A 114084-nucleotide genomic window follows, 5' to 3' on the forward strand; every position below is an offset into this window, starting at 1 on the left:
GGGGCCGCTGTCGCGCGCCTGCCAGCCGAGCACGCCGGCGGCGCCGAACAGCGCCAGCGACTTGAGCACGGTGCGGCGTCTGCCCGCCTGCGCCGCCTTGCGCTGCTGCGTTTCTTCGAGCGTGGCATGGGCCAGTTGCGCGGGCAGCGCATGCACGCGCCGGCTGAAACCGGCCAGGCGCTGCCAGGCACGTTCGTGGTCCGGATGGGCCGTGCGCCACTGGCGGCAGGCAGTTTCATCGGCAGCACTGGCCGTGCCGGACTGCAGGCGGACCAGCCAGCCGATGGCCTGGTCCACGATGCGCTCATCGATCGGCGCGGCGTCCATCGCGGCAGGTACGCGCTCAGCCGGCATCGCTGGCGGGCAGGCCGGCGGCGTAGGTGACCCGGTAGTAGGCCTGCATCGCGCGCACCATGTACTTCTGCACGGCGCTGACGGACAGGCCGAGTTCGGCGGCGATCTCGGCATAGCCGAGGCCATCGACCTGCGACAGCAGGAAAGCGCGGCGGGCATTGGCGCACAGGCCATCCAGCATGCGATCGACCTCGATCAGCGTTTCGCGCACGATCAGCCGGGCCTCTTCCGAAGGCTGCTCATGTTCCGGCATGCGCGCCAGCACGTCGAGATAGGCCTGCTCCAGCGTGCGGCGGCGATACTGATCGACGACCAGGCCCTTCGCCACGGTGACCAGCAGCGCACGGCTCTCCTCCAGCGCGCGCTGGGTGCGCATGGCCAGGATGCGCACGAAGGCGTCGTGCGCCAGGTCGGCGGCATTGTCGGGGCAATTCACCTTCTTGCGCAGCCAGCGTTGCAGCCAGGCGTGGTTGTCGCGGTAGAAGACATCGAAACGGCTTTGCGTCGAACGGGCGCTCATTGCGACGGGGGTCATGCCTGGAAACGGAACGAAAGAGAATGATACTTAAAATCATTCCTTAAGATACAAGTTTCCCTTCGCTGCAAAGCCTGGAATGCGCGCCCGGAAAGGCCCGTCCGCTCAGTAATCGAGCAGGCTGCGGCAGTTTTCCGTGCGTCCGGACAAGACCGACAGTCGGGCCAGCCGGTCGCGCACGAAATCGTCCGGTACCCGGCGGTTGGCGCAGTAATCGCGCACCTGCATGGCCATCGCCACCATTTCCAGACGCAACGAGGCATCGCCCAGGGACAGGAAGCGATATTCGCTGGTATCGCGCCAATCCTCGTCCTCTTCCTCCGCGGGGGCCGCCCCGCCCTGCTGCTGCGCCGTCACGGGGGGTGCAGTGGGCGCCTGCACGGGCTGTGCGGCGGGCTCCGCCTGTGCGGGGGCGGCCGGCGCCTGCGCACGCACGGACGGCGCGCACAGCGTCAGCAACAGGCAGCAGGCGAAGGACGCGAACGGACGGTTCATCTGCAAGGCAGCGGGCAAACGCAGGACATGCCCGAGTTTACGGCAGTTTTCCACCCGGTCTTGAGGGCGGCCCGGATTCAGCGTGCCGGCGCCTCGACGAACTTGATGATCGCCACGGTGATGTTGTCGCCCGCCCCGCCAGCGCGCTCGCGCGCGTGGTCGATCAGCACCCCGGCGGCCTCGCGCGCGGACAGCGCGGCGATCGCCCCGCCCAGTTCCTCTTCGGAAAAGTAGGCCCACAGGCCGTCGGAGCACAGCAGGAAGCTGTCCCCGGCCACCAGCGGCGCCTGCTTGCCGTGGTCGATGCGCGGCGGCTGCTCGCTGCCCAGGCAGGACAACAGCACGTTACGCTGCGGATGGCGCAGCGCGCCGGCCTCGTCCAGCTTGCCCTTGCGCTGCAATTCGCCGACCAGCGAGTGATCCTGGGTGCGCGACACCAGTTCGGAGCCGCGGAAGTGGTACAGGCGCGAATCCCCGCAATGCGCCCAATCCACGCGCCCCGGTTGCAGCATCAGCACCACGGCGGTGCTGTGCGGGTCCTGCTCGCTGGTGAAGCGGGTGAGCTTGATGACCACATGGGCCTCGTCGATCACGCTGGCGATCAGATGCTCGGGTGTTTCCGATTGTGGCGCGTAGGACTCGAAGTTCTGCTTGGCCTTGATCAGCACCTGCTCGGCGGCCATCGCCCCGCCGGTGTGCCCCCCCATGCCATCGGCCAGCACGGCCATCAGCATGCCCGGCCGCGTGGGGTGGGCGAACAGCGCTACACGGTCCTGCTGTTCCTTGCGATCCCCGGTATGGCGGGCCACGCAGGTTTCGATGGTGAGCGGCATAAAACGGGGAAGGAGGAAGGAATCAGCCGCGCATCATAGCAACCCGCTTCCCGCCCCGGCGGTCCGCGCACGACCCTGCCGTCATCACCCGAAAGGTCAATGTGAAATATTTCACACCTCGTTAAAAAAGCCACAGCAATACAGCATCGCCGGACACCCGCTACGACGAACGACGTATCACAGCGGAAAGCCGTTCAGGCGCGCGTCGACCAGCTCGATCCAGTGCCGCACGGGCAGTTCCGCCCCGCCCTGCAGATGAGTGATGCAGCCGATGTTGGCCGAGGCGATCAGTGCCGGGCCGCCGGCCGTCAGCGCGGCCAGCTTGGCCTCGCGCAGGCGCTCGGAGAGTTCCGGCTGAAGCAGCGAATAGGTGCCGGCCGAACCGCAGCACAGATGGGCGTCGCGCACCGGGGTGAGGGTGAAGCCGGCCGCGCCGAGCAGTTCCTCGACCACGCCGCGCACCTTCAGGCCATGTTGCAGGGTGCATGGCGCGTGCCAGGCCACCGCGATGGGCTCGGGGCGCCGGATGCGCAGCAGTTCGGCCAGGCGCGCGGCCTCGGCGGCCACCACCGCGCTGATGTCCACGGTGAGCTCGGCGATGCGCCGGGCACGCTCGGCATACAACGGATCGCCGGCCAGCAGGTGGCCGTAGTCCTTCACCTGCACGCCGCAGCCCGAGGCGGTCATGACGATGCCCTCGATCTCGCCACGCTCCACCGCCGGCCACCAGGCGTCGATGTTGCGCCGCGCGTCGGCGCGCCCGCCCTCGTGGTCGTTGAGGTGGTGGCGCACCGCGCCGCAACAGCCCGCGCCGGGCTGTTCGACCAGCGAAATGCCCAGGGTGTCGAGCACGCGCGCGGCGGCGGCGTTGATCGACGGCGCCATGGCCGGCTGCGCGCAGCCGGCCAGTGCCAGCATGCGGCGCGCGTGGCGCGCACGCGGCCAAGGCCCGGCGGGACGCACCGGCGGCACCTTCTCGCGCAGCTTCTCCGGCAGCAGGCCGCGCACCAGGCGGCCGGCCTTCATCGCCGCGCCGAACAGGCCGGCGCGCGGCACGAACTCGCGCAGCGCCCAGCGCACCACGCGCTCGGCGCCCCGGCGCGGCACGCGCTGTTCGACCACGTGGCGGCCGATATCGACCAGATGGCCGTAGCGCACGCCGGACGGGCAGGTGGATTCGCAGGAGCGACAGGTCAGGCAGCGGTCCAGATGCTGGCGGGTCTTCTCGGTGACCGGCTGGCCTTCCAGCGCCTGTTTGATCAGATAGATGCGCCCGCGCGGCCCGTCCAGTTCGTCGCCGAGCAACTGGTAGGTGGGACAGGTGGCCGTGCAGAAGCCGCAGTGCACGCATTTACCGAGGATCTCGGCGGCCTCGCGCCCTTCCACGCTGTCGCGGATGAAATCGGCAAGCTGGGTCTGCATGGTCAGAATTCCTGGTGGAGACGGCCGGGGCTGAAGATGCCCGAGGGGTCGAAGGCGGCCTTCAGCCGGCGCTGGATGGTCATCAGCGGTGCGGGCAGCGGATGGAACACCGCGCCGTCGCGTGCGCCGCCGCGGAACAGGCTGGCGTGGCCGCCCAACTGCGCCACGCGCTCGCGGATCTGCGCGGCCGGCACGCCGCTGCGCAGCCAGCGCTGGCCGCCGCCCCATTCGATGAACTGTTCGCCGGCCAGCTTCAGCGGCGCGGCCGAGGTGGGCAGCGACAGGCGCCACAGCGCGCCGCCCGCCACGTCCACACCGAACCACGGCAGGGTCTGCTCGCGCACGGCGTGCCAGAATGTCTGCGCGTCGGCCTCGCCCACCCCTTCGCCGCCCAGCGTCTCGCGCGCGCTGCGCACCGCCGCCGCGGCGCCCGACAGGCGCAGGGTGAGCACGCCGTCCGCCCAGGCCGAGGCGGAAATCGGCAGCGGCTGCCCGCCCCAGTCGTTGAGCCGGGCAATGGCCTCGGCCTCGCTCAACTGGAAGCGCAGCGTGGCTTCCTCCACCGGGCGCGGCAGCACCTTCAGCGACACCTCCAGCAGCACGCCCAGCGTGCCCAGGCTGCCGGCCATCAGCCGGGAAACGTCGTAGCCGGCCACGTTCTTCATCACCTGCCCGCCGAAGCGCAGCACCTGCCCCCGGCCGTCGAGCAGCTTCACGCCCAGCACGAAGTCGCGCAGCGCGCCCGCCGCCAGCCGGCGCGGGCCGGACAGGCCGGCGGCCACCGCGCCGCCCACCGTGGCGCCAGGGCCGAAATGCGGCGGCTCGAAGGCGAGCATCTGCCCGCGCGCGGCCAGTTCGGCCTCCAGCTCCGCCAGCGGCGTGCCGGCGCGCACGGTGACCACCAGCTCGCTCGGCTCGTAGCTGACGATGCCGCGACAGGGCGTGGTGTCGAACACCTCGCCGGTGGGCGCGCGGCCATAGAAATCCTTGCTGCCGCCGCCGCGCGGGCGCAGCGCCACGCCTTCCGAGGCGGCAGCGCGGATGCGCCCGGCCCACTCGCTGACGATCTTGTCGATGTTCTCGCTCATTGCTTCCTTGCCCTCTCTCGGGAATCCTTTTCGCGCCGCGCGGACACGGCGCGCAGCGCCAGCCAGCTGCCCACCAGGGACAGCACCGGCACCGCCACCAACAGGAATTGCACCCAGCCCCGGCTCATCGTGCTGCGCGCCGCCCTGCATCGGCGGCGCGTCGGGAGCCTAGGGTGTGTTCACACGATCCGCGGCGGATCGTGTGAACACACCCTAGAACCTGGGGATGTCCGGGTAGGGCACATGCCCCGCGCGCACCGGCATGCGGCCGTATTCGGCGCAGCGGTTGAGCGTGGGGATGGCCTTGCCCGGGTTGAGCAGCCCGGCCGGATCGAAAGCCGCCTTGACGCGGAAGAACTGGCGGATTTCGGCGGTGGCGAACTGCGAGCACATCTGGTTGATCTTCTCGATGCCCACGCCGTGCTCGCCGGTGATGGTGCCGCCCAGCGCCACGGAGAGTTCGAGGATTTCCGCGCCGAAGTGCTCGGCGCGCTCGAATTCGCCCTCGCGGCCGGCATCGAACAGGATCAGCGGGTGCAGGTTGCCGTCGCCGGCATGGAACACGTTGATGCAGCGCAGGCCGTACTTGCCTTCCATGGCCTGGATGGCCTCCAGCATCTCGCCCAGGCGCTTGCGCGGAATGGTGCCGTCCATGCAGTAGTAGTCCGGCGAGATGCGCCCGGCGGCCGGAAAGGCGGCCTTGCGCCCGGCCCAGAACTTCATGCGTTCGGCTTCGGAGCCGGACACGCGCACCTCGGTGGCCCCGGCGTTCTCCAGTACCGCGCACATGCGGCCGATCTCCTCGGCCACTTCCTCCGGCGTGCCGTCGGATTCGCACAGCAGGATGGCCTTGGCGTCCAGCGGGTAGCCGGCGTGGACGAATTCCTCCACGGCGGCGGTGGCCGGCTGGTCCATCATCTCCAGCCCGGCGGGGATGATGCCGGCGGCGATGATCTCCGCCACCGCCTCGCCGGCCTTGATGACGTCGTCGAAGGCGGCCAGCACGCACTGCGCCAGGCGCGGGCGCGGGGTCAGGCGCACGGTGACTTCGGTGACCACCGCCAGCATGCCCTCGGAGCCGGTCATCAGCGCGAGCAGGTCGTAGCCCGGCGCATCCAGCGCATGGCTGCCGATCTCGACGATCTCGCCCTCGATGGTCACCGCGCGCACGCGCAGCAGGTTATGCACGGTGAGGCCGTACTTCAGGCAATGCACCCCGCCAGCGTTCTCGGCGACGTTGCCGCCGATGGTGCAGGCGATCTGCGAGGACGGGTCGGGCGCGTAGTACAGGCCGTGGGGCGCCGCCGCCTCGGAAATGGCCAGGTTGCGCACGCCGGGCTGCACCACTGCCGTGCGCGAGTGCGGGTCCAGATGCACGATGCGGTTGAAGCGCGCCAGCGACAGCAGGACGCCGCATTCGTGCGGCAACGCGCCGCCGGACAGCCCCGTGCCCGCGCCGCGCGCCACCACCGGCACGCCCAGTTCGTGACAGGTGCGCAGCACCGCCACCACCTGGGCCTCGTCGTACGGCAGGGCCACCGCCAGCGGCATGCGCCGGTAGGCCGCCAGGCCATCGCATTCGTAGGGGCGCAGATCCTCGGGGTCGTACATCAGCGCGCCCACCGGCAGCACGCGCGCCAGCGCCTCAATCAGCCGCACCTTGTCGATGCCGGAAAAGTCGGCCTCCTGTTCGAAGGCCGTCGGTTCATCGTCCTGTCTTGTCTGGATGTCCAGCATGCTCGGCTGTCCTGTGCGGCCCGCGCGCACCGGCGGCGGGCCCGTTTTCTCGAAATCCGCCCGATGCTACGCGAAAGCCGCCGGACGCCGGCATTGGGGCAATCCAGCATGGCGGCGGCCCAGGCTTCAGGCGCGCAGCCAGCCCAGCCCGGATTCGGTGTCGGCGCCCCGTGGGCGGTATTCCGCGCCCACCCAGCCGGTATAGCCCAGGCGGTCCAGTTCGGCGAACAGCCAGGGAAAGTTGATCTCGCCGCTGCCCGGTTCGCCGCGTCCGGGGTTGTCGGCGAACTGTATGTGGCCGATCTGCGGCAGCAGGCGGGCCAGGGTGTTGGCCAGATCGCCTTCCATGACCTGGGCGTGGTAGAGGTCGTACTGGATGAACAGGTTGCCGCGCCCGGCGGCGGCCACCAGTTCGGCGGCCCGCGTGCTGCGGTCGACGAAGAAACCGGGCACGTCGCGCGTGTTGATGGCTTCGAGCAGCACGGCGATGCCATGCGGCGCGCAGGCGTCGGCGGCATGGCGCAGGTTGTCGATCAGCGTTTCGGCGAGGTGCTCCGCCGTCTCGCCCGACGGCGCCAGGCCGGCCAGGCAGTTGATGCGCGGACAGCCCAGCGCGCGGGCGTAGTCGATGGCGCGCGCCACCCCGGCGCGGAATTCCGCCTCCCGGCCGGGCAGGCAGCCCAGGCCGCGCTCGCCGCCGGCCCAGTCGCCGGCAGGGAAGTTGAACAGCACCACGTCCACGCCGGCCTCGCGCGCGGCGCGCGCCACGTCCCCGGCCGGCCAGTCGTAGGGGAACTGGAACTCCACCGCGCAGAAACCGGCGCGCGCGGCGGCGGCGAAACGCTCCAGGAAGGGATGCTCCTGGAACAGCATGGAAAGGTTGGCGCTGAAGCGCGGCATGGCGGACTCCCGGACCCACGGCGGCATGGATGAAGAAGCGATTGTGCCCGCCCCCACCCGGCCCGGCCAGCCCACAACGGCCCCACGCCCGCGCAAGCCGATTTGCTACCATCCCAGCCTTCCCCGGTGCAGTTCTGCCCGCCATGCCACCACCCTTGCTGGAACGCCTGTTCCCCTTCCTCGCCTGGCCCCGGCAGTGGACACCCGCGAGCATGCGGGGCGACGTGCTGGCCGGCATCACCGTGGCGCTGGTGATGGTGCCCCAGTCGCTGGCCTATGCGCAGCTGGGTTCGCTGCCGCCCTACATCGGCCTGTACGCCGCCCTGCTGCCGGCCATCGTCGGCGCATTGTTCGGCTCCTGCGGGCAGCTTTCCACCGGCCCGGTGGCGCTCACCGCCCTGCTCACCGGCGCCAGCCTGCTGCCGCTGGCGCGCCCCGACACACCGGAATTCGTCGCCCTGGCGGCCCTGCTGGCGCTGCTCTCCGGGCTGATCCAGCTCGCCCTGGGGGCGCTGCGCCTGGGCTGGCTGCTCAATCTGCTCTCCCATCCGGTGCTGATGGGCTTCATCAACGCCGCCGCGCTGATCATCTGCCTGTCGCAGGTGCCGCCGCTGCTCGGCCTGGCCATGCCGCGCTCGGACCGCTTCCTGGCCGACCTGGCGCACGCCTTCGGCGGCCCGGCCCTGCCCCACCTGCCCTCGGCGCTGTTCGGCCTGGGCGCGCTGGCCGCGCTAGTGCTGCTGCGCCGCGCGGCGCCCCGCCTGCCCGGCGTGCTGCTGGTGGCCGCCGGGGCCACGCTGGCGTCGGCGCTGGGCGGCTTCGAGGCGGCCGGCGGACAGGTGGTCGGCCGGATTCCCGCCGGCCTGCCCGCGCTGGCCTTGCCCGCCATCGACCTGGGCGCGGCCATCGCCCTGCTGCCGGCGGCCTTCGTGATCGCCCTGGTGAGCTTCATGGAAGTAGCCTCCAGCGCCCGGCTGATCAGCGGCAAGACCCGCCAGCCGTGGAACCAGAACCAGGAGCTGATCGGCCAGGGGCTGGCCAAGCTGACCGCTTCGGTGTGCGGCGCGCTGCCGGTGAGCGCCTCGTTCTCGCGCTCGGCGCTCAACTACGCCAGCGGCGCGCGCAGCGGATTGTCCTCGCTGGTGTCCGCCGCCGTGGTGCTGCTGGCCCTGCTCTATCTCACGCCGCTGCTCCATCACCTGCCGGTGCCGGTGCTGGCGGCGATCATCCTGCTGGCGGTGGCCAACCTGATCGACTTCGGTGCGCTGACGCGTGCCTGGCGGATCAGCCGCGACGACGGGCTGGCCGCCGCGCTCACTTTCTGCGCCACATTGGCCTTCGCGCCCAACATCCAGAACGGCATCCTCACCGGCCTGCTGCTGTCGCTCGCGCTGATGCTGTATCGCGGCATGAAGCCGCGCATCGCCCTGCTCGGCCTGCACGCGGACGGCACCTACCGCGACCTGGAGCGCTTCGGCCTCGCGCATCCGCACCCCAGGCTGGTGATCCTGCGCTTCGACAGCCCGCTCACCTTCGTCACCGCCGCCACCTTCGAGGAGGGCATGCTGCGCGCCGTGCGCGCCCAGGCGGACGTGCGCGTGGTGCTGGTGTCCGGCGCGGGCATCAACGACATCGACGCCACCGGGCTGCACACCCTGGCCGGCCTGGACGAACGCCTGCGCGCACAAGGCTGCCGGCTGGCCTTCTGCGGACTGAAGAAGCAGGTCATCGACGCCCTGCAGCGCGACGGCCTGTGGCAACGGCTGGGCGACACCGCCGGCTACCGCACCGAGCAGCAGGCGCTGGATGCGCTGCTGCCCACCCTCCCGTAGGAGCCGCTTTCTATTGACGCGGAAGGCTTTTTTCACTAGAGTGCGCGATTCTTCGCAAAACCCATCAACTGGAGCAACACCATGTACGCGGTGATAAAAACCGGTGGCAAGCAGTATCGCGTCACCACCGGCGAAAAGATCAAGGTAGAACAGATACCGGCCGACGTGGGCTCCGAAATCACCATCGACCAGGTTCTCATGGTCGGCGAGGGCGAGTCGGTCAAGATCGGCACCCCGGTGGTTTCCGGCGCTACCGTCAAGGCTTCCGTGGTCTCCCATGGCCGTCACGACAAGATCAAGATCTTCAAGATGCGCCGGCGCAAGCACTACCAGAAGCACCAGGGCCATCGCCAGAACTACACCGAGCTTCGCATCGAAGCGATCTCGGCCTAAGTCAGGACCAGGAGGTAATACGTCATGGCACACAAAAAAGCTGGCGGCAGTTCCCGTAACGGTCGCGACTCAGAATCAAAACGACTCGGCGTGAAGCGCTACGGCGGTCAACAAGTGCTCGCCGGCAACATCATCGTTCGCCAGCGCGGCACCCAGTACCACCCGGGCGAAAACGTCGGCATCGGCAAGGATCACACCCTGTTCGCACTGAAGGACGGCGTGGTGCAGTTCTCCGTGAAGGGTGCGTTCAAGCGCCGTACCGTCACCATCGTTCCCGCCGCGGCCTGAACGGCTTCCGGACGGTTCGAAAAGCCCTATCCTCGCGATAGGGCTTTTTTGTTTTTGGTCCCCACAGACACACACCCATGAAGTTCTTCGACGAAGCCCGCATCGAGGTCATCGCCGGCGACGGCGGCAACGGCATCGCCTCCTTCCGCCGCGAGAAGTTCATCCCGCGCGGCGGCCCGGATGGCGGCGACGGCGGCCGGGGCGGCAGCGTGTTCGCCGTGGCGGACCGCAACCTCAACACCCTGATCGACTTCCGCTACACCCGCGTGCACCGTGCCCAGCGCGGCGAGAACGGCGGCAACAAGGACTGCTACGGCAAGGGCGGCGAGGACATCGTGCTGCGCATGCCGGTCGGCACGGTGATTTCCGACCTGGAAACCGGCGAACCCATCGCCGACCTGGACGAGGACGGCAAGCGCGCCCTGCTCGCCCGTGGCGGCAAGGGCGGGCTGGGCAACATCCACTTCAAGTCCAGCGTAAACCGCGCGCCGCGCAAGCGCACCATGGGCGAGGAAGGCGAGCGCCGCGCGCTGCGCCTGGAGCTCAAGGTGCTGGCCGACGTCGGCCTGCTCGGCATGCCCAACGCGGGCAAATCGACCTTCATCCGCGCGGTGTCCGCCGCCAAGCCCAAGGTCGCTGATTACCCGTTCACCACGCTCGCCCCCAACCTCGGCGTGGTGCGCACCAGCGAGGCGCGCAGCTTCGTCATCGCCGACATCCCCGGACTGATCGAGGGCGCGGCCGAGGGCGCCGGCCTGGGCCACCAGTTCCTGCGCCATCTGGCGCGCACCCAGGTGCTGCTGCATCTGGTGGACCTCGCCCCCTTCGACCCGGAAGCCGATCCGGTGCGCGACGCCCTGGCCATCGTCGAGGAACTGCGCAAGTACGACGAAGAACTGTACGCCAAGCCGCGCTGGCTGGCGCTCAACAAGCTCGACCTGATTCCGCAGGAAGAACGCGCCGAACGCGTCGCCGCCTTTCTCGCGGCCTACGGCCCGGTGGAGCGCCACTTCGAGATCTCCGCGCTCAAGGGCGACGGCTGCCAGGCGCTGATCTTCGCCCTGCAGGACGCCGTCGACGCCCGGCGGCAGCAGCAGGAAGCCGAGCGCGCCGAACGCCGCGCCGCCTTCGAGGCCCAGCAGGCTGCGCTGCTGGCCGAACGCGCCCGGCCGGCGGAAGTCCCTGCCGAGGACGACGCGGCCTGGCAGGACGACGAAAACCTCCCGGCGGGCGACGATCGGGAACGCGACTGAACGCCACGGACATCATGAGAGCCAAGATCCGCAATGCCCGCCGGCTGGTGGTCAAGGTCGGCAGTGCCCTGGTGACCAACGACGGCGCCGGGCTGGACAAACAGGCCATGGCCGACTGGGCGCGGCAGATCGCCGCGCTGCGCGAGGCCGGCAAGAAGGTCGCGCTGGTGTCCTCCGGCGCCATCGCCGCCGGCATCCAGCGCCTGGGCTGGGTGAAGCGCCCGCACGAGATGCACCGCCTGCAGGCCGCCGCCGCAGTCGGCCAGATGGGCCTGGTGGAAGCCTATGAGGAGGCCTTCGCGCGCCACAATCTCCACACCGCACAGATCCTGCTGACCCACGACGATCTGTCCGACCGCAAGCGCTACCTCAACGCGCGCTCCACGCTGAACACCCTGCTCGACCTGGGCGTGGTGCCGATCATCAACGAGAACGACACCATCGTCACCGACGAGATCAAGTTCGGCGACAACGACACCCTGGGCGCGCTGGTCGCCAACCTGATCGAAGCCGACGCGCTGATCATCCTGACCGACCAGAAGGGCCTGTACACCGCCGACCCGCGCCGCGACCCGGCCGCCGAGCTGATTTCCGAAGGCCGTGCCGAGGATCGCGGCTACGAGGCCATGGCCGGCGGCGCCGGCAGCGGCATCAGCAAGGGCGGCATGATCACCAAGGTGCGTGCCGCCCAGCGCGCAGCGCGCAGCGGCGCGCATACCTGCATCGCCAGCGGCCGCGAGGCCGACGCCCTGCTGCGCGTGGGCAGCGGCGAAACGCTGGGCACCCTGCTGTACGCCGGCAGCACGCCGCTGCAGGCGCGCAAGCAATGGCTGGCCGACCACCTGCAACTGGCCGGCAGCCTGGTACTGGACGAAGGCGCGGCCGCCGCCCTGCGCGGCGGACGAAGCCTGCTGCCGGTGGGCGTGCTGGAAGTGCGCGGGGAATTCGAGCGCGGCGCGGCCGTTTCCCTGCACGACGCCGCCGGCGAGGAACTCGGACGCGGACTGATCAACTACAACAGCACCGAGGCGCGGCGCATCGCGCGCAAGGCCAGTTCCGAGATCGAGGCCACGCTGGGCTATGGCGGCGAAGCGGAACTGATCCATCGCGACAACATGGTGGTGCGCTGAGCGCGCGATCCACCCGGTAAACGCGACCGGGGAGCCTTACGGCTCCCCGGTCTCCCCTGCTCTTCTTTTTGCGGCGCTCTATGGCGCCGTTTTCGCTTCTGTCGGGCTGGGGGTCAGGCCATCAGGCCTCCGGCCGTACGCTCCCGGCGGCGCACCAGCGCCAGGCCGAGCAGACCGACACCGATCAGCGCCACGGTACCGGGTTCGGGCACGGCAAGGCGGAACTGGCCGTTGTTGCTGACGAAGAAGGAGCCGAGGTTCGGATCGTTGATCCAGGTTCCGGGCAAGCCGGTGTATTCGAAGATCTCGTCCGCAAAATCTTCATTGAGCTGGCCATTGGGAATCTGGTTGGCGTTGACCGTGGCGAAGCCGAACAGCACGCCTTCCGGGTCGTTCACCGTGTCAGCGATGTCCTGGGTCTGCGCGGCATCGTAGAAGAAGTAGCCGGGCGCCAGATAGCTGGCCTTGGCGATCAGTTCCACCTGGCCGTTGGCCACCGGAGTGCCGTCCGCATTGACCTGCAGGCCGCCGCCGGTGATGGTGAAGCTGGCGATCGGCACGCCATCGACGCCGAAGGTGCCGGTGGTGGAGCCCCACTGGCCGACCGGGATCGAATACAGATGCAGCGTGCCGCCGGTGAAGAAGGCGTCTCCGCCGAAGGTGCCGGTGCCGGAGGCGGTGAACAGCGCGGCGATCTCGTGGGTCTGGCCGACCGCATACGGCAGGCCGAAATCGTGCGAGGGCGAGCGCACCGCGCCCCACTCGTCGAAGGTGAAGGTGGTCAGGCTCGTCGGCGTCAGGGTGATGTAGGCGCCGCCGACGATATCCACGAAGCTGGTGATGCGCGTGGCGTTCCCGCTGCCGGAACCATCCGCGTCGAGATACCAGTTGGTCAGCACTGCCGAATGGGCTACTGGCGCCAGGGCCATGCCCGCTGCGACCGCGGCCGAGGCGAGAAAGGTGCGAATGCTCATGTCGATCTCCTGTTGGGGGAACCGTCTGGACCGGGGTGGATTCAGAACGCTCGCGGAGCAAGCAGCAGATTCCGTGCCACGGACCGGAAAGACCACACAAGCAAATGTTTTTATTGGATTAATTGAAGAAACAAGACCGCCAGGAAAATACCTGGAAGGCGGTGCTGTAAAGAAACCCGACGCAGCCTCAGTCCAGCATCAACGCATGCAGCGGTCGGCGTACCGAACGCGCGGACGGCCGCTCGCCCGAGCCCACCCGGCAGAAGAACACGCCCTGCTCCCCCGCGCCCAGCACCGTGTCCACGGCGCGCCCGATCCCTTGCACCGCCTCATTGACGCCGGCGTCGGCGGACATCGCCGGGCGATGCGTGGCATACCAGCGGAAGATCAGCGGCGTCATCTGCGGCTGCAGGCGCAGGTCGAGGGCCTCGGCGGTCAGCCACAGGCGCTGCATGGCGACGCCGGCGCGCACGTAATCCTCCAGCGTGCGCGGGGCCTGCTCGGCGCTCACCAGCAGGTGCGCGGCGCAGCGCAGCGCGGGCAGCAGGTCGAGCTGGATGCGCGGCGGCACCGTGCCGAGCAGATAGCGGTTGAAGAAGCGCACGCGCGTCCAGCTCCCCATCACCCAGCGCATCAGCCGTGCGGTCATCGGGTCCACGCCCACCGCGCGTTCGGGAATGCGGTCCTCGCTGTAGCGCGTGTTCCATTCGATGATTTCCCGATGCACCTCGTAGGCTTCCGGGCAGATCAACCGGATGCGCGCGCTGTCCCACAGCAGGCCGGCCACGCTGCGCCGCGCCGCCGGCGTGTCGAACAGGCGCACCGCATAGCCCGGCCCCACGGCAGCGTGCAGCGCCGCCCGCTGCGCATCGGTGAGCGGCGTGGTGCGCAGCGGGCGGCGCTGCACGCTGCGCGTCTCGATGAACGGGGCGAGCGCATCGGGCTGCAGCGCGGCATCGTCGGCCAGCCTTACATCGAACACCGGAGCGTGTGCCGGCGTATCCGCGCGCAAGGTCCATGCCGCGCGCAGCCCCTGGGTGCTGGCGGCGATGCGCAGGGTTTCCAGCAGCGCGCCGTGCGCCATGTGGCTGGCGTGGCCGTCGAAGTCGTAGAGGCACCAGCCGCGTGTGTCGTTGCCATGTACGGCGATGTGGTCGCCGGCGATGATCTGGAAACGCCACGGCTGGGTGTTGTCGCCGCTGGGCGCCCAGCGCGCCAGGTCGAGAATGCGCAGCAGAACCTCGCGTTCAGCCATGATTTCCTCCGGAAACGCGCATCTTCGCCAGTTGCCGGCGGGCGATCGCCAGGCCGATGCGCTGCAGCGGGTTGCGATGGCCGCCCGGCCGCCAGGTGCGCACGAAGCGCTGGCGGTAGGCGTCGAACTGGTAGCCGTGCGGCGCGGCGCGCACGCCGCCGCGACCGAGCAGGATGCGCAGCGCCTCGGTGGCGCTGACCCCGGCGCACAACTGGCAGGCGGCCACCGTGGACGGTCCGCGCCGTTCGGCCAGATTGACCCGCGACGGGTCGGCCAGATAGCCGCGCTGCAGCATGGCCGGCGACAGGCCGAGCAGGAAGCGCAGCGCCATCTCGTCCTCACTCTGGCCCTCGAGGCCGAAGTACTCCTCGAAGGACATGGTGTCCGGCATGAACACCAGCACCGCCGTGCCCAGCCCCAGCGGCGCCGCAGTGACCGCCGGAACGCCCAGCCGCCGGCAGGCCGCGAAAGTGGCGCGGCGGGCCTCGAAGGCGAAGAAGTCCAGGCCGTCCACGTACAGATCGACGCCGCGCAGGAAGTCGTCCAGGTTGCCCGCCGACACGCCCTGGGGAAAGCGCCGCACGTCCAGCCCGGGATTCACCTCGGCGGCCATCTCGGCCAGCACGTCCACCTTGGGCCGCCCCAGCGCGGAGACCATCGCGCCGGCCTGGCGGTTGAAATTGACCACGTCGAAGGTGTCGAAGTCGGCGATGTTGAAGGCGCCGATGCCCAGGCGCGCCAGGGTCAGCAGATGCACGCCACCCACCCCGCCCATGCCGGCGATGGCCACCCGCTTGCCGCGCAGGGCGCGCTGCTCGGCCTCGGTGACCCAGCCGACATTGCGCGAGAACGCGGCATCGTAGTCGAACCCGGAATTTTGCACGCTTGTCATCAAACGACTCCTTCAGCCGCCGCGGAAGCTGCAACTATCATAAAGAAGCGTTTCGCCCGTTGAAACCGTTCGATGAGGAAAGCCGTGTCCTCCGTCCTGTTCCAGACCCTGTCGCTGGCCGGCCGCAACCTGTTCCGCCAGCGCCGCCGCGCGCTGCTGGCGCTGGCCACCGTATGCGGCGGCGTGGTGGCCTATCTGCTGGCCGGCGGCTTCATCCACTGGATCTTCCAGGACATGCGGGAATCGACCATCCACTCTCAGCTCGGCCACCTCCAGATCACCCGCCCCGGCTATCTGCGCGAGGGCCTCGGCGACCCCTACCGCTATCTGCTCCCGGCGGAAATCCCGGATGCGCTCGCCCCGGGGCGCGACGGCATCCGCACGGTGGCGCCGCGCCTGGCCTTCAGCGGGCTGGTGAGCCGGGGCGAGGACACCGTGTCCTTCATCGGCGAGGGCATCGACCCGCAGCGCGAGGCGCCGATCACCCGCGCCATCACCATCGTCGCCGGGCGCGACCTGACCGACAGCGGGCCGGACGCCGTGCTGCTCGGCGAAGGCCTGGCCGCCAACCTGGGCGCGGCACCCGGCGACCGCGTGGTGCTGCTGGCGACCACCGCCGACGGCGGCATCAACGCCGTGGAACTGGAGGTGGCCGGGCTGTTCGCCACCATCACCAAGGCCTACGACGACACCGTGCTGCGCGCGCCCATCGAGGTGGCACGCCGGCTGATGCGTGTGGAGGGCGCCACCAGCTGGGTGGTGCTGCTCGACGACACCGCCGCCACTGCGCGCGTGGCCGACGCGCTGGGCGAGCGCCTGCCGCCCGACCGCTACGAGATCATCCAGTGGTCGGCGCTGGCCGACTTCTACAACAAGACCGTCGAACTGTTCTCCCGCCAGGTCGGCGTGGTGCGCCTGCTGATCGCCCTGATCGTCGTGCTGTCGATCTCCAACACGCTGTCGATGGCGGTCATCGAACGCACCGGCGAGATCGGCACCTCGATGGCGCTGGGCGTGCGCCGGCGCGGCATCCTCGCGCTGTTCGTCAGCGAGGGCGCGCTGCTCGGCGTGGCCGGCGGCGTGGTCGGCGTACTGCTCGGCTATCTGCTCGGCCTGCTGGTCTCGGCCATCGGCATCCCCATGCCGCCGCCACCCGGCATGGCGCGCGGCTACGTCGGGCAGATCGCCATCTCCCCCGCGCTGGCCTTCGACGCCTTCGCGCTCGCCTTCGTCACCACGCTGGTGGCGAGCCTCTTCCCCGCCTGGAAAGCCGCGCGCATGAACATCGTCGACGCGCTGCGCCATCAACGGTGACGGCCATGCTGTTCAAGCTCGCGCTGCGCAACATCTTCCGCCAGAAACTGCGCACCGCCATGACCCTGGGCGCCATCGTGTTCGGCGTCGGCGGGCTGATCCTCTCCGGCGGCTTCGTGCACGACATCTTCCACCAGCTCGGCGAAGCCATCATCCACTCACAGACCGGCCACGTGCAGGTGTTCCGCAAGGACTTCATGGAGCGCGGCACGCGCCAGCCGGAGCGCTACCTGATCGACCAGCCGGAACAACTGGCCGCACGCATCCAGGCCCTGCCCGAAGTCGACGAGGTGGCCGCGCGGCTCAACTTCGCCGGCCTGATCAACAACGGCCGGCGCGATCTGGCGATCATCGGCGAGGGCGTCGAACCGGACAAGGAAGGCCGCCTGGGCACCTATCTGCGCATCACCGCCGGCCGACAGCTCACCGACGCCGACCGCTTCGGCATCCTGCTCGGCCAGGGCGTGGCGCACTCGCTCGGCCTGGCCCCCGGCGACGCCGCCACGCTGGTGATGAACACCGCCGACGGCGCGCTCAACACGCTGGATTTCGAGGTCGTCGGCGTGTTCCAGAGCTTTTCCAAGGACTTCGACGCGCGCGCCGTGCGCATCCCGCTGGCCGCCGCACGCGAACTGATGTTCACTCCCGGCGCCAACCTGCTGGTGGTCACCCTGCAGCGCACCGAGGATACTGCCGCCGCACACGCCGCCATCGGCGCCCTGCTCGACCCGGCGCAGCTGGAGGCGCGCGACTGGCGGCAGCTTTCCGACTTCTACGACAAGACCGTGCAGCTCTACGACCGCCAGTTCGGCGTGCTGCAATGGATCATCCTGTTCATGGTGCTGCTGTCGGTGGCCAACACGGTGAACATGAGCGCCTTCGAGCGCCTGGGCGAGTTCGGCACCCTGCAGGCACTGGGCAACCGGCGGCGCGACGTATTCCGTTTGATTGTCGCCGAGAACCTCCTGCTCGGCCTGCTGGGGGCGGCACTGGGCGTCGTGACGGGCATCACGCTGGCCCTCGCGATCTCCGCCGTGGGTATTCCCATGCCCCCACCCCCCAATGCTAATGTTGGCTACACCGCTTTCATACGCGTCGTTCCAGCCACGGTGCTGCTCGCCTTCCTGATCGGCTTCGCGGCCACCGTGCTGGCCGCCCTGTTCCCGGCCCGACGGGTTTCCGCCACGCCGGTGGTCGAGGCGCTGCGGCAGAGCAACTGAACCGCTTCCGGGAGTCCCCATGCTGCTCTTCGAACGCTTCAACCTCGGGCACGGCTTCCGCAAGTACTTCCGCATCGCGCCGGCCATGGACGATGCCGCGCGTGAGCGGGTCTACCGCATCCGCCACGAGGTGTATTGCGAGGAACTGCATTTCGAACCCGAACGCGCCAACCGCCAGGAAACCGACGAATACGACGCGCACAGCCTGCACTGCCTGCTGACCACCAATTCCGACCCCGAGCAACTGGTCGGATGCACCCGCCTGGTGCTGGCGCGCCCCGACGACCCCAGCGCCCCGCTGCCTTTCGAACACGCCTGCGCGCACACGCTGGACCGTCGCATCATCGACCCCACCCGCCTGCCGCGCGAGCGCATCGCCGAGGTTTCGCGGCTGGCCGTGCGCGCCACCTACCGCCGCCGCAAGGGCGAAGCGCGCAGCGAACTGCCGATCCATGAAGAAGACTTCGGCCTCGGCGACCGCCCGCGCTTCCCCTACATCCCCATCGGCCTGTACCTGGGCGCGGTGGCGCTGGCCGCGCGCAGCGGCATCGACACCCTGTTCGTGCTCACCGAGCCGCGCCTGGCCGCGCACTTCGCCCGCCTCGGCGTGGAAATCCGCCAGATCGGCGGCGGCATCGAGCATCGCGGCCTGCGCGTGCCCTCGGTCATGGACGTGCCGGCGATCATGCGCAACATGCGCATGATCATCAAACCGATCTGGCGAGTCGTCCAGGAAGAGATCGACCGCGGCCTCGACGACTCCATGCGCACGCCGCCGCCCACGCCGCACCGCCCCGGCGACGGCGCCTGAAGCGCCGGCTTCTTCCGGCCACCTCTCCGGCCTACTCCCCCTCCGCCCGGCCGGTGCGCTGCTCCAGCGCATCCCCCATCTCCCCGGTCAGCGGCCTGACCCCGGCACGGTACGCCGCACGCGACACCGCATGCGCGGCGAGCGGCGCGGTGGCCAGCACCACCAGCAGGGCGAACAGCGCCTCCAGCGCGGCCTCCCCGCTGGTCGCCGCCACCACGCCGGCCAGTACCAGCGCGGCGCCCAGCGCCCCCGCCTTGCTGGCCGCGTGCATGCGGCTGTAGCAGTCCGGCAGGCGCAGCACGCCGATCGCGCCGATCAGCCCGAACACGCTGCCCGCCAGCACCAGCGCCGAAGCCAGCCAGGCCAGCCAGTTCGCGCCCTCGCCGCTCATGCGTCCTCTCCCGGCGCCTTGCTCCCGCGCCCGCCGGCCGCCTCGCCGCGCGCGCGGAACATCAGCATGAACGCGGTGGTGGTCAGGAAGGACACCAGCGCCAGCACCACCGCGGCGTCGAGCAGTACCGCCTGCACGGTCGACAAGGCCAGCAGGGCGACCACCGCGACGCCGAGCAGGGTCAGCGCGTCGATGGCCACCACGCGGTCCGGCCCGCTCGGCCCACGCAGCAGGCGCACGGCCACCAGCATCGCGCTCGCCGCCTGCATCGCGAACACCAGCGGCAGCACCCAGTGCGCCCCGGCCAGTTCCACCGTCATCTCCGTCTCCTCCATCAAAGTCGACCGGCGCCCAGCCAAGCCAGCAGGCGCGCCTCGATGCGGCGCACGCCGTCGGTCACCGCCGCCGCCGAATCGGTATCCAGCACGTGGATGTACAGCACGCCCTCATCCTCCGCGTAGTGCAGCACCAGCGTGCCGGGGGTCAGGTTGAGCAGGATGGACAACAGGGTCACTACCCAATCCTCGCGGCGGATCAGCGGCACCGCCACCACCGCCGGGGAAATCGCCACTTTGCCGGCCAGCACGTGGCGCGCCACGTCCAGGCTGGCGCGCAGCACCTCCAGCACGAACCACACAGCGAAGCGCAGCCCCAGTTCCACCCGCAACACGTAGCCGCGCATACCGAACAGACGCGCGGACAGCTTCATCAGCACGAACACCAGCGCGAAGGCCACCGCCACGCCCATCGGCGACAGCGCATCGGCGAAGGCTGCCAGCCCCACCGCGAGCAGTACATGCACGCCCAGCATGTCAGCCTCCCTCGCCACGCACGGCGGCGATGTAGCCGGCCGGGTCGCTCAACTGCGCGGCGGCCGCCACCGCATAGTCCATCACCACCCCGGCGCCCAGGCCGATGGCCACGGTCAGCGCCGCCAATGCAGCCATCACCGCCATCGCCGGACGCGTGCGCGCCGGCGTGCGCAGGGCCTGCGGGCCGTCCGGATGCGCCTTCAGGAAGGCCTCGTTCCAGATCTTGCTCATCGACAGCAGGGTGAACACCCCGGTCAGCAAGGCCACCCCCGCCGCCACCCAGGCGCCGATGTCGAGACTGGCCTTGACCAGCACAAACTTGGCCCAGAACCCGGACAGGGGCGGAATGCCGGCCAGCGACAACGCCGGGATGGCGAACAGGATGGCCAGCCACGGCGCGTGGGCGTACAGCCCGCCCATCGCCGCCAGGCGCTCCGAGCCGGCCATGCGCGCAGCCAGCCCGCCGACGAAGAACAGATTGGCCTTCACCACGATGTGGTGGATCAGGTAGAACACCGCGCCGGCCAGCGCCAGCGGCGTGGCCAGCGCCAGGCCGAGCACCATGTAGCCGACCTGGCTGACGATGTGGAAAGACAGGATGCGGCGCACCTCGGTCTGCGCCGCCGCGCCCAGCACGCCGACCAGCATGGTCGCGCAGGCCACCCACAGCAGCACCCCGTGCGCCGGTCCGGCCTCGGGCCAGACCAGGGTGACCAGACGGATCAGCGCATACACCCCCACCTTGGTCAGCAGCCCGGCGAACAGCGCCGACACCGGCGCCCAGGCCACGTGGTAGGACGCCGGCAGCCAGCCGAACAGCGGAAACAGCGCGGCCTTGATGGAAAATGCCAGCAGCATCAGCACCAGCGCCACGGTGGCGCCCGGCGTGGCCTCCCCGGCGCCGAACACCTCCGCCAGCCCGGCCATGCCGAGCGTGCCGGTGGCGCCGTACAGCAGCGCGGCGGAGAGCAGGAAGAGCAGCGTGGCGAGCAGGTTGAGGAACAGATACACCACCGTGCCGGACACCCGGCGCGCCCCACCGCCCAGCACGATCAGCGCGAACGAGGAAATCAGCAGGACCTCGAACCACACGTACAGGTTGAACACGTCGCCGGTGATGAAGGCCCCGCACACCCCGGTCAGCAGCCCCTGCACGAACAGGTGGAAATCCCGTCCGCCCGCCGCGTCGCCGTCGCACGAACGCGCATACACCACGGTGGCCAGCCCGACCACGCCGGTGATCGCCACCAGCGCGGCGGACAGCCGGTCGATGACCAGCGAGATGCCGTACGGCGCGGCCCAGCCACCCATCTGCCCGGCCAGCACGGTACCACCGGCGGCCACCGCCACCAGCCAGCCCCCTACCGCGCACAACGCCAGCGCGCCCAGCGTGCTCAGCACGGCCACCCGGCGCGCCTGCCGGCGCGCCAGCAGGCACAGGATCAGGGTAACGAGCGGCACCAGCACCGGCGCGACCAGCAAGGCCTTCATGCGCGCTCCCCGGACGCAGGTTTGTCGACCGGCAGATCCGGCGCGGGCGTTTCCGCCTGCGCGGTGACGCGGTCGGTCTCGGTGGTGCCATGCTCCACCCAGGCCCGCTTGAGCACCCCCAACGCAAACACGAAGAGCGCGAAACCGATGACGATGGCGGTCAGCACCAGCGCCTGCGGCAACGGATTGGCGGCCTGCGCCGGTACCTCGCCGGCGGCCACGAAGGCCGCCGCCTGTCCGCCCAGACGGCCCACCGACACCACCGCCAGATTGATCGCGTTGCCGATCACCACCACGCCCAGCACCACGCGCACCAGATTGCGGTCCAGCATCATCCACACGCCCAGCGCCACCAGGAGGCCCACGGTCGCGGCCACGATGATTTCCATTCAGGCCTCCCGCCGGGCCGCCCCAAGGGAGGCCTGAGCCCCCTCGGGGGGCAGCGAACATAGTGAGCGTGGGGGTCGTTTCATCTCAGGCCTCCTCGCTTTCCAGCAGGCGGAACAGCATGTGCAGCACCGCGCCGCTCACCGCGAGGAACACCCCGAGGTCGAACAGCAGCGGCGAACCGAGCGCCAGCCCGCCCGGCGCAATCCAGCCGCCGGTGAGGAAATCCCCGCCCCCCGCCAGGCCGAACAGCCCCGCGCCGGCCGCGCAGGCCAGCCCCAGCCCGGCCACCCAGGCCGGCGGCACGCGCAGCAGGCGGCGCGCCATCGGCACGCCGAAGGTCAGCGCCAGCAGGACCAGCGCGCAGGCCGCCACCAGGCCGCCGATGAACCCGCCGCCCGGCAGGTTGTGCCCGCGCCACAGCAGCACCACGGAAACCAGCAGCAACAGGCCGGCGAGGGGCTTGACGCCCACGCGCAGCAGCACGGAGCCGAACTCCTTGCGCCCGCCCGCGCCCGTGTTCTCCGCTGCGCGTCCGCCTCCCAGCAAGGGCGCGGCGGCCAGCCCGGCGAGCACCACCACGAGGATCTCGCCCAGCGTGTCCATGGCGCGGAAATCCACCAGGATCACGTTCACCACGTTGGCGCCATGCCCGCCCGGCAGGCTGTTGGCCAGATACCATTCGGCGACGTCGCCGGGCAGCGGACGGCCCAGCACCACCAGCATCACCACCGCCACCATCAGGCCGAAAGCCGCCGCCAGCGCGGCATGCAGGCGGCGCGTACGCGGCGTGCGCGAGCCCACCCCATCCACCGGCGGCAGGCGGCGCAGCACCAGGGCGAGGAACAGCACAGTGAGCGTTTCCACCATCAACTGGGTGACCGCCACGTCCGGCGCGCGCGCAGCCAGGAAGAACAGCGCCAGCCCCAGGCCGGACAGACCCAGCGCGCCCATCAGCGCCAGCCGGCCGCGCATCACCGCCGCGCCGGCGGCGCCGGCCACCGCCAGCGCGCAACCGGCCAGCCCGGCCACGGACAGCGGCGAGAAGCCACCCAGCCCTTCGAATGCACCGCCCACCGAGGCCAGCACGGCCGCGCCGGTGGCGGTGGCCACCACCAGCAGCAGGCTCATGTGCCGGCGCAGCGAGCCGTGCTGGAAATTGCCCGCCAGCGTGCCGGCGAACAGGAAGACGCGTTTGAGCAGACGGTCCCACAGCAGATCGCCGCTGATCTGCCAGAACACTCGCCAGCGCGCCAGATGGTGGCGCACCGACTGGCGGCGGCGGTAGGCCAGCACACCCAGGGTGATGGTCAGCGCGCTGGCCAGCAGCGCCGGGGTCAGCCCGCCCCACAGATACAGGCGCACCTCCACCGGCCCGTGGGAAACCGCCTGCACGGCGGCATTGACCAGCCAGATTTCCGGCAGGTTGTTGAACGCGCCGAGCATGAAGCCGCCCAGGGCCAGCACCATCGGCCCCGCCCACATCGGCGCGCTGACCTCGTGCGGCACGCGCGGGTAACGCCCCTCGCGCCCCAGGAAGGCACGCAGGAAGACCAGCCCGGCGGCGGCCAGCAGCAGCGCGTTGGTGGCGACCATGACAGCGGTGGTCAACCAGCCCAGCGGGCCGAGTTCGATCAGCCCGATGTACTTGAACTCCTTGGCGATGAAACCGAAGAACGGCGGCAGCCCGGCATTGGAGAAGGCCGCCAGCGCCACCGCCGCGCCGGTCAGCGGCATGTAGCGGATCAGCCCGCCGAGGCGGCCCAGTTCGCGCGTGCCGGTGGCGTGGTCCACCGCGCCCACCGCCATGAACAGCGCGCCCTTGTACAGCGAATGCGCGAGCAGGTAGATGACGAAGGCCTGCAGGCCGTAGGTGGTGTTGGTGCCGATCAGCATGGTGAGCTGGCCCAGCACGGTCACCGTGGTGTAGGCCAGGATGCGCTTCAGGTCGCTCTGGCGGATGGCCAGCACCGCGCCCACCAGCGCGGTCGCCGCGCCCACCACCACCAGGATGGTGCCCCAGCCTTCCGGCCCGCCGAACACCGGGTTGAGGCGCGCCATCAGATAGATGCCCGCCTTCACCATGGTGGCCGAATGCAGGTAGGCGGATACCGGCGTGGGCGCGGCCATGGCATTGGGCAGCCAGACGTGGAAGGGCAGTTGCGCGGACTTGGTGAAGCAGCCGAACAGCACCAGCGCCAGCATGGCTGGGTACAGCGCATGCTCGGCGAGCACCGTTCCATCCAGCGCGGAAAACCGCCAGGCATCGCCAGCGATGCCGATCAGGATCAGCCCGGCGAGCAGCGCCAGCCCGCCACCGCCGGTGATCAGCAGGGCCTGCAGCGCGGCGCGGCGCGATTCGGCCTTTTCGTGCTGGAAGCCGATGAGCAGGAAGGAGAACACCCCGGTCAGTTCCCAGAACACGAACAGCGCGATCAGATCGTCGGCCAGCACCAAGCCGAGCATGGCCGCCATGAAACCCAGCAGGTAGGCGTAGAAGCGCCCGAGGTGGTGGTGATCGGAGAGATAGGCGCCGGCGTACAGCACGATCAGCGTGCCGATGCCGCTGACCAGCAGCGCGAACAGCAGCGACAGCCCATCCAGGCGGAAAGCCAGCTCGATGCCCAGCGCCGGCACCCAGGCAAGCGCTTCGTACAGCACACCGCCGCCGGCCACGGTGGGTACCTGGGCGAGAAACCAAGCGAAGGCGGCCAGCGGGGCGAGCGCGAGCACGAAGCCGGCGCGGTCGTCCATGCGGCGCGACAGCAGCGGCGCCGCCAGCATGGCCAAGGCGATGCCCAGCACCGCGTTCAGCATGCCCCGCCCCGCTGTTTCGCTCCGCCGCCCATGCGCGCTCCCCCTTGTACAAGCAAAGCGCCCGGAGCGAGCGCGGATGCTGTGTTTTATTGATGCCAGTGTACTGGCTGGAAGATGGACCGGGGGATTGCGGCCGGGGTTCCCGTCGGACGTCCGCCTGCATGTATGCGGACGGAAGGCCACCGTTTCATTGCAGTTTTCGGAAGGGAGTTCATGGCAATGGCCGCCGGCTCATACGCTCCCGCCCTCCGGGTTCCCGCGTCGGGAGCCGCTCTCCCGGCCGGGCCGGAACTCGGGCGCTGCGCGCCCTCAGACAGCCGGCCCGGACTTCTCCGGGAGAGCGGCTCCCGACGCGGCGGTCGCGAAATCGCCGCCGGCCATTGCCATGAACTCCTGGAGCGGCTGTGGACTCACCCCGCAGGAAAAGGCCCGCTCTACGCTGAAGTCGTACTGCGCCTGCCCTCGTGTTTCTTGCGAAACCTGCCGGGTTGTTCAGCCGGCAATGCGTTCCAGCGCCTGCGCCAGATCCTCGCGCAGGTCGTCGACATCCTCGATGCCCACGGAAAGGCGCACCAACGCATCGCCGATGCCCAGTTCCCGGCGCTGTTCGGCGGGGATGGTGGCGTGCGTCATGATCGCCGGATGCTCGATCAGGCTTTCCACCCCGCCCAGGCTCTCGGCCAGCGCGAAGATGCGCACCGCCTCCAGGAAGCGCCGCGCGCCGGCCAGGTCGGTGGCCAGATCGACGGTGATCATGCCGCCGAAGCCGCGCATCTGGCGTTGCGCCAGGGCGTGCTGCGGATGCGACGGCAGGCCGGGGTAATGCACGCGGCGCACCCCGGCGCGGCCCTCCAGCCAGGCCGCCAGCGCGGCGGCATTTTCGCAGTGGCGCTGCATGCGCACGTTGAGCGTCTTCAGCCCGCGCAGGGCGAGGAAGCTGTCGAACGGCCCGGAGATCGCCCCCACCGCGTTCTGCAGGAAACCCAGACGCTCGGCGATGGCCTCGTGGCGGGGTTCGGCGCCGACCACCGCCACCCCGCCGATCACGTCGGAGTGGCCGTTGAGGTACTTGGTGGTGGAATGCAGAGAGATGTCGAAGCCCAGTTCCAGCGGACGCTGGATCCACGGGCTGGCGAAGGTGTTGTCGGCCACCGCGAGAATGTCGTGGCGGCGGCAGATCTGCGCCAGCGCGGCCAGATCGACCAAGCGCAGCAGCGGATTGGTGGGGGTTTCCACCAGCAGCAGGCGGGTTTCCGGGCGGATCGCCGCTTCCAGCGCGGCCGGGTCGGACAGGTCGACGAAGCTGAACGACAGCCCTGCGCTGCGCTTGCGCACGCGCTCCAGCAAGCGGTAGGTGCCGCCGTACAGATCGTTGCCGGCGATCACGTGGGCGCCGGCATCCAGCAGTTCCAGCACGGTGGCGATGGCCGCCAGCCCGGAAGCGAAGGCGAACGCGCGCGAGCCGCTTTCCAGATCCGCCACGCAGCGCTCGAAAGCCCAGCGCGTGGGGTTGTGCGAGCGCCCGTAGTCCAGCCCCTTGTGCACGCCGGGGCTGTCCTGCACATAGGTGGAGTTGGCGTAGATCGGCGGCATGATGGCGCCGGTGCTGGGGTCCGGCGACTGGCCGGCATGGATCACGCGGGTGCCGAAGCCCTGGCGGCGGTCTGAACTCATGCGATGGTCCTGCGCAGATGGTTGAGGAGGTCGAAGCGGGTGATCAGGCCGTGGAAGGCCTGGCCGTCGGCGACGATGGCCACCAGGCCGCGGTCGAGCACGCGCTGCAGTTCGTCCAGCCCGGCGTCCGGCGGCAGGGTTTCCGGCGAACGCGTCATCGCCGCGTCGACGCGCGTGTCGAACTGCGCGGGATCGTCCTGCACGCGCAGCAGCACGTCGGATTCGTCGATGATGCCCACCACGCGTCCGCCATCGACCACCGGCAGTTGCGAGACGTCGGCATAGCGCATGCGCTGGAACACGGTCTTCAAAGTATCGTCGGGCGCGGCCTTGACCACCGAGCCGTCCTCGAAGCGGCGCGCGACGATGTCGCGCAGATCGCCGAAGCGCGGGCGTTCGAGCAGGCCCTGGTCGATCATCCAGTGGTCGTTGTACACCTTGGAGAGATAGCGCGTGCCGGTGTCGCAGACGAAGGACACCACGCGCTTGGGCTCGGTCTGTGCGCGGCAGTAGCGCAGCGCGGCGGCCAGCAGCGTGCCGGTGGAGGAGCCGGCCGGAATGCCCTCGGCGCGCAGTAGTTCGCGCGCGGCGGCGAAGCTCTCGGCATCCGGAATCGAATAGGCGTGGCGCACGGCGGAGAAGTCCGCGATGGCGGGGATGAAATCCTCGCCGATGCCCTCCACCGCCCACGAGCCGGCCTCGCCGTATTCGCCGGTGTTCACGTAATCGACCAGTACCGAGCCCTGCGGGTCGGCGAGCACGAATTCCACGCTCGGGTCGGCCTCGCGGAAGAAGCGCGTGAGCCCGGTCAGCGTGCCGGACGAGCCCACGCCGCAGACGATGGCATCGAGCTTGTGTGCGGTCTGCGCCCAGATCTCCGGGCCGGTGGATTGCTGGTGGGCGGCCGGGTTGGCGGGATTGTTGAACTGGTCGGAGAAATAGGCGCCGGGAATCTCGCGGGTGAGCCGCGCGGCGTAGTCCTGGTAGTAGTCCGGGTGGCCCTTGGCGACGTCGGAGCGGGTGATGTGCACCTCGGCGCCGAGCGCCTTGAGGTGCAGGATCTTCTCGGTGGACATCTTGTCCGGCACCACCAGCACCACGCGGTAGCCCTTGGCGCGCGCCACCAGCGCCAGCCCCAGCCCGGTGTTGCCGGCGGTGGCCTCGACGATGGTGCCACCGGGGGCGAGCAGGCCGCGGCGCTCGGCGTCCTCGATCATCCACAGGCCGATGCGGTCCTTGATCGAGCCGCCGGGGTTCTGCGATTCCAGCTTGAGGAAGAGCCGGCACGGGCCGGTATCGATGCGGGTGACCTCGACGAGCGGCGTGTTGCCGATCAGGTCGAGCACGGCGGGACGGTTGGAACGGGTCATGGTCTGCGGCCGGTGGCCCCTGCGGGCGCCTGTGAAGGAAGCTGCGCGAAGAGGCCGTCGGGGCGGCGCGCCCGGCCGGCTCCGTCCGCGAAAGCTGGGCAGCTTAGCGGCGCCGCCGACCACACCCAACGAAGAAAAACTGCATTTCTTATGACCCACAAAGAAAAGGGCCCGCGCGAACGCGGGCCCTGACGGCCACTGCTCGGACAGCGACTCAGCCGGCCAATGCGGCCTTGATCTGCTCCAGCGTGGAGGGATCGTCGATGGTGGTCAGGTCGCCCGGATCGCGCCCCTCGGCGAGCGCCTGGATGGAACGGCGCAGCATCTTGCCGGAACGTGTCTTGGGCAGGCCGGTGATGAAGTGCACGCGGCTCGGGCGGGCGATGGCGCCGAGCAGATTGTCCACGGTCTTCATCACATCCTTTTCCAGCGCGGCGCGCTTTTCGGCCGTATCCACGTCGGCGGCGTTCTTCACCACCGCGAAGGCCATCGGCATCTGGCCCTTGACCTCGTCGGCCACGCCCACCACGGCCACCTCGGCGATGGCCGAGTGGGCCTGCACGGCTTCCTCGATCTCGCGGGTGCCCAGGCGGTGGCCGGCGACGTTGATCACGTCGTCCATGCGGCCCAGGATGGTGTGGTAGCCGTCGGCATCCTTGATGCCCCAGTCCGACGAGGAATACACCACCGGGTCCTGGAACAGGCTGAAGTAGGTGGACACGAAGCGCTCGTCCTGGCCCCAGACGGTGGACAGGCAGCCCGGCGGCAGCGGCGGCAGGATGCCGACGATGCCCTTCTCGTCCGGCCCGCACTCGGTGCCGTCCTCGCGGAAGATGCGCAGGTCGTAGCCATACACCGGGAAGGCGGGCGAGCCGAGCTTGATGCGGCTCTGCTCCACGCCCCGGCAGATCGCCAGCATCGGCCAGCCGGTCTCGGTCTGCCAGTAGTTGTCGATGACCGGGATGTTCAGCTCGTCCATGATCCACTTGTGGCTGGTCTCGTCGAGCGGTTCGCCGGCCAGGAACAGGTGCTTGAGCGAGGACAGGTCGTACTTCTTCAGGAAGGCCGGGTCCTGCTTCTTCAGCACGCGCACCGCGGTGGGCGCGGAGAACATCACGTTGACCTTGTGCTTCTCGACGATCTGCCACCAGATGCCGGCATCCGGGCGCAGCGGCGTGCCTTCGTACATCACCGTGGCCATGCCGGCGATCAGCGGACCGTAGACGATGTAGCTGTGGCCCACCACCCAGCCGATGTCCGAGGTGGAGAACATGGTCTCGCCCGCGAAGCCGGTGAAGATGTGCTGCATCGAGGCGGCCAGCGCCACGGTGTAGCCGCCGGTGTCGCGCTGCACGCCCTTGGGCTTGCCGGTGGTGCCGGAGGTGTACAGGATATAGCTGGGCTCGGAGGATTCCAGCCAGGTCACCGGCACCCGGGCATCGATGTGCTTGGCGCGCAGGGTGGCGTAATCCACGTCGCGCCCTTCGACGCGCGGGAAGCCCTTGTCCAGGCCGCGATCCACCAGCAGCACCTTGGCGGGCGGGAATTCCGCCAGCTTGCAGGCCTCATCCACCAGATGCTTGTAGGGCACCGGACGGCCGTTGCGCATGCCGGCGTCGGAACTGACCATCAGCACCGGCTTGGCGTCGTCGATGCGGGTGGCCAGGGAACCGGCCGCGAAGCCGCCGAACACCACCGAGTGGATGGCGCCGATGCGCGCGCAGGCCAGCATGGCGAAGGCCGCCTCGGCGATCATCGGCATGTAGATCAGCACGCGGTCGCCGCGCTGGACCCCGAGATCCTGGTAGATCGCCGCCATGCGCTCCACCTCGCGCTGCAGCTCGGCGAAGGAATACACCTTCTCCTCGTTGGTCTCGGTGGAGATGTAGATCAGCGCGCGGTCGTCCGGACGCTTGGCGGCGTGGCGGTCGACGGCGTTGTGGCACAGGTTGGTCTCGCCGCCCTTGAACCACTTGACGAACGGCGGGTGCGAGAAATCGCACACCTGCTCGGCGGGTTTGTGCCAATCCACCAGCCGGGCCTGCTCGGCCCAGAACCCATCGCGGTCTTCGATGGAACGCCGGTGGAACTCCTTGTAACTGCTCATGTGCATCTCCTCCCTCGATTCAGTTTGCACCCTGTTTTGCCTTGCTGTTCGGCGGCGCGGCCGGGCAGCCGCCTCCGCAACACGCCCGGCTCGCCATCGGGTCGGCCGGGTCTTCTGATTCAGATCGATGTTCGGGTCAGGTCGGTATCGTCGCCCCCGGCGGCGCGCTCGCCGGCATGCTGCCGGAGCGCTTCGAGGGGCAGACCGCACTGCAGCCTGGATTCTATCAATTCGAGCAGCGGCAGCACCGTGCCCAGCACATCCGGCATGCGTTCGGCCACCTCGTCGGTGGCGCCGGCCTTGATCTGGAACAGCGCGTGATCGATGCTGACCGCCTGGCGGAACACCTTCTCGACGAAATCGCGCCCCACCTCGCCCTGGTCGGCCACCACACGGTTGCCGCCCGCCTCCTGCCCCTGATGGGCGCGCTGCACGGCCAGGCCGATCAGATGGCTGACGGTGTGCATGCCATCGACCGCCGAACACGCCACCCCGGCGGTCACGCTGATGCGGATGCGCTCGTCGCGGTAGGTCATCACCACCTTTTCGATGGCGCGCTGCAGGCGCAGGGCGAAGGCGCAACAGCCGACCAGATCGGTGCTCGGCGAGAGCACGGCGAACTGGTCCGGGGCGAGCTGGGCGACGGTATCCTCCTTGCGCACCTTGGTGGCGAGGATCTTCGACAGCTTGCGGGTCACCAGCTGGGCAATGTGGGTGCCGTGCCACTCCACCAGCTGTTCGTAGTGGTCGATCTCCACCACCATCGCGCTGATCTCGGCCAGGCGCTCGCGCACGTCGGTGCCGTGGCGGCGGGCCAGGGCCATTTCCTGCTCGGCGTGCCAGGCCAGGTAGGCCTCGGTAGCCAGTCCGGTGGCCGGGTCCACCGGGCTCTGCGCGGCCAGCGCGGCGCGGCTCTCCTCCAGCTCGCGGCTGGTGCGCGACAGACGGGAGAGCGACTCCAGGCGGGCCACCAGCTCGGTGGCGCCGATGCCCTTGGTGATGAAATCGTTGGCGCCCAGCTGGTAGGCCTTCTCGCGCGACTCGTCGTCCTCCTCGCCGGAAATCACCACCACCGGCAGGTCATGCACGCGCGACAGACGCGAGCCGCGGATGCGTTCGAGCAGTCCGTAGCCATCCAGCCGCGGCATGCCGATGTCGGTGATCACCAGCTGGATCTCCGGGTCGATCACCAGTGCTTCCCAGCCGGCCTCGCCGTCGGTCTCCTCGCGGATCACGAAGCGGTCGCGCAGATTCTTGATGATCAACGCGCGCACCATGCGCGAATCGTCGACGATCAGCACCTTGGGCAGCGTTTCGGTAGCCTGTTCGGTCATCGTTCGGCGGGCTCCACTCGGGCGGTCAGGAAACGCGCACGACCGTGCGCCCCTTGACCTCGCCCTGGATGTAGGCCGCGAACGCGCCGGGCAGTTCATCCAGTTCGATCTGTCGGGTCATGCGCGCCAGATGGCGCGGCTTGAGGTCGGTGGACAGGCGGTCCCACACGCGCTGGCGCAGCGGAAAACCGATGTAGCCCGAATCCACCCCGAGCAGGCTGACGCCGCGCAGGATGAAGGGGAACACCGTGGTGTGCAGTTCGTGGCTGGCGGCGTTGCCGATGCTCGCCACCGTGCCGGCCTGCTGCATGGTGGCCAGCACCCAGTGCAGGATCCTGCCGCCGACGTTGTCCACCGCGCCGGCCCAGCGCGCGCCTTCCAGCGGGCGGGTGGCCTCGAAATCGATGGAGGCGCGCGCCAGCACCTCGGCCGCGCCCAGTTCCTTGAGCCAGGCGGTTTCGCCTTCCTTGCCGGTCAGCGCCGTCACTGCGTAGCCCAGGCGCGCCAGCATGTCGATGGCCAGTCCGCCCACGCCGCCGGTCGCGCCGGTGACCACCACCGGGCCGTTCTGCGGCGCCAGGCCGTTGTCTTCCATGCGCACGATGCCCAGCGCGGCGGTGAACCCGGCGGTGCCCAGGGCCATGGCCTCGAACAGATCGAGGCCCGCCGGCAGGGCCACCACCCAGCGCGCCGGCACGCGGGCGTACTCGGCATAGCCGCCGTGATGCGCCACGCCCAGATCGAAGCTGGTGGCGATCACCGCGTCGCCCGGCCGGAAGCGCGCATCGGCACTGTCGACCACCTCGCCGGCCAGATCGATGCCGCCCACGCAGGGGAAGCGGCGGATGATCCTGCCCGCGCCGGTGGCGGCCAGCGCGTCCTTGTAATTGATGCTGGAGTAGCGCACGCGGACCAGCACCTCGCCCGCGTCGAGCTGGTCCAGGGTCAGGTTCCGCAGCGCGCTGACGACCTTGCGCTGGTCATCCTGTTCGATGAGCAGTGCTTTGAAGGAAGCGGTCAAGGCGGAGTCTCCTGAAGGACGGCCGCCGGGCAGCCGGCGGGTACCGATGATTCTGGACGATTATAGCGAAATCGCCCGCCACTTCCCCGCCCGCCATGCGGATGGCTTCCAGTTCCACGGCGACCGGCCGATAATCCCGCCATCACTCTCCGGAGCCACGCCCATGGCCCTGCTCGCCCGACCGCTCGAATCGGTACAGAACTACGTCGATTTCTTCACTGCCCAGCCCCTGCCGGTGCTCAAGCGCACCGTGCGCGATCTGGCGGTGCTGCGCGAGGACATGGAGACGGTGAGCGGCAAGCGCGTGGCCGCAGTGGTGCTGGGCGACCCGCTGATGACCATGAAGCTGCTCACCTACCTGCAGACGCACCGCCGGCAGGCGCAGAACCACGACATCACCACCATCGACCGGGCCATCATGATGATGGGCCTGGAGCCCTTCTTCCGCCTGTTCGGCGACCTGCCCACGGTGGAAGATACCCTGGCCGGTCATCCGCAGGCGCTCATCGGCGTGCTCAAGGTCATCGGCCGGGCGCGCCGCGCCGCGCACTACGCACGCGACTGGGCGGTGGTGCGCCACGATCTGGACGTCGATGAGATCACCGTGGCCGCCCTGCTGGTGGAAGCCACCGAGATCGTCTGCTGGGTGTTTGCCCCCACGCTCACCGAGCGCGTCTATGCCATGCAGCGCGCCGACCGCACGCTGCGCAGCACGGCGGCGCAGACCGCCGTGTTCGGCACCACCGCGCGCGACATCCAGCAGGCCCTGGTGCGTGCCTGGAAGCTGCCCGAACTGCTGATCGAGCTGATGGACGACAGCAAGGTCGACCACCCGCGCGTGCGCAACGTGCTGCTCGCCACCGATTTCGCCCGCCACGTGGCGCACGGCTGGGACGATGCCGCGCTGCCGGACGATCTGGCAGCCATCGAGAACCTGATCCGCATCAGCCGTGAGCAGCTCCTGCACCGCCTGGGCGCGCCACCCGATGCCCAGGCCCGCTTCCTCGGCACCGACGACCAGGGCTGAGCCGGTACCTCCCCGATACGAACCCGGAATCCGCACATGAGCGTTTCAAGCGCGCTGGGCCTGGCCCTGCTTGCCGTCGTGCTGACCTACGGCGTGCTCATCTACAACGGCCTGGTGCGCCTCAAGCACAACGTGGCGCGCGCCTGGTCGAACATCGACGTGCTGCTCAAGCAGCGCCACGACGAACTGCCCCGGCTGGTCGAGGTCTGCCGGCACTACAAGCAGTTCGAGCAGGACACCCTGGTCCGCGTCAGCGAGGCGCGCGCCCGCGTCGCCGCCGCCCGCGAAGCGCACGACGTGCCCGCCCTGGGGGCCGCGGAAGGCCAGCTGCGCAGCGGGGTGGACCGCCTCTTCGCGCTGGCCGAGGCCTATCCGGAGCTCAAGGCCAACGAGCACTTCATGCGGTTGCACAGCCGCATCACCGCGCTGGAAAACGCCATCGCCGACCGGCGCGAGTGGTACAACGAATCGGTCAATGTGCACAACATCCGCATCGAGCAGTTTCCGGATCTGCTGGTGGCCCGCCTGTTCGGCTATGCCACCCAGCCCCTGCTGCGCTTCTCCGCGGCGGAAAAGGCGAATGTATCCATGAACGCGCTGCTGCGCGCCTGATCCGCGGCGGATCATGCTCGTCCGCCTGCGCACCGACCTCGGCGAAATCGGCGTCCCCATGGCGCAGATGGTGCTGTTCGTCGCCGCTCTCGGCATCGGCCACGGGCCGGGCATGCTCGGGATCTTCGCCCTGCTCATCGCCACCGCCTTCTTCGGCTGGCTGCGCTCGATCCGCCACGCCCGGCTGATCGCCGACACGCCCACCGCACGCGTCGCCTCGGCCGCCCAGGGCTACACCGAACTGCGCGGCAGGGGCCGGCCGCTGGGCGGCACGCCGCTGCGCTCGCCGATCGACGGCCTGCCGGTACTGTGGTACCGCGTGGTCACCCGACAGCGCGGCGCGGACGGCAAATGGCGCCACCTGCGCAGCGAGGAAAGCGACGCCTCCTTCCTGCTCGACGACGGCAGCGGCCTGTGCGCGGTCGCCCCGGAAGGCGCCGAGATGCTGGTGCGCCGCCACGACCGGTTCCAGCGCGGAAACCTGCGCCATGCCCAATGGGCGCTGATCGACCAGGACCCCATCTACGTGCTCGGTGAGTTCAGCACCCTGGGCAGCATTTCCCCGGCGCTGGACACCCCGCGCCAGGTCGGCGAACTGCTGGAAGCGTGGAAGCGCGAGAAGCCCACCCTGCTCGCCCGCTTCGACCTGAACGGCGACGGGCAGATCGACCTGAAGGAATGGGAACTGGCGCGCGCCCAGGCGCGCCGCGAAGTGCTCCGCCAGCAGCGCGAACTGCTGGCCGCGCCCGAGGCGCACGTGATGCGCAAGCCGGAAGGCAAGCGCCTGTACCTGATCTCCGACATCGACCCGGCGCGCATCGCGCGGCGCTACCGGCGCTGGGCGCTGTTCCACCTCGCCGTGCTGCTCGGCGCGGCGGCCGGCGCCGGCTGGTTCGCGCGCATGGGCGCGTTCCAGAACGTTCTTTAAGAAACGCCCGCCTTCAACCCCCGGCGCGGGTTTCCAGCACTTCCCAGCGCACCATCGCCGCCTCGATCTCGCCCTCCAGCGCCTCCAGGCGCGCCTTGCACTGGGCGACCTCCTGCGGCGCGTTCTGGTACAGCGCGGGATCGGCCATGCGCGCGTGCAGCGTGGCCTGCTCGGCCTCCAGCGCGGCGATGCGCTCCGGCAAGGCCTCCAGCTCGCGCTTTTCGTTGAAGGACAGCTTGCCGGGGCGCGGCGCGGCAGGCTTCTCGGCGGCCGGCGCGGCGCGCGCCGGGGCGGCCGGTTTTTCCTCGCGCACGGCGCCGTCCTCGCGCGCCTGGCGCACGCGCTGCCAGTCGGCGTAGCCGCCGGCGTATTCGCCCCAGCGCCCGTCGCCCTCGTAGGCGATCACCTGGGTCACCACGTTGTCGAGGAAGGCGCGGTCGTGGCTGACCAGGAACAGCGTGCCGTCGTAGCCGGCCAGCAGTTCTTCGAGCAGGTCCAGGGTCTCGATGTCCAGGTCGTTGGTGGGCTCGTCGAGCACCAGCACGTTGGCCGGGCGGGCGAACAGGCGGGCCAGCAGCAGGCGGTTGCGCTCGCCGCCGGACAGCGACTTGACCGGCGAGCGCGCGCGCTGCGGGGCGAACAGGAAATCGCCCAGGTAGCCGATGACGTGCTTCCTGTCGCCGCCGATCTCCACGTAGTCCGAACCCGGGCTGATGACCTCGGTGAGCGGCGCCTCCGGGTCGAGTTGCTCGCGCAACTGGTCGAAGTAGGCCACTGCCTGGCGCGTGCCGCGCCGCAGCGTGCCTTCGTCCGCTTCCAGCTCGCCGAGGATGAGCTTGAGCAGCGTGGTCTTGCCCGCGCCGTTGGGGCCGATCAGGCCGATGCGGTCGCCGCGCAGGATGCGCGTGGAAAAGTCGCGCACCACCACGCGCTCGCCGAAGTGCTTGGTCACGTTGGTGAGCTCGGCGACCATCTGGCCGCTCTTCTCGCCGCTGTCCATCGCCAGTTGCACGTTGCCCAACCGGTCGCGGCGCGCGGAACGCTCGCGGCGCAGCGCCTCCAGCCGGCGCACGCGGCCTTCGTTGCGGGTGCGCCGTGCTTCCACGCCCTTGCGGATCCATACCTCTTCCTGGGCGAGCATCTTGTCGAAGCGCGCATTGGCCTTGCCCTCGGCCTCCAGTTCCTCGGCCTTGCGGCGCTGGTAATCGGCGAAGCGCCCGGGGTAGCTCGCCAGCCGGCCGCGATCGAGCTCGATAATGCGGGTGGCGACGTTGTCGAGGAACACGCGGTCGTGGGTGATCACCACCACCGCGCCGCGAAAGTCGCGGATCAGCCCTTCCAGCCACTGGATGCCGTCCAGGTCGAGGTGGTTGGTGGGTTCGTCGAGCAGCAGCAGATCCGGCTCGGCCACCAGCGCGCGCGCCAGCGCCACACGCTTCACCCCGCCGCCGGACAGGCTGGCGACGCACGCATCGGCGGCCAGCCCCAGACGGGCCAGCATGTGCTCCACGCGCTGGTTGAGCCGCCAGGCCTCGGCGGCCTCCACCTCGTGCTGCAGGCGTTCCAGGCGGGCCAGCGCCTCGGGCGTGGCGGACTCGGCCACCGCGTGCATGGCGGCGTGGTAATCCACCAGCAGGCGGGCGGCCTCGCCCAGCCCATCGGCCACGGTGGCGAACACCTCGCGCTGCAGATCGAAATCGGCTTCCTGCGGCACGTAGGCCACGCACAGGCCGTCCTGGCGCCACACCGTGCCGTCGTCCAGCGCGGCCTGCCCGGCAAGCGCGCGCAGCAGGCTGGATTTGCCCGAGCCGTTGCGCCCGATCAGCGCCACGCGCTCGCCGGCGTCGAGCTGGAATTCGGCGTGGGAGAGCAGATCGACGTGGCCGAAGGCAAGGCAGGCGTTGTCTACGGAAATCAGCGGCATGGCGGTGGCGGCAGCGGTGGCGGATCGAAGGCGCGATTCTACCGGCGCGCCACCGCGCTGGGGCGGCGGGCGCCGACGGCACGCTTGGACCCCGCCCGCCAAACGGCTAGAATGCGCCGCTCTCCTCGTAGTTCAATGGATAGAACGGCCGCCTCCTAAGCGGCAGATACAGGTTCGATTCCTGTCGAGGGGACCAATTCAAAGCATCAGGAAGCACCAAGCAGACACACAAACCCGCTCAGCCACTGGCTCAGCGGGTTTTTTGTTGCATCAGTTTGCACCATACCAATACCCCCACGGCAAGTCAGCGATCAACCTCCAAAAAACTTTGAAAGGGATGGTCGTAAGGGGTGAATCGAATTGACCACTGAAACGCTACGCTATACGATCCGGCCATGATCAAACACTTTGCCCACAAGGGGCTACAGGCGTTCTTCCTGTCCGGCAGCAAGGCAGGCATTCAGCCGCACCACGCAGCGCGGCTGCGCCGGCAACTGGTCCGGCTGGATCTTGCCCAAAGCCCCGAGGACATGAACATGCCCGGCTGGCGGTTGCATCCGCTCTCGGGCGATCTGGCCGGGCAGTACTCGATCACGGTCAACGGCAATTGGCGTCTCACCTTCCGTTTCGAAGGCCCGGATGCCGTTCTCGTCGATTACCAGGACTACCATTGAGGACACGCGCATGACGACCATGCACAACCCGCCGCACCCCGGCGAAACCCTGCGGGAAGACATCCTGCCCGCGCTCGGCACCACCGTAACCCAGGCCGCCGCGCAGCTCGGCGTGACCCGCGCCGCCCTGTCGCGCGTGCTCAACGAGCGTGCCGCCATCTCGCCGGAGATGGCCCTGCGCCTGGAAGGCTGGCTGGGTGTGGAGAACGGCGGGCGTGCCGATCTGTGGATTGCGCAGCAGGCCGCCTACGACCTGTGGAAGGCCCGCGCGGCAGGCGCGCCGAAAGTGAGCCGCGCAGCGGTGAACCATCCGGCGCGGTGAAGCGGTAAGGCCCTTCCCGCACACCGATGTGCCGATGATCGCCCTTGCCCCGCTGGGGTGCTCAAAACGCCTTCCGGACGGTCGACACGCGGCGTCTCACAAACCGTCCAGCAAGGCGCGCAGATAGCGCGACGGAATCGCGTAACTGATGCCGGACGGATCGCTGAGCACGCTTTCCTTGGTGCCCTTGACGAACACCATGTTGATGACGCCGACCACGCGGCCGCTGGCGGGGTCGAACACCGGGCTGCCGCTGTTGCCCGGATAGGCGGTGGCGTCCAGCTGATAGACCTCGAAGCGCTCGCCGGCAAGACGGCGCACCAGCGCGGGGTTGAGGTCGCGCGCGCTGGCCTGCGGAATGCCGATGGGGGTGATCGCCGAGACGATGCCCCGGTGGGTGACCGGCGACAGCCCCAGCACGTTGCCGATCGGGTAGCCGGTGAAGGCGATGTCCTGCCCTTCCCGCACGCTGCCGTCGGCGGCCAGTTCGAGCGCCGGCAGCGCCTCGCCGCCGATGCGCAGGATGGCCAGATCGCGGTCGCGGTCCACCGCCACGCGCTCGGCCCGCCGCGCCGCGCCGCCCTGCGTGGTGGGCGTGGCGATGGCCAGGCTTTCCATGCGTTCGCCGTCGAGCGCCTCGGGCAGCACGTGCGCGTTGGTGGCGATCAGGCGGCCGTCGCCGACGGCGAAGCCGGTGCCGAGGAAGCGGAAGGCCGGATTGCGGTTGGCCATCAGCGTGCCTACGGCGACCACCGCGGGACGGATGCGCGGCACGGTATCGATCAGGCTGGCGAGCGCGGCGCGCGGCAGCAGCGCAAGGCCGCCTGCCAGCGTGAGCAACTGGCGGCGGCGCAGGAAAACGGCGGTGTTCATGATCCCTGGTCCTCCTCGCGCGCTGGCGCGGCCACCGGGCTGGGCCCGGCCACGGCGCCGTCGTAGGGATGGCTGCGCTGCTGCGCGAAGGCCAGCACGCGGTCGACATACTGGCGCGTCTCGCGGTAGGGCGGCACGCCGCGATGACGGTCCACCGCGCCCTCCCCTGCATTGTAGGCGGCCACCGCGAGGGTGACGTCGCCACGGAAATAGGCCAGCAGCCAGCGCAGGTAGCGCAGGCCGCCGCGGATGTTCTGCTCCGGATCCCACGGCTTGCCGACGGCGAAACGCTCGGCGGTTGCCGGAATCAGCTGCATCACGCCCATGGCCTGCCTGGGTGACAGCGCGCGCGGATCGAGCGCCGATTCGGCCACCGCCACAGCCAGCGCGAGGCGCGGATGCACGCCGTATTCGGGCGCCAGCCCGGCCACCAGGCGGCCGACCTCGCGGCGCTCCGGCCCCAGCGAGGCCAGGAAGCCTTCGACGTCCCAGGGTTCGCGGCCGTCCTGGGTGTCCGCCACGTGCAGGCAGTCCGGCAGTTCGCCGGGCTCCTCGCCGGTGAAGCGCGCCATGCGCTGCGCGTATTCATGGCCGAGGAAGGCCGCCATGGCGAACAGCGTGGCGGCGTAGCCATCGTTGCGCGCCACGCCGCGTCCGTTGGCGTACATCCAGCCCAGGCCGTACAACCCCTCGGCATCGCCCAGGCGGGCAGCCTCGCAGTACAGCGCTGCGGCACGCTCCGGCGCGCGCGGCACGCCTTCGCCGTGTTCATGGGCGACCGCCAGGCGCACCAGTTCGGCCGCGCCGCGCAGCGGCGGAGCGTCAGCGCCACGCGCTTGGCCGGCGCCCAGCACGGCGGCCAGCGCCAGCACGCCGCCCCAGGCACGCCGGGCGTTCATCGCCCGCTCCGCCGGCCGCGGCGCGCGCCCATGGCCTTACAGCCGCCAGACCCGCGCACCAGCGGCGCTCAGGGCCGCGGCGTCGTGGCAGGATTTGACGTCGGCGAACACGCCGCTGGGCACCAGCTTGGCGAGCAGCGCGGGCACGCCCATCTTGCGGTATTCGGCATGGCCGACCGCCGCGACGATGGCGGCGGCGCGCGGCAGCGCGTCCCAGTCCGCCAGTTCCACGCCGTATTCGTGCACGGCCTCGGCGGGCTCGGCCACCGGGTCGTGCACCCGCACGCGGCAGCCGTATTCGCGCAGTTCGCGGATCACGTCGATGACCTTGCTGTTGCGCAGGTCCGGGCAATCCTCCTTGAAGGTGAGACCGAGCACGATCACCTCCGCGCCATGGGCGGACAGGCCGGCGGCGGCCATCTGCTTGACGGTCTGCTCAGCCACGTACTTGCCCATGGAGTCGTTGATGCGCCGGCCGGCGAGGATCACTTCCGGGTGATGGCCGACCATCTCCGCCTTGTGCGTGAGGTAGTAGGGATCGACGCCGATGCAGTGCCCGCCGACCAGGCCGGGACGGAAGGGCAGGAAGTTCCACTTGGTACCGGCGGCCTGCAGCACTTCCAGCGTGTCGATGCCCAGCTTGTGGAAGATGATCGCCAGTTCGTTCATCAGCGCGATGTTGAGGTCGCGCTGGGTGTTCTCGATGACCTTGGCGGCCTCGGCGACCTTGATCGAGCTGGCCGCGTGCACGCCGGCCGGGATGATCGAGGCGTAGGTGTCGCGTACCCTGGCGAGCGTGGCCGGGGTGTCGCCCGACACCACCTTGACGATGCGCGTCAGCGTGCGCTCGCGGTCGCCCGGGTTGATGCGCTCGGGCGAATAGCCGACGAAGAAGTCCTGTTTCCACTTGAGGCCGGATTCACGCTCCAGGATGGGCACGCAGACTTCCTCGGTGGCGCCCGGATAGACGGTGGATTCGAACACCACCACGGCGCCCGGGCGCAGGTTGCGCCCGACCATTTCGGATGCGCCGACCAGCGGGGAGAGATCCGGCTGATGCGCCTCGTCCACCGGCGTGGGCACGGCGACGACGATGAAATCCGCCTCGCGGATCACCGCGGCGTCGGTATGGCAGCTCAGTCCGCCGGCGGCACGCAGGTCGTCGCCCGACACCTCGCCGGTGGGGTCGATGAAATCGCGGTAGCTGGCGACCTTGGCGGCGGACAGATCCACGCCCAGGGTCTTGTACTGCTTGCCGAATTCCACGGCGAGCGGCAGGCCGACGTAGCCCAGGCCGATGACTGCGATGGTGGTCATGATGGGAGATTCCGTAGCGTTTGTGGGGAATGGCGACAGACCTACAGCGTGGCGCGCAGCGCGGCGGCCTCGCGGTGCACCGGCGAATCGGCGGGCAACTGGCCGAGCAGCGCATCGAGCGTGCCCACGGCATCGCTGCGGCGTTCGAGTTTCAGGTAAGCCTTGGCAAGATTCAAGCGCAGCTGCGGCAGCGCGGGCGCCAGCGACACCGCGCGGTTCAGGTTGGCCAACCCCTGCTCGGCCTGGCCGCGCTCGATCTGCAGCATGCCCAGGGTATCGAGCACCACCGGATTGCCGGGCGACAGTTCCAGCGCGCGCTCGGCCAGCGCCACGGCCTCCTTTTCTCCGCGCCGGCCGGCCACCCAGGCCAGGTTGTTGAGCACCAAGGCGTTTTCCGGGGTAATGGCCAGCACCTCGCGATAACGCTGCGCGGCCTCGTCCAGCCGTTCCGCGTTCAGCGCCTGTTCGGCCAGATAGACGCGCAGCACGGTGTCGCGCGGCTGCGCGCGCAGCCACTCGGCGGCCAGCCGGTTGGCCTCGGCGCCACGCCCGGCGCGGCTCAGGGCGGCATGCTGCTTGGCGATCAGTTCGGCGCGCGGCGCCTGCCCGGCGGCCTTGCGGAAGGCGGCCAGCGCAGCCTCCCATTCGCCGCGCCGCATGTGCACCTCGCCTTCGATTTCATTGCCCAGCGTGACCAGCGCCGCGCGGCCCTGCATCTCGCGCGCCAGCGCCAGCGCGTCGTCGAAGCGCTGCTGGTCGGCAAGCACGGCGGCCAGGCGCGCGCGCGCCAGCGGCGCATCCGGCTGCACGGCGATGGCACGGCGCAGGCTCTGCTCCGCGCCGGCCAGGTCGCGCATGCTCAGTTGCGCGCCGGCCTGCTCGATCAGCGGCGCCGGGGAGGCCGGCAGCAGACCGGCCAGGCGGCCGTAGCTGCTGATCGCCTGCTGGTGCTCGCCGACCGCCAGTTGGGCGCGCGCCAGTGCCTCGACGGCACTCGGGTTGTTGGGATTGGCCGCGGCGGCTTCCTGCGCGGCCGCCAGCGCACGGCGTGCGTCGCCGGCACGCAGCAGTTCGCGCACCATGGCGAGGCGGATGGGCTGCGCGCCCGGCACGGCGCCCAGGCCGCGTTCGAGCACGGCGAGCACTTCGGCCGGCGGAGCGCCGGCGGCGGTCTTCAGGTCGGCATGGGCGACGTAGGCGTCGACGTTGGCCGGATGCGCCTGGTGGAACGCATCGAAGCGCGCTTCCAGGCCTTCCAGGCGCTGTTCGGCGATATCCACGCGGGCCAGGTTGATGACCGCGGCGAGCAGGTCCGGGCGCAGTTCCAGCGCCTTGCCGAAATCCGCGCGCGCGGCCGGCCAGTCGCGCCGGGCCATGTGCACGCCGCCGCGCAGGTTGTGCGCCTCGGCATTGTCCGGATGGCGCGCCACCAGCGCATCCGCCGCCTTCAACGCGCCCGCCTGGTCGTTGGCGCGCAGGCGGGCGAGCACCAGCGCGGTATCGGCCTGAATGCCGGCGCCGTCCATGGACGCGGCCACTTCCAGATCGGCCAGTCCTTCACTGAGATCGCCGGTGCCCACGCGCGCCACGCCCAGACGCAGGCGCGCGCCGGGGCTGTCCGGCGCGGCCTTGGCGGCCCGCTCGAAGTATTCCGCCGCGCGTTCGAAATCGCCGGCGGCGAGCAGCGCCTGGCCGATCACCGTGAGGCTGCGCGCATCTTCGGGCGCGGCGTCGATCAGCGGTTTCAGCGTTTCCAGCGCGCGGCCGCCCTGTCCGGCGGCGATCTGCGAGAGCGCGAGCTGCTGGCGCGCCACGCGGTGGCCGGGCAGGCGGTCGAGCACGCGGGCAAGATGGGTCTGCGCCTGCTGATGGTCGCCGAGGCGGAACAGCACGCTGCCGGCGAGCAGATGGGCGGGCAGAAAGTCCGGCGCGTCGCGCAGGGCGCGCTGCACGTCTTCGCGGGCGGCGGTCTCCTGCCCGTCGCGGTGGGCCATCAGGGCGAGCAGGAAGCGGGTGGCCGGGCTGTCCGGGCTGTGCGCGCGCAGCGCCTCGATCTGCGCGCGGGCCTCGTCCTCGCGCCCGCTGCCGAGCAGCAGGCCGACCAGTTCGTAACGGTAGGCGACAGCGTCCGGACGCACGCGCACGGCTTCGGCCAGCGCCTTCAGGGCGTCGTCCTGCTGGCCGGCGGCGATCTGGATTTGCGCGCGCAGGGCATGGGCATCGGCGTTGTCGGGCGTCTGCGCGATCACCGCATCGACTTCGCGCCGGGCGCCGTCGAGGTCGTCGGAGAACAGCCGGGTGCGCGCCAAACCGAGGCGCGCCTCGGTATCGTCGGATGCGGCGGCCAGGGCCACCTCGTAGGCCGCGCGCGCCTCGGGCAGGCGGGCCTTGCCCAGGTAGGCGGTGCCCAGCGCGCCGGACACACGGGCCTGCGCGGACGGCTCGGCGAACCGGGTGGCAGCATACCGGTCGATGACGCGGTCGAACTCCCCGGTGCGCACCAGGGCGGTAGACAGCAGCGGGGCGATGCGTTCGGCAGGGTAGCCCAGCTCTTCGGCGCGCTGCAGTTCGCGCGCGGCACCGCTCATGTCGCCCAGGCCGAAATTGACCTGGCCGAGCAGGAAGCGCGCTTCGGCGAGCGCGCCGTCCTGCTGCAGGGCGTTCTTGAGCTGGATGGAAGCGGCCTGCAGATCCTGGCGCTCGATGTAGGTGCGCGCGGAATCGACGAGCTTGTCGGGCGAATCGCCGCAGCCGGCGAGCAGCGCGCCGGCGAGCAGCATGCCCAGCAGGGTGGCGGCCGGATGCCGGCGGCCGGAAGGGGAAAAGGAGCGCGGCGCGCTCATGGAGAAAGACACGGTCAGGACTCCTTCTTGAGGCCGAAGCGGTTCAACAGGTCATACAGCGAGGGGCGGCTGATGCCGAGCACCTCGGCGGCGCGCGCAATGTTGCCGTTGGTGCGCGCGAGCACGCGCACCACGGCCTGGCGCTCGGCCTCGTCGCGCACCTGGCGCAGGTTGAAGAAGCCCGGATCGAGCTCCGCGCTTTCCAGGCCGAGATCCTCCGCGCTGATGCGGTTGCCGTCGGCCATGATCACCGCGCGCTTCAGGCAGTTTTCCAGCTCGCGCACGTTGCCCGGCCAGCCGTGCGCGGCGATGGCGTCCAGCGCGTCGTCGGTGAGCTGCATGGCGCCGCGCCCGTTCTCGCGCGCGAAGCGCCGGGTGAAGGCGTGGGCGATCAGGCTGGCGTCGCCCTCGCGCTCGCGCAGCGCGGGAATGTCGATGATGATTTCCGCCAGGCGGTAGTACAGATCCTCGCGGAACAGCCCCTCGGCGATGCGCGCCTTGAGGTCGCGGTGGGTGGCGCACACCACGCGCACGTCCACGGCGATGCCCTCGCGCCCGCCGACGCGCTCGATCACGCGCTCCTGCAGGAAGCGCAGCAGCTTGGCCTGCAGGGCCATCGGCAGATCGCCGATCTCGTCGAGGAACAGCGTGCCCTTGTGGGCCAGTTCGATCTTGCCGGGGGTCTGCTTGACCGCACCGGTGAACGCGCCCTTCTCGTGGCCGAACAGTTCGCTTTCCAGCAGGTTCTCCGGAATCGCCGCGCAGTTGATCGCCACGAAGCGCCCGGCGGCGCGCGGCGACAGCGCGTGCAGGCCGCGCGCGAGCACTTCCTTGCCGGTGCCGCTCTCGCCCAGCAGGGCCACGGTGACCCCGGCGGTGGCCACTTTTTCGACGGTGCGGCAGACCTTGAGCATGGCCGGATCACGGGTGATCAGCCCGTCCAGCGCGCTGCCGGAAGCAGCCTGCAGGCGCTGGTTCTCGCTCTGCAGGTCGTGCAGGCGGAAGGCGCGCTCGATGGTCAGCGCGAGCAGTTCGGGTTCGAAGGGTTTGGCGAAGAAATCGTAGGCGCCCATGCCCACCGCGCGCACGGCGTTTTCGCGGTCGTGCTGGCCGGTGAGCACGATCACCTTGGTGTCCGGCGCTAGCGCGAGCATCTCGCCGAGCAGGCGGAAGCCCTCGCCGACGTCGTCGGGCTCGGGCGGCAGGCCGAGATCCATGGTGACCACCGCGGGCTCGAAGCGGCGCAGTTGCGCGATGGCTTCCTCGCGGTCGGCGGCCACCACGCTGTCGAAGGCGTCGAAGGCCCAGCGCATCTGCTTCTGCAGCGCGGGATCGTCCTCGACGATGAGCAGGGTACGGCGTTTGTCGGACATGGGTTTCAGGCTCGCAGGGGTTCGGCGGCGGAGGCCGGCGCAGCGGCCCGTTCGGCGGGATCGGCATCGGCCGGGCGGACGCAGCGCGGCAGGCGCACCTCGGCGCGCGTGCCCCGCCCTTCCTCGCTGTGGTAGCGCAGGCTGCCGCCCAGTTCGCGGATGTACTGGCTGGCTTCGTACACCCCCAGGCCCATGCCGCCCTCCTTGGTGGTCTGGAACGGCCGCGCGAGGCGTTCGCGGATGAATTCGGCCGGCATGCCGCAACCGCTGTCCTCGACCTCGAAGGCGACGAAGCCGTCGCCGCAGTCGCGCACCGTCAGGCGCACGTTACCAGCCTCCGGTGTGGCGTCCAGGGCATTTTGCACAAGGTGGCCGAGCACGCGCTCCAGGCGTTCGGCATGGGCGCTGACCGGCAATCCGGCGGCCGCCTCGGCAGCGCTTTCCACCACCGGCGCCGGACGCGCGCCGCGCCGGGCGAAGGCGATGCGCTCGGCCACGGCCATCAGGTCCAGCTGGCGCGGCGCCTCGATCGGGCTTTTCTCCTGCAACTGCGCCATCAGCGCGCGCATGCGGGTTTCCACGTGCGCCACAGTTTCCAGCATGTCGCGCTGGAATTCCGGATTGTCGCGGTGGCGCTCGGCGTTCTTGAGCATCAGCGAGAGCTGCGCGACCAGGTTCTTCAGGTCGTGCACCACGAAGGCCGACATGCGGTTGAAGGCATCGAACTTGCGCGCCTCGATCAGCGCCTCGGTGACCTGCATGCGCGCCAGATAGCTGGCCGCCTGGCGCTGCGCGGTCTTCAGCAGGTCGAGCACCTCCCAGTCGATCTCGAAGGGCGCGCGCGGCGCGTTGAGCACCACGAAGCCCACCAGCCGTCCGCCGGATTTCAGCGGAATCACCAGCCAGGCGCTGTCCAGGCGCAGCAGCCAGTCCGGCAGTTCCAGGCTGCCGTAGTGGGAGCGGCGCATGCGGAATTCCTCCAGATTCACCACCCACTCGCGTGCCGCCAGGAAAGCGCACAGCGCGCCTTCGGCCGGTTCCGCCGCAGGGCACGGCGGCGTATTGAGGCGTGCGTGCTGCACGTAGCGCCCGTCCGGGGTGCGCAGCCACAGGCCACCGCCCGGACTTTCCACCAGGTCGGAGAGCGCCTTGATGACCGACTGGCCGAGATCCAGCGCATCGTCGGCCGAGGACAGCGCCTGGGTGAAGCGCAGCCATTCGTTGCGGTAGTCGTAACGGTAGGGGAACAGGTGCTTGTCGAGCAGCACGCGCAAACGCGCGCGGCTGGCGCCGGAACCGATGAACAGCCCGAGCAGCAGCAGGCCGGCAAACAGCAGCGCCACCTGTAGTGCCCGCCCCCAGTCGCCGCCCAGGTAGCGCACGTAATAGCCGGCGGCGGCGATCACCAGCAGATAGGCGCCGGCGACCACCAGGGCGGTGGAATGGAAGACCACCTCGCGCGACACCGCGATGCGCGAAGTCCACACCGGATTGCGCGCCGCCGACATCGCCACCAGCGGCACCACCATGGCATGCACCAGCCCGCGCACCGCCCATACGTCGCCATCCAGGCGGGCGAACAGGAAGCCGTCGGCAAAGAAGTACAGCTCGAACATCCAGCCCGCCGCCAGCCCCAGGCACAACGGCTTGAAGCCCCAGCGCGACTCGCCCGGCAGGGCGCGGAACAGCTGCTCCACCAGCATCAGGCCGAGCACCGCGGCGGCGAGGAAGCTGCCGAGCAGGAACTTGCCGCCGGCCGGCAACAGCACCGCGGCGAGCATGGCGCCGACCACCGCGGCGCAGGCCACCAGCATCCAGCGCAGCGGCGGCGTACCGGGCGAACGCAGCAGCACCAGCAGGAAGGCGTACCAGCACGCCACCCGCAGCACCTCCAGCAAGCCGCCCAGACGCGCCGGCGCAGCCCCCGGCGCCCAGACGAACAGCGCCGTGCCGGCTGCCCACAGCAGACTGGCGACCACCGCGAACAGCAGCATGCGCGCCGCCAGCCCGCTGCGCCAGCCGCCCAGCAAGTACAGGGCGAACAGCGCATGGACCACGGCGGCGAGGCCGTACCCCCAGAGCGCGACGGTGGAAAATTCGGCGTACATCGTGATTGTCCGGAGTGCGGGCGCGCTCAACGGCGCCCCGCTCCACCGGCCGGGCGCCTCAGTGCGCCCCCTCGCCGGTCAGCACCACCCGCACGGTTTCCATGAGGATCAGCGTGTCGAGCAGCAGGGTGTGGTTCTTCACGTAGTACAGGTCGTACTGCAGCTTGTTGACCGCGTCATCCACCGAGGCGCCGTACTGGTAGCGCACCTGCGCCCAGCCGGTGAGCCCTGGCTTGACGCTGTGGCGCACGGCATAGAACGGAATGTCGCGGGTCAGCCCGTCGACGAAGAAAGGCCGTTCGGGGCGCGGCCCCACCAGGCTCATCTGCCCGCACAGCACGTTGAACAGCTGGGGCAACTCGTCGATGCGCAGCTTGCGGATCAACCTGCCGACGCGCGTCGTGCGGTCGTCGTTGGCGCTCGCCCAGCGCGGCTGGCCATCGCGCTCGGCATCGCGGCGCATGCTGCGGAACTTGATCACCTTGAACACCCGGCCGCCCTGCCCCACGCGCTCCTGGCGGTAGAACACCGGCGCACCATCCTCGATCAGGATCGCCAGCATGGTGACCAGCATCACCGGCAAGGCGAGCAGCAGCAGGACGCAGGCGGACACCAGGTCGGAAACGCGCTTGACCAGCACCCGGGCACGCCCCTGGCGGAAGCCGTCGCCATAGATCAGCCAGCTCGCCTTCAAGGAATCCAGGCGTACCTGGCCGACCACCTGTTCGAAGAAGTCGTTGAGGTCGTATACCTTCACCCCGCGCAGTTTGCAGTCGAGCAGTTCGCGCAGCGACAGGGCGCCGCCACGGCGCTCGCGCACGGCGACGATGACCTGGCCCACGCGCTGCTCGCGCACCACGTCGAGCAGGCTGCCGCCCTGGAACACCTTCTTTTCAGCGGCCAGTGCCGGCGGCGAATCGGTGTTGGGCAGATAGAAGCCGACCAGTTCCGCGCCCCCGTTGGCCGGATGGCGCAAGGCGTTCTCCACCGCCAGCGCCTCCGCGCCGCCGCCGACCACCAGCGCGCGGTGGGCGAACAGGGCGCGCTCCTGGCGCTGGTTGAGCGCGCTGCGCAGCGCCAGCACGCCGCCCAGCAGGGCCAGCAGGGTGAGCTGCAGGAGTTCGGACGAGAAGTAGCGCAGCGGCAGCAGCAGGAACACCAGCAGCGCCGCCGGCACGCTGACCACCACGCCGAGCGCCAGACGCAGCACCGGATTCCAGCGCGAACCGTCCACCGCCGGGCGGTACAGGCCGAGTACGCCGTTGAGCAGGATCATCACCAGCGCGAAGACGATCGCCGAGGGCACCACCACCTTCCAGTCGGCCATGGCCGCGTCGACCTGGAAGGCAATCGCCAGCACCACGGCGAACGACAGCAGGATTGCGTCCGTGAGGATCTGGAACAGCGTGTGCAACGGAAAATAATGGCTGAAGGCCTTCAACATGCCCCTTCCCTCCGGCCCGCGGAAAGCCCGCGACGGCCTGCTCGACGACCTGGATGGGGCACACCTTAGCCGACGTCCCGGAGGGCCGATGTTAAACCCGTCACGCCCCTTCCCCGGGGCACGGTTTATGACGATTTCAACATGCAGCAGTACCGCTTTCGCCCGTGAAGGACGTCACACCACGACCCGGTGCTTGCACTCCGCAACAATACTGTCTACTCTTACAGCTGTATTTAAACACACCTGTTGTAAGGTATCCCGCCATGGAACGCATGCTCTCTCATCTGCCCACCCTGTGCGGCGCCGGCGCCGGCCTGCTGGTCGCCACGGGACACGGAGCGGCCGGTGCCGCCATGGCCGCGCTCGGCATCCTGGCCAGTTACGCGCTGCGCACCCAGGCCTGGCAGACCGAGGACGCCTGAACACCGCCCCGGCCCCTCTTCCACCGCCCGGGCCTTATGGCTATAATGGCGGGCTTCCACGGAGAGGTGGATGAGTGGTTTAAGTCGCACGCCTGGAAAGCGTGTTCAGGGTAATACCCTGACGCGGGTTCGAATCCCGCCCTCTCCGCCAGAACATCAAGAAAGGCCCGCCGGACTTCTGGTCCGGCGGGCCTTTCGCTTGTGCGGGCGCAGCGCGGGCAATGCCGTCCGCGCCGGCGACGGTTCAGGTCCGGAAGCGCCCCACTTCTCCGCTCAGCGTCTCCGCCAGTTGCAGCAAGGCGTCTGCGGTCTGCGCATTGCTGCTGGCAGCGGCGTTGTTCTCCTCCGCCATCTGCGCGATGTGCTCGACGTTGCGGGCGATTTCCGTGCTGGCCGCGGCCTGTTCGCGCAGTGCGCTGGTGATGTCGACCACCGAGGCCATCACGCGGCCCGAGTGTTCCTGTACCTGCCGGATGGTCTCGCCCGCGCAGCGGGCCTCCTCCACGCCGCTGGCAACGCAGTCGACGCCGTGCTTCATGCTGTCCACGGCGGTCAGCGTGCCCTCCTGCACGGCACGGATCATCTCGGCAATCTCCTGGGTGGATTTGGTGGTGCGCTCGGCGAGCTTGCGGACCTCGTCGGCGACCACGGCGAAGCCACGGCCCGATTCCCCGGCGCGGGCCGCCTCGATGGCCGCGTTGAGGGCGAGCAGATTGGTCTGGTCGGCGATCTCCTTGATGGTGCCGACGATGGCGGAGATCTCGTCCGACTGCCGGCCGAGCGCCTCGATGAGGCTGGAGGAGCGATTCACCGTATCGGCGATCTCGCTGATTTCACTCACCACATGGCCGACGATCCGGCCGCCGTGTTCGGCCACGCTGCCGGATTCGCGCGAGCAGGATTCGGCGTCCTGCGCGCTCTTGGCGATGTGGTCGACTCCCACGGTCATCTGCTCCACCGCCGCCGCCATGTTCGATGCGGAATCGCTCTGCGACGCGGCGCTGTCGGCGATCTGGTGGCTGGAGGTGGCCAGTGTGCCGGCGGAGCCGCGCAGTTCCGCCGCGCTGCCCTGGATGCGCACCAGCAGTTCGCGGATCGAGACGGCCATGTGGTTGAGGTCGCGGCCGGCGGCGTGCAGTTCGTCGTGCCCGGCAGTAGCGAAACGTACCGTCATGTCCCCGCTCGCCATGCGGCGGGCGCCGTCCGAAATCACCCGCACCGCGCCCAGCACCCCGTAATAGGTGCCGATGCCCAGGTAGGCCACCAGCACCACCACCACGCCGCATAGCGCGAATTGCCCCAGCAGCGCCTTGCGGGCCTGTTCCTTGTTGGCGTTGAGCTGCGTCTCGAACTGCGGGAGGAGCGTTTCGAACATCGCCCGGTAGCCGGTATCGATGGTGCCGGTGGTCAGCGCGTAGTACTCCGCCGGCAGCGTTGCGAAGCGTTCCGGCAGGATGTCGTCGCGGACCACGGCGAAGATGCGGCTGGCCGCCTCGGAGAATTCGCGCATCGGCGCGTCCAGCGCACCGCGCATCTCGGGCGCCAGATGCATCAGTTTTTCCATGCTGATGTTTTGCTGGTCCAGGGTGTGTTCCAGGCGGTCCAGCAGCGCGGTCAGGCGGCGGCGCGCCTCGAGGTCGATTTCCTGCGCGCTGAGGATGCCGGTGCCGCTGGCGCGCAGAATGCCCAGCGACTCCATCATCACCGGCATCTTCTCCACCAGGGTGTCCATGAAGTAGTACGCCCGCAGTTCCCCTGCCGCGGTCAGTTGCGCCTCGTCGGCCAGATCGGTCATGAACGCCAGAATCCTTGCGACCAGGCCGCTGTGCCGCTGGAGGTTCTCGGCCGGCGGCCAGCTCAGGCCTTGTGAAGAAATCTCCGCCCAATCCGCGCGGATTGCCCGCCACCCCTCGCTGCCACGCAGCGTCGGGCTCAACGCCGCCTCGGTGCCGTCGAGCGCGGCGGCAGCATCCTTCTCGATGGCCGCGCGGCGCTCGCGCATCGCCTCGTTGCCGTTGAGCACGCCGGCGGACAGGCCGCGGTGCTGCTGGATCAACTGCGTGGCGCGATTGAGCGGCTTGAGCATCTGCAGGCCGGCCAGTTCCTGTTCCGCCATCTGGATGTCGTGATCGAGATTGACGAACAGGGTGTACAGCGGTACCAGCAGCACCAGGGTCAGCGCGCTGCCGAGCAGCATGAACTTGGCGCGATAGCTCAGGCGGTCCATCAGCCCGACCGCGGGAAGGAAGAAAGTACGCATGGATATCTCCCCGGCCGCCGACGCGGCCGGAAACTTGTTGTTCGAGGCCGGCGCCGGGTACGGTGCCGGGCGCTGCGGTTCCCGCGTGACCAGGCGCCGCCCGCCCCGGAGCTCTCCGCCCCGGATCACGTCGAGAGTCCCCGGCCCTGTGCACGCACGCCGGACAAACCCGCTTCGCGGCGGAACTGTCGCCCAAGCACGCCGTCATCCGCCTTGTGGTGCATCAATTTCCCCGGAACACGGATGACGGCACGGGTGGCCCACCGCCTTCACCGGCCGTTCAAATGAACGTCATCGACGCGCAACATCGCGCAGCGAAGCTGTTCATATGAACAATCCCTGGCCCGCCTCCCGTCCGCTTGCCCGCACGACCATGCCGCTCGCCCTGTTCGATCTCGACCACACCCTGCTCGACGGGGATTCCAACTGCCTGTGGCTGGAATACCTGGTGGAAGGCGCCCACCTGCCACCGGCCATCCTCGCCCGCCAGGCGGACCACATGGAGCGCTACGCCGCGTGCCGGCTCGACATCGCCGATTACCTCGCCTTCCATCTGCGCCTGCTGGACGACCGGCCGCTGGCCGAATGGGAAGCGCTCCGCGCGCGCTTCCTCACCGACGTGGTGGCCCCACGCATCCCGGTGGCCGCGCGCGCGGCGGTGGAAGCGCACCGTCGCCTCGGCCACCGCCTGGCCATCGTCACCGCCACCCACGGCTTCCTCGCCGACGCCATCGGCGGCCTGCTGGACCTGCCGGTGATCTGCCCGCGCGGCGAGCAGCGCGACGGCCGCTTCACCGGACACGTCCCCGGTCCGCTATGCTTCGGCGCCGGCAAGATCGATTGCGTGGAGCACTGGCTGGCCGCCGCCCACCCCGGCACGGCGCCGCGCGAGCGTCATTTCTACAGTGATTCGGCCAACGACCTGCCGCTGCTGCGTGCGGTCAGCCATCCCGTGGTGGTCAACGGCGACGCGCACCTGACCGAGGTGGCGCACGAACTGGGCTGGCCCCGGCTGAGCTGGCGTGCGGGCTGAACCGCCGGCCGGGTTTCGCTCAGCCCGCGCGTGGCGCGGTCATGTCCGTCGAATAGCGCCGCCAGCCGTTGCGCCCGGACAGCTTCACCGAGTACAGCGCCAGATCGGCATGGCGCAACAGATCTTCGCTGCCCTCGCCATCGGCTGGAAACAGCGCGACCCCGACCGAAGCGGACACCCGCATCATGCCCGGCGTCAGCAGATACGGCTCGGAGAGCAGCTCGGCCACCCGCCGGGCCACCTTGCCGGCCTCCACCTCGACGCCCTCGTCCGCCTCGACGAGCAGCACGGCGAACTCGTCGCCACCCAGGCGTGCCACGGTGTCGGACACGCGCACGCAGCTTTCCAGGCGGCGTGCCACATCCACCAGCAGTTCGTCGCCGGTGGCATGGCCGAAGGCGTCATTGACCTCCTTGAAGCGGTCCAGATCCACCAGCATCAGCGCGAAACTGCGCTGGTAGCGGCCCGCCCGGTTCAGCGCGGACTCCAGCCGGTCGTTGAACAGCAGGCGGTTGGGCAGCAGGGTGAGCGGGTCGTGATGCGCCTTGCGGCGCAGATCCTCGTTGAGCAGCTTGAGCTCGCGCGTGCGTTCGACGATCACCGCCTCCTGCCGGGCGCTGAGTTCCTCCAGCGCGAGCGTGTGCCGGCGCAGGCGGGCCATCAGCACATGCAGCAGCCCGCCGGTGAGCAGATAGCCGCCCAGCAGGGTCAGGGCCGACTCCATGCGGCGCTTGTCGCGATACGCCAGCAGCCCCTCGGCCGGCATGCTGATCGAGATGCCGCCGGGAATGTCGCCCAATCCGTACCCCTGCGCCATGTGGCAGTCCAGGCACACCCTGGTGATGTGCAGCGGCGCCATGTAGCGATATACCGGGCGCTGCGCGCCGGCCACCGGATGGTTGGCGAAGAAGTCGATGCGCTCGTCCTCTTCCCCGCGCCGGAAGCGGCCGAGCGCAGCGGCCTCCCAGGGATCGGCCATGTTGCCCGGGCGCAGCGGCTTCAGCCCGGTGATGCGCAGCTGCACGCCGGAATGCTCGGCGGCCAGATCCGCCAGTTGGCGCGTCATGTAGGCCGGATTGACCAGAGTGAGCGGCTGGCCGTCGGCGGTGACGAGGTCGCGGCGCGCATGGATCAGATAGGGGTTGGGCGGCGACGCCTCATCCACCGGCACGTATACCCCGCCGTGGCGGGCATTCCATTCGCGCGTCAGCTCGATCAGCCCGAACAGCGCCTGCCCGCGCTCCTTGGCCAGCGCAGCGGTATCGTCGGCGATGCGCCGCCAGTCCAGCACGCCGAGCATCAGGAAGGGCGCTGCCAGCAGCACCCACAACGCGGTCAGCAAGGCCACGTAGGGACGAAAATGCCCCAGCAGCCGGACACCGGCAGGAAGACCGGTGATCGACGCGCCACCTCCAGGACGTGACGCACCAGCCATGTTCCGGGTTTCACGCGCATGCCACATCGTTTTCACCCAGGCGTGCTCCATGCACGCTTGATATTATCGCGCCGTCCGCACCCGAAGAACATGTCCATCACGCAAAACACCCGGGCTGTTACACCTTGCCGGACACCTTGAATTCGCCGCATCGCACCCGATCTGCCGTCCATTCCCCCGCGCAGGACGCCCCGCCATGACCTCCGCCGCCCCCCCATGTCGTCTGCCCGCATTGCGACGCGGTCAATCGTGTACCCGCCGAACGGCTCGCCGACGCACCGAACTGCGGCGCCTGCCGCCGCCCGCTGTTCATCGGCGAGCCGTTCGCGCTCACCAGCACGAACAGCGCCGCGCATCTGACCCGCAACGATCTGCCCCTGCTGGTGGATTTCTGGGCGCCGTGGTGCGGCCCCTGCCGGATGATGGCCCCCGCCTTCGCCGAGGCCGCCCGCCTGCTCGAACCCCGGGTACGCACCGCCAAGATCGACACCGAGGCCGAACCCGCGCTGGGCGCGCGCCACGGCATCCGCAGCATTCCCACCCTGGTGCTGTTCGCCGGCGGCCGCGAGATCGCCCGCCAGTCCGGCGCGATGAACGCGCGCGACATCGTGGCCTGGGCACGCGGGCATCTCTGAACGCCGGGAACGAACCGGCGGACGTTTACTCCACGCGTTCGAGCAACCAGGTGACGGCCACCGCCGCCGCATCCTCGGTGAATTCGCCGGCCAGGATGCGCCCGGCCAGTTCATCGGCGCTGACGCAGTGGAATTCCGCGACCTCGCCGTCGCAGTTGCGGGGCTCGAAGGACTCCGGCACGTCGAGCCGCCAGACGTGCAGCCACTCGTCGTGGATGCCGTCGTCCTCCATCCGGCACGCATGCAGGGTGGCGGTCGGCCGTGCCTGCGCGGCCAGTTCGGCGGGGATGCCGGCCTCTTCGGCGCATTCGCGCAGCAGGGTGTCGGCGGGCGCTTCCCCGCTCGCCATGCCGCCGCCCACCAGATTGTCGAGGCGGCCGGGGTCGACGGCCTTGCTGGCGGCGCGGCGGGCGATCCACATGCGCCCATCCGGGGTCAGCGCATTCACATGCACGGCGCGGCTGCGCAGCCCGTAGCGGCGGAACGCGCCGCGCTCCAGGCGGCACAGCCGGGGCGCCTGCCCGTCGGCGGCGCCCAGGCGCACGTCGTAGTCCTCATCCCGCCAGGCGCGGAACCAGCCTTCGGCGCGCAGCGCCTCCAGCTGCGCCCGCCAGGCTTTGGACAGGGCCTCGCCATGCAGGCCGGAAGCGATACGCAGGCCATCCGCGCCGTCGCGTTCGATGGGGCCGGCGGCTGCAAGCACGCGCGCGGCGAAGGGCGGCGCCAGCGCGCCGATGGCTTCGCCGCCGGCACGCAGGGGCAGCTGGCCGTCCGGCAGCGGGCGGTGCAGGGTATCGAGGATGCGGCGCAACGCGCGCCGGGTGGCCGGGGTCATCGCGCGGCCGGCCGCTTGCCTCAGGCGGCGGGGCGCTCGCCCATCGCTTCGCCCATGCGCACCGGCGCGGCCGGCTGCCACGACGGGTCGAAGGCGATGGTGCCGCGCGGGAACAGCAGGACCACGGTGGAGCCGAGCAGGAAGCGGCCCATCTCGGCGCCGCGCGCCAACTCCACCGGCGTCTGATCGTAGCGCCATTCGCGCAGCGCGCCGGTGCGCGGCGGGTTGACCACGCCATGCCAGACGGTGGCCATGCTGCCGACGATGGTGGCGCCCACCAGCACCAGCGCGAAGGGGCCGGCCTCGCCCTCGAACACGCACACCACGCGCTCGTTGCGCGCAAACAGCCCGGGCACGCCGCGCGCGGTGGCGGGATTGACCGAGAACAGCTCGCCCGGCACATGGATCATGCGGGTCAAGCGCCCCGCGCAGGGCATGTGGATGCGGTGATAGTCACGCGGGCTGAGGTAGATGGTGGCGAACGCGCCGTTGTCGAAGCGTGCCGCCAGTCCGGCGTCGCCGCCGAGCAGCGCGGCGGTGCCGTAGCGGTGGCCCTTGGCCTGGAAGATCTGGTCGCGCTCGATGGCGCCGAACTGGCTGATCGCGCCATCCACCGGGCAGACGAAGGCGCTGCCGGCCAGCGGGCGGGCGCCCTCGCGCAGCGGGCGGGTGAAGAATTCGTTGAAGGTGGCGTAGGCGGCGGGATCGGGCTGTGCGGCTTCGTTCAGGTCCACGCCGTAGCGGCGCGCGAACCAGCGGATCGCAACGGTGGTCAGTGCGCCGCCCCGCCAGCCGGCGAAGCGGCCGGCAAGCACGGTGAGCGCCTGCTTGGGCAGGAGATATTGCAGGGAGACGGTCAGGCGTTCGGACAAGGCGGCATTCCGTGGAGGGCGAGGCCGGATTATAGCGGCTGCGTCCGCCCTGCCCGATGATGGAATTGAGATCGATCAAGGGAATTCGTCTATAACCGAGCAAAATACTCAACTATTGCAACGCCCGCAGGAGATCGACTGTGCCCTTCCCATTCACCCGCCGCCGCACCGAGGCGGAGGACCGCCTGGCCGGACTGGCGCGCGACAACGCGGCGCTGTCCGAACGTCTCGCCGCGTGCGAGGCCGAACTCGCCGCCGAGCGCGCGCAGCTTGCCGCCTTGCGCAACGAACGCGCCACCCTGGACGGCGTGTTCCGCAGCCTGGGCAGCTTCGGCGAATCGCTGGCCGGCGTGCGTACGGCCTTTCTCGGCCTGACGGAAACGCTCGGCGCCGGCAAGCAGTCGGCGGTAGACGCGGCCGAGCTGGCCGACGCCAATCGCGTGGGCTTCGAACGCATCACCGGCAACCTGCGCGGCATGTTCCAGACCATCGACGAGGCCTCGCGCAGCATCGACGGCCTGCACCGCCGGGCCAGCGAGATCGACGGCATCGTGCGGCTGATCCGCGAGGTGGCCGACCAGACCAACCTGCTCGCCCTCAACGCCGCCATCGAGGCCGCGCGCGCGGGCGACGCCGGGCGCGGCTTCGCCGTGGTCGCCGACGAGGTGCGCAAGCTGGCCGAACGCACCGCCAAGGCCACCGCCGAGATCGGCACCCTGGTCGATGCCATCCAGGGCGAAACCGAGGCCGCGCGCGCCACCATGCAGCACGGCGCGCGCGACGCGGCGAGCCACTCGCGCGACAGTGAACAGGCCATGCACAGCATGCAGCGGCTGATCGCGCTGTCCGGCGGCATGGAACACGCGGTGGGCGACGCCTCGCTGCTGGCCAACGTGGAACTCGCCAACATCGAGGAACTGATGCTGAAACTGGAGGTGTACAAGGTCTTCCTGGGCATCTCCACGCTGCGCCCGGAAGACCTGCCGGACGATTCGCAATGCCGCCTGGGACGCTGGTATTACGACGGCGAGGGCCGCGAGCGCTTCGCCCGCCTGCCCGGCTATGCCGCGCTCGAGAAGCCGCACCGCGCCGTGCACGAACACGCCCGGCGCGCGCTCGCGCTGCACGCGGAAGGCCGCAAGGCCGAGGCGCTCGAAGCCCTGGCGGCCATGGAAGCGGCCAACCTGCGGGTCATGGAAGGCGTGGCCGCCATGCTCGCCCACGCACTCAGCGAAACGCCCTCCCCGCAACTGCGCATCGCGGCCTGAGCTTTCGAGCGATTTTTCGCAGGATGGCGGGCATTCGCGAGAATCGCTATGCTCACCGCTTTCTCACATTTCTTGCGAGCGGCGTTCCATGGCGGACTGGGGTCACGGCATCCGGGCAAAATCCACGATCGCACTGCTGCTCGCCTGCCTGGTGGCGCTGGTCCCGGCGGTGTTCATCGGCCTGCAGATGGTCGAGCGCATTCGCGACCACTTCGGCGAAGCCTACGCGCGCAACTTCACCGAACTGCACGGCGAGCGCATCCTCGGCCCGCTGGCGCGCGAACTGGCGCTCACCCGCCGCCTCGCCAATTCGGTGGCGATGCGCGAATGGCTGCACGACGAGGACAACGAAGTCCTGCATGCACGCGCCTTCCGCGAGGCCGAGAGTTTCCGCCAGGATTTCCTCGGCCGCAGCTACTCGTTCGTCAGCAGCCACGGCCTGGCCTACTACTACAACGACGACGCCACGCCCTACAGCGAAGCCCCGCGCTACCTGCTCGACCCGGACAAACCGGACGACGCCTGGTTCTTTTCCACCATGCGGGCCGAGGCCACGCAGAACCTCAACCCCAACCCGGACCGCTGGCTGCAGAAGATCATGGTCTGGATCAACGTGGTGATCGAGGACGGCGGCGAACGCTTGGGCGTGGCCAGCACCGGCGTGGACCTGTCCACCTTCATCCAGTCCTTCGTGCGTACCTCGGAAACCGGCGTGACGCCGATGATCATCGACGCCGCCGGCGCCATCCAGGCCCACCCGGACAGCGCACGCATCGCCCTCGGCTCCGGCGCCACCGGCGCGGCGGCCGAGGCCGCCACGCTGAACAGCCTGCTGTCCTCCCCGGAAGAGCGCAGCGCGCTGGCCGACGCCATGCAGCGCGCCACCGCCACCCCCGGCCAGGTCCAGGTGTTCGAAGCGGTGCTCGACGGCCGCCGCCAGTTGCTCGCGCTGACCTACCTCGACGCGCTGCGCTGGTACATGGTCACCGCGGTGGATCTGAACACCGCGCAGATCATCGAGGGCGGCTGGCTGAAGGCCGCGCTGGGTGCGCTGGTGGCCGTGGCGGTCCTGCTGCTCGGCGCCTTCACCTTCGCGGTCGACCGCCTGCTGCTGCGTCCGCTGCACGGCCTGCACCAGTCCGCCACCGCGCTCGCCGAAGGGCACTACGACGTCACCCTGCCGCCGCCGGGGCGCGACGAACTGGGCGACCTCAACCGCGCCTTCGAGCGCATGGCCAAACAGATCAAGACGCACACCGAGGAACTGGAAGAAAAGGTGCGCACGCGTACCCAGGCGCTCAGCGAAACCAACGCGGCGATGGCCGAGGCGCAGAAGAAGATCGGCGACTCCATCCAGTACGCCAGCCTGATCCAGCGTGCCCTGCTGCCCGACAACCAGCTCACCGGCCAGCTCGGCGAACACCACTTCGTGCTGTGGCGCCCGCGCGACGTGGTGGGCGGGGACTTCTACCTGTTCCGCGCGGACGGCGAGCAATACCTTGCCGGCGTGGTCGACTGCGCCGGCCATGGCGTGCCCGGCGCGCTGATGACCATGCTGGCGCGCGCCGCGCTGGACGACGCGATGAGCCGCCACGGCCTCGACGCCCCGGCCGCCGTGCTCACCCAGGCCGACACCACGCTGCGCGGCATGCTCGACCAGTCCGCCCTGCCGCGCGCCATCGCCACCAACATGGATGCCGGCCTGGTCAGCGTGGACCGCACCAAGGGCCGCCTGCGCTTCGCCGGCGCCAAGATCTCGCTGTACTGGAGCGACGGCAAGGAAATCGGCGAACTGCCCGGCGCGCGCCGCGCGCTGTGCGACCGCCGCGTGGGCAGCTACCATCAGGAAGAAATGAGCCTGGTGCCGGAAGCCACCTACTACCTGGTCACCGACGGTTTCCTCGACCAGGCCGGCGGCGAACTCGGCTTCGGCTTCGGCAACAGCCGCCTGAAGAACCTGCTGCTCGAACACGCACGCCTGCCCATGGACGAACAGGCCGCCGCGCTGGACGATGCGCTGGAGCGCTATCGCGGGGCCCACCCGCAGCGCGACGACATCACCATCCTCTCCTTCCGCATCCACTGACCCGCAACGGACCCCCGCATGGACGACATCGATTTCTTCGGGCTGCGCGAACTGTTCACCCGCAACCGCATCCTGTTGTGCTTCAACGGGCCGATCTCGCGCAGCCTGATCGAGGAGATCGGCAACGCGCTGAAGAACTACCTGCACGCCGACAATGCCCAGCCCTCGGCGGCCATGGACGTGTTCGGCGCCTACATCGAGATGACCCAGAACATCCGCCACTACGCGCTGCGCCAGGGCTACGGCGAGGCCGAAAGCTCGGCCACCATCCTGGTCGCACGCGACGACGGCGGCGCCTACGTGGTGCAGGCCGGCAACGTGGTGGAAACCGCCGACGGCGAGCAGCTCACGGCCCGCGTGGGGCAGTTGGCCGGGCTGGACAAGGCTGCCCTCAAGGCCGCCTACAAGGAACAGCTGCGCCGCCCGCGCGACGAGGCCGCCAGTTCCGGCGCCGGCCTCGGGCTCATCGACATCGCGCGCAAGTCTTCCCGCCCGCTCGCCGCACGGCTCATGCCGATGCCGGACGGCAAGGCGTTCTTCAGCCTGCAGGCCGTCATCTGACGATCCATGACGAAGTACAATTCCGACCATGACCACGAGTTTCAATATCCCGCCCAGCCAGTCCACCCCGGCCATCTCGGCCGATTGGGACGCTGGCGTACTGGCCATTTCCGGAGACTCCTACCCGGAAAACTCCTTCGACTTCTTCACCGCCACCATCGAATGGATCGAGTCCTTCCTGGCCGCCTCAGGTAATCGCGCGCTGCGCCTCGATCTCAGCCTGGTGTATATGAACACCAGTTCGGTCAAGGCCATGATGGACATCTTCGACCTGCTCGAAGAGGCCCACGCCAAGGGGCGCGCCGTCTCCGTCGACTGGTACTACGATCCGCGCAACGAGCGCGTCGAAATACTCGCCGAAGAGTTCCGCGAAGACTGCAGCTTCCCGTTCAACATCACCGCGCGGAACTGAGCGATGAACGCGGAGCGCCAGCAGGCACGCGAGGAAGACGCTCTCCTGCGTGAACTCGACACCCTGCTGGCCGACCCCGCGCACGCCGCCGATCCGCTGCGCGCACCGCTCGCCGAGCTGCTCGCCCTGTACCGCCAGCAGCACGAGCGCATCGAACGCCTGGTACGCATCTCCGACGGCTACCACGGCATGAGCCGGCTGCATTCCGACAGCCTGGCCGACAAGTTCGACCGCCAGGTGCGCCGCCTGGAAAAGCTCGCGCGCATCTCCGACATGTACCAGAGCAACCTGCGCGAACTCACCGAGGCCCTGCGCGAAGCCTCGTTCAAGGACCCGCTCACCGAACTGGGCAACCGGCGCTACCTCATGGAGCGCCTCAGGGAAGAATACGAACGCTCGCGCCGCAAGGAACTGCCGCTGTGCGTGGCCATCCTCGACGTGGATCACTTCAAGCGCATCAACGACGCCCACGGCCACGACGTCGGCGACGAGGCGCTGCGCCGCGTCGCCGACGCCCTGCGCCACGCGATCCGCCAGTACGACACCGTCGGGCGCTGGGGCGGCGAGGAATTCCTCATCCTGTTCCCGGAAACCCGCATCGACGAAGCCCTGCACACCGCCGAACGGGTCCGCACGGCCATCGGCGCCATCCACATCGAATCGCCCGACGGCGGCACCACCTTCCCGCTTTCCGCCAGCCTGGGCATCACCGAGCGCCAGCCCGACGAGGCTGTGCTGCTCGCCGTCACCCGCGCCGACAACGCCCTGCTGGCCGCCAAGCGCGCCGGACGCGACCGCAGCGTGGTGCTCTGAGGCGGATGCCGCCATGCCCTTCCGATGCGGGTAGAATGCCCGCGATGCAGGATCAACCTTCTGGGAGAACGGCCATGGAAGACCAAACCTCGACCCCCGAACCGAGCCCCACCCAAGCCCCCACCCCGCCGCGCGACCACTCGCCGCTGGCCCGCCTGCAGGAGATCAAGCTGCCGCTGTGGGCCGGCCTGGCGCTGCTGGTGCTGGTACTGCTGGTGTTCGCCTGGAAGAGCTTCGCGGTGGCCGCCGTCGAGCGCAACCTGGCAAACGAACGCCAGGCCGTCGCCGAGGAGCGCGCCGCCATCCAGAACGAAACCGCGGAGGCCCTGCTGCGCGCCAGCGACGCCGACCACGCGCTGTTCGGCACCGCGCTGGCCTGGGCGGTGCGCGGCGAGATGATCCGCAACAACCTCGATCAGATCGACCAGTACTTCAACGAACTGGTGCGCGCCGGACGCATCCAGCTGGTCGTGCTGGCCAACCAGGACGGCAAGATCCTCGTCTCCAGCGACCGTGCCCTGATCGACGCGCCGCTGCCCGCCAGCCTGCCCGCCGAACTGCTGCAGGTTCCCGACGTCACCGTGCAGCCCGCCGCCAATGCCGACGAACGGCGCATCGCCATTCCCATCCAGGGCCTCAACACCCGCCTCGGCACCGTCCTGCTGACCTACCGGCACAACGGCTGACCGCCCACACCCGCCACGCCACGGCCGCCCACGGGCGGCCGTTTGTTTTGCAAGAAAATTCGGCCAAATGCATCGGCGGCTGCAATGTAGCGGTAACATTCGCCTCCCCAGGCCGAATCTCCGATGCCCATGCTCCACCAGCCGCGTGCCTTCCTGCTCGATCGTCTGCTGTGGCCGGCAATCATCGTCGCCACGCAGTACTTCGCCCTGCAAGCGCTCGCCGTCCATCTGTTCGGCGTCGAGCTGGACCGCGCCGTGCCCGCCGTCGACCTCGGCCTGCACATCCTGCTCGCCGTCGCGCTGCGCGGCCTGGTGCGCAGCCAGCTTGCGCTGGCCCTGCTGCTGCTCCCGCTGATGCTGCTGATGCATCTGGGCAACGCCTTCAAGATCGCCGTGCTCGGCGCGCCCATCCTGCCCGACGACCTGGCCGCCCTGCCCGCTCTGCTGCGCATTCTCGACGGCGGCTGGCTGTGGCTGGCCGTTGCCCTCGGCCTCGGCACCCTGGCCGCACTTGCCTTCACACTGCGTTTCGAACGCCGTCCGATGGCCGGCGCGCTGGCCCTGCTCGCCCTGCCCGCGTTGCTTCTCGTCCTCGCCCCCGGCCACGTGGCCAGCCTGATGGACGGCTACTTCGGCCACAGCGTGTGGAACCAGCCGGGCAACTATCGCGAACGCGGACCGCTGGCCTACTGGCTGCAGGAAGGCGCCCGCCACCTCGCCCGCCAGGAAGGTCCGCCCGATGCCGAAACCGTGTACGCCGCCCACCGTCTCCTCGCGCCCGACCCGCTGCTGCCCGCCAGCGCCAGCGGCGGCGAAGCGCGCGCGACTCCCACGGCAGACGGCCGCCCTGGACGCAACGTGCACATGATCGTGCTCGAATCCTTCTGGGATCCCTCGCAACTGAAGGGCGTGCGCTGGTCGCAGGATCCGTTCGCGCGCGACTTCCGCCGCCTGTGGAAGTCCGCCGGCAACAGCCGCGCACTCGCCCCGGTGTTCGGCGGCTACACCGCCAACTCCGAATTCGAGGCACTGTGCGGCCTGCCGGTGGTGCACGACGAGGTGATCTTCGAAACCCGCCTGCGCAACCCGGTGCCCTGCCTGCCGGCCACGCTGCGCGCGGCCGGCTACGCCACCATGGCCTCGCATCCCAACGTGCCGGCCTTCTGGAACCGCCACAACGCCTACCCGCGCATGGGTTTCGATCTGTTCCTCGCGCAGAGCGACTTTGTGCTGGACGACATGAACGACGAATACCTGGGCGACGCCTCGCTGTACCGCCAGGTGCTCGAACGCCTGGATCCGCTGCTGGAAAGCGGCGTGCCGGTATTCAACTACGTGCTGACCTTCTTCGGCCACCTCGACTACCCGCTCAACGAAAACCGCCCGCCGGTGATCTCCGCGCCCGACGCCGACGAGCGCCTGCTGGCCTACGCCAACACCGTGCATTACAAGACGCGCGAACTGATGGACTTCCTCAAGCAGTTGCGCGCGCGCGATCCGCAGGCGCTGATCGTGGTGTTCGGCGACCACCTGCCCTTCCTCGGGCCGAACTACGCCGCCTACGCAGACGCCGGACTGCTGGCGCCCGAGCGCGGCGAATTCACCGACACCATGTTCGTCGACATGGTCGCCACCCCGTTGCTGGTCTTCGACGGCGGCCCGCGCCCGCTCGCCCTCGGCGACCTGCCGCTGTACCAGTTGCCGGGGCGCATCGTCGCGGCGCTCGGCCTGTCCGCCGAAACGCCCTTCGCGCTCACCGCCACCCCGCCGGGGCTGGCCATCCGCCCGCTGCCCGGCCTGCACGTGGTGCGCGACGCGGATGGCAACACGGTGGCCTGCCGGGGCGACGAAGACACCGCGCCGGAGCACGCCGAACTCTGCCAGGGCACCGCCGCCTGGCTGGCCCAGGTGGGCACCATCAAGGCCGATCTGCTGTTCGGCCACCAGTACGTGCTGAGTGCCCCCCGCGACGACGATCCGCGCATCTGAGATGCCCTGCCTAAGGGCGCGAGACTGCAGCGATTCAGCGCGGATCGCCTCCGGCCGGCAACTGCGGATAGCGCACGAAATCCACCAGGTCCTGGATCTCGCGCGGCGGCGGCCGGGTGCACAGGCTGACTGCCACGATGGTGGCGAAGCCCAGCGGCACGCCGAAGGCACCGGCGGCGATCGGGTTGATGCCGAACCAGGCGTTGTCCATCGACCCGCCGAAGAAGGCGTGGGTGCTGGCCAGGTAGTACAGCGTGACGCCCAGGCCGGCCAGCATGCCGGCGATGGCGCCGGGCCGGTTGGCGCGCTTCCAGAAGATGCCCAGCACCAGCGCCGGGAAGAAGGCCGCGGCGGCGATCGAGAAGGCCATGCCGACCATGAACAGGATGTGGTCGGGGCGCAGCGAGGCCACCCAGGCCGCCACCACCGCCACCACCAGCAGTTGCGACTTGGAGATCATCAGCCGGCGGTGTGTGGACGCCTTGGGGTTGATGACCTTGTAGTAGAAGTCGTGGGACAGCGCGTTGGAGATGGTCAGCAGCAGGCCGTCGGCGGTGGACAGCGCGGCAGCCAGCCCGCCGGCGGCCACCAGCCCGGCCACCACGTAGGGCAGGCCGGCGATTTCCGGGGTGGCCAGCATGATCACGTCGGTGTCGATGGACAGTTCCGCCAGTTGCAGCACGCCGTCGCCGTTGAGGTCCTCGATCTTCACCAGCCCGACCTTGCCCCACGAGGCCACCCAGGCGGGCAGTTCGGTGAGGCTGGAGCCCACCAGGTTGCTGTACACCTCCCACTTGGCGAACACCGCGTAGGCCGGCGCGGTGATGTACAGCAGCATGATGAAGAACAGGCTCCAGAACGCCGAATTGCGCGCCTCCACCACGCTGGGCGTGGTGTAGTAGCGCATCAGGATGTGCGGCAGCGCGGCGGTGCCGACCATCAGCACGAACACCAGGGCAATGAAGTTGTTGCGCGCCACGGCGGACGCCTCGGGCGAGTTGCCCGGATGCGCCTCCGCGTGGCGCGGCGGCGGGCGCGCGCGCTCCAGCGCGTGCTGGCGCTCCTTTTCCCAGCGCGCGCGCGCTTCTTCCACGGTGCGCGGCAGATCGCGCAGCGTGCGTTCGAGCAGGGCGATCTCGCGCGCCGGCGCGTTGTTCAGGCGCAGCGCGTTGAGCCGTTCGATCAACGCCGCGCGCTCGGCCTCCAGCGACACCGGCAGCTGTTCGATCTTGTGCGCATATTCCTCCGCCCGCTGGCGGTACTGGTGGCGCACACCGATTTCCGCCGGGTCGGTCAGCAGTTCGGACTCGCGCTCGCCGATCTGGCTGAGCACCGAACCGTACACCGCCGGCGGCACCGGGACGCCGGTGACCTTGTAGGACAGGATCACCACCGGCACCAGGTAGGCGATGATGAGAATCACGTACTGCGCCACCTGGGTCCAGGTCACCGCGCGCATGCCGCCCATGAAGGAGCACACCAGGATGCCCGCCAGGCCGATGAACAGGCCGATCTCGAATTCCACGCTGACGAAGCGGCTGGTCACCAGGCCCACGCCGTAGATCTGCGCCACCAGGTAGACGAAGCTGGCCAGCACGGCGGCGAACAGGCCGACCACGCGGGCAAAGTTGCCCTGGTAGCGCTCACCGAGAAAATCGGGAATGGTGTATTGGCCGAACTTGCGCAGGTAGGGCGCGAGCAGCAGCGCCACCAGCACGAAGCCGCCGGTCCACCCGGTGACGAAGGCCAGCCCCTCGAAGCCGGAGAAATACAGCATGCCGGCCAGCCCGATGAAGGTGGCCGCGCTCATCCAGTCGGCGGCGGTGGCCATGCCGTTGAACAGCGCGGGCACGCGGCGCCCGGCCACGTAGTATTCGGTGACGTCCGAGGTGCGGCTCATCACCCCGATGCCGGCGTAGATGGCGATGGTGGCGAACAGGAAGACGTGGCCGATGGCGGCCTGCGACATGCCCAAGAATTCGCCGATGGCGAGCAGCAGCACGAAGGCGATGAAGCTGCCGGTGTACCAGCTGTAGTAGCGGCGCAGCTGCCGGTTGAAGCGGTCTCCGGCGCTCATCGGGCCCGGACGTGGCGAACTGCGCGCATCAGTACTTGAGCCTCGCGTAGTAGGTCTTCTCGGCGGCCTCGCGCGCCTCGCGCAGCGTGCGGATGCCGCGCTCGGCGAGTAGCGGGATGAGCTTGATGAGCACCTCGGCGGTGACCACGGCGTCGGCCAGCGCGGTGTGCCGGCCCTCGTTCTTCAGGCCGAAGCGCTGGGCGATGGCGTCCAGGCTGTGCGATTCCTGGTTGGGATGCACCACCGCCGAGAGCAGCAGGGTGTCGAGCACCGGCTGGTCGAAGGCCAGCCCGGTGGAAGCCTCCTTGAGCTGCAGGAAGCGCATGTCGAAGGCCGCGTTGTGCGCCACCAGCACGGTGTCGGCGGAGAACGCATGGAAGGCCGGCAGCACCTTCTCGATGGGCGGCTGGCCGCGCAGCATCTCCGGGGTGATGCCGGTGATGTCCACCGCCTGGCGCGGCATCGGCCGGCGCGGGTCCACCAGCTGCTCGAAGGATTCCTGGCGCAGCAGCTTGCCGTTGAGCACCCGCGTGGCGCCGATCTGCACGATCTCGTCGCCTTCAGAGGGGTTCAGCCCGGTGGTTTCGGTATCGAACACCGTGTAGGCCAGTTCGGTGAGCAGGCGGTCGTCCAGGCCGTGGGCGCGCTCGGACCACGAGAACAGGTCGAAGTCGTAGTATTCCGGGCGCCCGGCACGCAGGCTGTCGCCGGCGTCGGGCTGCTCCTGCGGCACCGCCGCCGGCAGCAGGATGCGGAAGAAGGCGCGGTGGCGCACCTTCTCACGCTCCAGCCACATCTCGCCGCCATGGCGGTCGATGACGTCGCGCACCGCCAGCGGGCTGTTCTCCCCGGCGAAGCGCATCGGCTCCAGTTCCCAGCTCATCACCGTCTCGGTGCTCATCGCCTGGCCGGACCAGATCAGGTCCAGGTGCACCAGACGGCCCGAACCGGTCAGGCGGAAGCGCACCTCGCGTACCTCGAATTCGTCCGACAGGCGGCTGGCCAGGTAGGTGAGCGCCTGCAGCAGCGAAAAGCTGTCGACGCGCATCCACAGGCTTTCGTCCACTTCCTCGACCTTGGTGGGCAGGCCCAGCGCAGCTTCGATGCGGCCCTGCACGGCGGAGATCAGGTCGGCACCCAGCATGTCCTCCAGCGGCCAGCGCGACTTCAGCGTGTCGGCGAACTCGGTGGCGGCGCCGTCCAGGCGGGCGCTCATGGCCTGCACCTCGTCGCGGATGACCTTGCGGAAGCGCTCGCGCAGTTCGTCCTGCAGATCCGGGTAGTCGAGCATCTCGGCGGCCGCGCGCACGTTGGCCAGCGATGCCCGGTTGCCCTCGGTGAGCGTGTGGATCATCTCGTCGCGGCGCGATTCGCTCTCGAAATCGCGGGTGATGTTGTCCAGCAGCAGGATGAAGCCGGTGACCTCGCGCGCGCCCTCTCCGCCTTCCTCCCCTTCGCCGCCCGACAGCACCGGCGACATCTGCACGCGGATCAGTTGGCCGCCGCGCAGCGCGGTGACGAAGTTGGCCACCGCCTGCCCGCCAGGGCGGCGCAGGCGCTGCTGGATGGTTTCCAGCGCATGGGCGATCAGGTTGCGCTCGAACACCGCGTAGATCGAGCGCCCCAGGCCGATCAGCTCGCCGCCGCCGGCCACCCCGGGCGCCTCGGAAAGCGCGCGGAACTGGGCGCGCGCGCGGTTGTTGTAGAGCAGGATGCGGCCATCCAGGTTACAGACCACCACGCTCTGGGTGAGCTCGGACATGAGCGCCGCGAGGCGGTTCTTCTCTTCCTCGACACGGCCCTTGGCGCGCTCGATCTGCGCCTCCACGTCGTCCATCATGCCATCGCGCTGGCGGGCCAGTTCGTTGGCCACGCCGACCACCTCGCACACCTCCGGCGGGCCGGACGGTTCGACGCGGAAATCGCGGTTGGCGCCGAGCATCAGGCGCAGCTGCTCGCCCAGGCGCTCCAGCCCTTTCACGTACTGGCGGAACAGGTTGCGCACCACGGCCACGCCCAGCACGAAGCCGAAGGCGGTGACCAGAGTGCCCAGCGGCAGATGGGGCACCACCGCCTGGATCAGCATGTCGCGCTCGGCACCCCGGGATTCGAACCAGATCAGCGCGGCGGTGAGCAGGAAAGGCCCGGTCATCAGCAGGCCGAGCACCACCACCGCGAGGATGAAGCGGGTGCGCGCCGACATGGCTCAGTGCTCCGCCAGCAGGCCGCGTACCTTCTCCACCAGATCCTTGGTGGAAAACGGCTTGGTCATGTAGGCGTCCGCCCCCATCGCCAGGCCCTTGGCCACCTCGGTGTCACGCCCCTTGGCGGTGAGCATGAGGATGCGCACGCCCTTCAGCGCCGCGTCCGATTTCACCTCCTGACAGACTTCGAAGCCGCCCTTCTTGGGCATCATCACGTCGAGCAGCACCAGGTCGGGCTGCTCGGCACGGATGCGCGCGACCGCCTCCTCGCCGTCGCTGGCCACGGAAACCTCGTAGCCTTCGCGCTTCATCAGGAATTCCAGGGAAATGACGATGTTCTGCTCGTCGTCGACGATCAATATTTTCTTGGTCATGTTTGCCTCTCTCCCGCTCGCTATTCTATTTCATTGTGCGCCGCCGCTGCGGATTCCCCCCGCCCGCCCAGCGGCAGGGCGAAAGAGAAGGTCGCCCCGCCGCCCGGCGTGGACACCACCCACAGACGGCCGCCGAAATGCTCGACGATCTGCTTGCTGATCGGCAGCCCCAGCCCGGTGCCCTGCGGGCGCGAACGCTGGTCGCCGCCCTGGCGGAACTTCTCGAAGATCACCACGAGGAACTCCGGCGGGATGCCCGGACCGTTGTCGGTGACATCCACGCGCAGCAGATCGCCCTCCCGGCGCAGCGCCACGCGCACCCGCCCTTCGTCCTGCGGCACGAACTTGGCCGCGTTGGACAGCAGGTTGAGCATCACCTGCATCACGCGGTCGTGGTCGGCACGCAGCGTGGGCACCGATTCGGGCAGGTCCTGCTCCACCCGCGCGCCGCGGTCGCGGAACAGCTGCGCGGTGGTGTCCACCGCGTGCTCGACCAGTGCGCGCAGGTCGATGTCGCTGTTGTGCCATTCGGCATGGCCGGATTCGATCTTGGCCATGTCCAGCACCTGATTGACCAGGCGCGTCAGGCGCTCGGTCTCGGACACGATGATGCCCAGGAAGCGCGTGCGCTCGGCCAGGTCGATCTGCGGGTCGTCGAGCAGCATCTCGGAGAACGCGCGGATCGAGGTCAGCGGCGTGCGCAGTTCATGGGTCACCGAGGACATGAAGTCGTCCTTCAGGCGGTCCAGTTCCTTCAGCTGCTCGTTGGCGCGGCGCAGTTCGTCGGTGGCCGCCTCCAGCGCGCGCGACTTCTCCTCCAACTGGTGCGAATAGGCGCGCACCTGCGAGGCCTCGTCGAGGATGTTCATCACCTCGTCCAGCCCCAGCGGCTCCTCCTGCGCCACCGAGGACACCATGACGCGCGCCGAGGCGCTGCCGATGGCCCCGGCCAGCTGGGTCTCGGCGAAATGCACCAGCCCGGCGTCGGCCTTCAGATCCTCCACGCGCGCCACTCCGCGTTCGCGCGCATAGGCGGAAAACACCTCCATGGTCCGCCGCGTGCCGAGGAAGCGCGCCACCAGCGGCAGCAGATCGGCCACCTGCGCGCTGCCGCGCCAGAAGCTCGCCGGCAGGCCGGCCTGGCCGCGCTGGAAGACATCGACGAACAGCGTGGCCTGACTGGCCTCGCGCCCGGTTGGCGAGCGCAGCACGGAGACCAGCACGTAGCAGCCGATGTTGGCGGCCAGGCTCCAGAACAGCGCATGGCTGATGTTGTCCAGCCCTTGCAGGCCGAACAGCTGCTCGGGGCGCAGCCACGCTAGGCCGAACAGCCCGTGTTCGAGGAAGCTCGCGTCCAGCCAGCCGGACTTGGCGAACGAGGGCAGCATCAGCGTGTAGGCCCACAGCAGGAAACCCGCCGCCAGCCCGGCCAGCGCGCCGTCGCGCGTGCCGCCGCGCCAGTACATGCCGCCCAGCATGGCCGGGGCGAACTGCGCCACGGCGGCGAAACTGATCAGGCCAATGGACACCAGCGCGTAGGCTTCGCCGGCTAGGCGGAAATACAGATAGCCGAGCAGCAGCACCGCCAGGATGGCGCCGCGCCGGATGCCCAGCAGCAGTCCGGTGAGATCCGGGTCGGCGGCCTCCTTGAAGCGCCGCAGGCGCAGCAGCAGCGGCATCACCAGATCGTTGCACACCATGGTGGACACCGCGATGGTTTCCACGATGACCATGCCGGTGGCCGCCGACAGGCCGCCGACGAAGGCCAGCAGCGCCAGCCACTCCTGCCCGTGGGCCAGCGGCAGGGTGAGCACGTAGGTGTCCGGATCGGCCTGTCCGGCGCCGAACAGCAGCAGGCCGCCCAGCGCGATGGGCAGCACGAAGATGTTGATCGCCAGCATGTAGGCCGGGAATACCCAGGTGGCGCGGCGCAGATGCTGCTCGTTGACGTTTTCCACCACGGCGACCTGGAACTGGCGCGGCAGGAAGATTACCGACAGCATGGCCAGCAGGGTCATCGCGAACCAGCCGCCGTAGCCGGCGTCGCCGGTGCCGGCCAGGGTGAACAGGCTGGCCAGTTCGGCATCGGCGAACGCGCGCGAGAAGATGTCGCCGAAGCCGTCGAACAGGCCGTAGGTGACGAACAGGCCGACGGCCAGGAAGGCCACCAGCTTGACCACCGACTCGAAGGCCACGGCCGCCACCATGCCCTCGTGGCGCTCGGTGGCGTCGAGGTGACGGGTGCCGAAGAACACCGTGAACGCGGCCAGCACCAGGGCGATGTACAGCGTGCTGTCCTGCATCCAGCTGCCGGTGTGGATGGGCCGGTAGGCGCCGTCGTGCTCGCCGATCAGTAGCGCATAGCCGCTGGAGATGGCCTTCAGTTGCAGGGCGATGTAGGGCACCGTGCCGACCAGCGCGATGATGCTGACCAGCCCGCCGAGCAGATGGCTCTTGCCGTAGCGCGAGGCGATGAAGTCGGCGATGGAAGTGATGCGGTAGGTCTTGGCGATGCGGATCATCTTCAGGATGATCAGCCAGGACAGCGCGAAGCCCAGCGTGGGGCCGAGATAGATGGGCAGGAACCACACCCCGCCGGAAGCCGCCCGCCCGACGCTGCCGAAATAGGTCCATGCCGTGCAATACACCGCCAGCGAAAGCGCGTAGGTCCACGGGTTGGCGATCACCGAACGGCCCTCGCCGGCCCGCCGGTCGGCGAAGTGTGCCACGGCGAAGAGCAGCAGCAGATAGGCGAAGGAAACGCTGACGATCAGCCCGCCGGACAGCATCCGTCCGTTCTCCTCAGCGTGCCCCGCGCTCGACGATCCAGGCCACCAGCGCGATCAGCGCGGCCCACACCGCGAATACATAGACGTACAGCAGCGGAAAGCCGAAGGCCAGCTCCAGCCGGTCGAACAGCGACAGCACCGGGTAGTTGAACAGCAGCATGCCGGCCAGGAAGACCGTCACCAGCCGTTGTCCCGCAAGCCCTTTGCGCATCACCCGCCTCCTGATGTGACGCTGCCCTCGATGGCGCCGGCCTGGGCCGGCGGCCGTGCCGCTCGTTCGGCGGCATCCATGCCGGGCACGTGGTCATTGGCCTTCCGATTATAGCGATGGGCGCCGGCATGGCAGCGCCACCGGGCATGCGCGGCCGAAAAAAAGCCCCCGCGCGCTCCCGGGGGCGCTTTTTCCTTGGGACGGCCCGGCGGAAAAAAAGGCGCGTCTGCGCGCGCCTTTCTCCTCCTCCCCACGCCGGCACGGAGCCGGCCTTTGCCTCATCATCCAGGCCGGGCCGGCCTCTGCGGGCCGCTACCCGGCTTCACGCCGCTCAAGCGGACTGTTTCAACTGATCCAGGATCGCCGGATTCTCGAGGGTCGACGTATCCTGGGTGATCTCCTCACCCTTCGCCAGCTGTCGCAGCAGGCGTCGCATGATCTTGCCGGAACGGGTCTTGGGCAGGTTCTCGCCAAAGCGGATGTCCTTGGGCTTGGCGATCGGGCCGATTTCCTTGCCGACCCAGTTCTGCAGTTCCTTCACCACGGCCTTGGCTTCCTCGCCGGTGGGGCGCGGGCCCTTGAGCACCACGAAGGCGACGATGGCTTCGCCGGTGACATCGTCCGGACGGCCCACCACGGCGGCCTCGGCCACCTTCTCATGGGCCACCAGGGCCGATTCGATTTCCATCGTGCCCATGCGGTGGCCGGAGACGTTGAGCACGTCGTCGATGCGGCCGGTGATGGTGAAGTAGCCGGTGTCCTTGTCGCGGATCGCGCCGTCGCCGGCCAGGTACAGCTGGCCCTGGAAGTCGGCCGGGTAGTAGGACTTCTTGAAGCGCTCGTCGTCGCCCCACACGGTACGGATCATCGACGGCCACGGGCGCTTGATGACCAGGATGCCGCCCTGGCCGTTGGGCACCTCGGTACCGGTCTCATCGACCACCGCGGCCTGGATGCCGGGGAAGGGCAGCGTGCACGAACCCGGCACCAGCGGGGTGACGCCCGGCAGCGGGGTGATCATGTGGCCGCCGGTTTCGGTCTGCCAGAAAGTGTCCACGATGGGGCAGCGGCTACCGCCGACGTTCTCGTAGTACCACTCCCAGGCCGCCGGGTTGATCGGCTCGCCGACCGAGCCGAGCAGGCGCAGGCTGGACAGGTCGTACTTGGTGGGATGCACCGCCGGGTTGTTGTCGGCCGCCTTGATCAGCGAACGGATGGCGGTCGGCGCGGTGTAGAAGATGCTGACCTTGTGGTCCTGGATCATCTTCCAGAAGCGGCCGGCGTCCGGGTAGGTGGGCACGCCTTCGAAGACGATCTCGGTGGCGCCGCAGGCCAGCGGACCATAGGTGATGTAGGTGTGGCCGGTGACCCAGCCGATGTCGGCGGTGCACCAGAAGACATCCTCGGGCTTGATGTCGAAGGTGTACTTCATGGTCAGCACGGCCTGCAGCAGGTAGCCGCCGGTGGAATGCTGCACGCCCTTGGGCTTGCCGGTGGAACCGGAGGTATACAGCAGGAACAGCGGGTGTTCGGCCTCGACCCATTCGGGTTCGCTGGTTTCCGGCTGGCCGGCGACCACGTCGCTGTACCACTTGTCGCGCCCGGCGACCACGGTGACGTCCGCGCCGGTGCGCTTGACCACCACCACGTTCTTGACCGATTCGCAGCCGCCCAGCGCGATGGCTTCGTCGGCGATGGGCTTCAGCGGCAGCGCCTTGCCGCCACGGAACTGGCCGTCGGCGGTGATCACCGCCACCGCCTGGGTGTCGGTGATGCGGTCGCGCAGCGCCTGGGCGGAGAAGCCGCCGAACACCACCGAGTGGGTGGCGCCGATGCGCGCGCAGGCCTGCATGGCCACCACGCCTTCGATGGACATCGGCAGATAGATGACCACGCGGTCGCCCTTCTTGATGCCCAGCGCGCGCAGGCCGTTGGCCAGCTTGCACACGCGGGAGAGCAGATCCTTGTAGGTGACGCGGGTGACGTCGCCGTTGTCGGCTTCGAAGATCAGCGCGACCTTGTCGCCCAGGCCCTTCTCGACGTTGCGGTCGAGACAGTTGTGGGAAACGTTGAGCTTGCCGTCGGCGAACCACTTGAAGAACGGCGCGTTGCTCTCGTCGAGCACCTGGTTGAACGGCACCTTCCAGTCGAGCAGTTCACGCGCCTGACGGGCCCAGTAGCCCTCGTAATCGCGTTCGGCCTCCTTGCACAGCGCCAGGTAAGCATCCATGCCGGAAACCGCGGCGTTCTTGACCACTTCATCGGACGGGTAGTACAGACGGGCTTGCTGCTCGTTCGACATATCTTCCTCTCCTAACCTAACAGGTTGATTCTGCCCTCGTTTTCCGGGGCTGCTGGATGTTTCCAGTCTGGGGTCCGATTCGCCGTACGACACGCGAACTGCGCGTATTGAAGAACATCTATCTTACACACGACTTACAGTGTGAAACCACCCTGGAGTACCCGCGGCGGGCAGTATCGGCCGGCCGGCGGACGCGCCCTGCCTCCACCGGCATCGCATGGAAATCCATACGACAGAAAAGCCGTAATTATGGATTTCCATAATTACGGCGAGCCATCTATGACACATCTCCGCAATATTCATTTCTTTCAATTACTTACCAATTTGGTCTTATAAAAGACATCTGGCACCTCTCTTGCTGAAGCTGCGCCCGCGATCCCTCTGCCGCAGCGGAGGGCCTCGACGAAGCTTCTACAAAGCACGACGCGACCCGTGCCCCGCACGCCGCGTTCAGCACTTACACATCAGGAGAGAGCATGAGCAGTCCTCAGGAGCAACATAAGCCGCTGTACCGGTCGCTGTACTTCCAGGTCATCGTGGCGATCGTCATCGGTGTCATCCTCGGGCACTTCTATCCCGACACCGGCACGGCGATGAAGCCCTTCGGCGACGCCTTCATCAAGCTGATCAAGATGATCATCGCGCCGATCATCTTCTGCACGGTGGTGATCGGCATCGCCGGCATGGAAGACATGAAGAAGGTCGGCAAGACCGGCGGCCTGGCCCTGCTGTATTTCGAGGCGGCCAGCACCATCGCGCTGATCATCGGCCTGGTCATCATCAACATGGTCAAGCCGGGCGTGGGCATGCACGTCGACCCGGCCACGCTGGACTCCGCCAGCGTCGCAGCCTATGCCGACCCGAACAAGATGATCACCACCACCCAGTTCCTGCTCAACGTGATCCCGAGCACCGTGGTGGACGCCTTCGCCAAGGGCGAGATCCTGCAGGTGCTGCTGTTCTCGGTGATGTTCGGCTTCGCGCTGCACAAGTTCGGCGGGCGCGGCACGCTGGTGTTCGACTTCATCGAGAAGTTCTCCCACGTGCTGTTCGTCATCGTCGGCTACATCATGCGCGTCGCGCCCATCGGTGCCTTCGGCGCGATGGCCTTCACCATCGGCAAGTACGGCCTGGGCTCGCTGCTCTCGCTGGGCCAGCTGATGGCGACCTTCTACGCCACCTGCCTGATCTTCATCTTCATGGTGCTGGGCGCCATCGCCCGCTTCCACGGCTTCTCCATCATCAAGTTCATCAAGTACATCAAAGAAGAACTGCTGATCGTGCTGGGCACCTCGTCCTCCGAGTCGGTGCTGCCGCGCATGATGGCGAAGATGGAAAACCTGGGTGCGCGCAAGTCCGTGGTCGGCCTGGTGATCCCCACCGGCTACTCGTTCAACCTGGACGGCACCTCGATCTACCTGACCATGGCCGCGGTGTTCCTCGCCCAGGCCACCGACACGCCGATGACCCTGGTGCAGCAGCTCACCCTGCTGGCCGTGCTGCTGCTCACCTCCAAGGGTGCGGCCGGCGTCACCGGCAGCGGCTTCATCGTGCTGGCCGCCACGCTGTCGGCGGTGGGCCACGTGCCGGTCGCCAGCATCGCACTGATCCTCGGCATCGACCGCTTCATGTCCGAAGCCCGCGCGCTGACCAACCTGATCGGCAACGGCGTGGCCACCGTGGTGGTCGCCAAGTGGACCAACGACCTGGACACCGACCGCCTGCAGCGCGTGCTCAACAACGAGAAGGAGGAAGAGGCGGACGAGCCGGAAGAAGTGCTCGACCGCGTCGACCAGCACATGCCCAAGACGGTCTGAGCGCACCAGCGCGCGCGACCGCTGGCCGGTGCGCGCGTACAGCCCTTATACTGCCGATGCCCCGGCGCGCCCTGCCGCGCCGGGGCATTTTTCTTCCGGGCACCACCCACCGCACAACCGCCCCGGACCGCCACCGGATGACCACCCGATGATCCGCGTCCCGCGCCTGTCCCTGCCGTTCCGCGTGCTCGCCGCCGTTGCCCTGGTCTGCGCGCTGGCCGCGTTCAGCCACCGGATCGCGCTGGACAACGGCCTGCGCAAGCTGCGCGATGCCGAGCGCCACCGCCTGGAACTCATCTCCCTGCGCGTGCAGGGCGTGCTGGCGCGCTTCGAATACCTGCCCTCGCTGCTGGAAACCGCGCCCGACGTCATGGCGCTGTTCGACACGCCCGCCGACGACCGGCTGCGCGACACCGTCAACCGCTATCTGCACGGCGTGAACTCCACCGCCGGCGCGGAAATGCTCTACGTGCTCGACCTGGAAGGCCTGGCCATCGCCGCCGCCGACGCCGACCAGCCGGGCACGCCGCTGGGCACCGACCTCTCCTTCCGCCCCTACGTGCGCGACGCGCTGCGCACCGGACACGGACGCTTCTTCGGCCTGGGCGTGACCAGCGGCCGGCCCGGTTACTACCTGTCCTACGCCCTGCCGCGCGACGGCGCGCAGCGCGGCATCGCCACGGTGAAGATCGGCCTGGCGGACATCGAACGCGACTGGAAGCAGAACGGCGGCGAGGTGCTGCTCACCGACGAAAACGGCGTGGTCATCCTCACCAGCCGCCCGGAATGGCGCTTCCGCCCGCTGCGCCCGCTGTCCGCCGCGCGGCTGCGCGACATCGGCGAGGCCCGCCCGTATGGCGACGCCCCCCTCGCAGCGCTGGACTGGCGCGAACTCTCCGGCCCCGCGCAGGAACCCCGCGAGGTGGTGCTGGAAGGCAAGCGCTACGTGGCCTCCTCCCGCGCGCTGGAACACGGCGACTGGCACGTCTATGTGCTCGACGACGAAACCGCGGTGCGCAACCAGGCGCTCTCCGCCGCGCTGATCGCCGCGCTGGGCGGCACCGTGCTGCTGCTCGCCGGACTGCTCGCCTGGCAGCGCCAGCGCACCATCCGCGCGCGCCTGCGCAACCAGGCCGCCCTGCAGGCCGCCCATGCCGAACTGGAAAGGGACATGGCCGCGCGCACCGCCGAACTGCGCGCCGCGCGCGACGAACTCGTGCAGGCCGGCAAGATGGCCGCGCTCGGACAGATGTCCGCCGGCCTCGCCCACGAACTCAACCAGCCGCTGGCCGCCATGCACGCGCTCGCCGACAACACCGTGGTACTGATGGAGCACGGGCGCGAGACCGACGTGCGCAGCAACCTGCAGCGCCTCACCCAGCTGGTCGACCGCCTCGCGCGCATCACCCGGCAGCTCAAGGTGTTCTCCCACAAGCCCAGCGCACCACCCGCGCCCACCTCGGTGGCCCGCGCGCTGGCCAACGCCGAATTCCTCGTCGCCGCCAGCCTGCGCCAGCACGGCGTCACCCTGCGCACCGAGATCGACCCGCCCGTGCTGCAGGTCCTGGCCGACGAAACCCGCCTGGAACAGATGCTGGTCAACCTGCTGCGCAACGCCATCGACGCCGTCACCCACGGCATCGACCGGCGCATCCACGTATGCGCGCACATCGACGGCGAGCGCGTGCGCATCCGCGTCGACGACAGCGGCCCCGGCATCCGCGCCGACATCCTGCCTCGCCTGTTCGAACCCTTCACCACCAGCAAGCAGGCCGGCGTGGGCCTCGGCCTGGGGCTGTCGCTGTCCGCGCACATCGCGCGCGAACTGGGCGGCTCCCTGAGCGGCGGGAACCTGCCCGGCGGCGGCGCCCGCTTCGAAATCGTGCTGGCCCGCGCGCCGGACGCCCCCACACCATGACGGACGACATGACCGACGACATCCCCATCCGCGTCCTCTTCGTCGAGGACGACCCCGACGTGCGCCTCGGCTGTACGCAGACGCTGGAACTCGCCGGCTTCAGCGTAGACGCCCACGCCAGCGTCGAGCAGGCCCGCCCCCACGTCGCCCCCGGCGCCCCGCTGGTGGTGCTGTGCGACGTCCAGCTGCCCGGCACGAGCGGCCTGCAATGGCAGGCCGAACTGCGCGGCCTGGATGCCGACCTGCCGGTGATCCTGGTCACCGGCCACGGCGACATCGCCATGGCCGTGCAGGCCATGCGCGACGGCGCCTACGACTTCATCGAAAAGCCCTTCCCCAGCGACCAACTGATCTCCACCGTGCGCCGCGCGGTGGACAAGCGCCGCCTCACCCTGCAGGTCCAGGCGCTGCACCACCAGTTGGAAAGCTGGCACGGCATCCAGTCCGCGCTGATCGGCCGCTCCGCGCGCATGGAGCAGGTGCGCCGCACCCTGCTGGCACTGGCCGATACCTCCGCCAACGTACTGATCTACGGCGAAACCGGCACCGGCAAGGAACTCGTCGCGCGCTGCCTGCACGACCACAGCGCGCGCCGGCGCAACCCCTTCGTGCCGCTCAACTGCGGCGGCCTGCCGGAAAACCTGGCAGAGAGCGAACTGTTCGGCCACGAGGCCGGCGCCTTCACCGGCGCCAACAAACTGCGCATCGGCAAATTCGAGTATGCCCAGGGCGGCACCCTGTTCCTCGACGAAATCGAGAGCATGCCCGCCGCCGTGCAGATCAAGCTGCTGCGCGCCCTGCAGGAACGCCGCATCGAGCGCATCGGCAGCAACAAGCAGGTCGAGGTGGATTGCCGCGTGGTGGCCGCCAGCAAGGACGACCTGAAGGCGCTGAGCGACCGCCAGGCCTTCCGCGCCGACCTCTACTACCGCCTCGGCGTGGCCTTCATCGACCTGCCGCCGCTGCGCGAACGCCGCGAGGACATCCCCATCCTCCTCGAACACTTCATCCTGCAGGCCGCCAGCCTCTACCAGCGCCCCGCCCCTGCGCCGGACGCCGCCCAGCTCGCCCGCCTGATGGCGCACGACTGGCCCGGCAACGTGCGCGAACTGCGCAACGTGGCCGACCGCCTGGTACTCGGCCTGCTCGACGACACCCTCGGCCTGGGCACCGCCGCCGGGGCACCCGCCGATACCGTCGGCCTCGCCCGCCAGGTGGAGGAATTCGAGAAAACCCTGATCCGCGAGGCTCTGCGCCGCAACCAGGGCGACATCGCCGCCACCGCCGCCGAGCTCAAGCTGCCCAAGCCCACCCTGTACGACAAGGTGCGGCGCTGGCGGCTCAATGCCCCGCCCGCGTAACACACCTGCGGCCCAGCCGCCAGCCTGCAAAGCCCCCGTCCGGACAGCGGTGGCAAAAAGGGTAAATTTGCCATATTGGGAAATAAGGCTATATTTACCTCATTGTCTCCGGAGACCGTACATGGCCCAAGCGCTCAAACTCGATGCCATCGGCACCCTGCCTCGCACGCCGGCTTCCGACCTCAAACGGCTGGGCTGGCGCGGCGTGATGAAAACGGTCAGTCGTACCGGCAAGGTCGTCGTCACCAATCACAACGAGCCCGAAGCGGTCATCCTCTCCGCCGACGAATATGCCGCCATCGTCCAGGCCCTTGCCGACAGCGGTGACGATGCCGCGCTGGACGCCCTGCGCCGCCGCTTCGACCAACGTCTCGCCGCCCTGCAGGCCGACGACGCCAGCGAGCGCCTGCGCACGCTGAGCCGCGCCCCCGTCCGGCTCGACGGCCGCGTGAAGGCCGGCAGCGGCTTCTGATGCCCCGTCCGGTCATATTCATACTGGCCGGCGTCAACGGTGCCGGCAAAAGTTCAATCGGCGGGCACCTGCTGGAACGGGTCGGCCTGAACTGGTTCAATCCAGACCAGTTCGCACGCGAGCTGGTCGCAGCCACCGGTTGCGGCCAGACCGACGCCAACGCCCGGGCCTGGCAGGAAGGCATGCGCCGCCTCGACCTTGCTCTGGCGCACGGCCACGCCTACGCTTTTGAAACTACGCTTGGCGGCAACCAGGTTCCCGAGCGCCTCCGGGCCGCCACCGCCAGCCACGACGTCATCATGTGGTTCTGCGGCCTGTCCTCGCCCGAGCAGCACATCGCCCGGGTCCGGGCGCGCGTCGCGGCCGGCGGGCACGACATTCCGGAAGCCAAGATCCGTGAACGCTGGATCCGCGCCCGCGCAAACCTCATCGCGCTGATGCCCCACCTCGCCTATCTGCGCGTATTCGACAACAGCACCGACGCCGCTCCCGGCGAGCCCATCCCAGACCCCACCCCGATCCTCGAAATGCAGCACGGTCAACTGCTCTGGCCCACCGTCGCGGCAGACCTGCAACACACGCCGGATTGGGCCAAACCCCTGGTGGAAGCCGCGCTGAGCGCACCCCATGTTTAAGAATGGTTCTCGTTTATAATCCGCCGAACCCTTCTTCACCCACAGCCGCCCGATGGAAAGCAGCCCCGCCGAGTTCGACACCCGGTTCGAGCAGATCTACAGCACGCACCACGGCTGGCTGCGCACCTGGATACGCCGCCGCCTGCAATGCACGGACCAGGCCTGCGACCTGGCCCAGGACGTCTTCCTCCGCGTGCTGGTGCAGCGCCGGGCCGACGAACTGCGCGAGCCCAAGGCCTACCTGAGCAGCATCGCGCGCAACCTGCTGGTGGATCTGTTCCGCCGGCGCAGCATCGAACAGGCCTACGCCGACGCGCTGGCCATGCGCGCCGACGCAGCCGCGCCCTCCCCGGAAGCCCGCCAGCAGATCGTCGAAACCCTGCTCGAAATCGACCGCCTGCTCGACCAGCTCGGCGAGCGCCCGCGCGACATCTTCCTGCGCGTGCAGCTCGACGGCCTCAGCCTGGCCGAAGTCGGCCGCCAGATGGGGCTGTCCACCAACACCGTGCGCAAGCACTTCATCCGCGCCATGGCCCAGTGCCTGGCCCTGATCGATGACTGAAACGTTCGCCCGGCGGCCGGACGCCGCCACGCTGGAACGGGCCGCCGCCTGGTATCTGGACCTGCGCAACGCAGGGCCGGACGCCCCGGAACACCAGGAACACGCCCGCTGGCTGGCACTCGACCCCACCCACCGGCAAGCCTGGGAACGCGTCCAACGCCTGCGGCATACGTTCGATCAGTTGCCGGAAGCCGTCGGCCGCGACACCTTCCACGCCGCGCACAGCGCACGCCGGCAGATGCTCAAGACCCTCACCGTGCTGCTGATGACCGGCGCCACCGGCACGCTGGCCTGGCGAGAAAAGGAAGCCATCCAGGTCCTGACGGCAACGCACCGCACCGGCACCGGGGAACGCAGCGAGATCACGCTGGCCGACGGCGGGCAACTGCAACTCAACACCGCCACCGCGCTGGACGTGCGCTACGACGCCAGCCAGCGCGAAATCCGCCTCCACCACGGCGAAATCCTAATCACCACCGCGCCCGACCCACAGCAGCGACCCTTCATCGTCCGCACCCGGCACGGCAGCATCCGCGCCCTGGGCACCCGCTTCGCGGTACGCGCCGATACCGGCGACAGCCTCGTCCAGGTGTTCGAACATGCCGTGGAAATCCGCCCGGCGGATGGCGCTACCCCCCTGCTGCTGCAAACCGGCCAGCAAGCCCGCTTCTCCGCCACGGCAACACAACCCGCCGCACCACTCGAAGCCAACGCCGACGCCTGGAGCAACGGCCTGCTGGCCGTGGACAATTGGCCACTCGGCCGCGTCATCGACGAACTGGCTCGCCACCACAAGGGCCACCTCGGCTGCGACCCGGCCATCGCCCACCTCACCCTGTCCGGCGTCTTCCACCTCGACGACATTCCCGGCGTACTGCAGAACCTGTCGGCCACACTGCCCATCCGGGTCGTCTACCGCACCCGTTACTGGGTGCGCGTCACCGCCTCGTGAAGGTGCGGGAAAAAATTTTTGCCAAGTGTTGTTGATTTGCGTTTCTCGAACGACTTGAAGGCATGAGCGCCCCATGCGCGCCATGCCATCCATTCTTCGAGGAACCCGCAACATGAGCAAACATCCGCCCAAACTGCTGCGCCCGCTGGCGCTCGCCCTGCACCTCGCCTTCCTCGGCGCGGCCGGTACCACGCTGGCCCTGCCCGCCACCGCGCGGGCGCAGGAAGCCGCCTTCGACTTCGCCATCCCCGCCGGCCCGCTGCAGAACGCGCTGACGGCATTCTCCGCGCAAACCCGCATCAACGTGTCCTTCACCCCGGAGATCGCCGGCGGCGGCAAGCACAGCCCCGGTGTGCAAGGCAGCCATACCGCCGCCCAGGCGCTGGCACGCCTGCTCGTTGGCAGCGGGCTGGTTGCGGTGAGGCAGGGCAACGGTTTCACGCTGGAGCAGGCGCCGAGTGGCGGCGATGTCACGCTGACACCGGTGACGGTGAGTGCCTCAGCCGACCGCAGCGGCACGACCGAGAGAACCGGTAGCTACACCCAGCGCGGCCCGAACCGCACTGCCACCGGTCTTGGCCTGACGCTGCGTGACACACCGCAGTCCGTCACGGTGGTCACGCGGCAGCAGATGGACGACCAGGGGCTGACCACGCTGACCGATACCCTGGAGCGCACGGTCGGCATCACCATGAACCAGTACGAAAGCAACCGCACCCTGCCCAGCGCACGCGGTTTCGAAATCACCAAGATCCGCCACGATGGGGTGTCTTCGTCGGACAACGGTTTCGGATTCAGTAACGACTGGTTCTCCGACAACGCCATCTACGATCGGGTAGAAATCGTGCGCGGCGCGGCCGGCCTATTGAGCGGCACGGGCGAGCCTTCCGCCGCCATCAACCTGGTGCGCAAGAAACCCACCCGGGAATTCCAGGGGCACGCGCAACTGAGCGCCGGCAGCTGGGATGCCTATCGGGGCGAGATCGACCTGTCCGGCCCGCTGGCGGCGGAAGGAAAAATCCGCGGACGGCTGGTCGCCACCCATGCCGACCGGAAGTCCTATCTGGACTACTACGACAAGCGCAGCACCGGGGTGTACGGCGTGCTGGAAGCCGACCTGCCTGCCGACATGCTGTTCACCCTGGGCGTCGATTACCACGACAGCCTCACCAGGGGTGCCACCTACGGCGCGCCGGTGCCGATGTATTACGCCGACGGGAGCAGGACGAATTTCTCGCGCTCGACCACGACCGCCGCGGACTGGACCTACATCGACTCCGAACGCCTGGCGAGCTTCGCCAGCCTGGAGAAGCGATTCGCCAACGGCTGGCAGGCCAGGCTGCAGTACAGCTACCGGAAAACCGAGACGACGCCCAAGCTTCGCACGCTCGAAGGGGTGTTCGACCGCGAGACCGGCGCTGGCAGTTTCTGGCTGGGTGGCATGTATTACGACATCGACAAGCAGGAAGACACCTTCGATCTTTCCGCCTCCGGCCCCTTCACCCTGCTCGGGCGGGAACATGAACTGATGCTGGGCTACTCCCACTACCAATACGACGAAAGCCGGCTCTTCTACGAGCGCCTGCCGGTCCCGCCGCTCGACAGCTACTACAACCAGGGTTCTTACCCCTATCCGCAGTTCGGTACGGTCCACCGCACCGACAACCCCATCTACATCGACCACAGGGAAAAAGCCGCCTATGTCGCCAGCCGCCTGAGCCTGGCCGACCCGCTCAAACTGATTCTGGGCGCGCGCCTGACCAACGTCGATTACTCACTGACGAATTGGGGCGTCACCTCGACCGCCAGATATCATCAGGAACTGACCCCCTATGCCGGGCTGATCTACGATGTCTCGGACAACTACTCGGCCTACGCCAGCTACGCTGACATATTCAATACACAGACCGTCCGCGACCGCAACGGCGCGCTGCTCGACCCCATCATCGGCACGAACTACGAAGCCGGCCTCAAGGGTTCGTTCCACGGCGGCAGACTCAACGTCTCGGCGGCGATCTTCAAAGTCAAGCAGGACAACCTGGCCGAGTTCGACGCCATCATAGACAGCGAATACCGCTACAAGGCCGTCGATGGCACCACGACGCGCGGTTACGAGCTGGAAGTCTCGGGCGAACCGCTGCGCGGCTGGAACGTGGCCGGCGGGTTCACCCGGCGCATCTCCAAGGATGGCGACGGCAGCGCCGTGCAGACCATCCAGCCGCAGAACCTGCTGCGCCTGAGCACCTCCTACCGCCTGCCCGGCGAATGGAACCGCTGGACGCTTGGCGGCCATCTGAGCTGGCAAAGCCGGATCTACGAAAAAGACAAGCGCCCTGGCGGTGGTGACACAGAGCAAGCAAGCTACGCCCTGGTTCATGCGTTCGCCAGCTATCAGGCCGGCAAGGATCTGAGCCTGCAAATGAACATCAACAACCTGTTCGACAAGAAGTACTACACGGGCTTCTACAACAACTACGGCCGCTACGGTGATCCACGCAGTTTCACCCTGACGGCCAGGTACACTTTCTGATCCATTCCAGAAGCACCACGGCCCCGGCGGAAAACCCGCCGGGACCGTTTTTCATCCTTTTCCGCAGTGACCGCGAATCCTCCGATTTTCCGCTGGTTTCAGCCCTGGCTGAAAACCTCCTCCAGCGTCCGCGCATCGAGAATGTTGTCGGTCCATTGCTCCAGTTCAACCGAAGTGGCCGTGCGCAGCCTCTTGGTGGTCGAGGCATCAAGCGGGCCAAAACGGCGGACGAGCAGGATCTGCTCAGTTTCTTGACGCCATCCGCGCTTGTGCTAATGTGGGTTTGTGGGAACACTGGGAGCCGTCACATGAGCCGTCTGACCATCGACATTACCGATCAGCAGCACCAAAGCCTGAAAGCCCTGGCCGCCTTGCAGGGCAAGACGATCAAGCAATACGCACTGGAACGTTTGTTTCCCGGCGATGCAGACGGCGATCAGGCTTGGCAGGAACTGAAAGCCTTGCTGGCGGTACGCATCAACGAAGGTTTGGCAGGAAAAGTGTCCGGCAAGCGCATCGGGGAAATTCTCGATGAAGAACTTGCCGAGGGCCGCCGCACTTGACGGCTTACACACTGACGGATGCGGCGGAAGCGGATCTGCGCGCAAGCAATGGGGCGATGCGCAGGTGCGCAGCTACATCACCCGGCTAAAACAAGGTATTGAGCGCCTGGTTGCCGGTGAGGGTGCTTTCAAGGACATGAGCGCAATCCATCCGGCGTTGCGCATGGCGCACTGCGGGCATCACTATGTGTTTTGCCTGCCGCGTGAGGGACGCCCACGTTGATCGTGGCGATTCTGCATGAACGCATGGACTTGATGGCGCGACTGGCTGACAGGATATGAAACCCCAAAGAGGGGCAGGCCACGGCTCTATGACAAAGCCGGCGAGTTCATAGGGCTTCGCGTTCGTCCTGGTCCTGGCTGGCACGCTCGCTCATGAAATCTTCGGTAGCGGTGACGCCATCGCCGAGGAAGAAGGGTTGTTGGTGAAAACAGTGCTGGTGGCCATGTGACTCTCCCGAAACGCTATATGCGAGGACTAGATACCCACCATCCAGCACCTTCAACAGCGGTCAGACGGATCAGCGGCGCGGTGCCGGCACGCTTTCCAGGCCGGCCGCCCACACCCGGTAGCGCACCTCCACATCGCTCGGCGCGTACAGCACCAGCGGCAGCTTGCTGTTGTAGCGCACCAGCAGCGGTTCGCCGCCCACCTGCACGAAAGCCTGCCGGGTGCTGCCCGGCGGGCAGGCCATCATGGTGCTGATGCCGGGGCCGACCTTCTCCAGCTCGTAATAGGTGTAGCCCCAGCCCTGCACGGTCTTTTCCTGCCACTCGCCGCCCAGGCTGCGGTGGTTGCAATCGACCTCCATGGTCTTGCCGGCGATCAGTTCGACCTTGAAATCGTATTCGTTGGCCTGCTGCGGCAACTGGATGACGTGGCGCACCTGGCCCTCGGCCGCAGGCGGATAGGGCTTGATTTCCGCCTCGGTGGTGGCGCAGGCGTTCAGGCCCATGCCCATCGCCAGGACGGCGAGGCAGCTGTGTGTTTTCTTCTTCATGATCGGGCTCCTGTGGAAGTCGGGGGCGTGCATCCGGTAGGCCAGGCCGCCATCCGGGGCCGGCGCACCGCACGGCAGCCGATCTTACGGCCCTGGAATGGCCGCGTACAGCGCATCCGACACGGTCGCCCACCCGTCCAGGCACGCCGGGCATCTGCCGCGCGGTGCTAGAATTCCGCGCTTCGACGCCACCCCGCAACGGGCCCCGCCCCTTCACTACGGAGAACCTCGCCATGACCGTGATTCGCGAAGAAGACCTGATCCAGTCCATCGCGGATGCCTTCCAGTACATCAGCTACTACCATCCGCTGGACTACATCCAGGCGCTCGGCGAAGCCTACGAACGCGAGGAAAACCCGGCGGCCAAGGACGCCATCGCGCAGATTCTCACCAACTCGCGCATGAGCGCCGAAGGCCACCGCCCCATCTGTCAGGACACGGGCATCGCCGTGGTCTTCCTGAAAGTGGGCATGGACGTGAAGTGGGACGCCAAGCGCAGCGTGCAGGAGATGATCGACGAAGGCGTGCGCCGCGCCTACAACCACCCCGACAACAAGCTGCGCGCCTCCGTGCTGCTCGATCCGGCCGGCAAGCGCCAGAACAGCAAGGACAACACCCCGGCCGTGGTGCATTACGAGATCGTCCCCGGCCACCACGTGGAAGTCATCTGTGCGGCCAAGGGCGGCGGTTCGGAGAACAAGACCAAGATGGCCATGCTCAATCCCTCCGACTCCATCGTCGATTGGGTGCTGAAGACCGTGCCGAGCATGGGCGCCGGCTGGTGTCCGCCCGGGATCCTCGGCATCGGCATCGGCGGCACGCCGGAAAAGGCCCTGCTGCTCGCCAAGGAATCCCTGATGGCCCCGGTGGACATCCATGAACTGAAGGCCAAGGCTGCTTCCGGCGCCGCGCTCAACCGCGTCGAGGAACTGCGCCTGGAACTGATGGAAAAGGTGAATGCGCTGGGCATCGGCGCCCAGGGCCTGGGCGGCCTGACCACCGTGCTGGACGTGAAGATCATGGACTACCCCACCCACGCGGCCAGCCTGCCGGTGGCGATGATCCCGAACTGTGCGGCGACCCGCCACGTGCACTTCCACCTGGACGGCTCCGGCCCCGCCAAGCTGCCCACGCCCAAGCTGGAAGACTGGCCGCAGGTCACCTGGAAGGCCGACACCAACGTCGCCACCCGGGTCAATCTCGACACGCTGACCAAGGAGGAAGTGGCCGCCTGGAAACCTGGCCAGATCCTGCTGCTCAACGGCAAGATGCTCACCGGCCGCGACGCCGCGCACAAGCGCATCCACGACATGCTGGCCAAGGGCGAGAAGCTGCCGGTGGACTTCACCAACCGCGTGATCTACTACGTGGGCCCGGTCGATCCGGTGCGCGACGAAGTGGTCGGCCCCGCCGGCCCCACCACCGCCACGCGCATGGACAAGTTCACCCGCATGATGCTGGAGAAGACCGGCCTGATCTCCATGATCGGCAAGTCCGAGCGCGGCCCGGTCGCCATCGACGCCATCAAGGACAACCAGTCTGCCTACCTGATGGCCGTCGGCGGCGCCGCCTACCTGGTTTCCAAGGCCATCAAGGAAGCCAAGGTCGTGGGCTTCGCAGACCTGGGCATGGAGGCCATCTACGAGTTCACCGTGGAAGACATGCCAGTGACCGTGGCGGTGGATTCCAGCGGCACCAGCGTGCACAACACCGGGCCGAAGGAGTGGCAGGCAAAGATCGGCAAGATTCCGGTTGCCGTGGCCTGATCCCACACAGGCCGCACCGCGGGATAGAGGCCCGGCAGTTGCCGGGCCTTTTTCATTTCACCGCTCGCGCAGGCTTTCGTCGGCGTAGCGCAGCAGCGGCCCGAGGAAATACTCGATCAAGCGCCGCGTGCCGGTCTTCACCTCCACCGTCACCGCCATGCCCGGCGACAGCCGCAGCTCGCGGCCATCCACCCACAGGGTGTCGCGCTCCAGACGCACCCGCGCGGCGAACACCAGGCCGAGCTTCTCGTCCTGGATGGCATCCGACGAAACATCGATTACCTGGCCGGCCAGCGTACCGTACTTGGTGAACGGGAAGGTTTCCACCTTGATTTCCACCTCTTGCCCAGCATGCACGAAGCCGATGTCCTTGTTCGGCACCAGGGCTTCGACTTCCAGCGGATTGTCGAGCGGCACGATCACCATCAACGGCTGTGCCGGGGTCACCACCCCACCCAGGGTATGCACCGCCAACTGCTGCACGCGCCCATCCACCGGCGCAGACAACAGCATCAGGCGCCCCCGGCTTTCCGCCTTGACCAGTTCTTGCGCCAGGGCCGCCGCACGCTCCTCGGCCGCCTTGCGGTTTTCCAGCCATTCCCGTCGCGTTTCCGCCTCCAGGCGCGCTCTCTGCCGCTCGGCCTCCAGCCGCGATGCGGCGATTTCCGCCAGCTTCTCGCGCTGCGCGGCCAGATCGCGCTCTTGCTCGATGCGCGCCTGCTCCAGTTCCAGGTAGCCGTGGCGCGAGACGAAGCGCTTTTCCATCAGGTCCCGGTAGTCGCGCGCACGTTGTTCGACGATCGGCAGAGTCTGCCGCAGCTTCTCGACCATGGCCAGTGTGGCCCGCCGCTCGGCCTCCCGCCGCGTGACTTCGGCGTCGAGCTGGGCCAGCGCAGAAGCATGGGCCACATGCGTGCCACTCACCAGACGGTACTCGGATTCCCTGCGTGGCGCGTCCAAGTCTGCCGGCAGGGCGGACTCCAGCGCCTCCCGCTCCAGCCGCCCCCCATTCTCGAGCGCCCCCAGCAGCACCGCATTGCGCACGCTTTCAAGCAATGCGGACAGCAAGTCGCTGCGCAAACGCTCCACATCCGCAAGCGCCGAGGTGGCGTCGAGTTCGATCAGCAGCTCGCCCGCACGCACGACCTGCCCATCGCGTACGTGAATGGCCTGGATGGTCCCGGTTTCCTGCGGCTGCACCACCTTGCTGCGGCTGTCGGGCACGATCTTGCCGGCGGCCGTGGCCACCACGTCCACGTGGCCGAACACCGCCCACAGCAAGGCGAGCAGCGCGAACAGCAGGATCAGCCCCATCGCCACGCGCGGCGCCGGGTGCACCGGCGTCTCCTGCAGCGCCAGCGTGGCGGGCAGAAAGCGCGCTTCGTGCGGCAGGCGCGCGGGTGGGTCCATTTGGTGCCGGTGGCGCCAGGCATGGCCGAACACCGCACGGTAGCGCGCGAACAGATCGCGCAGGGCTTGCAGGCGCGGCTTCATCCGGCACCTCCCTGCAGGGCCAGCAGATGCGCGTAGCGCCCGCCTTCGAGCCCGGCGAGTTCGTCGTGCGTGCCGGTTTCGACGATTTCGCCCTTGTCCATGACCACGATGCGGTTCGCCCCGCGCACGGCCGACAGGCGGTGGGCGATGATGATCACCGTGCGCCCGCGGCAGATGGCGCGCATGTTGGCCTGGATGATGCGTTCGGATTCGTAGTCGAGCGCGCTGGTGGCCTCGTCGAAGATCAGGATGCGCGGCTGGCCCATCAGCGCGCGGGCAATGGCGATGCGCTGGCGCTGCCCGCCGGAGAGCGTGGCACCGTGCTCGCCCACCACGGTGTCGTAGCCGTCCGGCAGTTCCAGGATGAAGTCGTGCGCGCCGGCCAGCTTCGCCGCCTCGATCACCGCCTCGATGGGCGCGCCGGGGTCCACCAGCGCGATGTTCTCGCGGATCGTGCGGTTGAACAGCAGGTTCTCCTGCAGCACCACGCCGATCTGGCGGCGCAGCGAGGCGGCGTCGGCCTGCGCCAGGTCGATGCCATCGACCAGCACCCGCCCGCGCTCGGGCACGAACAGGCGCTGCACCAGCCGCGTGAGCGTGCTCTTGCCCGAACCGGAACGCCCGACGATGCCCACCACCTCGCCGGGCGCGATCGTCAGGCTGACCCCACGCAGCGCCTCGGGGCCGTCCGGGCGGTAGCGGAAGCGCACCTGGTCGAATTCGATGCGCCCGGCCAGCGGCGGCAGGGTCGAGCGGTTGCCGGTGGCCAGTTCCGTGCGCGTGTTGAGGATGTCACCCAGGCGCTGCACGGAGATGCCCACCTGCTGGAAATCGGTCCATAACTGCGCCAGCCGCATGATCGGCTGCGCCACCCGGCCGGCCAGCATGTTGAAGGCGATCAACTGCCCCACGCTCAGTTCGCCTTCGATGACCAGCCGCGCACCCAGCCACAGCGTGCCCACGGTGACCAGCTTGCCCACCAGATTCACGCCTTCGTGGGCGATGGTGGACAGGGTGTTGGCGCGGAAGCTCGCCGACACGTAGGCCGCCAGCTGGTTGTCCCAGCGGCGGGTCATCTGCGGCTCCACCGCCATGCTCTTGACCGTATCGACGCCCGATACCGCCTCCACCAGAAAGGCCTGGTTTTCCGCGCCCCGGTTGAACTTCTCGTGCAGGCGCGCGCGCAGCAACGGGGTGATGGACAGGGAAATCACCGCGTACAGCGGCAGCGAGGCCAGCACCACCAGCGTGAGCCAGCCACTGTAGAGCAGCATCACGGCGATGAACACCACCGAGAAGAACACGTCCAGCACCACGGTGATGGCGTTGCCGGTGAGAAAGGCGCGGATGTTCTCCAGTTCACGCACGCGCGCCACCGAATCGCCCACCCGGCGGGCCTGGAAGTAGGCCAGCGGCAGCGCCAGCAGGTGGCGGAAGAGCCGCGCGCCCAGTTCCACGTCGATGCGGCTGGTGGTGTGGGCGAACACGTAGCTGCGCAGGCCCGAGAGCAACACCTCGAACACCGACACCGCCAGCAGCCCGATGGCGATCACGTCCAGGGTGGTGAGCCCGCGATGCACCAGCACCTTGTCCATCACCACCTGGAAGAACAGCGGCGTGACCAGCGCGAAGAGGTTGAGCGCGAACGACACCGCCAGCACCTCGCCGATCAGCCGCCGGTGCTTGACCAGCGCGGGCACGAACCAGGAAAAATCGAAGCGCGCCATCTCGCCCGCGAGCGAGGCGCGCGAGGTGAACAGGATCAGTTCGCCCGTCCAGCGTTCCGCGAACTCCGCGCGCGCCACCACCTGCGGGCGCCCGGCACGGGGGTCCTGGATCAGTACCTTGTCTTCGTCGGCGCGCGCGAGCACCACAAAGCCGCCTTCAGCGGTCAGCGCCACGGCCGGCAGCGGCGTGCGCGCCAGGCGCTCCAGCGGAGTCGTCACGCGCTTGGCCTGCAGGCCGAGCTTCTTCGCGGCCAGCAGGATCTCGGCCACGCCGAACGGCGCGCCATCCACCACGTATTCGTGCGCCAACTGGTCCGGGTCGGCCGCCACGCCATGAAAGCGAGCCAGCATCACCAGGCAGGCCAGACCCGTATCGGGCTGGCGCGCGCTGGCCGCATCCTCCGGCGCAAGGGCGAGGGATTCTTCTGTCATCGGGTATCGGGGCGCGCAGGGAGCCCAACGCGGGCACCTGCGCGCGAAACGAGGGGAATCGGAACCGCCACGGCCGGCCTCGCAGCCCGCCGTGGCGCCTTCGGCACTACTGCCAGTTGGCTGCGATCACCGCATCGAGCGTCTCGCGGTAATTCCCCGACAGGCAGGTCTCACCGGCCGCAGGCGGCGAGAAGGCCGCCATCGCGGACACCAGCGCCGCGACCTGGCCGTGCAACAGCACCGCCCCACCACCAGCATGGAACTGCTCGACGCGGTAGGCCGAACCGGAGTACCAGTTGTTGATCGTCACCTGGTCGTCGGTGCCGATCACGCTCACTTGCAGGTGATTGCCATTGCGGCTGAACCAGAGCTGGTCGGATGCGATGTCGTCCCCGAAGAACAGGCGATCGGCGTTACCTGACGTCGTGTCGTAGTCGTACACCGTGTCCTGCCCGTATCCGCGTCCGAACAGGTAGGTGTCGCTCCCGGTGCCACCGACCAGGTAGTCGTTGCCGGCGCCGCCGTCCAGGGTATCGTTGCCCGCCTCGCCGTACAGCGAGTCATTGCCCTCCCCGCCGTACAGCACGTCGTTGCCCGCGCCGGCGTAGATCACATCATCACCCGCACCGCCGTCGATGCGCTCATTCGACGCCGTGAACGTGATGCTGTCGTTGCCCTCGCTCAACTGGATATCGTAGGCCGCGTACAGCTGATTGACCGTCAGGCTCTTGCCGTCCGAGAACTCGAACCGATTGACCTGGTAGTTGCTCCCCAAGTAGTGGCTCCTGAGTGTCACCCGGTCCGACTCCCCGTACGCCAGGATCAGGTCGTCGCCCGCACGGAACACCCCGCTCAGGCCATCCGAGGCCACATCCTCGAAACGCACCACGTCGATCCGGTTCGTGGAGGCATTGTAGTTGTAGACCCTATCCTGGCCCGAACCCACCCGGAACAGATAGGTGTCACTCCCATTGCCACCGACCAGATAGTCATTGCCGGCGCCGCCGTCCAGGGTATCGTTGCCCGCCTCGCCGTACAGCGAGTCGTTACCCTCCCCGCCGTACAGCACGTCGTTGCCCGCGCCGGCGTAGATCACATCATCACCCGCCCCGCCGTCGATGCGCTCATTCGACGCCGTGAACGTGATGCTGTCGTTGCCCTCGCTCAACTGGATGTCGTAGGCCGCGTACAGCTGATTGACCGTCAGGCTCTTGCCGTCCGAGAACTCGAACCGATTGACCTGGTAGTTGCTCCCCAGATAGTGGCTCCTGAGTGTCACCCGGTCCGACTCCCCGTACGCCAGGATCAGGTCGTCGCCCGCACGGAACACCCCGCTCAGGCCATCCGAGGCCACATCCTCGAAACGCACCACGTCGATCCGGTTCGTGGAGGCATCGTAGTTGTAGACCCTATCCTGGCCCGAACCCACCCGGAACAGATAGGTGTCACTCCCATTGCCACCGACCAGATAGTCGTTGCCGGCGCCGCCGTCCAGGGTATCGTTGCCCGCCTCGCCGTACAGCGAGTCGTTGCCCTCCCCGCCGTACAGCACGTCGTTGCCCGCGCCGGCGTAGATCACATCATCACCCGCACCGCCGTCGATGCGCTCATTCGACGCCGTGAACGTGATGCTGTCGTTGCCCTCGCTCAACTGGATATCGTAGGCCGCGTACAGCTGATTGACCGTCAGACTCTTGCCATCCGAGAACTCGAACCGATTGACCTGGTAGGAATTTCCCAGGTAGTGGCTCCTGAGTGTCACCCGGTCCGACTCCCCGTATGCCAGGATCAGGTCGTCGCCCGCACGGAACACCCCGCTCAGGCCATCCGAGGCCACATCCTCGAAACGCACCACGTCGATCCGGTTCGTGGAGGCATCGTAGTTGTAGACCCTATCCTGGCCCGAACCCACCCGGAACAGATAGGTGTCACTCCCATTGCCACCGACCAGATAGTCGTTGCCGGCGCCGCCGTCCAGGGTATCGTTGCCCGCCTCGCCGTACAGCGAGTCGTTGCCCTCCCCGCCGTACAGCACGTCGTTGCCCGCGCCAGCGTAGATCACATCATCGCCCGCACCGCCATTCAGGGTGTCGTTGCCTGCATCCCCGTACAGCGTGTCGTTGCCACTTCCTCCAAGCACTATGTCTCGACCGCTACCACCCGACAGCGTTACACCTTCCGAAGACCCTATCAGTATTTCATCCGCAGAAGTACCGCTGACATTAGCCCCTGGCTCTCCATAAACAACTTTGGCATTCCCTGCCAAAACCACGGCCGCCAACAAACTGCCCGAGCCCCCCAAGTGATGAACAAAGGAATCAATTTCCAGTCCCTCAATACCCTCCACTGCAGATAACAGATGACTAAATGATTGTGCCAGACCGACCGCTTGCAATCTGTCTGTCGCATACAGCTCATTCAAATGTTCCGCTACTGTCGCAAGACTGAATTGCAGACCATCATCGCTCCAGACCAGTCCGATCTGCTCGATCAGTGCCTGCAAGTGTGTACCCCGCATCAACCCCTGGTAAAGCTCGGCATGGAGAGTCTGAAAAGCCTCTTCGAGCACCAGCGCCGCCTGAGGTCCCGGATTCTTACCCCAGCTCCCTGTTTGATTGTAGCCATCCCCCAAAAAGGTTTCGAGAGCCACCAATTTGCGCGCATCGATGTTTGCACCCCGACTGTTCGCCGCGATGTTCCCTGCCCCCGTCCACGCGTACAGGATCTCTTCCATTAGCTGGTGACGCACACGTGGATCGGTTTCTGCCCCGAACTGCTCGACCAAAGCACGCAACTGTCCGCTTTCATCCCGTGCCATCGCTTGATGCAGGCTGCGCACATTGCCGAAACCAGCCAGGTTGGGCAATGCGGCAATATCTTCGGGGACTTCGATCAGATCCAGTTCCACGGTGTCCGCATAGTCGACGGAAAACCACACGTCGGTAGCCGTACCAGTACTGCCGTCGGCCCAGGTAAAACTGCCGACCTGTTTGTGCGCATTGCCTTGCGCGTCGATATAGGTGGAGTTGGTGTAGCCAAGATAGATCGAGGCGATACCCAATTCGTCCAGAGTCAGCAGCTCATCGGCCTGCGAGACGCCGTCCTGGTTTTGGTCTCGCCACACCCGCAGCTCCGACCACAGCACGTCGTAGGCATCGAACACGCCATCGCCGTTACCGTCCAGATCACGCAGCGCCGCAAAGCCGTTGGCCGCCTTCTGTCCGGTCGACAGCAGCGTGTTGTTGCCGAACAGTTCCGCCCCATCATCAATCACGCCATTACCGTTGCGGTCCCAGACCAGCAGGCCATCGCCCGCACCCACCCAGCCGCTCAGCTCCGCGAAACCGTTACTGTCATGGTCGAAGTGGATGCCGGAAGTTTTAGAGACAGTGGTGACGCCGTCGCCGTCTAGGTCCAGGATGATCGGAGAGGCTTGGGATTCGGCTTTGTTGAAGAGGTCTTTTATACGTTCGATGAAGCGGTCTAGTGCATCGGATATACCATTCCCTATTTTGTCAAAGAGCTGACCACCTGAGCCATTCTGCGGCTCGCGCACAAGTCGGCCATCCTCTAACGCTTTACGTACTGCATCAGCGAGTTGATCGTTAGTTGCATTAGGACCAAGCTCCCGGGCTATTTCTCGCCCTACGTAATTATTCCACGCGTCCATTCTTGCCGCGCTTTCTTTTTCTCCATTTATCAATCCAAGTATTTCCCACCAAGTACCTGCATGATATGCGCTCTCGTAGCCATAATCCCTAGTCATCTGCGCGCTTGAATAAGCATGTCGAAATGCATCTGCATCGCCATTGACCGGACCAGACAACCCGAAATTATCCGCGTATTCAGAAGAAATTTTGTGAAGCTCATCAAGATAGGACACACCAACCTCCCCTTTAATTAGACACGATACCTACTCTACGTTCTTCAGTTCGTTCATTAACAAAAACAACAAATTTCACATTTCCCCCGCTAACACATTCCTCAGAATTTTTCCCCACATCACTCCGCCATTCACCCTGATTACCATCCAAAGGGCTATGAAGAGGTGCAACATATCGGTCAACAGCATCAACAAATATCCTGCCATCTGACAATATAACCAACTGCCACTTTCCTTCTGAACCCACAAACCCAACCCTCTCTAACTCAACATTTATCAATTCCACAAAATTTACATTTTTCTTACTTTTCACCCTATTTTGATATGCCTGAAGAACGCAAACAAATTCAATTCTTTTTTCTTTGTAAGGGAAAACACCTCCAGAATGCCCATTAATAATATTACTGAAATACACATCCAAATCTGACCTTCCAATTGAACAAGCAAACAAAGCCTGACAGACAACCATTAAAACAACAAACCTACTCACCATCATATTTGGCACCGTCATTCAATTATGCTAAACGTGAAAATAGTAAATCAATGAAACCAAAACAACGAAAAACACCCCTCGCTTATTTGGCCAACGCGCTTCAGATGCATCAGATAGAAACTATTTTTTATCGCCCTACCCTCCACATTCATGACACGAGAAATTTCAGAAATTTTCCCTTCGAAATCGCTACGATATATATCGCTATCGCAAACACTTTCAATAATTAAATCATAAACATATACAACCATTCCAGATGGTCCAAATTTATAGACACCCTTATATTCAGCACCATTTTGCAATAAAGACAATATAACATTCAAATAATCAAACACCCTTTCCAACACCACCTCTCCATTACTGGAGTAATACACATGCGGCCCGCCAAGCCCACTCAACGCATAGCTCAGAGGTGTCTTATCAAAATCCACAGTATCATTTGGGTCAGCACCAGCACTAAGTAAAAAATTAACCATACTCTTCCTCCCCCAGTACGCAGCCACAGCCAAGACCGTCCTCCCCTCATATACCTCTTTTATTAGATAAGGCTTCTCTTCAATATACCCAGCGAATTCTTTATACGAACCATACCTTATTAGCTCAGAAATATATTTCCAATCACCATTACTTCCAGAAAATGAAGGCATGCAATAAAAAACAGACATCATTGCCACAAAAAATCTATAAAAATAGAGCCTCATATCAGCTCCTTTTAAATTTCGCACATTTATTCAGAACGACGTTCGACAAAAAACTAATGAACGACGAAAAAAGAATTGACATAAAGACCCATGTAAGCAATGCAGACAACAGAGCAAAAGAAAACAACGAAAAGAAAATGAACTTTGCCGGCCCGCCCTCCCAAACAGGAAAGAATAATATTCCAACGCCTATGAGCCCACAAAGAAACCAATCCATAATATTAGGCACGGTCTTATCCATCTTACATATCATCAATGTCTGCCAAGAGTTTCGCCTAAAGAGAACAAAATATACAAACAGGAGCGGGGATAACAGCCACATGACCGCATAGTGATGGACAGCATCTAGACCGACGAAACTATTAGCAGGATCTGCATACCTTATAACCGGTACAACAGCCGCCACATGGTGGTATACGGCATCAAAAACATGCTTTACCCCGAAATCAAATTTTATAATCAAAGCAAAGATTTCAGAGAAAACAACCCACACCAATAGCGAAGGCTCTGATAAAGCAGCCTTCACTATTTCATTCTTACTGACATTGCGTACACTCATCCAACCCCCTTCATGCGGTCACATTCCCCACAGATAGTCATTACCTTACCCCCAGCCTAATCGTGCCCGCATTTGTAACAACTCATCCCATTTTATGAAACCCATGCATCAGCCATGCACCACCAAGCTAATCAGCCTTTTCATTAGAACTCATTTCTTATCTCCTGATGAATTACCTTCCCAAGCCACCAAAAACTTAAAAACAAAAAAAACCGCCAAAACCAACAAAGAAACGATAATCAACCCGAACTTCCTTGGCGCTGCAACCCATAACACCAGAGCAGCCAACATGACAAGAATCACCGACAACAAACCAGCACCTATCAAATCAACCGACCTTAGGCTTTTCCGATCATGCACATCGCAACCTTCCTCTGCTTCCAAGGCGTCCTTTTTATTCCGATTTTCTTTCGCAGAAAGCCTACTATGTTTATTAATTATGACATTCATCGCGCAATACAATTGTTTTGAGTAAATTCATAAAGCATTACTATCTTTAGCCCCCGCCGTCGAATTAACAGCATTATCTGTACATGCATTAACAAACCCCCTCCAAGAACCATAGACATCATGTACCGAAGATGTCGTACCAGCCCCTTTCAGCCAGTTCCAAAAATCTTTAAAAGAAGCCATCTCATCCCTCTTTAGCAAAAGTCAGCACAACAAACTATCTAAACAAAACACCCCTATCCTTTAACCGATCCATATATTTAACCAACAAATCTGCACATTTAACGGTAATATTCGTAGCGTATTCATGAATAAACCTTCCATCAACACCAGAAATTTCTTTTAATATTTTGTCCCGCTCAATCAGTGTGGCATTTTTCGCATACAGCTCACTTGAAAAAACAACGGAGAAGTTATAGTTGGATTTCGAAATATTCAAATACCCCTCCTTCTTTGAACCATCTTCCTCACCAGCAAACCTCAAGAAATAGTACGCAGCACAACGTGCAAACCCATCCGCCACTTTTTCGTCCCTCCCCTCGCCATCATCTGAATCAGCAAAAGCGGGCCACGCAATTAACATTGCAACAAATATCAAAACAAATCTAAAGATCACAATCATCCAAAATCTATAAAAACCCAACAATTCACTGTAAAATTCATATTTATTTTTCTCATATTTCATATATCTACCAGCAGACCATATCCAAGCACCCCCTCTCCTGCACCATATCGGAGCTTTGCTCCACATGCGGTATCACAAATTCCCACGTAGCTATCCGGTTTCTCCAACCCCCAGCAGACGCGCTCCACCAGCGCCTCCGTATCAAAAAAATCCACCAGTACCCCGTTCTCGCCATCCCGCATCACCTCCTCCACCGGCTCCGTACGCGAACCAATCACCAGGCAGCCGCTGGCCATCGCTTCCAGCAGCGACCAGGACAACACGAAGGGATAGGTGAGATAGACGTGGACGGCCGAGACCTGCAGCACCTTGCAATAAGCCGCATGGAGCAGTTTGCCGGTGAAGTGGGTGCGGGCCGGGTCCAGGCGGACCTCTTGCAGCATCTTCTCGCGCCAGTTCGGTGCGTCCGGCGGGGGCTTGCCGTAGCTCACTTCGTCTCCGCCCACAATGATGGCGTGGCAGTTGCGGTGGCGGCGCTGCACCATTTCCAGGGCGCGCATGAAGCGATGGAAACCGCGATAGGGCTCCAGGTTGCGCGCCACGTAGGTGATCACCGGGTCGCCCGCCTTGAGCACGGTGCCCGAGGGGGTGGTGAAGGCGGCGGATGGGTCCGGGCCGAGCAGGTCGGTCTGGATGCCTTCGTGGATGACCTGGATGGTTGGCTGGAAGACGGCCGGGTGGCGGCTGCGCTGCCAAGCGGTGGGGCTGACGCCGGCGTCGCAGTGGGTGAGGTTGAGGGCGTGCAGCGCGTTCCAGGTGCGCATGCGGGCGTGGTCGTCTTCGGTGGCGGGGAATTCGGGATCGAAGCCGACGTCACCGCCGGGGGCCCCGTAGTACCACTCGCACAGGTGGATCAGGCGGGCGTCGGGAAAGACTTCACGCAGGTAGAGCGTTTCTCCCCAGCCGGGATGGGCGATGACCACGTCCGGCACAAAGCCGCGCCGACGCAGGGCCTGCAACGCGCGGGCGACGGCCTGGCCGTGCAGCACGGCATCTTCCATCTGGCGCAGGTAAGGGTGCTGGACTTCCCGTGGCTTGCGGTGCAGGCGGTATTTGTACCAGCGCACGCCGGGCATGCCGGGCGCGGTTTCCCGCCCGAGGCCGATGACTTCGCAGTCCGGGCGCTGCGACCAGGCGTGCGCGAGGTGGCGGAACTGGCCGGGAAAGTTCTGGTGGATGAGCAGGATGCGCACGCTGGAGACAGAAGAACGAGCCATTTGGTATATTTTGAGCAGCCTATCATAGTCGAAGCAGATATGTATCTGAATTTTTCAAATCCATATTGCAATTTCCTGGCAAACTGGGCCGCAGCAGATCACGGACACCTCCGCCCATCGCGGATACGTTCCGCCCCGGTGGAGCGGAAGTAACACTTGCCGCGCAAACCATGATGCACATCAATGACCACACCCCCCATGAAGCGGCAGGGTGTGCTCCGCCCAATTCGCGGAGAACGACATGCGCATCCCATTCGCCCTGCTTCTGCTCGCCTCGCTGCCGTTCGCCGCGCCGGCGCACGCCGGGGCCGAAACGCTGACCTGCCCCGATCTCGCCCAGGCGAAGCAGGTGGCCACCTGCCCGGCGCTGGAGGAGCTGCGCTACACCTATTCCGGCTACTGCGGCGACAACGCCCGCCTGTACGGGCGTGACACGGAGGTGTGTGCGTCATTCGAGAGCTACCGCGCATTCAAGAACATCGCGCTGTGGGAATCCGCCGACGGGCGCTTCAGCGGCTATCTGTCCTGCGAGGAGGATGCCGGGGAGGCGGCAAAGGCCCGTGCCACGCGCCTGTCGGTGTCGCGGCGCGGTTCGATCACGCTGGTGAAGTGCGAGTACGAGGGCGGCATCCAGCTGGCCCACCGCACACACGCGAGCTGCGCCGTGGCCGAGGAGGACTGCGCCACCGGCGAATGCCGCGCACGCTGCGAGTAGACTGCCCGGCGGCGCGTCCGCGCCGGTTCCCATGCTGCTTCGCGCCCCTCCCGCCACCCCGCAGGGTGGCCGAGGGGGGTGTGCCGTTTCGGCCGTTTTGATTCAAATCATGGAGCCCACCCCCACTCGAAAAATACAGTGCGCCGGACCTTCGGGTTCGTATGACCGGTTCAAACACTCACATGGACGCACAAAACAATGAGGGGTAAACCATGAGCGGCACCTTCACCAAGGCGATGGCCCGCAACATCTTCTACGGCGGGACCGTCTTCTTCTTCCTGCTCTTCCTGGCGCTTACCTTCGATACCACGAAGGCGCTGCCCAAGACCGACAACCGCCACAACATCACCCCTGCGGTGGCCGCTGGCAAACACATCTGGGAAACGCGCAACTGTTTGGGCTGCCACACCATGCTTGGTGAGGGCGCCTACTACGCCCCTGAGCTGGGCAACGTGTATACGCGTCGCGGGCCGGAGTTCATCAAGGCCTGGATGATGTCGCAGCCCACCGGCGCTCCTGGCCGCCGGCAGATGCCCAACTTCAATCTGTCGGATGAGGATCTGAACAATCTCGTCGAGTTCCTCAAGTACACCTCCGAGATCAACACGCAGAACTGGCCGCCCAACATCGAGGGCTGAAGGACGCGCGCACTGAAAACTCCAAGGGGAATGTTGTCATGAAATATCAATCTCAAGCGGTCGCGATGCCGTACTTCATCGCGGCGATCGGGCTGTTCGTCGGGCAGATCGTCTTCGGTCTGATCCTCGGCCTGCAGTACGTCGTCGGCGATTTCCTGTTCCCGGAAATTCCGTTCAACGTGGCCCGCATGGTCCACACCAACCTGCTCATCGTCTGGCTGCTGTTCGGCTTCATGGGCGCGGCCTACTACCTGGTGCCGGAAGAGTCGGAAACCGAGCTGTTCAGCCCCAAGCTGGCGCTGCTGATGTTCTGGGTGTTCCTGGTGGCCGGCGCGCTGACCATCGTCGGCTACCTGACGGTGGATTACGCCACGCTGGCGCAGTACACCGGCAACGACATCCTGGCGACGATGGGACGAGAGTTCCTCGAGCAGCCGCTGATCACCAAGATCGGCATCGTCGTGGTGGCGCTGGTGTTCCTGTTCAACGTCACCATGACCGTGCTCAAGGGCCGCAAGACCGCCATCAACGTGGTGCTGCTGCTCGGCCTGTGGGGCTTGGCGGTGTTCTTCCTGTTCTCCTTCTACAACCCGACCAACCTGGTGCTGGACAAGTACTACTGGTGGTGGGTGGTGCACCTCTGGGTGGAAGGCGTGTGGGAACTGATCATGGCCGCGCTGCTCGCCTTCGTGCTGATCAAGGTCACCGGCGTCGACCGCGAGGTCATCGAGAAGTGGCTGTACGTGATCATCGCGCTGGCCCTGGTCACCGGCATCATCGGTACCGGCCACCACTACTACTGGATCGGCACGCCGCAGTACTGGCAGTGGTGGGGTTCCATCTTCTCCGCACTGGAGCCGATCCCGTTCTTCGCCATGACCGTGTTCGCCTTCAACATGGTGAACCGCCGCCGCCGCGAGCACCCGAACAAGGCTGCCGTGCTGTGGGCGCTGGGCACCGGCGTGATGGCCTTCCTGGGCGCCGGCGTGTGGGGCTTCCTGCACACCCTGGCTCCGGTCAACTACTACACCCACGGCTCGCAGATCACCGCCGCGCACGGCCACATGGCCTTCTACGGCGCCTATGTGATGGTGGTCATCACCATCATCAGCTATGCCATGCCGATCCTGCGTGGCCGCGCATGCAACAGCCCGAAGGCGCAAGTGCTGGAAATGTGGGCGTTCTGGCTGATGACCATCGCCATGGTGTTCATCACCCTGTTCCTCACCGCCGCCGGCATCCTGCAGGTGTGGCTGCAGCGCGTCTCCGACTCGCCGATGCCCTTCATGGCGGTGCAGGACCAGGTCTCTCTGTTCTACTGGATGCGTGAATGGAGCGGCGTGGTGTTCTTCATCGGCCTGCTGGCCTACGTGGCGAGCTTCTTCGTCAAGGGCGAGGAGAAGGCCACCGGCGCCTGAGGCGTCCGGTGATTCCCGGGGCGGCCGTGGCCGCCCCGGCAGAGTGTCTCTCCCCTCCTTCAAAACGATTGCAGAAGGAAGTGGACTTGCAGGGCGGCGCGAGCCGCCCTCTTTTTTTGCCTACTCCAAAGCCATGCCCGCACCCTCCGCCCGGCTCGGCATGGACAGGGTACGCATGTCCGAAAACGGCTGGAAATGCCGGATGCGGCTGGTAGAGTTTCCTTCGAGGAGGAAACAGCCGTGCAGAACGACAGAGACTGTGCCCGGTACGCGGCATTCAAGGCGAAGGACGCCCGCTTCGACGGGCACTTCTTCGTCGGCGTGTCTTCCACGGGCATCTATTGCCGGCCGGTGTGCCGGGCCCGCTTGCCGCGGCCGGAGAACTGCACCTTCTACGCCAGCGCGGCGGCGGCCGAACAGGCGGGCTTTCGCCCCTGCCTGCTGTGCCGCCCCGAACTCGCACCGGGCAACGCGCCCGTGGATGCGTCGGCCTCCCTGGCGAGGCGCGCGGCGAGGCTGCTGGAGGATCACTGCGGGAGCGAACACTCCGTCGAGGAACTCGCCCATCGCCTGGGCTGCACCGACCGCCACCTGCGGCGGGTGTTCCTCAACGAATACGACGTCTCGCCCATCCAGTACCTGCAGACCTGCAGACTGCTGCTGGCGAAGAGCCTGCTGACCGACACCGGCCTTTCGGTCATCGACGTCGCCATGGCGGCCGGCTTCGGCAGCCTGCGGCGTTTCAACGCGCTGTTCAAGAAACAGTACCGCCTCACGCCCACCGCCCTGCGCCGGGAAACGGCGCGGCACGGGGAACGCGGCACCGGCATCACGCTGACGCTGGGCTACCGCCCGCCCTACCCGTGGCAACAGATGCTGGACTTCCTCGCGGGGCGCGCGATTCCGGGCGTGGAACTGGTGCGCGACGGCGAATACCTGCGCACGGTGCGCTTCGCCACCGAGGCACGGCAGCCCGTATGCGGCTGGATCCGGGTGGGGCACCTGGTGCACAAACGCGCGCTGAGCGTGACCGTGGATGCGGCGCTGCTGCCGGTTCTCTCCCTGGTTCTGGCGCGCGTGCGCCACCTGTTCGACCTGTGCTGCGATCCCGACACGGTGTACGCAGCCCTGGCGCCGATGAACGCCATCCGGCCGGGCCTGTGCGTGCATGGCACCCGGCTGCCCGGTTGCTTCGATGCCTTCGAGATGGCCGTGCGCGCCATCCTGGGGCAGCAAATCACGGTGAAGGCCGCGCGCACGCTGGCGGGCCGCATCGTGCAGGCCCACGGCACGCCGCTCGCCACCGCCATCGAGGGGCTGACCCATGTCTTTCCATCGCCCGAAACCATCGCCGCGCTGGATGGCCCCATCGGCGAACATCTCGGCCCCCTGGGCATCACGGGCGCACGCGCGCGCAGCATCCAGGCCCTGGCGTGTGCGTTGGCGGCGGGGGAGATCGACTTTGGCCACGGGTCACCGCCGCAGGCGCAGATCGGCAAGCTCATGGAGATGCCCGGCATCGGCGAGTGGACGGCGCAATACCTCGCCATGCGGGGCATGGGTTGGCCCGACGCCTTTCCGCACACGGATTACGGCGTCAAGAAGGCCCTCGCCCCCCGCAGCCCGGCGCAGATCCTCGCCCTGGCGGAGTCGTGGCGGCCGTGGCGCGGCTATGCCACGGTGAATCTATGGAATTCCCTTTAAGAGCCTGCTCTTGAGCAAGGAGGCATCATGTTCCATTCGACGAAATACCGCTCCCCCATCGGCCCGCTCCTGCTGGCCAGCGATGGCAGCCATCTGGTGGGATTGTGGATGGAGGGGCAGAAGTACTTCGGCAGCAGCCTGCCGGAAGCGCCCGCCGCCAACGGCGACCTGCCCGTGTTCGCCGCCGCGCGGCAGTGGCTGGACGAGTACTTCGCCGGCCAGCAGCCTGCCATCGCGCGGCTGCCGCTGGCACCGGCCGGCAGCGCCTTCCGCAAGGCGGTGTGGGCGCTGCTGTGCGAGATCCCCTATGGCGAAACCACGACCTACGGCGAGATCGCCAGGGCGGTCGCAGCACGGCTGGGCAAGCCCGGCATGTCCGGCCAGGCCGTGGGCGGGGCGGTGGGGCACAATCCCATTTCCATCATCATCCCGTGCCACCGCGTGGTGGGCGGCGACGGCAGCCTGACGGGCTACGCGGGCGGTCTGGACAAGAAGATCGGGCTGCTCCGGCTGGAGGGGGCGGACCTGTCCCGCCTGTACGTGCCCAGGAAAGGCACGGCGCTCTGAAACGCTGCGCAGGCATCGGCGGAATCCAGGCCCGCCTGCGCGGCCCCGGCGGCGCCCCGCTCAGCGCCCCGCCGCGTAGTCGGCCATCAGCTCGTCCAGGAAAACGAAAAGCTGCCGGTTCATGGCGTCGTACTCGTTCGCCCGCAGCGCGTCCGGCTGCTGCACGAAGCGGTGGGCGGTCAGCGCCGCCAGTTCCTGTGCCGAGGCGGCGATCAAGCGTTCCACCACCTCCGGGGTGAATTCCATGTGGCACTGGAAGCCATAGGCCAGACGGCCGTACTCCACGATCTGGCGCGGGCAGCCCGCACTGCGGGCGAGCACCTTGGCATCCGGCGTCAGGCCCGGCATGTCGCTGTGCCAGTGGCCGACCTCCAGGATGTCGCCGAAATGCGCGAACTTCGGATTCGCCCTGCCCTCCGGCGTCAGCGTGATCGGGAACTTGCCGATCTCCTTTTCCGGGCTGTGCTCGTGGGCCGCGCCCAGGGCCGTGCCCAGCAACTGCGCGCCCAGGCACACGCCGACGACGGCCTTGCCCGCGGCAACGCAGCGGGCGATCAGTTCGCACTCGGCCGCCGCATCGAAGTGGGGGCATTCTTCCCGGGTGGTGGTTGGCGACTGTGGCCCGCCCAGCACCACCAGCAGGTCGATGGCGTCGATCGTGCGCGGCAACGGCTGGCCTGCATGGACATGCGAATAGGTCGCGGCATGCCCGCGCTCCCCGACCCAGGCCTCGAAGGCGCCGGGCGTCTCGAAGGCTTCATGCACGACGAAGTGGACTTTCATGGGGACTCTCCTGGTTCTTCCCTGTGGTGGAGCGGGTGAATGGCGTTGCGTCATTCCAGGCATGATTGCAGATCCCGCGCGAAGCGCCGCGCCAGATCCTCCTCCAGCCTGGACACGGTGACCCGCAGGGCGCGGGACTCCCCCTGCACGTCGAAGGCACTGCCCAGGCGCACCAGCCACCCGCGTTTGGCGAGCGCGTAGCCCACGTCCCTGGCGTCCTTCGGCAGCGGTATCCAGAGATTGAAGCCGCCGCCGGCCGGCGCATCGATGCCGTGCGCCAGCAATGCCGCCCGCAGCATCGCGCGGCGGCGCGCGTAGTCGTCGCGCGCCTCATCCATCTGCCGGCGTACATCGTCCGACTCCAGGCCGGCCGCGACGATGGCCTGCAGGATGTGGCTGACCCAGGTCATGCCGGGCGCCAGCCGGGTGCGCAGCCGCTCCCCCGTATCCGGATCGCAGGCCACCAGCGCGACGCGCAGGTCCGGCCCGAAGCCCTTGGAAACCGAACGCACCAGCGCCCAGCGCTGGGCGGCGGCGGGAATCACCGAGTGATACGGCGTCTCCGCCAGCAGGGCGAAATGGTCGTCGACGATCACCAGCACCCCCGGGCTGGCGGCCAGCACCCGCTTCAGCGCATCGGCGCGGCGCCGGGTGAGGCTGCATCCGGTCGGATTGTGGACGCGCGGGGTGAGCAGGACGGCGCGCGCGCCCGCCTGCAGGGCGGCCTCCAGCGCATCCGGGCGCATCCCCGCCTCGTCGATCTCCACCCCCAGCGTGCGCAGGCCGGCCAGGCGCAGCGCGCTGATGGTACCGAGGAAGCACGGATCCTCCACCGCCACCTTGTCGCCGGGCACCAGATGGGCGGCCGCGAGGCGCTCGATGGCATCCACCGCGCCGTGGGTCAGCTCCAGCGTGCGCGCGGGCGGGCAGTCGGCCTTGAACCAGTCTTCGCCCAGGGCGCACAGCTCGGGGAGGATCGTGTCCTCGCCATAGAGGAAGGCCTTGGGCCGCCGGGTCGCCAGCAGGGCCGCCGGGTCGGGCAGCCATCGCGGATTCGGGTTGCCGTCGGCCAGATCGATCAGCGCCGTCCCGCTGCTCAGGCCTTCCTGCTCGCCTGCGCTGGGCGGCCTGCTGATGGCCGTCCCCAGACGCCCCTGGGTGATGGCGACCCCCGCCTGCACCAGCCGCTGGTAGGCGGCCGCCACGGTGTTGCGATTGACGTCGAGCGCCTCGGCCAGCTCGCGCACCGGCGGCAGCGCATCGCCCGGCCGCAGTTCGCCGCGCTGCACGAGCGCGCGCACGCAGTCGGAAATCTCGATGGAGGTTCTGCCGGTGATTTTCATTTTGTCCTAGGACAATATATGATTGTTCCAGGACAATTCTACTCCAGGACGAAAAGCGTGAATACGCAAGGCCGCGAGCCCCCTTCCGACACGTCCACGCTGCACTACCGGCATGGCCAATGGCCCCGGGCCGCCACGGTGGAGGACTTCCGGCGCAACCTGGCCGCCGTGCAGGCCCGCATCGATGCGGCGTGCCGGCGCGCGGGCCGCCCGTCCGCCAGCGTGCGCCTGCTGCCGGTGAGCAAGACCGTGGATGAAGCGCGCATTCGCCTGTCGTACCAGGCCGGCTGCCGCTTCCTCGGCGAGAACAAGGTGCAGGAAGCCCAGCGGAAGTGGGAGGCGATGGCGGATCTGACCGACCTGCGCTGGTCGGTGATCGGCCATCTGCAGACCAACAAGGCTGGGCTGGTGGCACGCTTCGCCGCGGAGTTCCAGGCGCTGGACAGCCTGCGCGTGGCCGAGGCGCTGGAGCGCCGGCTGCAGGCGGAAGGGCGCTCGCTGGACGTATTCGTGCAGGTGAACACCTCCGGCGAGAACAGCAAGTACGGCCTGCCGCCGGACCAGGCGGGCGCCTTCCTGCGCGCACTGCCGGCATTCCCGGCCCTGCGCGTGCGCGGGCTGATGACCCTGGCGGTGATGTCGGCCGAAGCCCCCCGGGTGCGCCGCTGCTTCCGCCTGCTGCGCGAACTGCGCGACCGGCTGCGCCAGGACGCGCCGGCCGGCATCGGGCTGGACGAACTGTCCATGGGCATGTCGGGCGACTACGAGATCGCCATCGAGGAAGGCGCCACCGTCGTCCGCGTCGGGCAGGCGATCTACGGCGCGCGCAGCACGCCGGACAACTTCTACTGGCCTGCCCCGAGCTAACCCCCCGTTCAAGCAAAGGAGCTTCCCATGACCAGCCATCGACTCATCATCTGGCGCCACGACCGGCTGCTGGGCCATTTCGATTCCCACACACCGTGGTCGCGCGAGGCCGTGGAGGATATCGCCGCGCGCCTGGGCGAAGGCGACGGCTACCGCCTGGAACGCCAGGCCGCCGAAGGCGAGCGGCGCCTGCTGGAGAGCACCCCGGGCGGCATCCGTGTGCTGGGCATCGAACCCTTGTTCGCCACCATCCCCCTCAATCCCTGAACTTTCCGGTGCAAGAAATGGCCACACCCTCCGACGCCCACCTGATGCACACCTACGCGCGCGCAGCGGTTTCATTCGTCCGCGGCCGCGGCGCCCGCCTGTGGGACACGAATGGCATCGAGTACCTCGATGCGATCGCCGGGGTGGCCGTGACCAATCTCGGCCACGCCCACCCCGCCGTCACCGCCGCGATCCACGAGCAGGCCGGGCAACTGCTCCACACCTCCAACCTGTTCGGCATTCCCTGGCAGGAACGCCTGGGCGGGCAGCTGTGCCGCCTGGCCGGCATGGAACGCGCGTTCTTCTGCAATTCCGGCGCGGAAGCCAACGAGGCGGCCCTGAAGCTGGCGCGCCTGCATGCGCGGCGCCTGGGGGTGGCGCATCCCCAGGTGCTGGTGATGGAAAACAGCTTTCACGGCCGCAGCCTCGCGACCCTGGCGGCAACGGGCAATCCGGCCGCGCAGCAGGGCTTCGAGCCGCTGATGCCGGGTTTCGCCCGCGCGCCCTACGACGACATCGATGCGCTACGCATGCTGGCCGCCGGCACGCCGGGGATCGTCGCCGTGCTCGTCGAACCGGTGCAGGGCGAAGGCGGCGTGCGGATCGCGGCGCCGGACTATCTGCGCGCGCTGCGGGCGCTGTGCAGCGAGCGCGGCTGGCTGTTCATGGTGGACGAGGTGCAGACGGGAATGGGCCGCACCGGAGCCTGGTTCGGCTTCCAGCATGCGGGCGTGGCGCCTGACGTCATTACCCTGGCCAAGGGGCTGGGCAACGGCTTTCCCATCGGCGCGTGCCTGGCGCGCGGCGAGGCGGCCGGCTTGTTCTCCCCCGGCCATCATGGCTCGACCTTCGGCGGCAATCCCCTGGCCTGCCGCGTCGGCTGCAGCGTCGTCGAGGCGATGGAGCACGAGCGCATTCCCCAGCGCGCGGCCGAACTCGGGGCGCGGCTGCTGCACGGCCTGCGCCAGTCCCTCGGCGGCCTGCCGGGCGTCCGGGAGATTCGCGGGCACGGCCTGATGGCCGGCATCGAGATGGCCTTTCCCTGCGCCTGGCTGGTGCCCTTGGCGCTGGAACGGGAGCGCCTGCTGATCACCGTCACGCGCGGCAACACCATCCGCCTGCTGCCGCCGCTGATATGCAGCGAAGGGGAGATCGACGACATCGTCGCCCGCCTCCGCCGCCTGGTCGCGGACGCGGCGGCGCGCGCCGGGTCGCCGGGGACGGCCGTTTGACGCGCCCTCCGCCTCCGCTCACCATACGGATACAACAACACCCAACCCCGAGGAGGAACCCACCATGTCCCAGCACCACGGCAGCATCGCCTGGCAGCGCACGCCGCACGCCATCGAGGCCGACACCTACTCCCGCACGCATGTGGCCGATCTGAACGGCGGGCAGCGCATCGCGGTATCCGCCACGCCGGAGTACAAGGGCGACGCGGACCGCACCGACCCCGAGCAATTGCTGCTCACCGCGCTCGCCAGTTGCCACATGATGACCTTTCTGGCCATTGCCGAGGCACGCGGCTACCGCGTCGAACGCTACCAGGACAATCCGGTCGCCCACCTGGAAAAGGATGCCGACGGACGCCAGGCGGTCACCCGCATCGAGCTGGCGCCGCAGACCACCTTCAACGGCAAGCTGCCCACCGAGGCCGAACTGGCGCGCCTGCACGACAGCGCGCACCGCAACTGCTTCATCGCTCATTCCATCGTCGCCAAGGTCAGCATCGCCCCGCAAGCCACGGCCGGCTGATCCGCCCCGTTCCGTCCGGAAACTGCAAGGTCTTGCCCTGAATCAAGAAAATCAAGGGTTTGCAAAGTTAACCGGAATCAAGTGAAAACCCGTGCGCGGCACCCACAATGCCGCGCATGGACACTGCCTGCACCACCGATCACGCCGCCTCGCCCACGTTCCAACCCCGGCTGGCCGGCGACCTGGCGATCTGGATCTTCATCCTCGCCGAACTGCTGGCCTTCGGCGTGTTCTTCGCAGCCTACGCCTTCGCGCGCGCGGCCGACCCGGAACTGTTCGCCCTCGGCCAGGAGGGGTTGAACCGCAACGCCGGCGCCTTCAACACCCTGGTGCTGCTCACCGCCAGCTACTGCGTGGTGCGCGCCGTGCACGCCGCCGAAGCCGGGCGCGGGCGCCAGGGCGCCCCTTGGCTGCTCGCCGCGCTGGGCTGCGGCGGCGCCTTCGTGGTGGTCAAGCTGGCCGAATACTCGGCGGCCTTCGACGCCGGCATCAGCCTGTCGAGCAGTACCTTCGACATGTTCTACCTGTCGCTTACCTTCTTCCATTTCATGCACGTGCTGCTCGGCATGGTGATCCTCGGCGCGCTGTGGCTCAACGCCCGCCAGGGGCGCTATGACCCGGACAACCTCAACGGCATCGAAAGCGGCGCGGCCTACTGGCACATGGTGGATCTGGTGTGGCTGGTGCTCTTCCCGCTGGTTTACGTGATGCGCTGAGGGGCCCGCCATGCACGCCAACGCCACTCATTCGCCGAACCGCCGCAGCACCGTACTGTGGGTGCTGTTGCTCGCCGCCACCGTGTTCACCTGGGCGGTGGGCGAAAACGGCGCCGGCGGCCCGGCCATCGCCGCGCTGCTGCTCGGCGTGGCCGCGCTCAAGGGCGCGGCCGTCATCCTCGACTTCATGGCGGTGGGCCGCGCGCCGCTGCTGTGGAAAGCCCTCACCCTGGGCTGGCTCGCGCTGGTATGCGCGCTGATCGCCCTGGCCTACTGGAAAGGAATGCCCTGATGGACCTCAACACCCCCAACATAGACATCCCCTTCTACCAGCCCGCCGGCGACGAAATCGAAGTCTTCGAGCACGCCTGGAAGAACCGCCTGCCGCTGCTCATCAAGGGCCCCACCGGCTGCGGCAAGACGCGCTTCGTCGCGCACATGGCCGCCCGCCTGGGCCGCCCGCTGTACACCGTGGCCTGCCACGACGACCTCACCGCCGCCGACCTGGTGGGCCGCCACCTGATCGGCGACGGCCAGACCGTGTGGTGCGACGGCCCGCTCACCCGCGCGGTGCGCGAAGGCGGCATCTGCTATCTGGACGAGGTGGTGGAAGCGCGCAAGGACACCACCGTGGTGCTCCACCCGCTGGCCGACGACCGCCGCCTGCTGCCCATCGACCGCACCGGCGAACTGCTGGAAGCACCGCCGGGATTCATGCTGGTGGTGTCCTACAACCCCGGCTACCAGAACCTGCTGAAGGGCATGAAGCCCTCCACGCGCCAGCGCTTCGTCTCCCTGCGCTTCGACTTCCCCGAGGCCGCGCGCGAAGAGGCCGTGCTGCGCGGCGAAACCGGCTGCGACGCCGACCTGGCCCGCCGCCTGGTGGGCATCGCCCGTGCCTTGCGCGCGCTCAAGGACCAGGATCTGGAAGAGGCGGTGAGTACCCGCCTGCTGGTGTACGCCGCCACCCTGGTGGGCGCCGGCATGGCGCCGCTGCCCGCCTGCCGTGCGGCCATCGTGGAAAGCCTGACCGACGACGCCGAAGTCGCCGAAGCCCTCATGGAGGTGGTTGCCGCCACCTTCGGCCATTGACCGCAGCACCCGCGCGAGGAACGCCCCGATGACCGAACGCGACCCCGACCTGCTCAAGGAAAACCTGCCCGGCCCGACGGTGGCGATCGCTGCCGAGGCGCTCTTCCTGATCAACCTGATGCTGCTGCCCGGCCTGGGCTTCGTGATGCTGATGGTGCTCTGGCTGGTGCACCGCAAGCACCCCTCGCCACTGGTGCGCAACCACTTGCAGCAGACCGTCACGGTCAGCCTGTGGGGCGGCGGCATCCTGGTCGGCCTGACGCTGCTCGCCCTCTGGCTGGGCGGCCTGGCCAACCCGTGGACCTGGGTCATCGCCATCCTCTACTTCGTCTGCCTGCACGCCACGCTGATCATCTTCGGGGTGATGGGGCTCAACGCGGCCATCCTGCGCCATCCCTACCGCTACCCGGTACTCGGCCCCCGCCTGGAAGACTGAGGCCGCCATGTCCGCCGCCGGGCCGCGCAAGATCATCCCCATCGTCCAGACCGCAGCCCCCGGCGGGCGCGCCGGGCTCAACCGCGTGCAGAAAGGCCGGCTGGCCGCGCAGGCGGGCTTCTTCGCACTGTTCATCCTGGCGCCGGTGTTCGATCTGTTGCGCTACGACCTCGACGCCGGCCACGCCTGGCTGCTGGGCATGCCGTGGCGGCTGGGGCTGGACGACTTTCTGGCCGGGCGCATCGGCGCACTGGAAGCCGGCGCCAACGTGCTGCTGCGCCTGTTCGTGCCCATCTTCACGGGCGCGGCGGTCTTTCTGTGGGTGGCATGGAAGTGGGGGCGGCTGTACTGCGGCTGGCTGTGCCCGCACTTCTCGGTGGTGGAAACCATCAACAAGCTCATGCTGCGCGCCAGCGGCAAGCCCAGCGTGTGGGAGAAGAAGCCCCTGCCGCCCTGGGAGGCGGACGGCACGCCGCGCCGCCGCGACGCGCGCTGGTGGCTGCTGGTGGTGCCGGCGGCGGTGTTCTTCGCCTTTGCCTGGGCGGTGGTCTTTCTCACCTATCTGCTGCCGCCCGGCGAGGTGTACGGCAACCTGCTGCACGGCACGCTGACGCGCAACCAGGGGCTGTTCATCGGCGCGTTCACCGCCGTGCTCAGCCTGGAATTCCTCTTCGCCCGCCACCTGTTCTGCCGCTTCGCCTGTGCCGTGGGCCTGTTCCAGAGCCTGGCCTGGGTGAGCAACCGCGACGCCATGGTGGTCGGCTTCAAGCGCGAGCGCGCCAGCCAGTGCGCCACCTGTCTGCCCAACCGCGAATCGGCCTGCGACGCGGTCTGTCCGATGCGCCTGAACCCGCGCAACATCAAGCGCCACATGTTCACCTGTACGCAGTGCGGCCAGTGCCTGCAGGCCTGTGAACAAAGCCAGCACGACAACCCGCAGGGCCCGCTGCTCGCCTGGGTGAGCGACGAGGCCGCACGCCAGAACGAAGCCGGCTTCCGCGCCGGGCGCGGTCAATAGGAAAGAGACATGGAAGAAACCGTCGGCAAGCTCTGGCACCGCCTGATCACCCGCGCAGCGGGGGTCAGCTACCCCGATGCCGCCGTGCGCCTGAAGGAAGTGGAGCGCACCGCCGGGGTGTTCTTCCGTGCCCTGGGCGGCGACCCCGGCCTGCGCGTGGCCGCCGCCACGGTGGACCCGCACGCCGCGCGGCGCAGCTTCATCGCCCGCGTGGCCGGCGTGGGCGACCGCGCGGCGCACGCGCGCATGGACGACGTGACCCTGCGCCTGCCGCCGTGGATCGACGCCTTTCCCGAACGCGCGCTGAACCGCGACCTCTACCTGTGGCTGGCCGCGCTGGCCGCCGCGCAGGCGCAGCTGGCAGACGGCCCGGCCGATGAAACCGCCTTCCAGTACAACCAGCGCGCCGTGCTCGCCGCGCTGGACACCTGGCCGGGCGTGGTGGCGCGCTACCGCCGGCTGGTGGATGCCTACGCCCCGCGCCGCCTCAACATCACCCGCATGCCGCCGGCCGAACGCGCGCGCGAGGAAGCCATCGTCGCCGCGCTGCGCGCGCCCGGCAGCGTGGATGCCCTGCCGCCGGTGCCGCCCGACACCCCGCCGCCCGCGCCCGTGCTGCTCTGGCTGGGCGGCGCCGACGCGGCCCCCGCGCCCTTCACCCGCGCCAGCAACCCCGACCCGGAAAACACCGCCAACAGCGGCCCGCCGCCCAGCGAGGAAGAACTGGAGCGCCACGCCCACCGCGCCGAGCGCGTCGATCTGCCGCAGGAAAAGAACGGCCTGATGATGGTGTTCCGCGCCGAAAGCCTGCTGGCGGTCACCGAATTCCTCAAGATCAACCGTCCCACCGACGACGAGCCCGACCCCAACGCCGCCGAGGCCGCGCGCGACCTCGACCAGCTCGCCCTGGCGGAAGACACCGACCGCGTGGCCTCCAAGGTGCGCTTCGACCTCGACCTGCCCTCCGCCGCCGAGGACGACGTGGTGCTCGGCGACGGCATTCCGCTGCCGGAATGGGACTACCGTAAGCAGACCCTGCTGGCCGAACACGTGCGCCTCACCGAAATGGCCGCGCGCCATGCCCCGCCAGCCACGCTGCCGCTGCACCTCAAGCACACCGCGCGCCGCCTGCGCCAGCAGTTCGCCGCGCTCGCCCCCGGCCGGCGCTGGCTGAAGGCCCAGCCCGACGGCAGCGAGCTGGACGTGGATGCCGTAGTGCGCGCGCAGACCGACCGCAGCTGCGGCCGCCACCCCTCCGAACAGCTCTACCTCTCGCTGGAAAAGCGCGAACGCGACCTGGCCTGCCTGGTGCTGGCCGACCTGTCGCTGTCCACCGACACCTGGGTGTCTTCCGAAGCGCGCGTCATCGACGTCATCCGCGACGCCCTGCTGCTGTTCGGCGAAGCGCTGGGCAGCACCGGCGACGCCTTCGCGCTGGCCGGCTTCTCGTCGATCAAGCGCGCCAAGGTACGCTTCCACCGCCTGAAGGACTTCGACGACCGCTTCGACGACCGCATCCGCGGGCGTATCATGGCCATCAAGCCCGGCTACTACACTCGCCTGGGCGCGGCCATCCGGCGTTCCACCCAATTGCTGGAAAAGCACGGCGCCGCGCGCCGCATCCTGCTCATCCTGTCCGACGGCAAGCCCAACGACCTGGACCTGTACGACGGCCGCTACGGCATCGAGGACACCCGCATGGCACTCATGGAAGCCCGCCGCGCCGGCCTCACCCCCTTCTGCGTGACCATCGACCGCGAAGGCGCCGGCTACCTGCCCCATCTGTTCGGTCCCGGCGGCTACGCGGTG

99 protein-coding genes, 2 tRNA genes and 1 pseudogene (2 of these 102 running past the window's edge) are annotated in these 114084 nt (G+C 67.8%); 51 read left to right on the forward strand and 51 right to left on the reverse strand.

Annotated features, from left to right (window positions below):
• The 8 genes from E6C76_RS07845 to hyi form a co-directional block, all read right to left on the reverse strand.
• On the reverse strand, positions 1 to 327 hold the start of the coding sequence (locus E6C76_RS07845) for a FecR domain-containing protein (protein ID WP_168734282.1). It extends 657 nt beyond the left edge of the window; 327 of the gene's 984 nt are visible here — the first part of the coding sequence; its start codon is at positions 325 to 327; its stop codon lies off the left edge, out of view.
• A 16-nt stretch (positions 328 to 343) separates the two neighbouring features.
• The gene (locus E6C76_RS07850; protein ID WP_136348156.1) at positions 344 to 874 is read right to left on the reverse strand and encodes a sigma-70 family RNA polymerase sigma factor; all 531 of its coding nucleotides are present in this window, start codon (positions 872 to 874) and stop codon (positions 344 to 346) included.
• Between the two features lie 120 nt (positions 875 to 994).
• A complete protein-coding gene (locus E6C76_RS07855; protein ID WP_230976194.1) occupies positions 995 to 1384 on the reverse strand; it encodes a hypothetical protein in 390 nt (129 codons plus the stop codon).
• A gap of 77 nt (positions 1385 to 1461) precedes the next feature.
• Positions 1462 to 2217: a PP2C family protein-serine/threonine phosphatase gene (locus E6C76_RS07860; RefSeq protein WP_136347696.1), complete on the reverse strand. Its 756-nt coding sequence runs from the start codon at positions 2215 to 2217 to the stop codon at positions 1462 to 1464.
• 177 nt (positions 2218 to 2394) lie between these two features.
• Entirely contained in the window at positions 2395 to 3639 is a 1245-nt protein-coding gene (glcF, locus tag E6C76_RS07865) for a glycolate oxidase subunit GlcF (protein WP_136347697.1), read from the reverse strand.
• Between the two features lie 2 nt (positions 3640 to 3641).
• Positions 3642 to 4727 carry a glycolate oxidase subunit GlcE gene (glcE, locus tag E6C76_RS07870; protein WP_136347698.1) on the reverse strand — a complete coding sequence of 362 codons (1086 nt, stop codon included), beginning with the start codon at positions 4725 to 4727 and terminating at the stop codon, positions 3642 to 3644.
• Positions 4728 to 4940: 213 nt separating this feature from the next.
• Complete coding sequence (locus tag E6C76_RS07875) at positions 4941 to 6464, reverse strand: FAD-linked oxidase C-terminal domain-containing protein (RefSeq protein ID WP_136347699.1); 1524 nt, start codon at positions 6462 to 6464, stop codon at positions 4941 to 4943.
• Positions 6465 to 6590: 126 nt separating this feature from the next.
• Positions 6591 to 7364: a hydroxypyruvate isomerase gene (hyi, locus tag E6C76_RS07880; protein WP_136347700.1), complete on the reverse strand. Its 774-nt coding sequence runs from the start codon at positions 7362 to 7364 to the stop codon at positions 6591 to 6593.
• 143 nt (positions 7365 to 7507) lie between these two features.
• On the opposite strand from hyi, the gene E6C76_RS07885 reads away from it, so the two are divergent.
• From E6C76_RS07885 to proB, 5 genes are all read left to right on the forward strand, one after another.
• A complete protein-coding gene (locus E6C76_RS07885; protein ID WP_168734283.1) occupies positions 7508 to 9196 on the forward strand; it encodes a SulP family inorganic anion transporter in 1689 nt (562 codons plus the stop codon).
• Between the two features lie 81 nt (positions 9197 to 9277).
• A complete protein-coding gene (rplU, locus tag E6C76_RS07890; protein ID WP_136347701.1) occupies positions 9278 to 9589 on the forward strand; it encodes a 50S ribosomal protein L21 in 312 nt (103 codons plus the stop codon).
• Positions 9590 to 9613: 24 nt separating this feature from the next.
• Positions 9614 to 9877: a 50S ribosomal protein L27 gene (rpmA, locus tag E6C76_RS07895; protein ID WP_136347702.1), complete on the forward strand. Its 264-nt coding sequence runs from the start codon at positions 9614 to 9616 to the stop codon at positions 9875 to 9877.
• A gap of 77 nt (positions 9878 to 9954) precedes the next feature.
• Entirely contained in the window at positions 9955 to 11130 is a 1176-nt protein-coding gene (obgE, locus tag E6C76_RS07900) for a GTPase ObgE (protein WP_136347703.1), read from the forward strand.
• Between the two features lie 14 nt (positions 11131 to 11144).
• Positions 11145 to 12260 (forward strand): glutamate 5-kinase, encoded by a 1116-nt coding sequence (proB, locus tag E6C76_RS07905; protein ID WP_136347704.1) that lies wholly within the window; start codon positions 11145 to 11147, stop codon positions 12258 to 12260.
• Between the two features lie 113 nt (positions 12261 to 12373).
• Here the strand turns inward: proB and pepA are convergent, their stop codons facing one another.
• From pepA to E6C76_RS07920, 3 genes are all read right to left on the reverse strand, one after another.
• Positions 12374 to 13234, reverse strand: coding sequence for a flocculation-associated PEP-CTERM protein PepA (gene pepA / locus E6C76_RS07910; RefSeq protein WP_136347705.1), 861 nt, complete (start codon positions 13232 to 13234; stop codon positions 12374 to 12376).
• A 187-nt stretch (positions 13235 to 13421) separates the two neighbouring features.
• Positions 13422 to 14489, reverse strand: coding sequence for a nitroreductase family protein (locus E6C76_RS07915; RefSeq protein ID WP_136347706.1), 1068 nt, complete (start codon positions 14487 to 14489; stop codon positions 13422 to 13424).
• Positions 14482 to 15381 (reverse strand): ThiF family adenylyltransferase, encoded by a 900-nt coding sequence (locus tag E6C76_RS07920; protein ID WP_136347707.1) that lies wholly within the window; start codon positions 15379 to 15381, stop codon positions 14482 to 14484. Before E6C76_RS07920 ends, E6C76_RS07915 begins: the two co-directional genes overlap by 8 nt.
• An 84-nt stretch (positions 15382 to 15465) precedes the next feature.
• Between E6C76_RS07920 and E6C76_RS07925 the strand changes: the two genes are divergently transcribed.
• The 3 genes from E6C76_RS07925 to E6C76_RS07935 are packed head-to-tail and all read left to right on the forward strand — an operon-like array spanning position 15466 to position 18726.
• Positions 15466 to 16695, forward strand: coding sequence for an ABC transporter permease (locus E6C76_RS07925; RefSeq protein WP_230976195.1), 1230 nt, complete (start codon positions 15466 to 15468; stop codon positions 16693 to 16695).
• 5 nt (positions 16696 to 16700) lie between these two features.
• Positions 16701 to 17915 carry an ABC transporter permease gene (locus E6C76_RS07930; RefSeq protein WP_136347709.1) on the forward strand — a complete coding sequence of 405 codons (1215 nt, stop codon included), beginning with the start codon at positions 16701 to 16703 and terminating at the stop codon, positions 17913 to 17915.
• Between the two features lie 19 nt (positions 17916 to 17934).
• Positions 17935 to 18726 carry a PEP-CTERM/exosortase system-associated acyltransferase gene (locus tag E6C76_RS07935; RefSeq protein ID WP_136347710.1) on the forward strand — a complete coding sequence of 264 codons (792 nt, stop codon included), beginning with the start codon at positions 17935 to 17937 and terminating at the stop codon, positions 18724 to 18726.
• A 31-nt stretch (positions 18727 to 18757) separates the two neighbouring features.
• Here the strand turns inward: E6C76_RS07935 and mnhG are convergent, their stop codons facing one another.
• The 11 genes from mnhG to E6C76_RS07995 form a co-directional block, all read right to left on the reverse strand.
• Positions 18758 to 19117 carry a monovalent cation/H(+) antiporter subunit G gene (gene mnhG, locus E6C76_RS07940; RefSeq protein ID WP_136347711.1) on the reverse strand — a complete coding sequence of 120 codons (360 nt, stop codon included), beginning with the start codon at positions 19115 to 19117 and terminating at the stop codon, positions 18758 to 18760.
• Positions 19114 to 19437, reverse strand: a complete 324-nt coding sequence (locus E6C76_RS07945) for a monovalent cation/H+ antiporter complex subunit F (protein WP_136347712.1) — start codon at positions 19435 to 19437, stop codon at positions 19114 to 19116. The genes mnhG and E6C76_RS07945 overlap by 4 nt, the downstream gene beginning before the upstream one ends.
• Before the next feature lie 14 nt (positions 19438 to 19451).
• Positions 19452 to 19928: a Na+/H+ antiporter subunit E gene (locus E6C76_RS07950; RefSeq protein WP_136347713.1), complete on the reverse strand. Its 477-nt coding sequence runs from the start codon at positions 19926 to 19928 to the stop codon at positions 19452 to 19454.
• A 1-nt stretch (position 19929) separates the two neighbouring features.
• Positions 19930 to 21420: a proton-conducting transporter transmembrane domain-containing protein gene (locus E6C76_RS07955; RefSeq protein ID WP_136347714.1), complete on the reverse strand. Its 1491-nt coding sequence runs from the start codon at positions 21418 to 21420 to the stop codon at positions 19930 to 19932.
• Positions 21417 to 21809, reverse strand: a complete 393-nt coding sequence (locus E6C76_RS07960; protein ID WP_136347715.1) for a sodium:proton antiporter — start codon at positions 21807 to 21809, stop codon at positions 21417 to 21419. The genes E6C76_RS07955 and E6C76_RS07960 overlap by 4 nt, the downstream gene beginning before the upstream one ends.
• An 85-nt stretch (positions 21810 to 21894) precedes the next feature.
• Positions 21895 to 24624 (reverse strand): hydrogen gas-evolving membrane-bound hydrogenase subunit E, encoded by a 2730-nt coding sequence (mbhE, locus tag E6C76_RS07970; RefSeq protein ID WP_136347716.1) that lies wholly within the window; start codon positions 24622 to 24624, stop codon positions 21895 to 21897.
• Between the two features lie 492 nt (positions 24625 to 25116).
• Complete coding sequence (locus E6C76_RS07975; RefSeq protein WP_136347717.1) at positions 25117 to 26298, reverse strand: trans-sulfuration enzyme family protein; 1182 nt, start codon at positions 26296 to 26298, stop codon at positions 25117 to 25119.
• A complete protein-coding gene (locus E6C76_RS07980) occupies positions 26295 to 27668 on the reverse strand; it encodes a pyridoxal-phosphate dependent enzyme (protein ID WP_136347718.1) in 1374 nt (457 codons plus the stop codon). The genes E6C76_RS07975 and E6C76_RS07980 overlap by 4 nt, the downstream gene beginning before the upstream one ends.
• Before the next feature lie 214 nt (positions 27669 to 27882).
• On the reverse strand, positions 27883 to 29805 hold the full coding sequence (locus tag E6C76_RS07985) for a propionate--CoA ligase (RefSeq protein WP_269140157.1): 1923 nt from the start codon (positions 29803 to 29805) through the stop codon (positions 27883 to 27885).
• Positions 29806 to 29894: 89 nt separating this feature from the next.
• Complete coding sequence (locus E6C76_RS07990; protein ID WP_136347720.1) at positions 29895 to 31109, reverse strand: GGDEF domain-containing response regulator; 1215 nt, start codon at positions 31107 to 31109, stop codon at positions 29895 to 29897.
• Between the two features lie 25 nt (positions 31110 to 31134).
• Positions 31135 to 32130, reverse strand: a complete 996-nt coding sequence (locus E6C76_RS07995; protein WP_136347721.1) for an acrylyl-CoA reductase family protein — start codon at positions 32128 to 32130, stop codon at positions 31135 to 31137.
• Between the two features lie 163 nt (positions 32131 to 32293).
• Here E6C76_RS07995 and E6C76_RS08000 point away from each other — a divergent pair, with 163 nt between their 5' ends.
• From E6C76_RS08000 to E6C76_RS08010, 3 genes are read left to right on the forward strand one after another with little or no spacing between them, the layout of a single operon-like run.
• Complete coding sequence (locus E6C76_RS08000) at positions 32294 to 33157, forward strand: HDOD domain-containing protein (RefSeq protein WP_136348159.1); 864 nt, start codon at positions 32294 to 32296, stop codon at positions 33155 to 33157.
• A 36-nt stretch (positions 33158 to 33193) separates the two neighbouring features.
• Complete coding sequence (locus E6C76_RS08005) at positions 33194 to 33769, forward strand: LemA family protein (protein WP_136347722.1); 576 nt, start codon at positions 33194 to 33196, stop codon at positions 33767 to 33769.
• A gap of 13 nt (positions 33770 to 33782) precedes the next feature.
• Entirely contained in the window at positions 33783 to 34697 is a 915-nt protein-coding gene (locus E6C76_RS08010; protein ID WP_136347723.1) for a hypothetical protein, read from the forward strand.
• 13 nt (positions 34698 to 34710) lie between these two features.
• On the opposite strand, the gene E6C76_RS08015 is transcribed toward E6C76_RS08010, so the two are convergent.
• Positions 34711 to 36621 (reverse strand): ATP-binding cassette domain-containing protein, encoded by a 1911-nt coding sequence (locus tag E6C76_RS08015; protein ID WP_136347724.1) that lies wholly within the window; start codon positions 36619 to 36621, stop codon positions 34711 to 34713.
• Between the two features lie 121 nt (positions 36622 to 36742).
• Here E6C76_RS08015 and E6C76_RS08020 point away from each other — a divergent pair.
• From E6C76_RS08020 to E6C76_RS08030, 3 genes are all read left to right on the forward strand, one after another.
• Positions 36743 to 36817, forward strand: a tRNA-Arg gene (locus tag E6C76_RS08020).
• 199 nt (positions 36818 to 37016) lie between these two features.
• The gene (locus tag E6C76_RS08025; protein ID WP_136347725.1) at positions 37017 to 37295 is read left to right on the forward strand and encodes a type II toxin-antitoxin system RelE/ParE family toxin; all 279 of its coding nucleotides are present in this window, start codon (positions 37017 to 37019) and stop codon (positions 37293 to 37295) included.
• Positions 37296 to 37305: 10 nt separating this feature from the next.
• The gene (locus tag E6C76_RS08030; RefSeq protein ID WP_136347726.1) at positions 37306 to 37617 is read left to right on the forward strand and encodes a HigA family addiction module antitoxin; all 312 of its coding nucleotides are present in this window, start codon (positions 37306 to 37308) and stop codon (positions 37615 to 37617) included.
• 96 nt (positions 37618 to 37713) lie between these two features.
• On the opposite strand, the gene E6C76_RS08035 is transcribed toward E6C76_RS08030, so the two are convergent.
• The 7 genes from E6C76_RS08035 to E6C76_RS08065 are packed head-to-tail and all read right to left on the reverse strand — an operon-like array spanning position 37714 to position 48474.
• Complete coding sequence (locus tag E6C76_RS08035) at positions 37714 to 38490, reverse strand: S1 family peptidase (protein ID WP_136347727.1); 777 nt, start codon at positions 38488 to 38490, stop codon at positions 37714 to 37716.
• Entirely contained in the window at positions 38487 to 39389 is a 903-nt protein-coding gene (locus E6C76_RS08040) for a lytic transglycosylase domain-containing protein (RefSeq protein ID WP_136347728.1), read from the reverse strand. Before E6C76_RS08040 ends, E6C76_RS08035 begins: the two co-directional genes overlap by 4 nt.
• A gap of 36 nt (positions 39390 to 39425) precedes the next feature.
• Complete coding sequence (locus tag E6C76_RS08045) at positions 39426 to 40706, reverse strand: nucleotide sugar dehydrogenase (protein ID WP_136347729.1); 1281 nt, start codon at positions 40704 to 40706, stop codon at positions 39426 to 39428.
• Between the two features lie 41 nt (positions 40707 to 40747).
• Positions 40748 to 43561 carry an XrtA/PEP-CTERM system TPR-repeat protein PrsT gene (prsT, locus tag E6C76_RS08050; RefSeq protein ID WP_136347730.1) on the reverse strand — a complete coding sequence of 938 codons (2814 nt, stop codon included), beginning with the start codon at positions 43559 to 43561 and terminating at the stop codon, positions 40748 to 40750.
• A 2-nt stretch (positions 43562 to 43563) separates the two neighbouring features.
• A complete protein-coding gene (gene prsR, locus E6C76_RS08055) occupies positions 43564 to 44922 on the reverse strand; it encodes a PEP-CTERM-box response regulator transcription factor (protein WP_136347731.1) in 1359 nt (452 codons plus the stop codon).
• 5 nt (positions 44923 to 44927) lie between these two features.
• Complete coding sequence (gene prsK, locus E6C76_RS08060) at positions 44928 to 47030, reverse strand: XrtA/PEP-CTERM system histidine kinase PrsK (RefSeq protein ID WP_136347732.1); 2103 nt, start codon at positions 47028 to 47030, stop codon at positions 44928 to 44930.
• Between the two features lie 58 nt (positions 47031 to 47088).
• The gene (locus tag E6C76_RS08065; protein ID WP_136347733.1) at positions 47089 to 48474 is read right to left on the reverse strand and encodes a TIGR03013 family XrtA/PEP-CTERM system glycosyltransferase; all 1386 of its coding nucleotides are present in this window, start codon (positions 48472 to 48474) and stop codon (positions 47089 to 47091) included.
• A gap of 263 nt (positions 48475 to 48737) precedes the next feature.
• Between E6C76_RS08065 and E6C76_RS22040 the strand changes: the two genes are divergently transcribed.
• Entirely contained in the window at positions 48738 to 48896 is a 159-nt protein-coding gene (locus tag E6C76_RS22040) for a hypothetical protein (RefSeq protein WP_168734284.1), read from the forward strand.
• 60 nt (positions 48897 to 48956) lie between these two features.
• A tRNA-Ser gene (locus tag E6C76_RS08070) sits at positions 48957 to 49047 on the forward strand.
• A gap of 93 nt (positions 49048 to 49140) precedes the next feature.
• Here E6C76_RS08070 and E6C76_RS08075 read toward each other — a convergent pair.
• The gene (locus E6C76_RS08075) at positions 49141 to 51156 is read right to left on the reverse strand and encodes a methyl-accepting chemotaxis protein (RefSeq protein ID WP_136347734.1); all 2016 of its coding nucleotides are present in this window, start codon (positions 51154 to 51156) and stop codon (positions 49141 to 49143) included.
• Between the two features lie 328 nt (positions 51157 to 51484).
• Between E6C76_RS08075 and E6C76_RS08080 the strand changes: the two genes are divergently transcribed.
• Positions 51485 to 52189, forward strand: coding sequence for an HAD family hydrolase (locus E6C76_RS08080; RefSeq protein WP_136347735.1), 705 nt, complete (start codon positions 51485 to 51487; stop codon positions 52187 to 52189).
• A 19-nt stretch (positions 52190 to 52208) separates the two neighbouring features.
• On the opposite strand, the gene E6C76_RS08085 is transcribed toward E6C76_RS08080, so the two are convergent.
• Entirely contained in the window at positions 52209 to 53624 is a 1416-nt protein-coding gene (locus tag E6C76_RS08085; RefSeq protein ID WP_168734285.1) for a diguanylate cyclase domain-containing protein, read from the reverse strand.
• 215 nt (positions 53625 to 53839) lie between these two features.
• Between E6C76_RS08085 and trxC the strand changes: the two are divergent.
• Positions 53840 to 54259 (forward strand): annotated as a pseudogene (trxC, locus tag E6C76_RS08090) (thioredoxin TrxC); the annotation flags it as partial.
• 25 nt (positions 54260 to 54284) lie between these two features.
• Here the strand turns inward: trxC and E6C76_RS08095 are convergent.
• Positions 54285 to 55094, reverse strand: coding sequence for an NUDIX hydrolase (locus E6C76_RS08095; protein ID WP_136347737.1), 810 nt, complete (start codon positions 55092 to 55094; stop codon positions 54285 to 54287).
• A 20-nt stretch (positions 55095 to 55114) separates the two neighbouring features.
• Positions 55115 to 55966 carry an archaetidylserine decarboxylase gene (gene asd / locus E6C76_RS08100; RefSeq protein ID WP_136347738.1) on the reverse strand — a complete coding sequence of 284 codons (852 nt, stop codon included), beginning with the start codon at positions 55964 to 55966 and terminating at the stop codon, positions 55115 to 55117.
• A gap of 140 nt (positions 55967 to 56106) precedes the next feature.
• Here asd and E6C76_RS08105 point away from each other — a divergent pair, with 140 nt between their 5' ends.
• The 7 genes from E6C76_RS08105 (at position 56107) to E6C76_RS08135 (ending at position 63781) form a co-directional block, all read left to right on the forward strand.
• Positions 56107 to 57234 (forward strand): methyl-accepting chemotaxis protein, encoded by a 1128-nt coding sequence (locus E6C76_RS08105; protein WP_136347739.1) that lies wholly within the window; start codon positions 56107 to 56109, stop codon positions 57232 to 57234.
• A gap of 88 nt (positions 57235 to 57322) precedes the next feature.
• A complete protein-coding gene (siaA, locus tag E6C76_RS08110; RefSeq protein ID WP_136347740.1) occupies positions 57323 to 59320 on the forward strand; it encodes a biofilm regulation protein phosphatase SiaA in 1998 nt (665 codons plus the stop codon).
• An 18-nt stretch (positions 59321 to 59338) separates the two neighbouring features.
• On the forward strand, positions 59339 to 59881 hold the full coding sequence (gene siaB, locus E6C76_RS08115; protein WP_136347741.1) for a biofilm regulation protein kinase SiaB: 543 nt from the start codon (positions 59339 to 59341) through the stop codon (positions 59879 to 59881).
• 28 nt (positions 59882 to 59909) lie between these two features.
• Positions 59910 to 60293, forward strand: a complete 384-nt coding sequence (siaC, locus tag E6C76_RS08120) for a biofilm regulation phosphoprotein SiaC (protein WP_136347742.1) — start codon at positions 59910 to 59912, stop codon at positions 60291 to 60293.
• Between the two features lie 3 nt (positions 60294 to 60296).
• The gene (siaD, locus tag E6C76_RS08125; RefSeq protein WP_136347743.1) at positions 60297 to 61106 is read left to right on the forward strand and encodes a biofilm regulation diguanylate cyclase SiaD; all 810 of its coding nucleotides are present in this window, start codon (positions 60297 to 60299) and stop codon (positions 61104 to 61106) included.
• 74 nt (positions 61107 to 61180) lie between these two features.
• The gene (locus E6C76_RS08130; RefSeq protein ID WP_136347744.1) at positions 61181 to 61792 is read left to right on the forward strand and encodes a hypothetical protein; all 612 of its coding nucleotides are present in this window, start codon (positions 61181 to 61183) and stop codon (positions 61790 to 61792) included.
• A gap of 123 nt (positions 61793 to 61915) precedes the next feature.
• Entirely contained in the window at positions 61916 to 63781 is a 1866-nt protein-coding gene (locus tag E6C76_RS08135) for an LTA synthase family protein (protein WP_136347745.1), read from the forward strand.
• A gap of 34 nt (positions 63782 to 63815) precedes the next feature.
• On the opposite strand, the gene E6C76_RS08140 is transcribed toward E6C76_RS08135, so the two are convergent.
• The 6 genes from E6C76_RS08140 to acs all read right to left on the reverse strand — a co-directional run bounded on the left by E6C76_RS08140 (position 63816) and on the right by acs (position 73738).
• A complete protein-coding gene (locus E6C76_RS08140) occupies positions 63816 to 65858 on the reverse strand; it encodes a VC_2705 family sodium/solute symporter (protein ID WP_136347746.1) in 2043 nt (680 codons plus the stop codon).
• A gap of 28 nt (positions 65859 to 65886) precedes the next feature.
• Positions 65887 to 68061, reverse strand: coding sequence for an exonuclease domain-containing protein (locus tag E6C76_RS08145; RefSeq protein ID WP_136347747.1), 2175 nt, complete (start codon positions 68059 to 68061; stop codon positions 65887 to 65889).
• Positions 68062 to 68064: 3 nt separating this feature from the next.
• Complete coding sequence (locus E6C76_RS08150; RefSeq protein ID WP_136347748.1) at positions 68065 to 68436, reverse strand: response regulator transcription factor; 372 nt, start codon at positions 68434 to 68436, stop codon at positions 68065 to 68067.
• A gap of 20 nt (positions 68437 to 68456) precedes the next feature.
• Positions 68457 to 71225 carry a sensor histidine kinase gene (locus E6C76_RS08155; RefSeq protein WP_136347749.1) on the reverse strand — a complete coding sequence of 923 codons (2769 nt, stop codon included), beginning with the start codon at positions 71223 to 71225 and terminating at the stop codon, positions 68457 to 68459.
• Between the two features lie 13 nt (positions 71226 to 71238).
• A complete protein-coding gene (locus E6C76_RS08160; protein ID WP_136347750.1) occupies positions 71239 to 71436 on the reverse strand; it encodes a hypothetical protein in 198 nt (65 codons plus the stop codon).
• A 331-nt stretch (positions 71437 to 71767) separates the two neighbouring features.
• Positions 71768 to 73738, reverse strand: coding sequence for an acetate--CoA ligase (gene acs / locus E6C76_RS08165; RefSeq protein ID WP_136347751.1), 1971 nt, complete (start codon positions 73736 to 73738; stop codon positions 71768 to 71770).
• Between the two features lie 476 nt (positions 73739 to 74214).
• Between acs and E6C76_RS08170 the strand changes: the two genes are divergently transcribed.
• The 10 genes from E6C76_RS08170 (at position 74215) to E6C76_RS08215 (ending at position 84771) form a co-directional block, all read left to right on the forward strand.
• Positions 74215 to 75555, forward strand: a complete 1341-nt coding sequence (locus E6C76_RS08170) for a dicarboxylate/amino acid:cation symporter (RefSeq protein WP_136347752.1) — start codon at positions 74215 to 74217, stop codon at positions 75553 to 75555.
• A gap of 148 nt (positions 75556 to 75703) precedes the next feature.
• A complete protein-coding gene (locus tag E6C76_RS08175) occupies positions 75704 to 77473 on the forward strand; it encodes a sensor histidine kinase (protein WP_136347753.1) in 1770 nt (589 codons plus the stop codon).
• On the forward strand, positions 77470 to 78834 hold the full coding sequence (locus E6C76_RS08180; RefSeq protein ID WP_230976197.1) for a sigma-54-dependent transcriptional regulator: 1365 nt from the start codon (positions 77470 to 77472) through the stop codon (positions 78832 to 78834). The genes E6C76_RS08175 and E6C76_RS08180 overlap by 4 nt, the downstream gene beginning before the upstream one ends.
• Positions 78835 to 78955: 121 nt before the next feature.
• The gene (locus tag E6C76_RS08185) at positions 78956 to 79306 is read left to right on the forward strand and encodes a type II toxin-antitoxin system Phd/YefM family antitoxin (protein ID WP_168734286.1); all 351 of its coding nucleotides are present in this window, start codon (positions 78956 to 78958) and stop codon (positions 79304 to 79306) included.
• The gene (locus tag E6C76_RS08190) at positions 79306 to 79941 is read left to right on the forward strand and encodes an AAA family ATPase (protein WP_136347755.1); all 636 of its coding nucleotides are present in this window, start codon (positions 79306 to 79308) and stop codon (positions 79939 to 79941) included. Before E6C76_RS08185 ends, E6C76_RS08190 begins: the two co-directional genes overlap by 1 nt.
• 52 nt (positions 79942 to 79993) lie before the next feature.
• Entirely contained in the window at positions 79994 to 80503 is a 510-nt protein-coding gene (locus tag E6C76_RS08195; RefSeq protein WP_136347756.1) for a sigma-70 family RNA polymerase sigma factor, read from the forward strand.
• Positions 80496 to 81455 (forward strand): FecR domain-containing protein, encoded by a 960-nt coding sequence (locus tag E6C76_RS08200; RefSeq protein ID WP_136347757.1) that lies wholly within the window; start codon positions 80496 to 80498, stop codon positions 81453 to 81455. The genes E6C76_RS08195 and E6C76_RS08200 overlap by 8 nt, the downstream gene beginning before the upstream one ends.
• A gap of 112 nt (positions 81456 to 81567) precedes the next feature.
• On the forward strand, positions 81568 to 83985 hold the full coding sequence (locus tag E6C76_RS08205; RefSeq protein ID WP_168734287.1) for a TonB-dependent siderophore receptor: 2418 nt from the start codon (positions 81568 to 81570) through the stop codon (positions 83983 to 83985).
• A gap of 308 nt (positions 83986 to 84293) precedes the next feature.
• Entirely contained in the window at positions 84294 to 84548 is a 255-nt protein-coding gene (locus E6C76_RS08210; protein ID WP_136347759.1) for an antitoxin, read from the forward strand.
• Complete coding sequence (locus E6C76_RS08215; RefSeq protein WP_230976198.1) at positions 84517 to 84771, forward strand: type II toxin-antitoxin system RelE/ParE family toxin; 255 nt, start codon at positions 84517 to 84519, stop codon at positions 84769 to 84771. Before E6C76_RS08210 ends, E6C76_RS08215 begins: the two co-directional genes overlap by 32 nt.
• 298 nt (positions 84772 to 85069) lie before the next feature.
• Here E6C76_RS08215 and eco read toward each other — a convergent pair whose 3' ends face one another.
• Positions 85070 to 85549, reverse strand: a complete 480-nt coding sequence (eco, locus tag E6C76_RS08220; RefSeq protein WP_136347760.1) for a serine protease inhibitor ecotin — start codon at positions 85547 to 85549, stop codon at positions 85070 to 85072.
• Between the two features lie 233 nt (positions 85550 to 85782).
• Here eco and E6C76_RS08225 point away from each other — a divergent pair, with 233 nt between their 5' ends.
• A complete protein-coding gene (locus E6C76_RS08225; protein WP_136347761.1) occupies positions 85783 to 87315 on the forward strand; it encodes a fumarate hydratase in 1533 nt (510 codons plus the stop codon).
• Positions 87316 to 87372: 57 nt separating this feature from the next.
• Here the strand turns inward: E6C76_RS08225 and E6C76_RS08230 are convergent, their stop codons facing one another.
• From E6C76_RS08230 to E6C76_RS08270, 8 genes are all read right to left on the reverse strand, one after another.
• Positions 87373 to 88809, reverse strand: a complete 1437-nt coding sequence (locus tag E6C76_RS08230) for an HlyD family type I secretion periplasmic adaptor subunit (RefSeq protein ID WP_136347762.1) — start codon at positions 88807 to 88809, stop codon at positions 87373 to 87375.
• On the reverse strand, positions 88806 to 90968 hold the full coding sequence (locus E6C76_RS08235) for a type I secretion system permease/ATPase (RefSeq protein WP_136347763.1): 2163 nt from the start codon (positions 90966 to 90968) through the stop codon (positions 88806 to 88808). The genes E6C76_RS08230 and E6C76_RS08235 overlap by 4 nt, the downstream gene beginning before the upstream one ends.
• Before the next feature lie 106 nt (positions 90969 to 91074).
• Entirely contained in the window at positions 91075 to 94851 is a 3777-nt protein-coding gene (locus E6C76_RS08240; RefSeq protein ID WP_136347764.1) for a calcium-binding protein, read from the reverse strand.
• Positions 94852 to 94864: 13 nt separating this feature from the next.
• A complete protein-coding gene (locus E6C76_RS08245; RefSeq protein WP_136347765.1) occupies positions 94865 to 95362 on the reverse strand; it encodes a hypothetical protein in 498 nt (165 codons plus the stop codon).
• 29 nt (positions 95363 to 95391) lie between these two features.
• A complete protein-coding gene (locus E6C76_RS08250) occupies positions 95392 to 96045 on the reverse strand; it encodes an ankyrin repeat domain-containing protein (RefSeq protein ID WP_136347766.1) in 654 nt (217 codons plus the stop codon).
• Between the two features lie 709 nt (positions 96046 to 96754).
• Complete coding sequence (locus E6C76_RS08260; RefSeq protein WP_136347768.1) at positions 96755 to 97054, reverse strand: hypothetical protein; 300 nt, start codon at positions 97052 to 97054, stop codon at positions 96755 to 96757.
• Between the two features lie 217 nt (positions 97055 to 97271).
• Positions 97272 to 97739, reverse strand: coding sequence for a hypothetical protein (locus E6C76_RS08265; protein WP_136347769.1), 468 nt, complete (start codon positions 97737 to 97739; stop codon positions 97272 to 97274).
• A complete protein-coding gene (locus E6C76_RS08270) occupies positions 97736 to 98956 on the reverse strand; it encodes a glycosyltransferase family 4 protein (RefSeq protein ID WP_136347770.1) in 1221 nt (406 codons plus the stop codon). Before E6C76_RS08270 ends, E6C76_RS08265 begins: the two co-directional genes overlap by 4 nt.
• Positions 98957 to 99197: 241 nt before the next feature.
• Here E6C76_RS08270 and E6C76_RS08275 point away from each other — a divergent pair, with 241 nt between their 5' ends.
• From E6C76_RS08275 to E6C76_RS08295, 5 genes are all read left to right on the forward strand, one after another.
• Positions 99198 to 99671: a hypothetical protein gene (locus tag E6C76_RS08275; protein ID WP_136347771.1), complete on the forward strand. Its 474-nt coding sequence runs from the start codon at positions 99198 to 99200 to the stop codon at positions 99669 to 99671.
• 212 nt (positions 99672 to 99883) lie between these two features.
• The gene (locus tag E6C76_RS08280) at positions 99884 to 100309 is read left to right on the forward strand and encodes a c-type cytochrome (RefSeq protein WP_136347772.1); all 426 of its coding nucleotides are present in this window, start codon (positions 99884 to 99886) and stop codon (positions 100307 to 100309) included.
• Positions 100310 to 100347: 38 nt separating this feature from the next.
• Entirely contained in the window at positions 100348 to 101727 is a 1380-nt protein-coding gene (locus E6C76_RS08285) for a cbb3-type cytochrome c oxidase subunit I (protein WP_136347773.1), read from the forward strand.
• A gap of 240 nt (positions 101728 to 101967) precedes the next feature.
• Positions 101968 to 103431 (forward strand): DNA-3-methyladenine glycosylase 2 family protein, encoded by a 1464-nt coding sequence (locus tag E6C76_RS08290; RefSeq protein ID WP_211090162.1) that lies wholly within the window; start codon positions 101968 to 101970, stop codon positions 103429 to 103431.
• Positions 103432 to 103458: 27 nt separating this feature from the next.
• Positions 103459 to 103998, forward strand: a complete 540-nt coding sequence (locus E6C76_RS08295; protein ID WP_136347775.1) for a methylated-DNA--[protein]-cysteine S-methyltransferase — start codon at positions 103459 to 103461, stop codon at positions 103996 to 103998.
• 60 nt (positions 103999 to 104058) lie between these two features.
• Here the strand turns inward: E6C76_RS08295 and E6C76_RS08300 are convergent, their stop codons facing one another.
• Complete coding sequence (locus E6C76_RS08300) at positions 104059 to 104781, reverse strand: glutamine amidotransferase-related protein (protein ID WP_136347776.1); 723 nt, start codon at positions 104779 to 104781, stop codon at positions 104059 to 104061.
• A 50-nt stretch (positions 104782 to 104831) separates the two neighbouring features.
• Entirely contained in the window at positions 104832 to 106124 is a 1293-nt protein-coding gene (gene ptsJ / locus E6C76_RS08305; RefSeq protein ID WP_136347777.1) for a MocR-like B6 salvage transcription factor PtsJ, read from the reverse strand.
• A 57-nt stretch (positions 106125 to 106181) separates the two neighbouring features.
• On the opposite strand from ptsJ, the gene E6C76_RS08310 reads away from it, so the two are divergent.
• The 10 genes from E6C76_RS08310 to E6C76_RS08355 all read left to right on the forward strand — a co-directional run.
• Positions 106182 to 106991, forward strand: a complete 810-nt coding sequence (locus tag E6C76_RS08310) for a YggS family pyridoxal phosphate-dependent enzyme (protein ID WP_230976199.1) — start codon at positions 106182 to 106184, stop codon at positions 106989 to 106991.
• Positions 106992 to 107018: 27 nt separating this feature from the next.
• Positions 107019 to 107258 (forward strand): cytoplasmic protein, encoded by a 240-nt coding sequence (locus tag E6C76_RS08315; RefSeq protein ID WP_136347779.1) that lies wholly within the window; start codon positions 107019 to 107021, stop codon positions 107256 to 107258.
• A gap of 17 nt (positions 107259 to 107275) precedes the next feature.
• The gene (locus tag E6C76_RS08320; protein WP_211090163.1) at positions 107276 to 108490 is read left to right on the forward strand and encodes an aspartate aminotransferase family protein; all 1215 of its coding nucleotides are present in this window, start codon (positions 107276 to 107278) and stop codon (positions 108488 to 108490) included.
• A 64-nt stretch (positions 108491 to 108554) separates the two neighbouring features.
• Entirely contained in the window at positions 108555 to 109013 is a 459-nt protein-coding gene (locus E6C76_RS08325) for an OsmC family protein (protein ID WP_136347780.1), read from the forward strand.
• Between the two features lie 116 nt (positions 109014 to 109129).
• Positions 109130 to 109729: a cytochrome c oxidase subunit 3 family protein gene (locus E6C76_RS08330; protein ID WP_136347781.1), complete on the forward strand. Its 600-nt coding sequence runs from the start codon at positions 109130 to 109132 to the stop codon at positions 109727 to 109729.
• 10 nt (positions 109730 to 109739) lie between these two features.
• Positions 109740 to 110021, forward strand: a complete 282-nt coding sequence (locus E6C76_RS08335) for a cytochrome C oxidase subunit IV family protein (protein ID WP_136347782.1) — start codon at positions 109740 to 109742, stop codon at positions 110019 to 110021.
• Positions 110021 to 110821, forward strand: a complete 801-nt coding sequence (locus E6C76_RS08340; RefSeq protein WP_136347783.1) for a CbbQ/NirQ/NorQ/GpvN family protein — start codon at positions 110021 to 110023, stop codon at positions 110819 to 110821. Before E6C76_RS08335 ends, E6C76_RS08340 begins: the two co-directional genes overlap by 1 nt.
• 28 nt (positions 110822 to 110849) lie before the next feature.
• A complete protein-coding gene (locus E6C76_RS08345) occupies positions 110850 to 111257 on the forward strand; it encodes a hypothetical protein (protein ID WP_136347784.1) in 408 nt (135 codons plus the stop codon).
• Positions 111258 to 111264: 7 nt separating this feature from the next.
• Entirely contained in the window at positions 111265 to 112275 is a 1011-nt protein-coding gene (locus E6C76_RS08350; RefSeq protein ID WP_136347785.1) for a 4Fe-4S binding protein, read from the forward strand.
• 9 nt (positions 112276 to 112284) lie between these two features.
• Positions 112285 to 114084, forward strand: the 5' portion of a protein-coding gene (locus E6C76_RS08355; RefSeq protein ID WP_136347786.1) for a nitric oxide reductase activation protein NorD. Its footprint extends 63 nt past the window's final position; the window shows 1800 of its 1863 coding nt (coding positions 1-1800); its start codon is at positions 112285 to 112287; its stop codon lies beyond the right edge, outside the window.

The organism is Pseudothauera nasutitermitis (assembly GCF_004801295.1).
Classification (GTDB): domain Bacteria; phylum Pseudomonadota; class Gammaproteobacteria; order Burkholderiales; family Rhodocyclaceae; genus Pseudothauera; species Pseudothauera nasutitermitis.

Bases quoted from the DNA above. Each gene is read 5' to 3' on its own strand.
- E6C76_RS07975 (WP_136347717.1), bottom strand. From the start codon at position 26,298: ATGAGTTCAGACCGCCGCCAGGGCTTCGGCACCCGCGTGATCCATGCC.
- E6C76_RS08195 (WP_136347756.1), top strand. From the start codon at position 79,994: ATGGAAAGCAGCCCCGCCGAGTTCGACACCCGGTTCGAGCAGATCTAC.
- E6C76_RS08320 (WP_211090163.1), top strand. From the start codon at position 107,276: ATGGCCACACCCTCCGACGCCCACCTGATGCACACCTACGCGCGCGCA.
- E6C76_RS08285 (WP_136347773.1), top strand. From the start codon at position 100,348: ATGAAATATCAATCTCAAGCGGTCGCGATGCCGTACTTCATCGCGGCG.
- E6C76_RS08150 (WP_136347748.1), bottom strand. From the start codon at position 68,436: ATGACCAAGAAAATATTGATCGTCGACGACGAGCAGAACATCGTCATT.
- E6C76_RS08025 (WP_136347725.1), top strand. From the start codon at position 37,017: ATGATCAAACACTTTGCCCACAAGGGGCTACAGGCGTTCTTCCTGTCC.
- E6C76_RS08030 (WP_136347726.1), top strand. From the start codon at position 37,306: ATGACGACCATGCACAACCCGCCGCACCCCGGCGAAACCCTGCGGGAA.
- E6C76_RS08300 (WP_136347776.1), bottom strand. From the start codon at position 104,781: ATGAAAGTCCACTTCGTCGTGCATGAAGCCTTCGAGACGCCCGGCGCC.
- E6C76_RS08140 (WP_136347746.1), bottom strand. From the start codon at position 65,858: ATGAGCGCCGGAGACCGCTTCAACCGGCAGCTGCGCCGCTACTACAGC.
- E6C76_RS08130 (WP_136347744.1), top strand. From the start codon at position 61,181: ATGGAAGACCAAACCTCGACCCCCGAACCGAGCCCCACCCAAGCCCCC.
- obgE (WP_136347703.1), top strand. From the start codon at position 9,955: ATGAAGTTCTTCGACGAAGCCCGCATCGAGGTCATCGCCGGCGACGGC.
- E6C76_RS08325 (WP_136347780.1), top strand. From the start codon at position 108,555: ATGTCCCAGCACCACGGCAGCATCGCCTGGCAGCGCACGCCGCACGCC.
- E6C76_RS08235 (WP_136347763.1), bottom strand. From the start codon at position 90,968: ATGACAGAAGAATCCCTCGCCCTTGCGCCGGAGGATGCGGCCAGCGCG.
- ptsJ (WP_136347777.1), bottom strand. From the start codon at position 106,124: ATGAAAATCACCGGCAGAACCTCCATCGAGATTTCCGACTGCGTGCGC.
- prsR (WP_136347731.1), bottom strand. From the start codon at position 44,922: ATGTCCGACAAACGCCGTACCCTGCTCATCGTCGAGGACGATCCCGCG.
- E6C76_RS08000 (WP_136348159.1), top strand. From the start codon at position 32,294: ATGGCCCTGCTCGCCCGACCGCTCGAATCGGTACAGAACTACGTCGAT.
- E6C76_RS08040 (WP_136347728.1), bottom strand. From the start codon at position 39,389: ATGAACGCCCGGCGTGCCTGGGGCGGCGTGCTGGCGCTGGCCGCCGTG.
- siaC (WP_136347742.1), top strand. From the start codon at position 59,910: ATGACCACGAGTTTCAATATCCCGCCCAGCCAGTCCACCCCGGCCATC.
- E6C76_RS07915 (WP_136347706.1), bottom strand. From the start codon at position 14,489: ATGGCTGAACGCGAGGTTCTGCTGCGCATTCTCGACCTGGCGCGCTGG.
- hyi (WP_136347700.1), bottom strand. From the start codon at position 7,364: ATGCCGCGCTTCAGCGCCAACCTTTCCATGCTGTTCCAGGAGCATCCC.
- E6C76_RS08345 (WP_136347784.1), top strand. From the start codon at position 110,850: ATGACCGAACGCGACCCCGACCTGCTCAAGGAAAACCTGCCCGGCCCG.
- E6C76_RS08315 (WP_136347779.1), top strand. From the start codon at position 107,019: ATGACCAGCCATCGACTCATCATCTGGCGCCACGACCGGCTGCTGGGC.
- E6C76_RS08330 (WP_136347781.1), top strand. From the start codon at position 109,130: ATGGACACTGCCTGCACCACCGATCACGCCGCCTCGCCCACGTTCCAA.
- E6C76_RS07855 (WP_230976194.1), bottom strand. From the start codon at position 1,384: ATGAACCGTCCGTTCGCGTCCTTCGCCTGCTGCCTGTTGCTGACGCTG.
- E6C76_RS08075 (WP_136347734.1), bottom strand. From the start codon at position 51,156: ATGCGTACTTTCTTCCTTCCCGCGGTCGGGCTGATGGACCGCCTGAGC.
- eco (WP_136347760.1), bottom strand. From the start codon at position 85,549: ATGAAGAAGAAAACACACAGCTGCCTCGCCGTCCTGGCGATGGGCATG.
- pepA (WP_136347705.1), bottom strand. From the start codon at position 13,234: ATGAGCATTCGCACCTTTCTCGCCTCGGCCGCGGTCGCAGCGGGCATG.
- E6C76_RS08160 (WP_136347750.1), bottom strand. From the start codon at position 71,436: ATGCGCAAAGGGCTTGCGGGACAACGGCTGGTGACGGTCTTCCTGGCC.
- siaB (WP_136347741.1), top strand. From the start codon at position 59,339: ATGGACGACATCGATTTCTTCGGGCTGCGCGAACTGTTCACCCGCAAC.
- E6C76_RS07980 (WP_136347718.1), bottom strand. From the start codon at position 27,668: ATGACCCGTTCCAACCGTCCCGCCGTGCTCGACCTGATCGGCAACACG.
- E6C76_RS08280 (WP_136347772.1), top strand. From the start codon at position 99,884: ATGAGCGGCACCTTCACCAAGGCGATGGCCCGCAACATCTTCTACGGC.
- E6C76_RS08340 (WP_136347783.1), top strand. From the start codon at position 110,021: ATGGACCTCAACACCCCCAACATAGACATCCCCTTCTACCAGCCCGCC.
- E6C76_RS08095 (WP_136347737.1), bottom strand. From the start codon at position 55,094: ATGACCCCGGCCACCCGGCGCGCGTTGCGCCGCATCCTCGATACCCTG.
- E6C76_RS08065 (WP_136347733.1), bottom strand. From the start codon at position 48,474: ATGTTGAAGGCCTTCAGCCATTATTTTCCGTTGCACACGCTGTTCCAG.
- E6C76_RS08210 (WP_136347759.1), top strand. From the start codon at position 84,294: ATGAGCCGTCTGACCATCGACATTACCGATCAGCAGCACCAAAGCCTG.
- E6C76_RS07935 (WP_136347710.1), top strand. From the start codon at position 17,935: ATGCTGCTCTTCGAACGCTTCAACCTCGGGCACGGCTTCCGCAAGTAC.
- E6C76_RS08215 (WP_230976198.1), top strand. From the start codon at position 84,517: ATGAAGAACTTGCCGAGGGCCGCCGCACTTGACGGCTTACACACTGAC.
- E6C76_RS08335 (WP_136347782.1), top strand. From the start codon at position 109,740: ATGCACGCCAACGCCACTCATTCGCCGAACCGCCGCAGCACCGTACTG.
- E6C76_RS08200 (WP_136347757.1), top strand. From the start codon at position 80,496: ATGACTGAAACGTTCGCCCGGCGGCCGGACGCCGCCACGCTGGAACGG.
- E6C76_RS08135 (WP_136347745.1), top strand. From the start codon at position 61,916: ATGCCCATGCTCCACCAGCCGCGTGCCTTCCTGCTCGATCGTCTGCTG.
- E6C76_RS08190 (WP_136347755.1), top strand. From the start codon at position 79,306: ATGCCCCGTCCGGTCATATTCATACTGGCCGGCGTCAACGGTGCCGGC.
- rplU (WP_136347701.1), top strand. From the start codon at position 9,278: ATGTACGCGGTGATAAAAACCGGTGGCAAGCAGTATCGCGTCACCACC.
- E6C76_RS08245 (WP_136347765.1), bottom strand. From the start codon at position 95,362: ATGACGGTGCCAAATATGATGGTGAGTAGGTTTGTTGTTTTAATGGTT.
- E6C76_RS08260 (WP_136347768.1), bottom strand. From the start codon at position 97,054: ATGAATGTCATAATTAATAAACATAGTAGGCTTTCTGCGAAAGAAAAT.
- glcE (WP_136347698.1), bottom strand. From the start codon at position 4,727: ATGAGCGAGAACATCGACAAGATCGTCAGCGAGTGGGCCGGGCGCATC.
- E6C76_RS07860 (WP_136347696.1), bottom strand. From the start codon at position 2,217: ATGCCGCTCACCATCGAAACCTGCGTGGCCCGCCATACCGGGGATCGC.
- E6C76_RS08010 (WP_136347723.1), top strand. From the start codon at position 33,783: ATGCTCGTCCGCCTGCGCACCGACCTCGGCGAAATCGGCGTCCCCATG.
- E6C76_RS08205 (WP_168734287.1), top strand. From the start codon at position 81,568: ATGAGCAAACATCCGCCCAAACTGCTGCGCCCGCTGGCGCTCGCCCTG.
- proB (WP_136347704.1), top strand. From the start codon at position 11,145: ATGAGAGCCAAGATCCGCAATGCCCGCCGGCTGGTGGTCAAGGTCGGC.
- E6C76_RS07920 (WP_136347707.1), bottom strand. From the start codon at position 15,381: ATGACAAGCGTGCAAAATTCCGGGTTCGACTACGATGCCGCGTTCTCG.
- E6C76_RS08180 (WP_230976197.1), top strand. From the start codon at position 77,470: ATGACGGACGACATGACCGACGACATCCCCATCCGCGTCCTCTTCGTC.
- glcF (WP_136347697.1), bottom strand. From the start codon at position 3,639: ATGCAGACCCAGCTTGCCGATTTCATCCGCGACAGCGTGGAAGGGCGC.
- E6C76_RS22040 (WP_168734284.1), top strand. From the start codon at position 48,738: ATGGAACGCATGCTCTCTCATCTGCCCACCCTGTGCGGCGCCGGCGCC.
- E6C76_RS07945 (WP_136347712.1), bottom strand. From the start codon at position 19,437: ATGACGGTGGAACTGGCCGGGGCGCACTGGGTGCTGCCGCTGGTGTTC.
- E6C76_RS07875 (WP_136347699.1), bottom strand. From the start codon at position 6,464: ATGCTGGACATCCAGACAAGACAGGACGATGAACCGACGGCCTTCGAA.
- E6C76_RS08015 (WP_136347724.1), bottom strand. From the start codon at position 36,621: ATGCCGCTGATTTCCGTAGACAACGCCTGCCTTGCCTTCGGCCACGTC.
- E6C76_RS07955 (WP_136347714.1), bottom strand. From the start codon at position 21,420: ATGAAGGCCTTGCTGGTCGCGCCGGTGCTGGTGCCGCTCGTTACCCTG.
- E6C76_RS08230 (WP_136347762.1), bottom strand. From the start codon at position 88,809: ATGAAGCCGCGCCTGCAAGCCCTGCGCGATCTGTTCGCGCGCTACCGT.
- E6C76_RS08225 (WP_136347761.1), top strand. From the start codon at position 85,783: ATGACCGTGATTCGCGAAGAAGACCTGATCCAGTCCATCGCGGATGCC.
- E6C76_RS08045 (WP_136347729.1), bottom strand. From the start codon at position 40,706: ATGACCACCATCGCAGTCATCGGCCTGGGCTACGTCGGCCTGCCGCTC.
- E6C76_RS07885 (WP_168734283.1), top strand. From the start codon at position 7,508: ATGCCACCACCCTTGCTGGAACGCCTGTTCCCCTTCCTCGCCTGGCCC.
- E6C76_RS08270 (WP_136347770.1), bottom strand. From the start codon at position 98,956: ATGGCTCGTTCTTCTGTCTCCAGCGTGCGCATCCTGCTCATCCACCAG.
- E6C76_RS08080 (WP_136347735.1), top strand. From the start codon at position 51,485: ATGAACAATCCCTGGCCCGCCTCCCGTCCGCTTGCCCGCACGACCATG.
- E6C76_RS07930 (WP_136347709.1), top strand. From the start codon at position 16,701: ATGCTGTTCAAGCTCGCGCTGCGCAACATCTTCCGCCAGAAACTGCGC.
- E6C76_RS08175 (WP_136347753.1), top strand. From the start codon at position 75,704: ATGATCCGCGTCCCGCGCCTGTCCCTGCCGTTCCGCGTGCTCGCCGCC.
- mnhG (WP_136347711.1), bottom strand. From the start codon at position 19,117: ATGAGCGGCGAGGGCGCGAACTGGCTGGCCTGGCTGGCTTCGGCGCTG.
- E6C76_RS07850 (WP_136348156.1), bottom strand. From the start codon at position 874: ATGAGCGCCCGTTCGACGCAAAGCCGTTTCGATGTCTTCTACCGCGAC.
- E6C76_RS08145 (WP_136347747.1), bottom strand. From the start codon at position 68,061: ATGTCGGCGCGCACCCGCTTCATCCTCGCGGTGGTGGTGCTCGGCCTG.
- E6C76_RS08085 (WP_168734285.1), bottom strand. From the start codon at position 53,624: ATGGCTGGTGCGTCACGTCCTGGAGGTGGCGCGTCGATCACCGGTCTT.
- E6C76_RS08295 (WP_136347775.1), top strand. From the start codon at position 103,459: ATGTTCCATTCGACGAAATACCGCTCCCCCATCGGCCCGCTCCTGCTG.
- E6C76_RS08005 (WP_136347722.1), top strand. From the start codon at position 33,194: ATGAGCGTTTCAAGCGCGCTGGGCCTGGCCCTGCTTGCCGTCGTGCTG.
- E6C76_RS07950 (WP_136347713.1), bottom strand. From the start codon at position 19,928: ATGCTGGGCGTGCATGTACTGCTCGCGGTGGGGCTGGCAGCCTTCGCC.
- E6C76_RS07990 (WP_136347720.1), bottom strand. From the start codon at position 31,109: ATGACCGAACAGGCTACCGAAACGCTGCCCAAGGTGCTGATCGTCGAC.
- acs (WP_136347751.1), bottom strand. From the start codon at position 73,738: ATGTCGAACGAGCAGCAAGCCCGTCTGTACTACCCGTCCGATGAAGTG.
- E6C76_RS08250 (WP_136347766.1), bottom strand. From the start codon at position 96,045: ATGAGGCTCTATTTTTATAGATTTTTTGTGGCAATGATGTCTGTTTTT.
- siaA (WP_136347740.1), top strand. From the start codon at position 57,323: ATGGCGGACTGGGGTCACGGCATCCGGGCAAAATCCACGATCGCACTG.
- siaD (WP_136347743.1), top strand. From the start codon at position 60,297: ATGAACGCGGAGCGCCAGCAGGCACGCGAGGAAGACGCTCTCCTGCGT.
- E6C76_RS08265 (WP_136347769.1), bottom strand. From the start codon at position 97,739: ATGAAATATGAGAAAAATAAATATGAATTTTACAGTGAATTGTTGGGT.
- E6C76_RS08170 (WP_136347752.1), top strand. From the start codon at position 74,215: ATGAGCAGTCCTCAGGAGCAACATAAGCCGCTGTACCGGTCGCTGTAC.
- mbhE (WP_136347716.1), bottom strand. From the start codon at position 24,624: ATGCTGAACGCGGTGCTGGGCATCGCCTTGGCCATGCTGGCGGCGCCG.
- rpmA (WP_136347702.1), top strand. From the start codon at position 9,614: ATGGCACACAAAAAAGCTGGCGGCAGTTCCCGTAACGGTCGCGACTCA.
- E6C76_RS08185 (WP_168734286.1), top strand. From the start codon at position 78,956: ATGGCCCAAGCGCTCAAACTCGATGCCATCGGCACCCTGCCTCGCACG.
- E6C76_RS08155 (WP_136347749.1), bottom strand. From the start codon at position 71,225: ATGCTGTCCGGCGGGCTGATCGTCAGCGTTTCCTTCGCCTATCTGCTG.
- E6C76_RS08350 (WP_136347785.1), top strand. From the start codon at position 111,265: ATGTCCGCCGCCGGGCCGCGCAAGATCATCCCCATCGTCCAGACCGCA.
- E6C76_RS08275 (WP_136347771.1), top strand. From the start codon at position 99,198: ATGCGCATCCCATTCGCCCTGCTTCTGCTCGCCTCGCTGCCGTTCGCC.
- prsK (WP_136347732.1), bottom strand. From the start codon at position 47,030: ATGTACGCCGAATTTTCCACCGTCGCGCTCTGGGGGTACGGCCTCGCC.
- E6C76_RS07960 (WP_136347715.1), bottom strand. From the start codon at position 21,809: ATGGAAATCATCGTGGCCGCGACCGTGGGCCTCCTGGTGGCGCTGGGC.
- E6C76_RS08035 (WP_136347727.1), bottom strand. From the start codon at position 38,490: ATGAACACCGCCGTTTTCCTGCGCCGCCGCCAGTTGCTCACGCTGGCA.